This window comes from Aliisedimentitalea scapharcae (genome assembly GCF_045277565.1).
In the GTDB taxonomy this organism is placed as follows: domain Bacteria; phylum Pseudomonadota; class Alphaproteobacteria; order Rhodobacterales; family Rhodobacteraceae; genus Aliisedimentitalea; species Aliisedimentitalea scapharcae.
On sequence record NZ_CP123585.1, the window covers coordinates 171,430 to 254,968 of the forward strand.

Genomic DNA, 83,539 nt, shown 5'->3' on the forward strand with positions numbered 1-83,539 from the left:
AATTATGCGGTGTGTCGAAATGCGCGTTTTGATGTGATTGAACCTGTTGGCGTGTTGATCTATTGGGATTGTGCGTTGTTTTTTTTGTGCGGATGGAGGGGTGACCTCAGGGTTCCGCATACGGTTGGCGGCTGTACGGCATGATGTCGTACGGCGCGTTCCTTCTCAGATCTCATGGCCCTGGACGGGCAGAAAAGGTAAGAGACCCATGGCAGAGACTTTCAAGTCCGACATATTGTATACCATCGTAGACGAAGCGCCCGAGCTGGCTTCGGCGTCGTTTTTGCCGATCATCCGCGCCTTTGCGTCGGCGGCCGGAGTGAGCGTCGGCACCCGTGATATTTCCCTGGCCGGGCGCATCATCGCGGCCTTTCCCGAGGCCCTGCGCCCCGAGCAGCGTCAGAATGACGACCTGGCCGAGCTGGGCGAACTGGTCAAGACGGCAGAAGCCAATGTGATCAAGCTGCCCAATATTTCGGCGTCGGTGCCTCAGCTGGTGGCCGCCATCGAAGAGCTGCAGGCCCAGGGGTATGACATCCCGGCCTATCCCGAAGAGCCCCGCACAGACGCCGAACGGGCGACCCGCGCACGCTATGACGCGCTCAAAGGGTCGGCCGTGAACCCGGTCCTGCGCGAAGGCAACAGCGACCGGCGCGCCGCCCGCGCGGTCAAGAATTACGCCCAGGCCAACCCGCATTCGATGGGCACCTGGTCCGCAGACAGCAAGACCAAAGTCAGCTCGATGCCGGGTAGCGATTTTTATGCAAACGAAAAATCCGCCACCATCACCGCCGCGCAGGCCGGTGACGCCCGGATCGAATTCGTCGATGCCGACGGTGCCATCACCGTGCTGAAGGACGGCTGGACGCTGGAGGCGGGCACTGTTGCCGATGCCACCTTTATGTCGGCGCGTGCGCTGGCGTCCTTTTTGGCCGAGGCCATTGAAGACACCAAAGCGGATGGTACCATGTTCTCGTTGCACATGAAGGCAACGATGATGAAGGTCAGCGACCCGATCATCTTTGGCCATGCCGTACGCGCCTGGCTGGCACCGGTGTTCGACCAGTATGGCGACGAGATGGCCGCCCTGGGCGTGAACCCGAATTCGGGTCTGGGCGATCTACTGGAGCGGGTCAGCGGCAGCGAAGAACACGGGGCCGACATCATGGCGGCCATCGCCGCCGTGACCGCGGACCGGCCAGCCATGTATATGGTTGACAGCGACAAGGGTATCACCAACCTGCATGTGCCCTCGGATGTGATCATTGACGCCTCGATGCCCGCGGTGATCCGCGCAGGTGGCAAGGGATGGGACGCAAATGGCACCAAGGGCGATACCAATTGCGTGATCCCCGACCGATGCTATGCCACGGTTTATGACGAAACGATTAACTTCTTCAAAGCCAATGGCGCTCTGGATGTGACCACGGCGGGATCGGTGGCCAACGTCGGTCTGATGGCGCAGAAGGCCGAGGAATACGGATCGCACCCCACCACGTTTGAGGCCGCAGCCGATGGCACCATCCGCATCGTTCTGGCCAATGGCGACACCCTGCATTCCCACGCTGTGGAGGCGGGTGACATCTGGCGCGCCTGTACCGCGAAACAGGCCCCGATCGAAAACTGGATCCAGCTGGCGCTGGACCGTCAGCGCCTGACCGGGAGCCAGGCCATCTTTTGGCTGGACGCAAACCGCGCCCATGATGCCGAGCTGATCAAATATGTGGACCCCGCCCTGCAGGCTGCTGGTGTGGCCGACAAATTCCAGATCATGGCACCGCGCGACGCAACCCGGGCATCGCTGGAAACCATCACTGCCGGACAGGACAGCATTGCCATCACCGGCAACGTGCTGCGGGACTATCTGACTGATCTGTTCCCGATCCTGGAACTGGGCACCAGCGCCAAGATGCTGTCCATCGTCAAGCTGATGAATGGCGGCGGGCTGTTTGAAACCGGCGCGGGGGGCTCGGCCCCCAAACACGTGCAGCAGCTGGTGGAACAGAACCACCTGCGTTGGGACAGCATGGGCGAATTCTGTGCGCTGGGGGAATCGCTGAACTTTCTCGCCGACAGCCGCGGCAATGCCAAGGCAGGCGTGCTGGGGGCCGCCGCCGAAGTGGCGACCCAGGGCATTCTGGACAACAACCGCTCGCCCTCGCGCAAGGTCGGTGAACCCGACAATCGCGACAGCCACTATTGGTTCGCCCGCTACTGGGCCGAAGCGCTGACCGCCCAGAGCGACGACGCCGCGCTGGCCGCCCATTTCGCCCCCATCGCACAGGCCCTGGCAACCGGCGAAAAGACCATCCTCGCCGAACTCGCAACAGCCCAGGGACCAGCCGCCGACATCGGCGGATACTACAAACCCTCAACCATGCTCAAAGACAAGATCATGAGACCAAGCAAAACACTGAATGACATCATCAACGCCTGACAAAACAGGATGATCCAGAATCAAAGCAAGCCCCCGAAGAAAAATCTCCGGGGGCTTCTTCGTAACGGCTGCATGACATGAGCCAATTTTTGTTGAGAATGTGCCCTAGAAGCCGCACCGGCAAAGTCAATAAAGCCAGGTAGGGGGCATTTTCGATCAGCTGTTGAAAAGCGCGGACGCCCCACCTACGAGCTGGAACCAAGAACCGCTGAGGGCCCTATGACCAAGAAAAACTTTGAACCCCGCCACCTTGAAACGCTTGACCGGGATCTCGGTCGGTTTTCGAATTTGGAAAAGGCAACGAGCTATGCCGCCCGCCCGATGGTTGGGCCGGGTATCGCGTTTATCTTTGTTGTTCTGGCCGGGTTGGCCGCTGCATTGTTCTTTGGGCAGACCAGTAACACGATGATCGTCGTGATTGCGGCCGGGTTTGGTGCCTATATGGCGTTGAATATTGGCGCCAACGACGTGGCCAACAATATGGGCCCTGCGGTGGGGGCCAATGCCCTGACCATGGGCGGTGCGATCGCCATTGCTGCGATTTTTGAAAGTATGGGTGCCTTGTTGGCCGGGGGCGACGTGGTATCGACCATTGCCAAGGGTATCATCGCACCTGAAAGCATGGGAACCGCCGAAGTCTTCATCTGGGCGATGCTGGCAGCGCTGCTGTCGTCAGCTCTGTGGGTGAACCTGGCGACCTGGGTCGGCGCACCGGTATCGACCACCCATTCCGTCGTGGGCGGTGTGATGGGAGCCGGGATCGCGGCGGCCGGATTTGGTGCCGTCAGTTGGGGCACCATGGGCAAAATTGCCGCCAGCTGGGTGATTTCACCGGTTTTGGGTGGTGTCGTAGCGGCCGGGTTCCTGTGGTTCATCAAAGCTCGGATTGTCTATCAGCCCGACAAAATTGCTGCGGCACGGAAATGGGTGCCTGTTCTGGTCGGTATTATGGCCGGTGCCTTTGCCGCTTATCTGGCGCTCAAAGGTTTGAAAAAGATCATCAAGATCGATATTCAGATGGCTCTGATAATCGGTTTTGCGGTCGGGATCGGCATCTGGTTGGCCATGATTCCGTTTATCCGACGCCAATCCGAAGGTTTGGAAAACCGCAACAAATCGCTCAAGGTTCTGTTTGGCATTCCGCTGGTTGTTTCCGCAGCCTTGCTGAGCTTTGCCCATGGCGCAAATGACGTGGCGAATGCGGTTGGTCCACTGGCCGCGATCGTACAGGCGTCGCAGTCCGGGGATTTCACAGCAGCCGTCAGCATACCGTTCTGGGTCATGATCATCGGAGCCTTCGGGATTTCGTTCGGTCTGTTCCTGTTCGGGCCAAAATTGATCCGCATGGTGGGTAGCCAGATCACCAAACTGAACCCGATGCGCGCCTATTGTGTGGCCCTGTCAGCCGCAATTACGGTCATTGTGGCCAGTTGGCTGGGGCTGCCGGTGAGCTCGACCCACATTGCCGTAGGTGGTGTGTTCGGCGTTGGGTTCTTCCGCGAATGGGATACAGAGCGTCGCCTGAAGAAGGCGCGCGTAGAGATCCCGGACCGTCCGACCATTGCCAAAGAAGAACGCCGGCGCCGCAAGCTGGTACGTCGGTCACATTTCCTGACAATTATCGCAGCTTGGGTGATAACCGTGCCTGCTGCGGCGCTTCTGTCGGCTGTCATTTTTTGGGTTATCCGGGGCATCGCGGCCTGATCACAGGTCAGATTTGATCCCAAAGCAAGGCCGATCCCAGGCAATGGGGTCGGTCTTTTTGCGTGCCCCACACCTGCCCGATTTGGGTGCCGAAACACATGACTTTTACGTCGGTTATATGAACTGATCCTTCCCCGTCAGGGCGCGGGACCAAAAGAGATGCGAATTTTCCTTGGCGTCGTGAATTTTTTCGTGCTACGAAACTGTGATCACAGATGAAACGCAGCAGGGGAATCACATGCCCGCAACCCAAATCAAAACGGTCGATGTCTTGCGCAATGAACTGACCGAGCTCAAAGCGCTGGATCGTGAACAAGCGCGCACCATGCCGCCCAGCTTTTATACGTCGGCCGATTTTCTCGAACTGGAAAAGGAACACATCTTTCGCCGGGAATGGATCTGTTTGGGCCATGTCGGAGAGGTGCCAAACCCCGGTGATTTCTTTACCACTGAATTGGTCGGTGAGCAGTTGTTGGTGTCACGCGGTCACGATGAACAGGTCTATGTGCTATCGAATGTCTGCCGCCACCGTGGCAATTTGGTGGAAACAGCCCCCAGCGGCAACAAACGCGCGTTTGTTTGCCAGTATCATGCCTGGACCTATGACACAGATGGCCGCCTGAAAACCGCACCGCTGATGAAGAAGGCCAAGAATTTCGATTTCAAAGGCTGCAAACTGCCCCAGATGAATACCGAGATCTGGAACAACTTCATCTTTGTCAATCTGGACGGCACTGCCGCACCACTGGCCGAACAGCTGGGCGGATTGCAGAACATTCTGCACAACTATCATCACGAGGACCGCAACCTGCTGTTCATGGATGAAACGGTTTGGAACACCAACTGGAAGAACCTGACCGAGAACTTCATGGAAGGGTATCATCTGTTTGCAACACACCCACAGACATTGCAGCCGATGACGCCGACACAATTGTGCAAAAAGGTCCCCGGCGAAGACCGGTGGACCGCCTATCGCGCCTATTACCACCCCGATTTCCCACCACGCGGCCCGTTCCACGCGGACATGACGGACGAGGAAAAGAACAATTCGGTCCTGTTCAACGTCTATCCCAGCTTTGTCTGCGCGATTGCGTCGAACTACACGCTGTTCCTGTGCCTGCGCCCGGATGAGGCGGGCAAAGTGGCGATCCGCTGGGGGGTGTGCGGGCTGAAAACCGACCCCGAAGATCCCGAGGTCGTGGCCTATGTGGACCTGTGCAAATCCTTCAACGCTGAGGACAAGGAAAAGTTGGAAACCCTGCAGAAGGCCCAGAACACCCGCTATTATCAAACCGGACCATTGGCTCCGGATGACCTGGAGGGCACAATCTGGGACTTCCTGGGATATATGGGGCGGATGTTGGGCGCAGATCGTCCGCTTGGTGAAGATTGACGCCTTGGCGCGTGCAGGATCTTATTCGTCCCGCGCGCGCCATTCTTTCCAACGTAGAACCGCATTTGCCCCTAGTTTCGCAAACGGCTGGGGCGGCAGAGGTTTGGGGCGTGCTTCCCGCGAAAAGTGTCGGGAAATGTCGGATTCATGACCACAGGCCAGATCCGCCGCCCCGATACCGGTCAACGTACCTCGGGCAGTGCCCAACCCGTTTTGCACACAGCCAGAATACACGCCGTTGTCGATTTCACGCATGACAGCAACGCCGTTCAAGCTGAGGCAGAGATGGCCGGCCCAAGCATATTGCATCTGCAGCCCGGCAAGCTGTGGGAACCGGGTGTCAAATTTGCGTTGCATCACGCGTTTGGCCCGATCCAGACCCGCCTGTGAGGGAGACATGCCGGGGATCAGTTCGGCACAGGTCCGCGTGATGACCCGGTTGCCGCCCTGCCCACGATCAATCCGGCGCATGGTGGTGCCCATCGGATCGGACGGGGTCACACCCCAACGCGGTTGCCCGCCCAGTTTGGCCAAGGCATCGGCATCCAGCTCTGGTGTCATAGTGGCAAACAGGAACAACTGCATCAGACGCCCGCGTTCGATGCCAAAGCTTTCGAGGTGGCCATTCGTTGTCAGGATCACGCGGGGAGTGCTGACACCAAAGCCCCGATCCGTCGTGATTTGCCAGGTCTGCCCCTGTTTGATGAACCCCGTCACGGCGCTGTTTTCAAAGATTTGCACCCCGGCACGACGTAGCCCGTGGGCAAGGCCACGAATATAGCCCGCGGGCTGCAACATTACAGTTCCCGGGGTATACAGGCCCGATTGGTAATGGGTGCTGCCGGTGAGTTCCGCCATCTGCGCTCTGTCGAGCAGATTTGACGGCTCGCCCAGGCTTTCAAGGTGCTTGGCATAGCTTACGTTATGGGAATGCGCCAGGTCACTTGCCGCTCCATTCACCTTGCCCGCGCGGTCAAAGAAACTGGGTTCGATCCCGTATTCATCGACGGCCGCCTGCCCAAAGGTCTGCGCCTGTCGGTTCAAGGCGATCAACGTGCGATCATCTCCGCTGCCGGCATAATCGTCCGAGGACAAATCATGTGGCAGGTCAATCATAAACCCGGAATTTCGTCCCGCTGCACCTTGGGCAATCTCTCCTGCTTCGAGCACAACAATGCGCGCATTGGGTTGCAACTGGGTCAGCCGCCGCGCTGCTGACAACCCGGCAAAACCACCGCCAACTACAACAAAATCGGCGGTGGTATTTTCACTGAGAGCCAATCCAGGGGTATCCTCCCCCAGAATTGCAGCCCAAGCTGCCGGTCCGCGATGGACCGGCAATCGTTTGGCAGTGTAGCGGGTCAATCCACGGCCTCGTCAGCATCATCAGTCAGGTCGACCCAGATGGTTTTCAACTGTGTATATTGATCATGGGCATGGACCGAGTTGTCGCGCCCGCCAAAGCCGGACTGCTTGTAGCCTCCGAACGGGGTGGTGATGTCGCCTTCGCCATAGCTGTTAACGGTGACGGTGCCCGCCCGGATCGCCCGTGCGCCGCGAATGGCCCGTTTGACGTTGCTGGTGAACAATGATGCCGCCAAACCATAGTCAGTGTCATTGGCCACGGCGATAGCTTCGTCAAATCCCGAGACAGTGATCACCGACAGAACCGGACCAAAGATCTCTTCGCGTGCCATCTGGTGGTCATTGTCGGGTATTTCGACCACGGTGGCTTCGACATGGGTGCCCCCATGCGCCTGCCCCCCCAAGACGATGGCGTCGGATTTGTCGAGATAGCCACAGACCTTGTCAAAATGCGCCTTGGATACCAGCGCGCCCATTCGGGTTTCCGGGTCCAAAGGGTTGCCGATGTTCCAGTGACGGGCATGGGCGGTGATGCGCTCCAACAGTTCGGATTTCACATCCTTGTGCACGATCAACCGCGAGGTGGCGGAACAGTTTTCACCCATGTTCCAGAAGGCACCATTGACGATATGTTGGGCCACCATGTCCAGGTTTTCGGCGTCCTCCATCACGACACAGGGATTCTTGCCCCCCATTTCCAACACCACTTCCTTTGCATTGGATTCCGCAGCGTAGGACAAGAAGCGTTTGCCGGTCACAGTCGAGCCCGTGAAAGAAATCATATCGATTTCCATGTGTCGCCCGATCGGTTCTCCGACCTCGGCCCCGCCACCAGGCACAACATTCAATACGCCGCGTGGCAGGCCAGCTTCGGATGCCAATTCAGCCACCCGCAGCGCCGTCAACGACGTTTCTTCGGCCGGTTTCACCACCACCGAACAGCCAGACGCCAGCGCCGGGCCAATCTTCCAGGCCAGCATCAGCAGAGGGAAATTCCACGGCAGCACCAACCCCACAACTCCGATAGGTTCACGCACCACCATGGCGATGTGATCATCGGACGCCGGCGACACCTGATCATACAGCTTGTCGATCGCTTCGGCGTGCCATTTGATACAATTGATCGTTTCGGGAATGTCGACGGTTTCGCAATCAAAGATGGTCTTGCCGGAATCAAGCGCCTCCATCACTGCCAATTCGCGGGCGTTGCGGGTCAGCAGCTTGGCAAAGCGGATCAGGATATCCTTGCGATCCGAAGGATGCATCCGGCTCCAGCGGCCGTCTTCGAAGGCTTCGCGTGCCTTGGCAACGGCGAAATCCACATCCTGAGCATCACAGGCGGCCACATCGGCCAGCACGTCCCCGGTTGCGGGGTTTATTGTTTCGAATGTGTTGCCCGAAATCGCCGGACGGTACCCCCCATCAATGAATGCATTGGTGGCAAAGGTCAGATTGTCGGCGATGGATTGATATTCGGTGTGTGTCAGCAAGTCCATGTCGCTCACCCTTGTGCCTGAATGTCTGCAATGGTGGATTTCAAAACGCGGATCACCTGTTCCAGGGCGCGTTTGTCATCCTTGTTCAACCCTTTGAGCGGCGGGCGCATCGGGCCGGTGTCGATGCCGTTCATGGTCACCCCATGTTTGATGCATTGGATGAATTTCCCACCCTGTTCCAACACCCGCATCAAAGGCATCATTGCCGACATGATCCGGCGACCCTTGTCGAAATTCCCTTCGACCGCGCAGGCGTTGTACAGCGCCAGATGCTCCTCCGGCAGAAAATTCGAGCCGCCACAAACCCAGCTGCGCGCTCCCCAAGCGAAGAACTCTAGCGCCTGGTCGTCCATACCGCAGGACATCTGGATATGCGGATAATCCCGGGCCAAAAGATGTACCCGGTTGATATCGCCCGAGCTTTCCTTGATCGCGCAGATATTGCGCGATCGCCCAACCCGATCCAGGAATTCCTCTCCCATATGCACACCCATCCGCCCAGGATAGTTATACAGCATCACCGGCAGGTTCGCGGCCTTGTCGATTGCCAGCGTATTCAGCGCGTTCTCTCGTTCGGTTGGGACCGAATATGGCGGTGTCGCTACCAGGATGGCATCGGCTCCCATGTCGCGCGCACCCGTGGCCAGCGAAATGGAATCCGGGGTCATCATCGCCCCAGTACCCACAATCAAAGGAACCCGCCTTTTGGCCTGTTCCTTGGTAAACCGGGCTATGTCCAGCCGTTCATCCACGGTCTGTGCATAGTTCTCGCCGGTGGATCCGCCGGAAATCAACCCGTGCACCCCTTTGTCGATCAGATTTTCGATCACATCCGACAACGCGTCCCAATTGACGCTGCCATCGGCGTGAAACGGCGTCACGACCGGGGTATAGATCCCTTCGAATTTAAAAATAGGGGTCATCTGATCCTCATGCTGGTGTTTTGCGCGACAGGGAACCCAGCTGAACGTCCAGGCCCGAAGGCATGACAAACAGCTCGATCCGGTCGCGGGACAGGTTCCAATGGTCAATCGCCAACTGCGCGGCAGCGGCTTCGTCTTGGGCCGCGATGGCAGCTATGATGGCGTCGTGCTGCTGGCTGGCCTCCGATACGCTTGCAGCCATTCCAGCATCCTGTGGCCGATAAAAGGTCATGGAAATGCGGGCGTGGTCGATCAACAAACGCTGAAAAGAAGGCAGTAGATAGATGTTGTCCGCCATTTCTCCGGTCACCTCGTGAAACCGGTTGTTGGCCATGGCGCGTTGTGTGCCGGATCCAGTGTGCAGTGCCTGTTTAAAGGCATTCTGTGCCTCTTGCAGATCCTGGATCTGTTCGGGGCGCGCGTTCTGAGCCGCCAGTTGCAACACCGCTCCGTAGATCATCGGTGCTGCAAGAAAAAAATCCCGCAAGGTCATGTGGGACATCTCGCTGACTCGCGCGCCCCGGTTTTCTCGCAGGTCCACATACCCTTCTCCTGCCAGCTGTCTCAGGACCTCACGCAGCGGGGTCCGGGACAGGGAGAATTCCTCCGACAGCTTTGATTCGTCCAGATCCGCACCTGGCCGCAAACCCAATGTCATGATCTCGGTCTTGAGATGCTCATACAGCTCTGTCTTGCGGGTCTTTGATGTGTCTTTCATCACGCGCTCCTGTCGATGCAGGGACCAGGCTGGGTCCGGGAATCTGTTTCTGATCCTATTTGAAGCGCAGTGATAGACGGAAATACATATTGTGTACACAGAAAAAATGTGATGTATCCGAATGCAAGACAACCCAGTGCCAATACGGTGCTTGCGTCGGGTCGCACAGGGGCCCAATCTGGACATGACACCATTGGCTGCGCGCATCGTTTGGCGTGCCGCCTATTTCTCAGGGACACGGCCTATGCCACACACCCCGCAACATTTCACTTTTGTTCTGGTCGAAGACTTCACTCATATGGCGTTCTCCTGCGCTGTGGATCCGCTGCGCATCGCCAACCTTGTGAGCGGACAAGATCTTTACAGCTGGTCCTATGCGTCTGAAAATGGTGAAACAGCTACAGCGTCAAATGGCACCGTGTCTTTGGTCCATCACGGGTTTCTCGAAATACCCAAAAGCGACAGATTGTTTGTCCTGTCCGGGATCAACATGCAAACCCGCGCCACCGCCGCCCTGCTAAACATGCTTAGACGTGAACGGGTTCGGGGCACTGCGATCGGGGGTCTGTGTTCCGCAGCACACATCCTGGCCAAAGCCGGCTTTCTGAATGGCATGCAAGCCGCGATCCACTGGGATTATCACGATAGCTTCATGGAAGAATTCCCCGAAGTGAACCTGGTGCGCAATGTGTTCGTCTCGGACGAAAAACATCTGACTGCTTCGGGTGGCACCGCCACAGCCGATTTGATGCTGCACCTGATTGAAGAGGATCATGGGTTTGACCTGTCGGTCGCCGTGGCAGATCAGATGGTCTATAATGCCGTGCGCAATGCAACCGCCGAACAGCGCGTATCGCTGCAATCACGCAACGGCATGCGCAATGCCCACCTGTCCAAAGCGATCCAGATCATGCAGGAGCATCTCGAAACCCCCATTTCCCCGTCGCTGATCGCGCAGCAGATCGGGATTTCGACCCGTCAGCTTGAACGTTTGTTTGGAAAGTACCTCAATGCATCGCCCAAGAAGTACTTTATGGACATGCGGCTGGAACGGGCCCGCCATCTGTTGTTGCAAACGGAATCTTCAGTGACCGAAGTGGCTCTGGCCTGCGGCTTTGATAGCCCCGGCCATTTTGCACGGGTGTATCGGTCAGCGTTTGGCGTGACACCAATGCTGCAACGTGGGCGCCTGAGCTGACGGTGGATCACGAAGAAGCCCCCGGAGATTTTTCTTCGGGGGCTTGCTTTGATTCTGGATCATCCTGTTTTGTCAGGCGTTGATGATGTCATTCAGTGTTTTGCTTGGTCTCATGATCTTGTCTTTGAGCATGGTTGAGGGTTTGTAGTATCCGCCGATGTCGGCGGCTGGTCCCTGGGCTGTTGCGAGTTCGGCGAGGATGGTCTTTTCGCCGGTTGCCAGGGCCTGTGCGATGGGGGCGAAATGGGCGGCCAGCGCGGCGTCGTCGCTCTGGGCGGTCAGCGCTTCGGCCCAGTAGCGGGCGAACCAATAGTGGCTGTCGCGATTGTCGGGTTCACCGACCTTGCGCGAGGGCGAGCGGTTGTTGTCCAGAATGCCCTGGGTCGCCACTTCGGCGGCGGCCCCCAGCACGCCTGCCTTGGCATTGCCGCGGCTGTCGGCGAGAAAGTTCAGCGATTCCCCCAGCGCACAGAATTCGCCCATGCTGTCCCAACGCAGGTGGTTCTGTTCCACCAGCTGCTGCACGTGTTTGGGGGCCGAGCCCCCCGCGCCGGTTTCAAACAGCCCGCCGCCATTCATCAGCTTGACGATGGACAGCATCTTGGCGCTGGTGCCCAGTTCCAGGATCGGGAACAGATCAGTCAGATAGTCCCGCAGCACGTTGCCGGTGATGGCAATGCTGTCCTGCCCGGCAGTGATGGTTTCCAGCGATGCCCGGGTTGCGTCGCGCGGTGCCATGATCTGGAATTTGTCGGCCACACCAGCTGCCTGCAGGGCGGGGTCCACATATTTGATCAGCTCGGCGTCATGGGCGCGGTTTGCGTCCAGCCAAAAGATGGCCTGGCTCCCGGTCAGGCGCTGACGGTCCAGCGCCAGCTGGATCCAGTTTTCGATCGGGGCCTGTTTCGCGGTGCAGGCGCGCCAGATGTCACCCGCCTCCACAGCGTGGGAATGCAGGGTGTCGCCATTGGCCAGAACGATGCGGATGGTGCCATCGGCTGCGGCCTCAAACGTGGTGGGGTGCGATCCGTATTCCTCGGCCTTCTGCGCCATCAGACCGACGTTGGCCACCGATCCCGCCGTGGTCACATCCAGAGCGCCATTGGCTTTGAAGAAGTTAATCGTTTCGTCATAAACCGTGGCATAGCATCGGTCGGGGATCACGCAATTGGTATCGCCCTTGGTGCCATTTGCGTCCCATCCCTTGCCACCTGCGCGGATCACCGCGGGCATCGAGGCGTCAATGATCACATCCGAGGGCACATGCAGGTTGGTGATACCCTTGTCGCTGTCGACCATATACATGGCTGGCCGGTCCGCGGTCACGGCGGCGATGGCCGCCATGATGTCGGCCCCGTGTTCTTCGCTGCCGCTGACCCGCTCCAGTAGATCGCCCAGACCCGAATTCGGGTTCACGCCCAGGGCGGCCATCTCGTCGCCATACTGGTCGAACACCGGTGCCAGCCAGGCGCGTACGGCATGGCCAAAGATGATCGGGTCGCTGACCTTCATCATCGTTGCCTTCATGTGCAACGAGAACATGGTACCATCCGCTTTGGTGTCTTCAATGGCCTCGGCCAAAAAGGACGCCAGCGCACGCGCCGACATAAAGGTGGCATCGGCAACAGTGCCCGCCTCCAGCGTCCAGCCGTCCTTCAGCACGGTGATGGCACCGTCGGCATCGACGAATTCGATCCGGGCGTCACCGGCCTGCGCGGCGGTGATGGTGGCGGATTTTTCGTTTGCATAAAAATCGCTACCCGGCATCGAGCTGACTTTGGTCTTGCTGTCTGCGGACCAGGTGCCCATCGAATGCGGGTTGGCCTGGGCGTAATTCTTGACCGCGCGGGCGGCGCGCCGGTCGCTGTTGCCTTCGCGCAGGACCGGGTTCACGGCCGACCCTTTGAGCGCGTCATAGCGTGCGCGGGTCGCCCGTTCGGCGTCTGTGCGGGGCTCTTCGGGATAGGCCGGGATGTCATACCCCTGGGCCTGCAGCTCTTCGATGGCGGCCACCAGCTGAGGCACCGACGCCGAAATATTGGGCAGCTTGATCACATTGGCTTCTGCCGTCTTGACCAGTTCGCCCAGCTCGGCCAGGTCGTCATTCTGACGCTGCTCGGGGCGCAGGGCCTCGGGAAAGGCCGCGATGATGCGCCCGGCCAGGGAAATATCACGGGTGCCGACGCTCACTCCGGCCGCCGACGCAAAGGCGCGGATGATCGGCAAAAACGACGCCGAAGCCAGCTCGGGCGCTTCGTCTACGATGGTATACAATATGTCGGACTTGAAAGTCTCTGCCATGGGTCTCTTACCTTTTCTGCCCGTCCAGGGCCATGAGATCTGAGAAGGAACGCGCCGTACGACATCATGCCGTACAGCCGCCAACCGTATGCGGAACCCTGAGGTCACCCCTCCATCCGCACAAAAAAAACAACGCACAATCCCAATAGATCAACAGGCCAACAGGTTCAATCACATCAAAACGCGCATTTCGACACACCGCATAATTCAAATTCAACAGGGGCAATGTGGTTTTGCTCTGCAAGCGGGCTCCAAGGCAGCGACTGGAAGCTGTGGATGACCGTCGGGTGCCAAATAGAGTAGCAAGTGACGCTTCAATAAAGATAAATAAAAGTTACTGATAAGAAAAAATAGCTAAATAGTTTTGACGAAAAATCTGGGTCCGCTACCTGTATGGCCAACGCGAATATGAACAGGAAACGGTCCGATGCGAGACATGTTCAACGAATACACAGTGGTTTTGGGGGCAGTCGGGGGGCGCCGAAGGACCGGAAGAAACGAAGTGATTGTCCGCCAACTGGCCCAAGAAGGCATAACGGTTGTGAACATTGGTCCAACCGAGAATGCGGATGTATTCATAGATGCGGCATTGGCAACCGGGTCCCAAGCCATTCTGGTGTCCTGTCGCGATGCGCGTGCGGATGCTTTCTGTGCTGCTTTTCGACAGCGGTGCATCCAGCGCGGTCTGGTCGATATCACGCTGTATATTGGTGGCGATTTGGTCACGTCCGAGCGCCGTTTCAGTGAGGCGGAACGTCAGCTGGCTCAGGTAGGCTTCAATCGGGTGTTTCCCTCGAATGTGGATCTGACGGAAGTGGCCGCATTGCTCAAACAGGATATCACGGCCAAGCGAGCTCCAGCCATTGCGGCCCGGCCGCGATCAACCTGGGTCTTTACTGACTTTGCGAACTGATCAAACACCTTGTGTTTGGTGATAAGAGGGGCGGCGTATGCACCCTTGTCAGATCGGAAAGGGCAAGGTCGCAAAGAATTTCCGCATGAAGCTGTTGCCTTCAGCGATGACAAAATTCTTGAATGTGAGCGCGGCTGGACCCAAGGGTTTGCCGCGCAGGTGCAGAACAAACCACTCGCGCAATTCTGGCATACCTTCTGCATCCAGGATGGCCACTCGGCCAGCCTGAACCTCCAGATCAATCGTATGTGCTGAAATAAATGCGAGTCCCATGTTGGCCATCACGGCCTGTTTGATGTTGGCGTTGCTATCCATTTCTTGTGCCCGCGGAGGTTCAAGCCCGGATTTTTGAAAATAGCTGTCGTGGACCACGCGGGTTCCCGATCCAGGTTCCCGGACGATAAAGCGGTGCGGCACCAGGTCAGATTTGCGGATCTTGCGGAATTTGGACAGCGGATGGTCAGGGTGGCTGATCAGCACATAGGGGTGTTTAGAGAACGCAAAGGCGTCCACTTCGAACCGGCGCGGGGTCCGCCCCATCAGGGCTAGATCCGCCTGACCGGATTCAAGCTTTTCAAGAACACCCTGTCGATTCGCAATTGCGATTTCGAGCTTGGCATCCGGGTGCTTTTGCTTGAACGCCTGGATCAGATGCGGACCAAAGTTGCGCGATGTCGATACCATGGCGATCCGGACCAGGCGGTTCTTTTTCTTTTGATGGGATCCGACGACTTCGACCGCTTCGTGCAGGGTGTCCAATACCCGTTCCGCATAGGGCACCAGAGCGAGCGCGGCTGTTGTTGCTTGAATTGAACGGCCGTCCTTTTCGAACAGCGGCGCTCCCAGCGTCTCGCTCAGCCGGCTCATCTGCATCGACACGGCCGGTGGCGTCAGGCCCAGATCCTGGGCAGCGACGACAAAGCTGCGTTTTTCCATAGCCGACAAAAAGATTTGCATCTGGCGTACTGTCAGCGCTGAAGCTTTGTCATCCATCATGGGGTCCGCCTTTGCGCCACGCGGGAATGCCCGGTGGAAAGTTCAGTTTTCTCAAGACCTGTTATGGCGCAATTCGCCAAATTCTCTAGCGCAATCTAACGAGAATGCGACGGCCACGACCCGCGTGCGGAAAATTCCATCCAGCAAGCCAGCTGACGCACGGAGCGGGAAACCAGATGTGACCAGGCTGTCGGGGCTTCTTGGGTCACTGGGGCTTAAATCGCAAGGACCAAAGTCCAACACCGTCTGCAGGGCGGAGTTCTCAATGTGGAACGCGGAGACCGGTTTGGCACTGTCCAACGGGTCGTGCGTTCTGATCCTTTTCTCTACAGCGAAGAATAGCGTTTCGCGCAAGGTTTGCAAAGGCGCTCTGCCGTGGCAATGTCTGGCGTCATGCAGGGTAGGGCCCTTGGGCTATCCAATTTATCTGCTCCTTATTTCGAGCTCTTGTGAGCTTCATTACGCACCCAGGAACTAAACGAATGTGCTGCTGCTGAGGGCGCATCGTTGATTTGTAGCCAATAGGCTCTGTCATACTGTGGTCCTGCAAGCGTATGTTCCACCAATCGCCCTTCCTTCACCGCTTCTCGAACGAGAAATGAAGGGCATAACGTCCAGCCCAACCCTGCTTCGGCCAGCGAAATCGCGCTGTGGACGCTGTCTGTTTCGGCATGATCAATAGCACGAATATTGTTCGCCTTTTGGTCTGCGGACCAGGACATGAATAGATTTTCCAAGCCTGAGATTCTGATAATGGGCAGCTCTTTGTCGGATGCAGGTTGAACAGCAGCCTGAGAAGGTGCTGCCACTGCGACAATCGGACAGTGGGCCAAAAGCTTGGTTCGGGCTGGGGGAGAGGCAGCACCAAGAAATATCTCGATATCCGCCTCATATCCATATCGGTCAGGCCGCCACAAGGCCGTGCGCAATTCCAACACGACCTCTGGATGTTGACGGTGAAACTCGGGCAATTTGGAAGTCAGCCATCCTGTTGCTAGGCTCGTATTACATAAGATCCGGAGCCGCTTGGTTTGGGGTGAATGATAGCGCGAAAGAACAGAGCCAATCTGGTCAAGGCTGGGCGCGATATCCGAATAAAGCCGTGTCCCTGAGGCCGTCAATGAAACGCCACGCGGTTCTCTGACAAACAGTTGCCGTCCAAGTCTGGCCTCCAGTGCTTTGATCTGCTGGCTTAACGTGGCTTGTGTCACGCCGATCTCAGTTGCGGCCAACGTCATGCTGCCCAGCCGTGCAGTGGCTTCAAAGCCATGAAGCCAAGTCATTGGAGTTTTCATGATATAAACTTTTTTATGGATTGGCCTATTTTTTATTTGATGGTGATCAATCCCGCAATCTTTAAATCAAGGGTGGACCGACACGTTTGAGGGCAAAAGGCATGGAAAAAATTAGCGACCGAAATCTACGCATGACCGCGGTAGTCTGGTGTGGCCGGAATGCTGGGACCTGCCCATGAGCAGCAGAGTAGATGAACCCGCCAACTTGTTGATCATCATTTCAGATGAGCATCGCAAGGATGCTATGGGTTGCGCCGGCCACCAATTGGTCAAGACGCCGAACCTGGATGCGTTGGCTGCGCGCGGGACACTGTTTTCGAATGCCTACACCCCGTCACCCATGTGTGTTCCTACCCGTGCCAGCATTGCCTGTGGCGAATACGTACATAAAACCGGCTATTGGGACAGTGCGACACCTTATGAAGGCAAGATCCGCAGTTGGATGCACCATCTGACTGATCAGGGCGTGGATGTAACATCCATTGGAAAGCTGCATTTTCGCTCGAACGCAGATGACAACGGCTTTACCGATGAACTGCTGCCAATGCACGTTGTTGGCGGGGTTGGCTGGGCCATCGGCCTGTTGCGCAAAAACAGGCCGCAGTATGACTCCGCTGCCGAGTTGGCCGAGGATGTCGGCGTTGGATCAAGCACGTATACGGATTACGACCTTGAAATCACCCAGACCGCCGAAGAGTGGTTAAATGCAGACGCGCGCAAGGAAAAACCGTGGGCAGCATTCGTTTCGCTTGTCAGCCCACATTATCCACTGACCTGCCCAAAAGAATACTTTGATATGTATGATCCGGCCGAAATGGATCTGCCCATCGGGTATGGAACCCGCGCCCGACCTGACCACAGCGAGTTGCGCAACATTGCAGAGTTTTTCGACTATGATCGTTACTTTGACGCGCAAAAGATGCGCGAAGCCAAGGCCGCCTATTATGGCCTAACCAGTTTCATGGACAACTGCGTTGGGCGTGTTCTACAGGCGCTGCAAGACAGCGGTCAGGCCGAAAATACTGTCATAATCTATGTGTCCGATCATGGCGACATGATGGGCGATCAGGGGTTCTGGACAAAACAAGTCATGTACGAGCAATCAGCGGGTATTCCGATGATTGCGGCGGGGCCGGGAATTCCGGCAGGTCGATGTGTCAAAACCGGAACATCGCTGGTTGATCTGGCTGCGACAGCCGTGGACGTCACGGGAGTTGCGCATGATGCACAGAGCCGCGCATTGCCTGGTCTGTCATTGCGCGAAGTTGCCAACGCCGCGGATGACCTGGATCGAACGATCCTGAGCGAATACCACGATGGTGGCTCGACGACCGGGACGTTCATGGTGCGCTGGCAGAATTGGAAATATGTCTACTATGTCGACCATGACCCCCAGCTTTTTAATCTGTCTGTAGATCCAGATGAACTTCACAATCTTGCAATCGAAGGTGTGAATGATCCGGCGATCCGTGCCGCATTGACAGAGGGTCAGAGGCGCCTGCGCGATATCTGCGACCCCGAAGCCGTAAATGCAAAGTGCTTTGCAGATCAGGAACGTCGCATTGCGGAACTCGGCGGGGAAGAGGCATGCATCAACGCATATGTCTTCAACCATACGCCGACCCCGAACGAGCAAACCAAAATGCGGGAAGGCTCGCCGCTCTGACACCCATTGAAAAGTTACTTCAAGCTAGAATTGTCTGGGAGGACAATATGCAATCAAACGCGCGAACACCAATCTTGCACCCTGCAGCCAAGATGCATGCAGACGAGTGCAAAGCTGGCAAATTGGACCGACGTGAATTCCTTGCACGGGCAACCGCTCTGGGCGTCACGGCCTCTGCTGCCTACGGTTTGCTGGGTCTGACCACACCGGCGCAGGCCGCGGCTCCAAAACAAGGCGGGACATTGCGCATTCAAATGAATGTTCGTGGTCTGAAGGATCCCCGCACCTATGATTTCGCTCAAATTGGTGCGTTGACGCGCAGCACCATGGAAAACCTGGTTGAATACAACAATGACGGAACCTTTCGTGGCATGTTGCTGGAAGGGTGGGAGGTCAATGACGATGCCACCGGGTACACGCTGTATGTGCGACACGGTGTGACATGGACCAATGGGGACAAATTTACGGCCCATGACGTCGCCCGAAATATTGAGATGTGGTGTGAAAAAGACGTTGAAGGAAATTCAATGGCTGGCCGCATGGGGACGCTGGTTGATCCAAATACGAGAACAGCCATCGACGGCGCGATAACGGTTGCCGATGATTATACAGGGCATTGCCAAGTTGTCTGATGCTGGGCGCGGTTAGCCGGCAGCCGGGTCGTTAGGCGGTCATCTCAAGGGCGTATCCGTGCCCCAGGTCAAAAGCGTCCGATCTGGTCTGGCGGTAGATGTTGGTTGGCATTCGGTAGCGGCGGGGGCGGAAAACGATATTGATTTGGTCGTGGGCGGCGAGGAACCTTTGAGCCTGGCGCGGGGACTTGAACCGACCCATAAGCTTCTCGCGTTTACGGGTCGGCCGGTGCAACCCTTCGATGCGATTGTTCAAGCCCTTGTGTGCCCTGTGGTCCGCGTTTGGGGTTAGGTCACAGATCGGCTTGATATAACTGGGCAACTTGTCCGTGATCACAACGCGCGGATCGCCGAAACGGGCCATCAGCCGCTTCATGAAACGCCTTGCCGCTTTGGCGTTTCGCCGCGGTTGGACGAGAATGTCCAAAACGTCGCCGTTCGCGTCAACCGCCCGCCAGAGCCAGTATTTCACGCCTCCGATCTGCACGACAACTTCATCAAGGTGCCATTTGTCGGCCGCTGCCGGGCGGTCTCGTCTGACACAATCCGCAAAGTGGCCTCCAAACCGGTTCACCCAGAGCCGGATCGTTTCGCGGCTGACAATGACGCCACGCTCTGCCAACAGGTCTTCGACATCCGACGTACTCAGCGCAAATCGATGATACGCCCAAACCGCGTATGCGATAATCTCGCGCGGAAAACGGAAGCCTTTCAGGCGTGGCATATCGGATGGTATTTTCATCCTCGCTGCCTAATCGAAAACGACACCCCGAACAACTTGGCAATGCCCTTCGATCGCTTCTAGGTCAATCTTGTTGACTGCCGCTAGGGCGTCGTCGATCGACTTCCGTGTCAAGAAGGGCTCAATTTGCTGAAACAGGCCATAAACCTCCTGTTCGTCGATCCATGCCTGGTCGAGCTCATCGTCTAGTGTAGTCTCAATAAAGGCGTGAGTGTGGTCGATGACAAGAAGTTCCACCTTTCTTTTGTCCCTTCGCAAGAGGACGTTGTCGAAATTTACGACACCATACCCCTCAACCCCTACCTCTGAGAAGCGATCCTTGTTCCGTATCCAAGTGTCCAAAACAACGAGTTTGGCAAGGTCTTCCGGACACCGGAGTTTTTGCAGCAGTCCAGATTTGGGCGACAACGAAACGGCTTCTTCCCAACGAGAAAAAAAAGCCGGTCCAGATGCAACTTGTAGGAGTGGGTGTCCCGGAAGTTCTAAGGCTGGGATGTCGGCGACTGCAAAGTCCGGCGTCTGTAACCCAATACAACTTGCCAACTCAGTGCCAACCAGTTCGCAGATTAAAGCCTCTGGACCTTGCGGGTTGCCGATGTATTTGACTATCGCCATTCCATCATCTGTGACAGCAGAAATGGGTTTTGTACTTGTATCAAGTACTCGGGTAACACGTTCAATCGATTCAGGCTGCCAATTTTTTCCTGCAAACACAGCCCTATCCACTTCTCAAATTCCTGACCTGAGCACCAAATAAACCGGCTCCCTGCAGCATGACTTGAAAGATAGTGAAATCACACCTCACAAGTAAAGCAACTTGAGTTTGGGGAGTTACCGAATGTCGGCTCCCAATATAGCTCTCTCGTTGGCTCGTACATGCAGCTAAGGTCCGGGCTCGTCCCGATGTGTAGATCATCCCTGTCCGCTTTGGGTTGATAGCAGCCGTCAGGATTTGGTCCTGTGAAAATTTTTCGTCCAGAAGCTAGTCACAAAAAGTCCAGAAGCTAGTGCGCCGCTACATACACAGAGTCCAGATGGTCGATTTTGTATGATGCAATTGCCGCGTCGATACGCATAGGTGTCCCCTGAAAATCCGTGGACATCCCGCGCGTTAACATGTCGCGCTCAGTTATGTGAGCCATATCAATGGCTTGTGACTTGGAGGCGAGTACCGGAATCGAACCGGTGTACACGGATTTGCAATCCGCTGCGTCACCACTCCGCCAACTCGCCTAAAGTAGTGTGAGGCCAGCATTTAACTGAGTCGGAATGGATGTGCAATAGCTTCTGCCATACAGTCTTTGGTTTGGATTGGTTCTCCAGCACGGTCAGTTTAGCCAGTTCATGACCATCATCGCGCGGACCATTTTGCGCATGTGTCGGGGGCACTGCCTGTGTACGTTTCACCGGCACCGGTTGTCTGGACAGAAAGCCGTTTCATGTGCTGGCTGCGGCAGCGATGGGCGCACATGCAGGCATCGACCTGCTCTATCTACGGGCAGCAAACTTTTTGCGCGTCCAACAAGTGTTTGACGGCGCCGACGTGCTGGCAGTGCCGAGACACGGTGAGTTCATCTCTTCTCGGCGGGCCTGCAGAGTACGCGTGTGAACAAACACAAAGCGCCGGGCCTTTGGCGAGATATTTCTCAAGGGGCGTGCCTATCTGAAAGACCAATTCTGCGCGGCGGAATTGACACCCATCGTTGATGCCACGGGCAATCTGATCGAGTGGCGCTATGGGAGCGATCCACAGGTTGGCACGCTGACTATCGGATCTCACAGCGATATGGTCCCTGGCGGCGGGCGGCTCAACAGAATCGCTGGCGTTCTGGCGGAGCCTGAGGTGGCATGGGCCCTGCGCGACACCGGGATAGCTCTGCGGCACAATCTGGGAATCGTAGATAGTTCTGCCCAAGAATTGAGCGTCTTTGGCTGGCTTGTGTCGGGTCGCGCGGCATGACAGGGAAGCTTGCGCAATCTGCGATTGATCCGGGCCTGTCGCAGAGATGCAGGGCCAGCGGAGCGGGGCACGATGCGGTGTTTTTCTCACGGATCGCCCCAGTGGCCATGCTTTTCATCCTTTGCAAGTGCGAGCGCAGCCAAGCACCAAAGGAATTGCCCCAACCTGGAAAATTGTCTGCCCGTGCCGCCGTTCTTTTGGAAACCGACTGGCGGCGGCTGTGCCACCGGTTTTGCGGCCTTCGCTCGCCTGTGAGACGGCCTTTGCGATTTTTTCCAAGAGCTTCCTTCAACAGCGCGTTCTGCATGCGCATCTCGGGATGCATCTTCCTGAAGCACAGGTTCTGTTCGGCGAGGTCTTTCATCCCAGCGATCAGGGACGCGTCCATGCCGCCAAATTTGGCCGGCCATTTGTAGAAACTTGCACGGCTCATCCCATATTTCCGTCACAGTTCAGAAACCGGCACACCGTCCTCTGCGTGCTTCAGGAGTCCCATGATCTGCACGTCGCCAAATCGTCCGTTCTTCATTCAACATCTCCTCAGATATCTGGTCGAGAAAATTCCGCCTTTAAACACCGTCAATTTCAGGGGGGATTACGATACGAGAGAAAATTTGGTCCTGTAAATTGTATCGAAACAACTGCCACGAATTGACTGAATGGCCTGGATGCGGCAAAAGTCTCTGTGATCACAGTTTGGAGGTTTCGCGCATGGCTTGGTCAGAGATTGCCGCATTCATGTTTGTTGCCACGCTATTGGTCATGTCACCAGGCCCGAATGGATTCCTGATTGCCAAGACTGTCCCGACGTCAGGGCGTTCCGCCGGATTTGCGAATGTTGCCGGGTTTGTCACAGCCTTCTTTTTGCACGGTGCGCTGTCTGTGCTTGGCATTTCGATAATTTTGGTCAAATCGTCGACGGCCTTCATGATCGTGAAGTACCTCGGCGCGGCCTATCTCATCTGGATCGGAATCAAGGCGCTGCGTGCGGCCTTCAAGGGTGTCGAAACCGCTGAAAAAGTTTCCCCAGCAAGAAACCGCAGAACTCTGTGGCGCGCCTTTGTGGAAGGATTTATTACCAACGCCCTGAATCCGAAAGTGTCGATGTTCTACCTAGCGGCCTTCCCGCAGTTCATCACTGTGGGCGAAACCTCTGCCGCTTCCTCCTTCCTTCTTGTGTTTTTTCACTCGGTTGTGGCAGCAGTCTGGTTCTCGGCCATGATACTTCTGTTCTCCAAACTCACTTCGGTGGCGCGGAGCGGCCATTTCCAGAGATGGCTGAAAGGTGTGACAGGAGTTGTCTTTATCGGATTCGGCGTGAAACTTGCGAGCTTCAAGCCAAGCATCTAGACAGCTGCCCAGGCTAATCACCCTGAGAAGGCCTGGGCCAGTCCGAAGAACCCACAAGAGCTCGGCGAGAGGTTCAGCGCTTTTGATCTTACGCAACGAAGGCTGAATACACGACAAACGTTTCGCGACATCCTGTCGATTCAACAGGCCAGCCACCCAGACAGCACGACATTCTCCACATTGCCGGTCCTTTCTGAAAACCAGCAGGCACCAAGTGGCAGTCTATGTCAGTTAGCGAAACTCGGCAGGCGGCTCGATGTTCTGCCTGGGCCTGCAAAGGTTATGTCATCGAAAATTGACCGTTATCCACCATCAGGGTTTCACCGTTGATAAAACTTGCATCATCGCTCGCCAGGAACAGAACTGCCGCGGCTACCTCTTCCGGCTCACAAATGCGCCCTTGCATACGGGCCACGTCCTCGTCGGACCAGTCTTGACCCAACGCTATCAGTTCCTCAGCTTCTCTTGTCCCGTGCGCAGTGCGGATCAACGCAGGAGCAACAGAATTGCAGCGGATGCCCTTGTCCCGAAATTCAACAGCGATGGCCCGGGTCAACTGGATGCAGGCACCTTTGGACGTGCAATACGCCGCCTCCAGCGCGGACGCGGTCAGACCTGAAATTGACGTGGTATTCACGATGGCCCCACCGCCGGCCTTTATCATGTGGGGTAAAATCGCCTGTGAGGTATGGAGCATTGAATTGACGTTGACCGCCATCATCCTGTTCCAATCCGCCTCTGTTGTGTCCAGGAACGGCTTAACGATCACCTTACCCGCGTGATTAAAAAGAACATCGATCCGGCCCCAGGCGGAGATTACCGACTTGATCGAGGCGTGAACATCCGCGCCCAGCGACACATCGGTTCTGGCAAAAATCACTTCCCCGCCGGTGGCCCTGATCCGGGCTGCGGTTTCCTTGCCCTTGACTTCGTTGACATCCAGGATCGCAACCTTGGCGCCTTCGGCGGCAAAGCGCAGCGCGGCAGCGGCACCGCAGCCATCGGCTCCGCCGGAGACAACCACAACCTGGCCTGCAAAACGGTCCATCATGCTGCCCCCTTGTTGGTCAGGCTGACATTGGCGGCCAAGGCCATGCTTTCGACAATTGCAGCATGGGATTTGCGCCCAAAACCGCGGGCCATCGCGGTCTGATAGAGCTCCATCGCAAGGGAATTGAAATAAAGTGGCACGTTGTGTTTGCGCGCCATTTCCCCGGCAAGACGGTGATCCTTGTGCATCAACTCAACAGGGAAGCCTTCCTCGTAGTCATTGGATGAAAGATAGGGGGCGAACTCTTCGAACATGGTAAAGCTTTGCGCGTCGGTGTGGCGAAATACCTTGAGCAAGGTCTCATGGGAGATGCCCATCGCCGCGCCCAGCACGAACCCTTCGGCCATGGAAGCCATATAGAGCCCGGCGATGAGATTCGAGATCAGCTTGACTGCATTGCCGGTACCAGCGGGCCCCAACAGCATCCAATGTTTGCCCAACGCATCAAACACCGGGACGGCACGATCAAAAGCCGCCTGATCACCGCCTGCCATAAAGGTGATCAGCCCCTTTTGCGCGCCAAAATGCCCGGCTCCGCCCGGCTCACCACCAGACATGGGGCACTCCAGATACTGATACCCGGCGCGGTCGCAGCTTTGGTACAGTTTGGTGGCGGTTTCGGGATCGATGGTCGAAATGTCCATGACCAGCGCACCGGAGTTTGCGGCGGCGAGGATACCGTTCTCGGCAACAACCTCCTGCTGCACGGCCTGTGGGTTCGGCAAAGCCAGCACAATGATGTCTGCCTGCGCCGCCAGATCCGCAGAGGACGCGGCAATAGTAGCACCCTCGGATTGCAACGCGGTGCATTTCGCGGGGTCCCGGTCATAGACCGTCAAGGCACCAAAGGCCTTGAGCAGATTGCGAGCATAGAAGCCACCGACATTCCCCAGTCCGATCAGACCAATACGTTCCTGCGCCATCTTTCGTTTCCCTCTTGTCTTTTGTTCCATAATATGGAACAATAATCCATATTATGAACTTAGCTATGCTCCGCAATCCTGCGGAGTCAAGTGATTTGGAGGCTGGCATTGACAGAACCGGTTCCCGGAGCAGCGGCACTGACCAAGGGTATTCAGGTCCTGAAGCTTTTGTCGGAGATCGGCAGACCCGCAAATCTTGCACATCTTCAGAAGGTTACCGGGATGCCCAAGGCAACCTTGCACCGCATACTGCAAGCGCTGATGTCCGAGGGGCTGGTGCGCCAAGATTTTTACGACAAAACGTTTCAGCTGGGATTTGGTCTGCTGCGGATGACACGAATCATGTTGGAGGACCTGCGTCTGCCCGAGCTGTCCAGGGACGTATTGGAAACGTTGCGAGACCAGACCGGTGAAACCGTTCATCTGGCGGTGCCAGAGCCTGCCGGAGTGACCTATATTGCTGTCCACCGCAGCACCCATCCGGTTGGCACCGTTGGGACCATAGGATCAATCTCGCCGTACCATTGTTCCTCAGCCGGAAAGGCGATTGCGGCCTTTGATCCAGGCGTTACCACCCGGATTTTGGCCGCTGATCTGCAAGCTTTGATGCCTGCAACTCTGACGGATCCTGCAACGCTGTCTGCCGATCTGGAGAAAACCCGAAAGCGGGGTTATGCAACAAATTTCGAAGAGGAATTCCCGGATGTCTTCGGGATTGGCGTGCCGGTAATGGACCGCCATGGGCGACCAGTGGCTTCAATCAGCATCACCATCCCTGGGTACCGGTTCGAAGCCGAAAGGACAGAGTCGATTGTTACGGCCGCCAAGGTCGCATCGGGGCAGATCAGCGACCGCTTGTAGGTGCCGATGACGTCTCGCCCAGCAACAGGTTTCGAACTTGGTTGAAAATGGGGGATCTGGCAAAAGACGGAGCCGTCTCTGCGACGAGGCGTGTCGGCAAATCAAGGCTGGCTGAAAATGGTCGCACCAGTTCACCACTGTCCAGTAACGGCTGGACCAGTGCCTCATGCGCGATCAGCACACCGCCACCGTGGCGGGCTTCTTCCAGGGCAACGGAAAACAACGAATGCACTGTGCCGGCGCGGGCAATCCCATCGCCATCTGGCTGGGCGCTCAACCACATGTCCCAGTCATTGGCCCAGGCCCCATCATGCAACAGCGTTTCCTTGCTCAGGTCGGCAAGCCCGTCCAGACGTGCCGCAATCTCAGGGGCGCAGACCGGGAAAATCCTGTCTCGGGCGACTTCCACCTCGTTGGTACCCAATGGAGCAGCGCTGTAGAACAAGGTCAGATCAAAAGGTTCGCGGGTCAGATTTGGCGGAGTTTCCATCGCGACCACGGATACTGAAATTTCCGGTATAGCCCTGCGTATCTGCCCAAGCCGGGGCGGCAGCCATAGCTGAGCAATCGAGGGCAGGGCTGCCACTTTTACTTTACTCGGCGCCGCTTTGGCGCGCAGGGCCTGCACCGCCAATCCGAGCTGATCGAAGGCTGACGTGAATCCGGGCAACAGCTCCTCGGCAAGCGGTGTCAGCACGACTCCACGGGCATTGCGGACAAACAGCGGCGCCTCGGCCCAGGCCTCCAACGATTTGATATGCTGGGTGACGGCACCAGGGGTCACCGCCAGTTCATCGGCGGCTGCAGTAAAGCTGCCCAATCGTGCGGCAGCTTCAAACGCACGCAGTGCGTTCAGATGTGGCCCTTTGGGACGGACGGGGACAATTGCCATGATCTGAGCCTTAGTTTTTCTACGCGAAATTTATAGCAATACTGATTTGCTTTGAACAGGTTGAAAACCGCATCTTGAGGGCAGTCCAACATGTGATCCGAAGGAGCCCTCATGTCGCAGCATTTCACCCTATCCGTCGTCGCCGCCGATCCGCTGGTGGCCAAAGCCCTGGCCAGCGAGAAGACGCGCCAGCAGGACCAGATCGAATTAATCGCCTCGGAAAACATTGTCAGCCGGGCGGTGCTGGATGCACTAGGCCACGAGATGACCAACAAGACGCTCGAGGGCTATCCGGGCAACCGCTTTCACGGCGGCGGGCGTTTTGTCGACGTGGTAGAGGATGCAGCCATTGATCGTGCCAAGCAGCTGTTCGGCTGCGATTATGTCAATGTCCAACCGCATTCCGGCAGCCAAGCCAATTTGGCGGTTTTCTTTCTGTTGTTGAAACCAGGCGACAAGGTTCTGTCGCTGGATCTGGCCGCAGGTGGCCATCTGAGCCACGGGTTGAAGGCCAACCTTTCGGGCCGCTGGTTTGAGCCGCACCACTATGGCGTTGATGCGGACAGCGAAGTTATCGACTATGAAGCCTTGGAACGTCAGGCAGAAGAAATTCAGCCCAAGCTGATCATCACCGGCGGCTCGGCCTACCCGCGCGCGATCGATTTTGAACGTATGGGGGCGATCGCCAAAAAGGTCGGTGCCTGGTTCCATGTGGACATGGCCCATATCGCCGGTCTGGTCGCGGCCGGCGTACATGCTTCCCCCTTTCCGCATGCCGATATCGTCACCTGCACAACCACCAAAACCCTGCGAGGACCCCGTGGCGGTCTGATCCTGACCAACAACGCAGACTGGTTCAAAAAATTGCAATCGGCAGTTTTCCCGGGCGTTCAGGGCTCGATCCACAGCCAAGTGCTCGCGGCCAAGGCCGTGTGCCTGGGCGAGGCTTTGACGGATGAGTTCAAAGAATATGCCACGCAGGTGAAGAGCAATGCCGCAACTCTGGCGACGACCCTGCAAAAACGCGGGTTGCGCATCGTGTCGGGCGGCACCGACACCCATCTGGTGCTGGTCGATCTCAGCCCCAAGGGCATCACCGGCAAACGCGCCGAAACGGTGTTGGAACAGGCCAATATCACCGCCAACAAGAATGCCATTCCCAACGACAGCCCGCGTCCACCCGAATGGGTCGGCCTGCGGCTGGGGGCTGGCGCGGCCACCACGCGGGGCATGAAGGAAGCCGAGTTCGAGGCGCTGGGTGAGATGATCGCCGACCTGGTCGAGGCCGAAGCTGCCGAAGACACCGATGCCGCCGTCGCACGCTGCAAGGCCCAAGTGGCCGAACTCTGCACTGCTTTCCCAGTCTACAACGGCTGATCCACTACTCTCCCCAGCAGGCTGTCCACCACCTGCTGTCCTGGCCTCGCGGTGCTCTCTTTATTGCGGCGGGGCATTTTTATGCCGCAAACACATTACCTGCCAGCCGTTTCCGGGATGGTTGCAAATCCGAAATCGGGCATGCTGGCTGCAAGCAAAAAGGACAACGAAATGGACAAAACCCTGGTGAGCCGCTTGCAGGCGCTAGAGCCGCTGATGTGGATCAACCCCGGGCTGGGCCCCACGGCCTCGGTGCAGGTGCCAGTGCGGCCAGAACAGGTGGCGGAGGCAGAAAAGAACTGGCGCTTGCTGGGGCCGCTGCTACAGCATTGCTTTGCCGATCTGCAACACAGCGGCGGTGTGATTGCCTCTGAATTGACCGAGGCGACGGATCTGGCGACGGCCATGGGCAAGGCACCGGGTCGTTACTTTGTGAAGGGCGATCACGCGCTGCCAGTGGCGGGTTCTGTCAAGGCACGCGGCGGGGTATATGAAGTCTTCTTGCATGCGCTGTCTCTCGCGCGGCAGTTGGGGTTGATCGCACCGGATGCAACACCATCTGAGCTGGCATCTGACGCCGTACGGAAGAAATTTGGCGGCTTCACCGTTGCGGTTGGATCAACCGGCAACCTGGGTCTAAGCGTTGGTATCGCCGCCCGTGCGCTGGGGTTCCGCGCCGTTGTACATATGTCGGCGGATGCCAAGCCCTGGAAGGTTACGCGCCTGCGCCGCCATGGGGTCGATGTGGTGCAGCACCAGGCGGATTACGGCACTGCGGTCGCCTCAGCCCGGCAACAGGCACAGGCGGATTCAACGATCTATTTCGTCGATGACGAACGATCGGAACTGCTGTTCTTTGGCTATTCCGCCGCCGCTGCGGAGTTGCGCGATCAGCTGACCGAGCGGCAGGTCCCGGTGGACGCGAACCATCCGTTATTCCTTTATCTGCCCTGCGGTATTGGCGGTGCGCCGGGCGGGATAGCTTATGGGCTGAAGCAGGTGTTTGGCGATCATGCCCATTGCTTCTTTGTCGAACCGGCACAATCGCCCTGCGCACTTGTGCAACTGGCTTCGGGGCTGAAAAGCGTGGTGACTGTTTATGACATCGGCCTGACCAACCAGACCGAAGCAGATGGCATGGCGGTAGCCGAGGTCAGCCAGTTCGTGGCGCAAGTCATGCAGCCCTTGCTGAGTGGGGTTTACACCGTTGCGGATGACGATTTGTTCCGCTGGCTGGCGCTGGCACAGGAACATGCGGGGCTGCAGTTGGAGCCTTCGGCCGCCGCCTGCCTTGGCGGACCGCAGATGCTGCTGTCAACGGCGGAAGGGCAAGGCTATCTGGCGCAACACGGGCTGGATGCCTGCATCGGACAAGGTACCCATGTGATGTGGGCCACCGGCGGCAGCCTGGTTCCCCAGGATGAATATCAGGGTTTCTTGCAAAAAGGCTGCGCTCTGATGGTATGAGGCCCAGATGGCTGGATCAGCCGGCCACCCCGGTATAGCGCAACTTGCGGGCTTCGGTCGGCTTTTGCCCGTATCGCTCCCGGTACCAGTGCGAGAAATTGGAATTGGAGGTAAAACCGCTGGCCACGCAAACCTCCATGATCGGAAGGTCAGTTTGGTAAAGAAGCTGATGTGCGTGCTCAAGCCGGATATTACGGTAGACGGTCATTGGTGTTTCGCCGAATTTGCAGCGAAAACTACGCTCCAACTGGCGCGGCGAAACAGCCAGCGCCAACGCCAGGCTGCGGCCCGGGATTGGGGTGTCGATATTGTCCTGCATCATCTCCAGGCCACGCAAGAGCAGGGGGCTGCCCTCAGCTTGGCGCAAGTATTTGCTCTGCTCGGACAAGGCACGTGCGCGCGTGTCCAGGGTGAGCCCGACATCAGCGGCGACGGATTGCGCCACAAAGGCACCCAGATCCTCGGCCACCAGCGCCAGGATCATGTGCATCGCGGCAATACCGCCAAAGGCACTGTGGACATGGCCGTCCTGCCAGACCGGGCCGGGGTCTGAACACACGGCAAAGCGGCTTTCTCGTGCGGCAAACTCAAGCCGGGGGTGGACCGTCACCTCTCGTTGGCTCAACCCCGGCAGGTCCTGCAACAGGAACACCGCCCCGCCAACCAGGCCGATACGATGAAAACACGGCAATTTACTACGTAGCGGACTTCTGATTTCCGGGGACGCCTGCCAACGTTCGCTGCTTTGCCCGAACAGGATCAGGGTCTGGTTGCGCCCGCCACTGCTGACACCGCGCAGCTGATCAAGCCCGGCAGAGATCTTAACACGATAGAAATCCTGGCCCGTCAGCTCATTTGCAGCTTCAAGCAATTCCGTGCAGGCGCCAATGGCGGCATTGGAGTTGCTGGATTGTACCAGGATCGAGACCTTGTGCAGACCGATGGAACTTGAGCGGCCAGAGAAGGGGGCGACGGCTTGATCATACATTCGGACACTCCAACAAGCGGGGGGCGGGACTTGATCAATTCTGGCGGCCACACGGGTGCGGAGCAAACCAGTATTTCTGCAAACTTGGCCTAGAAAAAATGAATCATGCGCTTGAGCTAGGCGAACGTGAAACGGCAGGCCCGGAAAACCGGGCTTGCCTATGTCTTCAACCTTTGGCGATGGCGTCGGCCAATGCGTCCCAAAGATACTCGCTCATCGAACGGCGTACCCGAAGCAAGAACCGGTTCTGGTCCAGCTGCGCGAGAATGACTACAGCTTGCAGGAAGTGGCTCTGGGCGCAGCTGCCAGTGCTGAACACGCGCGGGTGCAGATCCAGTGGACAGCCCTTCTCCAGGATCCGACGGGCCCCTTCACCGCTCAGCACCATGGCAACCGAATGGTCGGAGACGTCGGTCACCGCTGTGTGCTTGCCGACAAGCGCTGTTTCCAGCGCGGTCTGAAGGTTGGCGATGGCCGCGTGCGGTGCATGTACCAACCACTCGTCTGGCCCCAGCCACAACACGGTGACAAAACCGATACTGGCAAAGGTGTTGGCCTGTTTCGGAACCTCGACGCCAAGCGCCTTGGAAGCCGCGACACAAGACGCTTCGTCCATGAGGCGAAGGTTCAAAGTGCCGAATTCCTCGGCGTGGTTCAAGCTGCTGGTGCCGGTTACCGGAGGTTTCCGGGTGATCAGCGACCGTGCAACTGGGGTAAATACCATGTCCTTAGGCATGGGCGCGTTCTCCTTTTGCGTCATAGAACACCGGTGCGGTCAGGGTAACTTTCTCAGCATCACCATTGATGTTGCGCACTGTAAGGGTCTGACCGATGCAGGCACGGCCGTCTTCGACCAACGCCAGCGCGATCGACCGGCCCAGGTTTTCTGACCAATAGGTCGAGCAGACCCAGCCCACGGTTTTCACCGGCGGCGCCTGGGTGGCCATCTCCACCAAATGCGAGCCATGCGGGATTACATAGTCGCGCTTGTCGGTCAGCAGGCCCACCAGCTGCTTGCGCCCGCTGCGCACCACTTCGGGCGCGTCAAAGCCGCGCTTGCCGATGAAGTCGCCCTTCTTTTTCGACACGATCCAGCCCATGCCCAGGTCCATCGGGGTCACCGTGCCGTCGGTGTCCTGGCCAACAACGACAAAGCCGCGTTCGGCGCGCAGGATGTGCAGCGCTTCGGTGCCAAAGGGGATGATCTCAAACTCCCGACCTGCTTCAATGATCTGTTCCCAAACATACTGGCCATAGCGCGCGGGGACATTGATCTCGAAACTGGATTCACCGGTGAAGCTGACCCGCAGGATGCGGGCGTCGACGCCTGCCACTTTGCCGTCCTTCATGGTCATGAAGGGGAAGGCGCCAGCCGAGATATCCAAAGAGGTGAGCTTTTCCAATACCTTGCGGGCATTGGGGCCGGCCAGCGAACAGACCGCCCAGTGTTCGGCCACATTGGTCAGATACACGTCCAAATGCGGCCACTCCACCTGCAGCCAGTCTTCCAGCCAGGCCAGAACCGCCGCTGCGTTGCCGGTGGTGGTGGTCATGTGACAGTGGTTTTCACCCAGTTTGGTGGTGACACCATCGTCAAAGATCATGCCGCGTTCGTTCAGCATGAAGCCGTATTTGGCCTGGCCCACCTTCAGCTTGTCCCAGGCGTTGGTATAAACAAGGTTAAGGAACTTGGTGGCATCCGGGCCGCGCACGTCGATCTTGCCCAGGGTCGAGGCGTCATAGATCCCGACCGACTGACGCACCATCTTTACTTCGCGGTTCTCAGCGACTTTGTGGCTTTCGCCAGGGCGGGCATAGACCAAGGGCCGCAGAAAATCGCCCATCGCCTCCATCACTGCGCCGTTCTGGCTGTGCCAGTCCCACATCGGGGTTTTTTGGGTGAAGTGAAACAATTCGCCCGCGTTCTGTCCGGCCATCGCGCCAAAGGTGGTTGGCGTATAGGGCGGGCGAAATGTGGTGGTGCCGACGCCGGGGATAGTGTCCCCGCGCAGATCCGCCATGATCGCCAACGCGTTCACATTCGACATCTTACCCTGATCGGTGGCCATGCCGGTGGTGGTATAGCGCTTCAGATGCTCGACCGAGACATACCCTTCGCGGTGGGCAAGGTGAATATCCGCGGCGGTCACGTCGTTCTGGTGATCGTGGAAGGCTTTCTTGCTTTCGCCGACCGGCTTGCGCGACGTTACATAGTAGATCGGACGCAAGTCAAAGGCTTCCTCAGACGCTGCAATTGGGGTCTTGGCAACCCCGTCAAATCCGGCGTCCCGGGCTGCGGCCATGCCGACCTCGGTGCCCTCAGCCAGACAACCTGCCAGATCAAATGTGCCATTGCCCGAACCCGCCGCGCGGACCTTCTGCTGGCAGAACTCCGGTTTGAAACATGCCACTGCGGGATCCCAGGCGACTTTGCCGCGGGCTTGGCTCCACATATGGACCGACGGGTTCCAGCCAGCGGATACGCCAATCGCGTCGCAAGGGATCAGGATTGAATTGCCAGCGACCGTGCGCCCGTCATTACTAAGCGGCGCAATCTCACAGCCTTTCACGCTATGTTTGCCCCTGGTGGCAACGATACCAAAACCTGCGTCGACCTGAATGCCTTTGGCCTGCGCGGCTTCGAATGCGGGTCCTGATGGCGATGGACGGGTATCAACGATGGTCACCTCGGCACCGGCATCACGGGCATCGATGGCGGCGGCATAGGCAGAGTTGTTGTTGGTGAAGATCACCACCTGTTTGCCCGGCAGCACGCCATATTGGTTCACATATGTGCGCAGAGCGCTGGCCATCATGATGCCAGGGCGGTCGTTTTCCGCAAAAACCGGCGGACGCTCATGCGCGCCGGCAGCCAGCACCACTTGTGCGGCCCGGATTTTCCAGAACCGTTCGCGTACACCGTTCTGACGGGGGCCATTGTGGTTGGTCACCCGCTCTAGCGCGGTGATGTAGTTGTGGTCGTAATAGGCCGAAGCGGTAGTGCGGGTCAGCACGGTGACCTCTTCGATGGCCTCCAGTTCGCTCAGCGTATCAGTAATCCACTGGTCGGCAGGCTTGCCGTCGATATCTTCGCCCGTGGTCAGGAGCGAGCCGCCAGCCGATGCGTTTTCATCCAGAACGATGACCCGCGCGCCGGTGCGGCCAGCATTCAGCGCTGCCGCTAGACCAGCAGGACCCATGCCGACAACCAATACATCGCAATGCACATGGCGGTGTTCATAGACATCCGGATCGTTTTCTTCGGGACATTTGCCCAGACCGGCGGACTTGCGGATCACCGGTTCAAACACTTTCTCCCACCAGCTCGCGGGCCACATGAAGGTCTTATAATAAAAGCCCGAAGGGATGAGCCGGGATGCTGCATTGTTGACCGCGCCCACGTCCCAGCGGACCGAGGGCCAGCAGTTCTGGCTGGCCGCACTCAGCCCATCATAAAGCTCGACCATGGTGGCGCGGGTGTTCGGTTCGGTCCAGGCACCGGTTTCCAACTGCACGAGGCCCGAGGGTTCTTCGGACCCGGCGGTGTATACGCCGCGCGGGCGATGGTATTTGAACGACCGGCCCAATAGTTTGACATTATTGGCCAGCAAAGCGGACGCAAGCGTGTCGCCCTCATAGCCCTGATAGCTTTTGCCATTGAAGGTAAAGCTGACCGGTTTCGCGCGGTTTATCCGCCCTTTGCCGGTTACGCGGTTTACTTGTGCCATTTTACTTGGCCTCGGTTTCAGTGGTTGCTTCGAATTCGGATTTCGACAGGACACCGTCCCAATCGTCGGGCGGCAGGGGCGCGGTTTCGCCCACCTTGTAGGTGGCCCAGAACTGGTCGGTCACCGTGTGGCGTACTGCGTTGAACCAGCGGCGACAGCCCATTGCGTGGTTCCAGCGTTCCTGATGCGCACCTTTGGGGTTCTTGCGGGTGAACAGATAGCGGGCAAACTCAGCATCGCTGATCGCGGCCATGTCTTTGGGCCGCGCAATATGCGCCTCGCCGCCATACGCGAATTCGGTGAGGTTGCGTTTGCCACAAAAGGGGCAATCTACTTGGATCATGCTCTTTTTCCTTAGTGCGCAGCTGCAGCCGCCGCGGCCTCGTCGACCAGGCGGCCCGAGGTGAAGCGGTCAAGCGAGAAGGGTTTGGCGATGGGATGCAATTCGTCCTTGGCGAGACTGGCAGCAAACACGTTGCCCGATCCCGGTGTCGCCTTGAAGCCGCCAGTGCCCCAGCCGGAATTGACATACAGACCGTCAACACCGGTGTGGCTGATGATGGGTGACCGGTCGGGCGAAATATCCACGATCCCGGCCCATTGCCGCATCATCCTGAGCCGCGAGAAAATCGGCATCAGCTCGATCAGCGGACCGATCACATGGTCAACCGCATCCAGCCCGCCGCGCTGCGAATAGGAGTTCTGGGGGTCGGTCCCTGCGCCCACCACCAGCTCGCCCTTGTCGGATTGACTGACGTAGACGTGGATGCCGTTGGACATCAGAACGCAGTCGATGACCGGTTTGATCGGCTCTGAGACCAACGCCTGCAGCGGTACCGATTCCAGCGGCATGTCCACGCCCGCTTTTTGCATCACGACCGAAGTATGGCCTGCTGCCACCACGCCAACGCGGTTCGACCGGATATTGCCGCGGGTGGTTTTCACCCCCATGACTTTTCCACCCTGAATGTCGAAACCGGTGACTTCACAGTTCTGGATGATATCGACACCCAGGCTGTCAGCGGCGCGGGCATAGCCCCAGGCCACCGCATCATGGCGGGCGGTGCCCGCACGTTTTTGCAGCAGCGCGCCCATCACAGGATAGCGGCAGTTGATGTTGATCTCGGGGATCATTTCTTTGACCTGACCGGGGCTCAGAAATTCGTTCTCGATCCCGTTCAGGTGGATCGCATTGCCACGACGTTGGATCTCCTGCATCTCATGCTCGGAATGTGCCAGAAAGCACAGACCGCGCTGCGAGAACATCAGGTTATAGTTCAGCTCCTGGGTCAGCCCTTCCCAGAGCTTCATTGAATGCTCGTAAATGGCCGAGCTGTCGTCCCACAGGTAATTGGAGCGCACCACGGTGGTGTTCCGCCCGGTGTTACCGCCGCCGATCCAGCCCTTTTCCAGGATCGCGACATTGGTGATGCCGTGTTCCTTGGCCAAATAATACGCGGTCGCCAGACCGTGGCCGCCGCCACCGATGATGATCACATCATAGGCCGGTTTGGGGTCGGGATCGCGCCATGCGCGCTGCCAGCCCTTATGATACCCTAGGCTTTTGCCCAGGATATTCAGGAGTGAATATCGTTGCATTTTATGAGTCTCTTGGTTGGTCTTGCTGCCCCGGCCATCCGGGGCGGCAAGGAGGTTTTCTTGAACATGGCCGGGGTATGCGACCCCGGCGGGGGGCCTCAGCCGAAAATCAGCGTCGGCAACCACAGCGCCACATCAGGCACATATGTGGTGATGATCAGCGTCGGCAGCCAGGCAAACGCGATGAAGACCAGAATAGGCTTCAGCATGGTATTCACCGGCGTGCCGGTGACCCGCGCGCCCAGATAGAGCAGTGGCGCAGTCGGCGGCGTGATGTTCGCCATCCCGAGGTTCACACCCAGAACAGCGGCAAAATGCACCGGATCCATGCCCACCGAAGTGACGATCGGCAACAGCAGCGGCGCCGAAAGCAGCAGGCCCGAGATATCATCCATCAACATCCCGATCAGGATCATCACGATGTTCACCATCAAGAGGATGATGATCGGGTTTTCGCTGACCGAATAGACCAGTTCCTTGGCCAGTGTCGGAATGTCCTCGAAGATCAGAAAGCGCGACACAATCAACACCATAAAGATCATCGCCATAACAACACCGATGGTCACACCGGGCTGACGAAGGGTCAGCAGCAACGTGCGCCAGGTCAAACCCTTGTAGATGTAGATGCCGATTGGGATGGCATAGAGCACAGCCACGCCTGCCGCTTCGGTCGGGGTCATGATGCCGCCATAGATGCCACCCAAGATGATGGCGGGCATCAGGAATGCGGGCGTGGCAATCGCTGAACGCTTGCGCCATTCGCGCAGAAAGTGCTTGGGCCGGTCGGTCAGCACAATGTCCTGGTTCTTGCGCAGCATAAAAAAGTTCACGATGCACAAAAGCGTCACCAGGATGATGCCCGGCACCACGGTGGAGAGAAAGCACTTCAGAACCGACTGCTGGGTTACCCACGCATAGAGGATCTGCGCCGCTGACGGTGGGATCAACAGACCCAGAGGGCTTGCGGCCACGATCAGCGCCGCTGACATGCCCTGTGGATACTTGGCCTCGCGCAGGTGCGGCATCATGATACCACCGATGCAGGTCAACGTTGCCGCGCCCGACCCGGAGATGGCCCCGAAGATTGCCGAGGCCACAACAGCCGCCGCAGTCAAACCTCCGCGAATGTGACCCACGAACAGTTCGGCCAAATTGACCAATGGTCCGGCGATCTTGCCCTTTTCCATGACCGCGCCAGCCATGATGAACAGTGGGATGGCCAGCAGCACGACCGAATTCATTTTCCAGTGGCCCGAAGGCAGATAGCCCGCAACGTCATGGCCGCCAAACAGCCACAGGAACACCAGTACGCCGCCAAAAGACAGTGGCACCGAGACGCCAACCAGCAAGAGAGTACAGATGATGAGAATGGAAATACCGATGATCATTTGTTGGGTCCTCTCGCGCTTTGACGCGGGATCAGCTGATTGTCTTCGCGGGTGTCCGGCGCACCGGTTTTCAGCAGAACGTACAGATGCAGGATTGAGTAGACCGCCATCAGGATGAAACCGAAGAAGATGCCGATGCGCGGCACCAGAAACGGGATATGCAGAGCAATGGTGGTCTGCCAGTTCGGGTAATAGCTGATCTCGTCCGCGATCATCAGATAGGCCCAATAGATGATGGCAAAGGTGATCAGCACTTCGATGAACTCGATGATCACATTGCGCAGCCACAGTTTGCGTGGGTCCTTGATGACAAAGCCGAGCAGATCGGCGTTCACGTGGCTTTTGTCGTATGTTCCCATGGCCGAGGCCATGAAGAACATCCAGAAGCAGATCACCATCAGCCATTCTTCATAGGCAAACAGGTCCGCGCTGAACCCGTAGCGGGCGACCACGACAAAGCCAAAGGTCAGGGCCATGATCAGCGAAGCAACGACGATGATGAAGTTTTTTATGGCCAGCGCGACCCGGACGGGCCCTGCGATGGCATTCGGAAGTTTGTCGACAAGCTCAGGCATGTCTCTCCCCTTCTTGGTAGAGATTCCGCACCAGCGGAAAAAAACGGGCGGCAGCCGGTTTGCACCGTGCCACCGCCCGGCCGGGAGGAGGGCTTATTTGTCTGCCAACAAACGGTCGAGGATGTCCTGGCCCACGATCTCGCCAACTTGTGGCCAGACGTTTTCACGCACATGGGCAACCATCGCAGCCTTTTCTTCGGCGGTTGGGTCCAGAATTTCATAACCGGAGTCCAGCAGCTTGGCGCGGAAGGCATCGTCGTTGTCCAGATTCCACTGGGTGAACTCGGCTGAGGCCTTTTCAAAAGCTGAAGAAACCACGGCCTGCTGCTCTTCGTTCATTTTGTCCCATGTGCGGTTCGAAGCGTAGTAGGTCGAACCTTCGATGAACGCACCGTAGGGGATGAAGTATTTGCCGACATCGGACACGGCGAAAGTGGTGTAGGTCAGCTGTGCGGTGCAGCAGATGGCACCGTCAACCACGCCTGACTGGATTGCCGGGAACACTTCTGCCCAGTTCATAGTGGTGGTGTTGAACCCCAGCGATTCAGTGGTCGCCTTGGCAACATTCGAGGACCACACGCGGATATTCATATCCTTGGTTCCGGTGCCCGCCCAATCGGTGGGCTTCTTGTCAGCTACGATGCCGATGAAACCTTCGGCGTTGTTGGCCAGCAGGTGGATGCCGATATTATCCAGACGCTCACGGAAAATCTGGTTATAGGCGCTCTCGCGGTTCATGTAGATGCGTTCGACGTCGGCGTTGTCCGACACCAGGAATGGCAGCGAGTTGATCTCAAACGCCGGATCTTTGTGGGCGTAGACAAAACCATAGACCAGATCAACGTTGCCCCGGATTGCGTCTTCCAGAAGCTCCTCGCCGGAACCAAGCTGGTTGGCGGGAAACAGCGAGATTTTCAGGCCGACATCCGCGGCTTCAATCTCGGCTTTGATCTGTTCCATCATTTTTGAACCTTGATGTTCAACCGGAAAGGTACCGGCGAATTTCAGGCGCAGATCAGCGGCCATTGCAGGCAACGCAGACACGGCTGCGACTGTGCCTGCAAGCAGGGCGCTCATGACGGATTTCTTGAATGTCATCTTAGAAGTTCCTCTGTTTCGTGCCCGGCTGTTTTGCAGCAGCGCGGGCCTCCTCCCATCCGGCGAACCTGCTGATTCACCGTTGGCATAGACTTCCAAAGTGCTCCCACTTTGTATTGAACATCAGGACGCATTCGTTGTATGAATCGGACAAGGGAAAACCTAATTTGGTCTTAGATGTTCAGCAACACCGCCTATCCAAGCGAACCTGACCTGAGGATTGGCCTGGTTCCACTGAATCAATTCACCATGATGCCCCTGACATGCGTTGTTGAATGTTTGCGTCATGCTGCCGATAAAATGGACTTTAGTCGTCAAATTTATTGTCAGTGGAGCCTGTTGTCCAAAGACAAGACCCCAGTCCGGGCCAGTTGTGGCTTTGAAATCCTGCCCACTGAAATTTTTAACCCTCAGGCCAAATTTGATTATCTCTTGGTGTTTGCTGGCTTGATGCCCGCCGCTTTGATGGCACCCCCCGAAACCCGGGACTACCTGCAGCGGATGCATGCGCAAGGCACCCCGCTGGTCGGAATTGATACCGGCGTAATGCTGTTGGCCCAGCTTGGTTTGCTGGATGCGCGGGAGTGCGCCATGCATTTTCATCACAAGACCGACCTGGAGGAAAATTTTCCTGCGGTTCGCCCCGTGCTGGACCAGCCGTTCATCGACCTCGGGGATGTTATCACTTGCCCCGGCGGCGCGCGCGCTCTTGATCTGATCCTGCATCTGATTGGCAAACATTGCGGCAAGGCGCGGGCGCAAAAAGCGATACGGCAGCTGATGATCGACCCCAAACATATCTCCAACACCTCTGCCCATATGCCCTATGCCAATCTCACCGACTGCGGTGACTGGCGGGTCGAGAAGGCGGTCGCGCTGATGGAAGGGCATGTCTCCACGCCGCTACAGGTCTCGGAGCTGGCCGGGCTGATGGGGATCAGCACCCGCAACCTGACCCGGGCCTTTCACGAGCAGGCGGGCGAAAGCCCCGCCGTCGTGTTCCGCAACATACGACTGGCCAGCAGTCACTGGTTACTCTTGAACACCAACCGTTCAATCGCGCAGATTGCCTATGAATGCGGCTTTGCCGACTCCGCCCATTTCAACCGCTGGTTCCACAAAACTTATAGCCTGCCGCCCAACGAATTCCGCCAAAGCCGCAAACGGCTCGGTCAGATCGACAGCTGACTCTCCGCAGAAAAAGAAAAGAGACAGACATGCGCCGCCGCCTGCCCCCGCTTTACTCCCTGCGTGCCTTTGAGGCCGCCGCCCGCCATTCCAGTTTTTCCAAGGCTTCAAATGAGCTCAACCTGACCGCAGCGGCTATCGCCCATCAAGTCAAGAAACTGGAGATGGAACTGGGTGTGGAGTTGTTCCAGCGTCGCCCGCGCGGAGTCGAGCTGAATGAGGCGGGCAAAGAATACCTGCGGATTGTGGAGCGCTTGCTAGATGATTTGACCAGGGAAACCCAACTGTTCAAGGCGCAACACCGCGCCCAGCCAATCCGCATCGCCGCGTTGCATGTTGTAAGCGAACGACTGGTAAGACCGTTGGTACAGGCGTTCTTTTCTGATCATCCAGACGTGCGGGCAGAGCTGATTGCTGACATGGTCGAACCTGACTTTCGCTCTGGCAACCTGGATGTGGTCGTCTGGCATGGCGAGATTCCACCGCCGCAATATCCGTCGATCCGTATCATGTCGGAAACCCTGACGCCGGTTTGCGCACCGCAGCTTTTAGAGGGTTTTCCAGCGGGAATGACGATGGATGATGTGCAAAAGATCCCGGCTCTTTACGATCTCTATTGGGATGACGACTGGACAACATGGCTCGAGGCCGCGGGTGGTCGCGACTTGCAGAATAGCCTTGGATTCAGCCTGTATTCCGCGATGATCCAGACGGTGCGGGAAGGCGGTGGTATCGCCATCGGACACACCGGTTTGCTGGAAAAAGAGCTGAAGAGCGGTCAATTGGTGAAACCCTTCGATTTGGAGATACCCAGCCGAAAAAGCTATTTCGCATTGACGACAAACGAGATTCTTCGGAAGCCGGGCGTCGCGGCATTTTGGGAATGGCTCGCAGAGGCAACACAAGCAATGGACAAGTAACAAGTCATCTGCCCCCCTGCGTCGCAGGTCATGGTTCGGCCCTCCCTAAGGGAAGGCGCGACTCTTTTTGTGCGATTTCAGCCCAAGCCGTTCATCTTCAGCACTGTGCCCAGATAGATGCTGCTGGCCTGAAGCAGCTGGTGCACTTGGATGTACTCGTCGGTGCTGTGTGCCTGTGCCAGATCACCGGGGCCGCAAATCACGCAAGGAAAACCCAAGTTGGGCGCATCAGTCCCGCCTGGAAAAGCAGTGAACTCCGGCTCCCGCCCCAACACCTCACGGGCCGCTTCTGTCAGCGAGGCCACTATGGCAGAGTCCCGAGGCACGTTGAGTGCGGGTGCCAAGAGGGTCGGACCCGAGACTTCGGCTTTCAGGTCCGGTAGTGTTTTCTTCAGCTCCCGCAGACGGCGGCGATAGTCTTCCAGGATGTCCTCCGGCTCTTCGCCCGGTAAAAACCGACGGTCTACCTCCATTTCGCAATACTCCGGGATGCCTGAAACAAACGCGCCGCCACGGATCACATTCATCGAAAACCGGCCTGTACCGCACAGCGGGTGCGGCGCGGGGTTTTGCTGCAGTTCAGCGTTCAAACCTGACAGATGCCCGATCACTTTCCCCATATGCTCAACCGCGTTGACACCATTTTCGGGGCCGGACGAATGCGTGGCCACTCCATAGGTGCGGATCATCGCACCCAGTTGGCCCTTGTGCGACGGGCAGATCGCCAGCTTTGAAGGCTCGCCAATGATGCCAAAGTCGGCGTGGGGGCCACTACGGCCCATCTCTGCCGAACCCGTCAGCAAATGCTCCTCGTCCGAAATACCGGCAATGATCAGATCACCCGGCAGTTCGGTTCCGCTGGCCTGCAGCATCCGGATCACCTCCAGATAGCAGGCAAAGGCCCCCTTCATGTCGCAGGACCCGCGCCCTGTCACTTTGCCGTCCACCAGCCGCGCCTCAAAGGCATCGCCATACCCTTCGACGCCAACGGTATCCATATGCGCGGCCAGCATGATGGTTGGGCCGCCACCGGTTCCTTTCAGCCGCCCCCAGATATTGGGGCGTCCCGGCGCAACTTCGCGCCATCCGGTCTCCAGTCCTAGCACGTGTAAACGGGCCAACAGATCTTCGGCCAACTCCTGCTCGCGGCAACCCGCAGAGGGTGTGTCGTCAAACGGATTTACGCTTTGGATTCGGATCAGCTCAATCAACGTATTCGTCAGCCGCGTTACATCGGGGGTCACATTCATCATCAGATCTTTCGTCACACCGCCGCCCGGGCCTTGCCCACCCGAGCATTCAGGCGGCCACCGTCGGCCAACGCCAGCACCATCATGATCTCGTCAGGGCGTGGGCTGTCCGCCACGCTGACCGTCATTGCGTCAAAGTGATCAAACGACCAGAGGTCATCCTTGTGCCCCAGCGGAACGTCCAACGCAGTGCCCGCAACAGCCAGCTTCGCCGCTGATGGAATTAAAGCTTTGCCGCCGCCAATAGGTGCCCGCATCACCTTGCCCAGCTTGGGGTGCAACAGCGCATGGCCGTGTTCGATGTCGCCGTTGACACCAACAATGGCCGCCTTGCCATAAGACACCGCCACGCCCGGCAGATACGGCAGCGCAGCCTGCATCAGCTGTTCCCCCAGGGTTTCGCCTATATCGAACAGCGGGTTCAGATCGGCTTCAAACCGCCCGGCAAAGGGGTTTGCGATAATTCCGCAAGCGGCGACGCGGGTGACCAGAGCAGGAGAGGCCTGTCCGGCCTCTTCAAACACGGTTTCGCAGTAGACCGCAATCTTGCGCAGTTTCATGGTATTCTCCTTTCGTAAAATACCTGCGGGGGTGGTCAAGAAACAGCCCGCCCCCGCAGGCTTATGGCATCAATATATGCCATAAACCTCTTCGTCGCCCCGCGCCTTCAGGCTGCCTTGCTTGACCGCATCGACCACTTCGCGCAGATCCGCCAGAAAGGTGTCGGCAATCTGGTAATGGTGGCAACTGAGCATCAGCAGGATCGCGTCCGGCTTGCTGCCAATGTTGATCGCCCAGCCTTTGGCCATCAGACCATCAGCCACCGCCAGAATGTTCAGGTCTTCTGCCTTGAAGGCGAAATGCGGCCCCTGTGGCGTGCCTAGGATCTCCAGACCTTCGATGGCTTCAATGCCCTTGCAGAAAGCTTTGCGGCCTTTGATGATATCCGCAGTGACCCGATGGAAGCCGTCGCGACCAAGGAAGTTGAACACAGCCCAAGTCGACGCAATTGGTCCAGAGTTGCGCGAACCAGCGGTATTTTTGGAGTAGTAGTCGCCCGCATTCCAGTTGTTGGCAGCAAAGCCTTGCCATTTCACCAGCGCCTCATCCCGCAACACCAGGATAGAGCAGCCGCGATAGCCATACCCATATTTGTGGAAATCTGCCGACATCGAGGTCACGCCCGGCACCTGGAAATCGAAATCCGGCACGTCTTCCCCCAGTTCCCTGGCAAAGGGCAACATAAAACCACCGATACAGGCATCGACATGCATCCACAGATCATGTTTCTGGGCCAGCCCGGCAATCTCGGCGATCGGGTCGACCACGCCCAGCGGGAACGGGGGGCAGGAGCCCACCAGCATGATGTTATTTTCGTTGATCGCCGCTTCCATCCCGGCCACATCGGCGCGATAGTCCGGGCTCTCTTGCATCTGGATCACGCCGATGCCCAGGAAATGCGACAGTTTGTTGAACACCGCATAGGCCGATTGCGGCACGATGATATTCGGGCTGATGATCCCCTTCTGATCCCGTGCCCGGTCGCGCGCGGTTTTCAGCGCCAAAACAATACTTTCGGAGCCGCCTGTGGTAATCGTGGCAGCGGCGTTTTCTGGCGCATTGAACAGGTCTTTTACCATGGCAATGACATCGGTTTCATATTTGCGGACCGACGGGTGTAATCCGGTCTGATGCACCACGTTGTCACCGATGTGTTTGACAAAAGCTTCCTTTGCAACCTCGGCGACTTCTGGGCCGCCATAGTACGAGGCGGTTAGATTGTTCAGCGAAAACCAGTCCCAATCTCCTGCGCGGGCGGCGTCCATTTCGTCCAGGATTTCAACCCGGCGCTTTCCGGTTTCAGGAAAGCACAAAGTGTTCTGATTTGTAGTCACTGCAGGCCTCATTCAGGCAATTTCGTTGCCTGCAAACGTGCAGTAGGCGCGCTTCTTGCACAAATCGAAAGAACTTTAGCTAGGGCAAGGCAAATTTGGTCAAGACTTGCGTTCATTAGGAACAGGATCTGGGGTGTTGTCACGTTAACCCCCAGTCCTCGAGGAAATCTCGATGCTTGAATTTCGAGCTGCTCGGGTGGCGGCAAGCCAAGCATCGAATACCGCGAGACGGCAGAAGCGGATTGGCAAAGTCGAGCGACGACGTGCCGGGCTACCACGGGCGCAGGCGTAATCATTATTGTCACGCAGGGCCCGCAGGGATTTGCCAAAGGGGAACCGTGCGATGTCTAGGGCAAACACCATGTAGTAATCGCCGAACTAGTAGTCGCGGATGAACTTGTACTCTCCCAACCGCAGATAGGGCGGGCGCACCATACCCTTGGCGCATCCGGTGATGTGGGACTGGCCAAGCACTTACTGACTGAAGGCAAAGGTGACGAGCACCTCATAGATGCCTTGCACGGAACAACACCACTTATTCCCGGCCATATGTGCGCTGCTGAATGTCAATCGCGCTGATTTCGGCATGGCAGGCGGTGAGAAACGTCGCTTCGGCGTCGGAGCGGCGGCGCGCCGGGTTGGTGACCAGATTGATCGATACCATCGGCAGGTTGTCATAGGGCGGCAACTGGCGGATGTGGCCGGCGGCGACATCCTGTTTGGCAACGTGAACGGGCAGGGCACCAATGCCTACGTTGGACATGATCATCCGGCGGATTTCATGGAGGCTGGACGACATGCCACGCCAGCTGTTGGCCAGGCCAAGACGGGCCCGCAATCGGGCGATGGCCTCAAGCGGGCCGCCCTCGGCTTCGGTCTGAAAGGCGACAAAAGGTTCGCCCTCCAAATCCTTTGGCTCGATCCCATCGGCATCGAACAGCGGGTGGCGCGCACCGCAGTAGAGGCCAAAGTATTCGTGATACAGCACCATCGTGTCCAGATTCTGGGGCGGATTCGTCAGCAGGCAAATGCCCAGACTGGCGCGATTCTGCGAGATCATGGTCTCGACGTCATCGCTTTCATGTACTGAAAAGGAATACGTCACATGGGGATGTGCGGTCGAAAACCGATCGAGAAAGTCATCAAAGTGCTCTGAGACAACCGAGCTGGTTGTCACGATGGAAATATGTCCGCGCAGCTCGGCGTTTTCTGTGTTGAGCAGTGATGGCAATTGTGAAATCGAGCCAAAGATCTTGGCGCATTCGGTATACAGCGACTGCCCCGGGCGGGTGATGGAAAATTCATTTGGTTTTCGGATGATAAGCCTTTGACCGGTGGTCTGTTCCAGACGTTTCAGCGCCGCAGAGACAGTAGGCTGTTTCAACCCCAGAAAATCCGCAGCCTTGGAAATGCCGCGCTGTTCAACCACCACCATAAAGGTGCGCAACAGGTTCCAGTCCAGGTTCCAGGGAAAGCGTTGTTGTTCCGGTAAACTCATAGATCACATCTATATTGATAATGGGTAATATTTATTTGCACGATATAAGATCGTCATGCAAGGCTCATGTCGAGCGGGGCTAACCGCATATTCTGCAAGGGCGTTGATCCCCTGCAAAAATCAACAGGAGAGAGACAAGATGACTGTTCGCCGTACCATCCTGAAATCTGCATTCGCCGCAGTCGGCATGGCGGTTCTGGGGCTGAACGCTGCCGTTGCCGAAGAGCTGGATAGCCTGAAGGAAACGGGTGTGATCCGGATCGCAATGTCGGGGGCCTACCCGCCGTTCAACTTTGTGAACGATGAAAACCAGGTTGTCGGGTTCGACCCGGCTGTCGGTGCCGAAATAGCCAAACGAATGGGGATGGAAGCCGAAGTGGTCACCACCGCCTGGGACGGGATCATTGGCGGTCTGCTGGCCAATAAATACGACGCCATCGTCGGGTCGATGACCATCACTGCCGAACGTGATGAGGTCGTTGATTTTGTTGGCCCCTATTACTCCGACAAACGCGCGATCTTTACCAAACCCGGCTCGGGCATCGCCAGCCTGGATGATCTGGCGGGCAAGAAGGTCGGGCTGACTCTGGGTGAAACCCACGAAGACTGGGCCCGCGAAAAGGGCTATGACGTCAACACCTACAAGGGCCTGCCCGAGCTGCTGCTGGAGCTGGAAAACGGTCGGGTCGACGCCATCGTGAACGATTCGATTGCCGCCATTCTGGCGATGTCGTCCAAGGGACAGGAATTCGAGATGTTTGCCGACCCCACCACCGAACCCTTTGGCGCAGGTATCGCCATCCGCCAGGGCAACCCGGCGCTGGCCGCCGAGATGCAAAAGGCACTGGATTCCATGATGGAAGACGGCACTTATCTGGCGCTGGCCAAGAAATGGATCGGCGCGGACATCCGCTAAAGCTGACCTCTCCCGCCGCCCTCGGGTGACGGGAGAGCCACCTGTCACGTCACAGAGGGGACGACATGGACGTTGAACTGATGCTGAAGGTCTATCCCTTCTTTCTGGAGGCGGCCTGGATCACCATTCTGTTGTCGGTCCTCACAGCTATTCTGGGTCTGATCTGCGGGGCATTGGGGGTCGCGGCGCGGCTGTCGCGCTTTGCGGTGTTGCGGTTCATCGGCGCTGCCTATGTCAGCGTGTTCCGCGGCACGCCTGCATTGATCCAACTGTTCATTCTCTATTTCGGTGGGCCGCAGATCGGCATTCAGCTGGATGCCTTTGAGGCCGGGGTAATCGGGCTGGGCGTCAATGCCGGGGCCTATATGACCGAAACCATCCGCGGCGCAATCATCGCCATCGACAAAGGCCAGCGCGAGGCCGCCCGCACCCTGGGCCTGAGCCAGTGGCAGGGCATGTACCGGGTGATCCTGCCGCAGGCCGCCCGTCTGATGGTTCGCCCGCTTGGGGTCAACTTGAACATGCTGGTAAAGTCCACCGCGCTGGTGGCCGCCATTTCGGTGATCGAGCTGACCTATACCGCGCAGCGTTATATCGGGTCGACGTACAAGCCTTTTGAAATGTTCCTGCTGGCCGGGATTCTCTACATGATCATCATCTCTGTGGTGGGCCGGGGCGTTGCCTGGGTCGACCGCAAAGTCCAGATCACCTGATCGGGAAAGGAAAGACAGATGGGTCTCGATTTTTCGATTATTCCCAAATACCTGGACGTTGTCCTGCTGGGCTGTGCCTGGACCATCGGCATCACCGTAGCTGCGGCGATCCTCAGCTTTTTCGGGGGTATCGTCTTTGCGGTGGTCTCGCTGTATGCGCCCTGGATCATCCGCCAGCCGTTTCGCCTGATCGAATGGGTGTTCATGGGCACACCGCTGTTGCTGCAGCTGTTCCTGATCTATTTCGGTCTGGTGCAGATCGGCATTGACCTGCCGGCATTCGTGGCCGGGATCATCGGGCTGGGGCTGCATTTTGCGGTCTATAATTCCGAACTGATCCAGACCGCTATCCTGGCGGTGGACAAAGGCCAGATGGAGGCAGCCCGAACCATGGGGCTGAGCCGGGGCCAGGCGTTGCGCAAGGTGGTGATCCCCCAGGCGGTGCGCGATGTGATCCCCCCTATTGGCAACAACATGATCGCCCTGCTCAAGGACAGCGCCCTGGTGTCGGTGATTGGCGTCAGCGAGCTGACCCTGTCGGCCCAGCGGGTCATCGGCAAGACCTATCGCCCGTTCGAATTCTACATGCTGGCGGCCGCCTGCTACTATGTCATCAATCTTTGCATGGAATGGGTGCAGCGCAAGATCGAGCGCCGCATCTCCATATCCCGTTGAGCGAGCGAGGCTCTCATGACCGAACAGACAGCATTTGTTGAAATCCGCCACGCCCAGAAATCCTTTGGTACCCTGGAGGTTCTGAAAGACATCAGCCTGAGTGTTGATCGGGGCCAGATCGTCGGCATCATCGGGTCGTCCGGGTCCGGCAAATCCACCCTATTGCGGGCGATCAATGATCTGGACCCTCTGACCGGCGGCGAAGTCTGGCTGGACGGGGTGCAGGTGAACAAGAAACTACCCCATCGCCAGTACGAAAAGCACATCAACGAGATGCGCCAGCAAGTCGGCATGGTGTTTCAGCATTTCAACTTGTTCCCGCATATGACCGCCCGCGAAAACGTCACCATGGCACCGATGATGCTGAAAGGGTTGTCCAAAGACGCGGCAAACAGACTGGCCGAGGAGCAACTGGACCATGTCGGAATGCTGGAGCGGATCGACTATTACCCCTCGCAGCTGTCGGGCGGCCAGAAGCAACGGGTGGCGATTGCCCGGGCGCTGGCGATGAAACCCAAGCTGATGTTGTTTGACGAAGCGACATCGGCGCTGGACCCTGAGCTGGTGGAAGAGGTGAACCAGGTGATGCGCAAACTGGCGCAGGAACATATGACCATGATCATCGTCACCCACGAGATGGATTTTGCCGCTTCGGTCTGTGACCGGGTGCTGTTCATGGACAAGGGCGTTGTGGTCGAAGAAGGCCCACCCGAGGTGCTGTTCCGCAATCCGTCCCGGGATCGCACCCGGGAATTTCTCCGCAAACACATCGAGGCCGCACAGTGAGCGACGACACTTATCTGTTCTACCAGTCCCGCAACCCGCGCCCGTTTCTGGATCATGGCGACGGCATCTATCTGATCGACGAGACCGGCAAACGCTATATCGACGGATCGTCTGGTGCGATGGTGTCCAACATCGGCCATTCCAACCCCCGGGTTCTGGCCAAGATCAAGGCCCAGATGGACAAGGCCACCTTTGGGTATCGGCTGCATTTCCGCACCCATCCGTCCGAGGATCTGGCCGCCAAGACCGTGGCCATGACGCCAGAGGGGCTGGACCGGGTGTTCTTTGTCTCTGGCGGGTCCGAAGCGGTCGAAAGCGCGGTGAAACTGGCCCGGCAATATGCGCTGACCCAGGGGCAGGAGACGCGATACAAGGTGATATCGCGGTTCCCCTCCTATCATGGTTGTACCTTTGGAGCGCTGGATCTGACCGGTTATGACCCGCTGCGCGAACCCTTTGCTCCGATGCTGGAAGGGATGCCCAAGATCGACGCCCCGGCTACTTATTTGGACCGTGACAACCTGAGCGAAGAAGACCGCGGTCTGAAATATGCCAACCTGCTGCGCGACAAGATCCTGGAGGAGGGGGCTGAAAACGTTCTGGCCTTTGTGATGGAGCCGGTGGGCGGCGCGTCAACCGGGGCGCTTGTGGCGCCGGACAGCTACTATGGCCGCATCCGCGAGATCTGCGATGAATTCGGGGTGCTGCTGATCTATGACGAGGTGATGACCGGGGCCGGTCGCACCGGTAAATTCTTGGCTGCTGAACATTGGGGCATCACCCCTGATATCGTCGCCATGTCCAAAGGGTTCGGTGCGGGATACGCACCGCTGGGGGCGGTGGTTGCCCAGGCACGGCTGGTCGAACCGGTGCTGGATGCCGGTGGATTTCTGCATGGGTTCACCTATGCCGGCAATCCATTGGCCTGTTCCGCCGGATTGGCGGTGCTGGAAGAGATGGAAGACCAGGGCCTGATCGACAATGCCGCCCGCATGGGCGAGGTGCTGATGGGCGAACTGCGCGCGCTGATGGAACGTTATCCCTTTATCGGCGATGTGCGCGGCAAAGGGCTGTTGACGGCCTTTGAATTCGTCGCCGACCGCAACACGATGGAACCGCTGGACCCGAGTTTGAACGCCTATGACCGGCTGGTCGAACTGGCCTATGAGCGGGGGCTGATCATCTATTCGCGCCGCACCCGGGGCGGGACCGCGGGCGATCACTTTCTGATCGCGCCACCACTGATCATCACCCCCGACCAGATTGCCGAAATGATGGTGATCCTGCGCGACGCCCTGGACGCATTTGCGCTCGAAACTGGCCTGCCGGTGGGAAAGGCTGCGGCATGAAGCTTCCGGACAAACGATGCAGTATTGAATCTGCGATTTCACGAATCCGGGACGGGTCCACGGTGATGGTGGGTGGCTTTGGTGTGCCGGGCACGCCGATGACGCTGATCCGGGCGCTGGTCGAGCATGGCGCGCGCGATCTGACGGTGATCAAGAATGATGCCAATGAACCGGATCTGGGCATCGACCATCTTCTGCAAAGCGGCCAGGTGTCGCGGCTGATCACCACCCATCTGGGGCTGAATAGCCATGCCATTGCGCTGATGAACGAAGGGCGCATTCAGGTTGAATTCAACGCGCAGGGCATTTTGGCCGAACGTATCCGCGCCGGGGGCGCGGGGATTGGTGCCGTGCTGAGCGATATCGGCATCGGCACCGAGCTGGCCGAAGGAAAACAAGTGGTCGAGGTGGCGGGCAAGCCGCATCTGGTGGAAACCGCCCTGCGCGCTGATGTGGCGCTGATCCATGCGGATCAGGCCGACACGTTTGGCAATTTGACCTATGCCGCCACCGCGCAGAATTTCAACCCGTTGATGGCCATGGCCGCGGATGGCGTGATTGCCGAGGCGGAAACCGTGCTTTTGCCTGGCGGCTTGGATGCCAACCAGATCCACACCACCGGGGTATTTATCGATTACCTTGTCGAACTGACTGATCTGTCTGAGGAATACGCCGTTGTCCAACGCTAGAGACCGGATGATCGCCCGTGCTGCGCGCGAAATTGCCCCGGGGATGGTGGTCAATCTGGGGATTGGCCTGCCGACGCGGGTGATCAATCACCTGCCTGCCGATTTCCCGGTGTGTCTGCACACCGAAAACGGCATGACTGGTATCGGACCGACCCTGGCCGCCGACCACGCCGACCGCAATCTGATCGATGCAGGCGGCGCCTATGTGTCGACAGTTCCGGGGTCGGCGTTCTTTGACAGCGCCACAAGCTTTGCCATGGTGCGGTCGGGGCGGTTGGACCTGACCATGCTGGGCGCGTTCGAGGTGGGGGCCAATGGCGATCTGGCCAACTGGAAGATTCCCGGCAAATTCAGCCCCGGCGTCGGCGGCGGCATCGAGCTGGCGCAAAAGGCGCGCCGGGTGATGGTGCTGACCACCCATACCGACCGCGCCGGAAACCCCAAGCTCAAGGCCGCATGTGAACTGCCGCTGACCGCGCGTGGATGCGTGGCGCGGGTGTTTACGGAAATGGCGGTGATCGACATCACACCTCAGGGCTATGCGCTGATCGAAATCGCCGACGGCGTGGATGTTCAGGACGTGATCGCCGCCACCGGGGCGCCGCTGCATCTGCCCGACGCGGCCTTGCCAACTTTCTGAGGGATCTCATGCAAGACGACCTGAACACCAACCTGTGTAACGCCGTGGATGCGGCCTTTGACCAGCAGGTGCAGTTTCTCTCGGACCTGACGGCACATCCGTCGATCCGGGGAAACGAACAATCTGCGCAGGCATTCATGGCAACGACGCTGAGCGAGCGGGGGTACGAATTGGACCGCTGGCAGATCGACGTGGCCGAGATCAGCCATCTGCCCGGGTTCTCTCCGGTGATCGGTGACTATGAGGACGCGGTGAATGTGGTCGGCACCCATCGGTCCCGGACTCAGTCAGGCCGGTCGCTGATCCTGAACGGTCACATCGACGTCGTGCCCGCTGGGCCGCTGGACATGTGGGACAGCCCGCCGTTTGAACCGCGGGTCGAAGACGGTTGGCTGTATGGTCGGGGCGGTGGCGACATGAAGGCGGGGCTGGCATCGAACCTGTTTGCGCTGGATGCGCTGGCGGCCTGTGGGCTGGCCCCGGGAGGCGATGTGTTTGTCCAATCCGTGGTCGAAGAGGAATGCACCGGCAATGGCGCGCTGGCCTGTCTGGCGCGCGGTTATGCTGCCGATGCGGCGCTGATCCCCGAGCCGTTTTCCGAACATCTGGTCACCGCCCAGCTGGGGGTGATCTGGTTCCAGGTGCATCTGCGTGGTCGCCCGACCCATGTGGCCTATGCCGGCAGCGGCGCCAATGCGATCGAGGCGGCCTTTCCCCTGATCCGCGCGCTGCACGAGATGGAACACCGCTGGAACGCCGCCGAACACCGCCCCGCCGACTATGCCCATATGGATCACGCGCTGAATCTGAATCTGGGCAAGATCGAAGGCGGCGACTGGACCAGCTCGGTTCCGGCGTGGGCGGTATTTGACGTGCGTATGGCGATCTTTCCGGGCCAATCCATCGAGGCGGCCAAGACCGAGATCGAACAGGTCATTCTGGACGCGGCGCGCGACAATGACTTTCTGCGCAATTCCCTGCCCGAGATCGTCTATCACGGATTCCACGCCGAAGGTTATGCGCTGTCACAGGACAGTTCGGCCAAGGCGCAATCCGCCATCGCGGCGCTGGATCAGGCGCATCAGGCTGCAACGGGCGAGGCATTGGTGCGCGAGGCAATCACCGCCACCACCGATGCGCGGTTCTTTGGACTTTATGCCGATACGCCTGCGTTGGTCTATGGCCCCCGCGCCGAGGCCATTCACGGGTTCAACGAACGGGTTGAACTGGAGAGCATGCGCCGGGTGACCAAGGCCACGGCGATGTTCATCGCCGATTGGTGCGGCGTTGAAACCATCTAAAGGAATACCAATGCGCCAAGCCGTCATTGTCTCGACTGCCCGTACCCCGATGGCCAAGGCCTATCGCGGTGCGTTCAATAACCTCGAAGTGCCCAGCCTGGCCGCTCCTGCGGTGCGCGCGGCTGTTGATCGCGCCGGGATCGACGGGGGCGCAATCGAAGAGGTCGTCTTTGGGTCGGCCCTGACCCAGGGGTCGGCAGGGATCAACGTGGCCCGACACATTGCCCAGGCGGCGGGCTTGCCAGACAGCGTGGCAGGGGCCACCGTGGACCGGCAATGCGCCTCGGGCCTGAACGCCATCGCCATTGCCACGCATATGGTGCAGGGCGAAGGGGTTGAGGTGGCGCTGGCGGGCGGGGTCGACAGTATCTCGCTGGTGCAGAACGCCCAGTGGAACGGCCACCGCTATCGCGATCCGACCGTGGCGGATGCCTATTACTTGGCGATGCTGGACACCGCCGAAGTGGTGGCAGATCGCTATGGCGTCAGCCGCGCGGACCAGGATGCCTATGCGCTGCGCAGCCAGCAGCGCACTGCCCGGGCGCAGGACCAGGGGCTGTTTGCCAAAGAAATCGTGCCCGTCGAGGCGGTCAAACTGGTCACTGACAAGGCCACCGGTGATACACACGAACAGCAGGTACGGCTGACACGGGACGAATGCAATCGCCCTGGGACCACAGCCCAGGGGTTGGCGGCGCTGACACCTGTGCGTGGCGAGGACAAGACCGTGACCGCTGGCAACGCCAGCCAGCTGTCGGATGGTGCTGCGGCGCTGGTGGTGATGGAAGCCGCAGAGGCCGCCCGCCGTGGGTTGGAACCGCTGGGCGCGTTGCGTGGATTTGCAGTGGCCGGAGTCGCGCCCGACGAAATGGGCATCGGCCCCGTGGTCGCCGTGCCGCGCCTGTTGCAGCGTGCGGGGCTGGGCGTGGCGGACATTGACCTGTGGGAAATCAACGAGGCCTTTGCCGCGCAACTGCTTTATTGCCGCGATCATCTGGATATCCCCGACGACCGGCTGAATGTGAACGGCGGCGCGATTTCCATTGGTCATCCCTATGGTATGTCCGGCGCGCGTATGGTCGGCCATGTCCTGCTGGAAGGGCAGCGCCGCAAGGCGAAATGGGCCGTCGTCTCTATGTGTGTCGGCGGCGGCCAGGGAGCCGCCGGGCTGGTCGAAATATTCTGAGGGGGTCATCATGCCTGTGCTTTCATCCGATCAGGTTTCATCGTTGCTGGCGCTGCGCCACGACCTGCACCGTCGCCCCGAGGTGTCGGGCCAAGAGCAGGAAACCGCGGCGCGTATCACTGCCGAGCTGACGGTGTTGGGGGCGGATCGCCTGTGGCAGGGGTTGGGTGGGCATGGTGTCGCCGCCGAGTTCACCGGCGCAGGCGCGGGGCCGACCGTCCTGTTGCGCTGTGAGCTGGACGGGCTGCCGATCCGCGAGATTTCCGATCTGCCCTATCAGTCAGAGATCGAAGGCAGGGGGCATCTGTGCGGCCATGACGGCCATATGGTGTCTTTGCTGGGGGTTGCGATGGGGCTGGCCCGGCGGCCAGCCCGGGGACGGGTGATCCTGCTGTTCCAACCGGCCGAAGAAACCGGGGCCGGGGCGCAGGCGGTGATCGAGGACCCCCGCTGGCCGGAGATCCGCCCAGATTATGCTTTTGCCTATCACAATGTGCCGGGCCGCCCGTTGGGCGAAATCGGACTGCGCCCGGGGCCGGGCAATTGTGCCTCACGCGGGATGCAGATCACAATGGAGGGCAAAAGCTCGCATGCGGCCTTGCCCGAGGATGGGGTGTCGCCCGGTCCAGCCATGGCAGCGCTGATGACGTCGCTGCCGGGGCTCAGCCAGGGGCAGATCGGCGACCAGGATTTCGCGCTGGCGACCCTGACCCACGCGATGCTGGGAGAGCCGACTTTCGGCATCGCCCCGGCCGACGGAGAGCTTCGGGTGACGCTGCGGTCGATGACCAACGAACGTATGGACCGCATGATGGCGGACGCTATGGCGCGGGTCGACCGTGTCACTTCCGGGCTATCCGTCAATGTACAGTGGCATGATGTGTTCCGCTCGGTGGTCAATGACCCCAAGGCCACAGCGATGGCCCGTACGGTCGCCAGTGTGCTGGGGCTGGCTGTGACCGACATGGAGATCCCGATGCGCTGGTCCGAAGATTTTGGCCGGATTGGCGACGATGGGGCGCAAGCAGCGCTGTTGTATGTGGGATCGGGTGTGGATCACCCCCAGCTGCACAACCCGGATTATGATTTCCCCGATGCGCTGGTGCCGGTGGTAACGGATCTGTTCTGTGCCCTGATTGACCAGCTGCTGGGCAGGGCCGTGGTGTGAGCGTGCCCGATCACGGTGTCCCTTCGTGGTGTACCATCCACCGCAATCGCATTTCGCGGAATCTGGAGCTGGCGCTGGGGCTGCTGCCCGCAGGCCGTCGGTTCTGTGCTGTGCTCAAGGCGGATGCCTATGGGCATGGCATAGGTCAGGTGGTGCCGCTGGTGCAGGAACAGGGGGTCACCTGCATCGGCATCACCACAAACGCCGAGGCCCGCGCGGTGCGGGACATGGGGTTTGACGGCGCGCTGATGCGTCTGCGGGCGGCCACCCCGCAGGAAATTCGCGCCGGTCAATCGGACCGGATCGAGGAACAGGTGGCCTCGGTCGCGATGGCCCAACAGATGCGCGCGGATCTGGACGCGGGACACCACCATGCCCCGGTGCACCTGGCTCTGAACGCGGCGGGCATGTCGCGCGACGCGCTGGAAATCGCTACCCCCGCCGGACAGGATGCCTGTGGCAGGATTCTGGAAGTCATGGGGTCGGAAGTTGCCGGGATCTGTACCCATTTTCCGTCCAATGAGCCGCCGGAGTTGCAGCAAAGCGCAGCCGTGTTTCAGCAGCAAGTGGGTTGGGTGATCGACAACAGCGACCTTTGCCGCGCGGATGTGGTGGTTCATGCGGGCAGCTCGTTGACCCTGGTATCCGGGGTGCAGATCGATACGGATATGTATCGCTGTGGTGCGATTCTTTATGGCATCCTGAGGCCCGATCTGGGGTTCTCCAGCACCATGGACCTGGAGGCCCAGGTGGTCAGCCTTCAGCAGTATCCCGGCGGATCCAGCGTGGGTTATGACCGCGCCGGGCGTTTGGGGCAACCGCGTCTGCTTGCCTGCATCTCGATCGGCTATCAGAATGGCTTTCGGCGCTTGTCCGATGGGCAATCCGTGGTTTCCATCCGCAACGGCCTGGCGCCGGTCATTGGCAAAGTGTCGATGAATGCCATCGTGGCCGATGTCACCGATATCGAAGATGTCCGGATCGGTGACAGTGTCACCGTTATCGGTGGCCAAGGGCGCGCCCAGATCGCGCCGCCCCTGGCCGAAAGTCAGTTCCGCACGATCATGGCCGATCTTTACACCGATTGGGGGCAGCGCAATCACCGGGTCTACTGTTAAGGCTTTGGTGTACAAGTCGGGTTTTGAACGTGCTTCCCCTTTCCTCGGACAGACTTATCCAACGGCCTGGGTGATGTGAGCGATACCTGAACCGCTATTCTTGTCTGGCGACAGGGTAGGGGATCCTCGCATTTCCTCCAAAATCTTTTCTCGGAAGACTTCGGTCGACGTTTTCCACCCGAGACATTTGCGGGGGAACCAACATCTGGCCCGGCGATTGGTGTTTTCGACGATGTCTTTTTGCCAAGGGCTGGAGGGATCACAGAACCAGGTTTGCGTCCAGATAGCGGCCAACTGACAAACTCTGTACCGCGATCGAAAGTGATGGATCGACGAGCAACGAGGGGAAGGTCTTTGATGGATTTCATGATCCTTCCCATCACAGGTTTCGTGCGCGCCGCTCCGCAATCATCAGTTGCGCGTCGTTCACGCAGGTTTAGCTCCCTGTGCTCCATTTTCCATTCTCCTGACTTTCCAGTAGGATAGAGGAAAAGTCGCTTCCCAGTTTAGAATGTGCCCCCCTGTGCGACCCAGATACGCGTAATCTATCTTATGTTAATAAATCTGATTTCCTTCGAAAGGGGATGACCAACCTGACGTCCATCCTTAGCTGTTGGAAACCGCTAGAATAAACCCCATCGCAATCGCTCTGGAAACCGCGCGTGCCGTGTTTGCGGCACACAGTCCGGCCCCTGGATTTCCGTAAGAATCTCTACAAAACGTTCAGAAAGATCCAGCACCGCAGCGGTTTCCCCTGAGGTTTTCCCAAAAGCAGCTTGTTGAAGCATATCCTTCTCGCGATTGATTATGCGTGACAGGTCAGCACTCGGCGAAAAGTCAAATGGCTCAATCACTGCATTCTGCAGCAAACCGGCAAATTTGGCTATGTCACTGAGACTAATTTTGAGGATCATACCCCGTGATTTCGCATGAGGTCCGGCACAATAGAAACCAGCATATTTCTGAACGCCTGTCACTCCACCCCTCCCACGCCTAGCATTGACACCGCGTCAACCTGACAATTCAATCAGAAACAAAACGGCCGGATCCTCTGAAATACCGGTCCTAAATCGCGCTCGCAGCGATCGACCAAAGTGAGCCCAGAGGTCCCGAATTGCCACTTTGCAGTGGAGGTCTGCTATGCTTGAGGTGGCCAGGGGCGACAAACCCCGACCTGACACTGCGATGAATCGGCCGATCTACTCAGATGCGTTTTGCATTGTGCCTTTGCCATCGACCCTGGGCGATAATTGCGCGGACGGGGTCTGATTGCCAATCGTGCCTCGCAAAGACCCGGCTCATCGAACCAACTGTTCTGCTGGCAACCACAACGCACAAAGTCCGATCAGAACTTCCCAGCGTGTTCATGAAGACAGATGACCAAGCTTTGTCAGAGATCAGACGTTTCTCAAGCTCTGAATACGTCGTCTATGCTGATGTCTGACACAGACGTTTTTCCGGCCAATGCCATAGTTGTCTTCAGTTCCTGCTCAAGGATGTTCAACAAGGCGGCAACGCCTTCCTGACCCATTGCGCCCAACGCATAGACCATGGCGCGGCCAAGAAGGACCCCTGACGCGCCAAGGGCTCGTGCGCGAAATATGTCCATTCCAGTGCGCACACCGGAATCCATCAACAACTCCATCCTGTCACCCACAGCATCTGCGATTTCTGGTAACAACGAGATCGAGCTTGCGGCCCCATCCAATTGGCGCCCCCCGTGGTTTGAGACGATGATCGTTTCAATGCCCATCCCCGCCGCAAGACGCGCGTCTGCGACATCCATGACACCTTTCAACACAATCGGTCCGCCCCATTCTTTGCGGATCCATTCGATGTCGTCCCAATCCAGCGCCGGATCGACCATTTCCTTGGCCCAGACAAGAAGGCTGCTCAGATCGTCCACGCCCTTTGCATGGCCAATCACGTTGCCAAAGCCCTTGTAGGGCGTTTTTGCCATTTCGAGCGCCCAACGCGGTTTGGTCGCTATGTTGAGCATGTTCTTTAGATTTGGGCGGATCGACAGCTGGTTTTTCACATCCTTGTGGCGTTGTCCAAGCATCGCCAGGTCCATCGTCACCACCAGATGTGAACACCCGGCAGCCTTGGCGCGGTGGATAAGATCGCGGACAAATTCGCGATCTTTGACCACATAAAGCTGAAACCAGAACGGCGTGCCTGTCGCTTCTTTGACCTGTTCGATCGAGCAAATAGACATCGTCGACAATATGAAGGGAACGCCAAAGTCACGCGCCGCTTTTGCGACCTTGATCTCGCCCCCGGCGTTTTGGATGCCAAGCATGCCAACAGGGGCAAAGGCAACGGGCAACTGGGCCGCCGCGCCGGTCACTCTGGTACGGGTGTCGATATCCGTGACGTCAATTCCCACGCGTTGACGGATGTTGACATTGCCAAAATCGGCTTCGTTTTTTCTGAATGTAGTTTCCGAATACGACCCTGATTCCGCATAGTCATAGAACATTTTCGGGACCCGGCGTTGATAGAGCGCGCGGAAATCTTCAACACATGTGATGGTTGGCATTGCCCGGCCTCCTTACGCCATTCCGACCTGAACCTGATTTGGTCGCATATCATCTGGTCGAGACATCAGAATTTCGGTCAGATCAGCCTTTAGGGATGCATAGACCGGATCATCAATAACGTTCCGCAACTCATGGGGATCGTTTTCAAGGTCGTACATTTCACCGGCACCTGACTTCAGATCGATTGTCAGTTTGGCCGTCTTGCTGCGGACGGTTCGCAGGGACAGGCCGACACCAACGCGACCGGGCAGAAGCTCCCATTCGCTCATGGCCGCGTCGCGCGTTCCGTCACCCGATATGACATCATGCATAGATCGTCCGTGGATCTCCATCAGGCTGTCCGCCCCGGCCCAGTCCATAAATGTTGCACCAAAGTCCAATGTCGAAAGGGGTTCAGAGCTGACTTTACCTGCTGGTACATCCGGCCCTTTCACGATGGCACGGACATTAAGCAGGCCCTCGAACGGCATCGGCCCTTTCAGCACCAAACCGTGATCCCCCAGCCAATCACCATGGTCCGCGGTGTAGACAATGTAGGTGTTGTCGGCCAATCCTTGCGCTTCCAGTTCGGTGATGATGCGGCCAACGGAATGGTCGATCAAAGAGAGCTGGCCATAGGTGTTGGCGATCACCTCGCGCAGGTGCTCATCCGAGATTTCGGGATAGCGTGAATAGCTTGTGCGGATCTCTGCGCCTTTACCCTCGATCTTTGTTTCAACCGCGGCCTGGTGCCACCACGGGCGACCCTCGAAATCACGCGTTCGATGTTCTGGTAAATCGACGTCTTCAGGCCGATGCAAGGAAGCCCATGGTTCAGGGCAATCAAACGGGTGGTGTGGATCAGGGAACGACACCCACATGCAAAACGGCTTGTCATGATCCTGTTTGATGAACTCAATTGCGCGGTCCGCAATCCAAGTGGAGTTATGCCACGCCACAGGGAGCTTTGATGACCATACCTGAGGCGCGCCATTGTGGTCACGATGGCTTTCCCAAAGCAGTTTGTTTTTTTGCGCGCCCCGACCATCTCCATAATACCATTCCTCATAAGCCAGACCAGCAGGAGGTTTCTCGGGCAGCCACCAGTTGTGCCCGATGTGAACAAGCTCGGCATGATCGAACCCCATATAGGGACCGCGCCATCCTGCGGGCACTTTGGTTGAACCGGGAATGGATTCTACCGTGTCGCTGTCACCGTAGGTGTGGTAGGTCGCAAAATGCGCTTTCCCGATCTTTGCGGTGTGATATCCGGCGGCAGACAACGACGCCGCAAACCCTTTTTCACCCAGCTCAGGATCCAGATCGATCCCGTTGTCATGCACGCCATGGGTGCGCGGCAACAAGCCAGTCAGGATAGAAGCCCGTGCAGGCTGACAGACAACGCAAGGCGTCACGACCGTTTCAAGGCTGGTGCCCTCAGCGGCAAGCATGTCCAGATGTGGCGTATAGACGTTGCGCCCGCGAAACCCATAGCAATCGCCACGCTGTTGGTCCGAAGTGATGAAAAGAATGTTTGGGCGGGTCATTTTTTGTCTGCCTTTGGCTTGCGTAGAGATATGAAGAGTACGCCCACGGCGCACAGGATGAACGCCGCCGCGAGTGGGCTTTTGAGAAGAAACAGGGGATCGCCGCCTGTCGCCGAAAACGCCTGACGCGCGGTTTCTTCGATGCGCCCCCCCAACACGAACCCAATGACGAACGGGAGCGGCGAGATCGCAAAGCGCATCATGAAATATCCCAGAATCCCGAATGCAAAGGCGAACCAAATCGCGCTCATCGAGGTTTCCTGAACATAAAGAGATGCGAGTGTAAGAAGCAGAACGACGGGCAACAGATATTGCTTCGGGATGCGAACAAGGGCGCCAAGAAACCGCATGAGAAACCCGCCGATTGTCCAGTTCAGAAGGTTGGCCAGGATCATGGTGGTGAAAAGCCCGAAGGCGATCACGAGTTCAGGGTTCAAATCTGTCGAGAACTTGAAAACTGCTGGGCCTGGGTTGAACCCCCCAATGGACTCTGCTGCCAGGATCAGAAATACGGCCGCCGTGTTGCCGGGAATGCCAAGCGACAGAACCGGAATGAGGTTCGCCCCCGAAACCGAAGAATTTGCGGCTTCTGTCGCGGCAATACCTTCGGGCGCACCCTGCCCAAACTCTGGGTCCTCAGGCTTTTTGTTTTTTGCGTGGAACCGTTTGCCGGTCGCATATCCAATCGTAGCTGCAAGCGTCGATCCCACACCGGGCAGTGCGCCGATTGTGGTGCCAATAAGTGCTGACCGGCCGATGTAAGGAAGGATCCGCCGAATGTCGGCCCAGTGGAGGCGCTGGTCTCCCGTGTCCTTGGCAACTTCAATCGCTCCTTTGCGGCGCGTTTGGTTCCACAGGTTTTCAAGCTCGCTGAAAATGGCTCCGATGACCAGCACACCAATCACAGCTGCGGTGATGGGAATCCCGTCGGAAAGTGCCGAACTGCCAAAGCTTAGGCGGGGATAAAAATCATCACCGGTTCCGATATATACCGCCAGAAGACCAAGCCCGCAGCTCAAAAGCCCTTTGGCAGCGGATCCACCGACGACCGCTGCGATGAAACTAAGCGATAGGATCAAAAGCGCAGTTTTTTCGGGAAGGTCCAAATAGGATTCAACAAGGATCGCCAGAAACGGGGCACAGACAATCAGAACAATGTCCGAAAACGTGTCCCCCGAAACAGACGAGAAATGGGAAATCTTGAGCGCCTTTCGGGCTTTTCCCGATTGCGCCATTGGATAACCATCAAGCGTGGTCATAAAGGCGTCGGGCGTGCCGGGGGTGTTAAATAAAATCGCAGGAACCGCACCCCCGACTGTTGATCCTTTCATGACCCCGATCAGGAACCCCATCACGGGCAAAAGCGCATCGGACGTGAAGCCAAATACAGAAATGAGGATCGGTAAGGAAATGGCCATCGCAATGACCCCGCCCAAGCCGGGGGCCGCGCCGACGACGATCCCAAGAACCAGACCGAACGCGACCATCATAACGGTGATGGAAATCGAAACGCCAAGGAAAGAGAATGCCTCGGGTCCCTGAAAAACCGCCAGAATACCAAGCCAGATGTAGTCAAGAGTGCCCACGTCAACCATCAGACATCTCCATTTGGTGGCAGCAGCACATCATCAAATGGCAAGTCATAGAGCACGATGATCCCAGCGACGGCCACAAGCGCGATCAACGCTGCGCGCCATGTCAGTCGCTGTTCCACAAACGAGGTCATGGCAAAGACCATGAACCCGCCGCCCAGTACGAAACCTGTGTATTTCCACGGTATGGTGTCGCGCAGAAGTCTGTAATCTTCGCCGCCAAACAGGTTGGCCGCGACGGGTCCCGCCCATCGCATCACAACAATCCCGATGACTCCGAACAGGGTGATGGCACCAATATAGATCACGTTGTTGCGAGAGGGGCGGTCGTTTTCGCCACCACGTTCAAGCAGCAGCAACAGGCCTGAAATCAGGATAAACGCAGCGGCCAATGTCGGAGCGAGGCTGTCGCCCACGACATATTGTCCGCGGGACCTTTCAACCAACCCGGTGTCGGTGTCCAAAGGGATCCAGACGAAGGCAAGGATCAAAGCGAAGGCAATACAGCCCACACCCAGTGCCGTGGTGGCAGAGAGTTTTCGCATATCGGTCTCGCAAATAGGGTGAGAATGTCGGGCAGCGCGCACGCCGCCCGCTCTTCGTTTCCAGGCTTACTCGGACGCCGCAGCGATAAGTGCGCCGGAAGAATCGAAGTCCTTCTGAACAGCGTCTTCAAGCTCGGCTCCCGAGATAACAACCGGGCCGCCAAACCCTTTCGTGATGAAAGCGTTGGCCTTGCCGCCTTGCGTCGTTACGACTTTGCCGATTGCCGCCGCAATGGCATCTCGTGCCGCCGGGTCCATGTTGGGCGGGCCTGCAAAAATGAACGAGATTTCGCTGACAAACTCAACGCCATACTCGGACAGAAGCGGGGCGTCTGGCGAGTTTTGCAGCGGTTCGCTGCGCGCCGACGCCAATTCCACCATATCGCCCGCAGCAACTGCTTTCGCCTGTATGCCCGCGCCAAAACCAACATCCATGTCGCCTGCATTCAGGCCATTCATGACGGCTTTACCGCCTTTGACCGAAATAATATTAAAATTGACGCCGTTTTCCTTGCCCGCGATGTAAGCGATATCGCCCAGCATGCCGGTCATGACACCAAAACGAATGTCCTGACCACTCTTGGCGGCTTCAATCACATCACCCATCGTCTTCCAGCCTTTCGAAGCCAGCGCGACAACGCCCATCTGGGTTCCGGCAGTGGTGGTGATCGGCGTTACGTCTTGGGGGGTGCCGGCTTTTGCGGCCGCCATGTTGTAGCCAAGCGTTTCAGACACGATGATGGCGATTGCGGTGCCGTCAGCTGGCTCTTCCTTCAGCGCGTTCACTGCGTTCAAACCACCTTTGCCGGTTACTTGTTCCGGGATGATTTTCCAACCATGCAGGTCTTCGAGCTCTTCGGCGATCAGCCTGGCCTGAGTATCGGCACCTCCACCAGCCGCAAATGAGATAATCATCTTGATGGGACCTGGTGGGGTCCAATCCTCTGCAAATGCGGTCGTAGATGTCCCGAGAATCGCAGCAGCGACCACCGCAAATTTGAGCAACGTCTTCATGTTTTCCTCCCTGAAACACATGTCTGTTGGCGTCACTTGTTCTATAATAAGGTGGAAAAGTCAACGAACAAGTTGACATTTCCACCAAAACACCTGAATCTCTTTTCATCAAAGAGGATATCTGACGATGACAAAATCCGCAGCAGAGGCGATCGCCGAAGGCCTGCATATTCCTTTTCAGATTGCGCAGTTGCACTCTGCTTTAAGCACCCAGGCAAAAGCGATCATTTCTCGGCACGGCGACCTGAATCTTGCGCAGTGGCGCATCGTTCGGCTGGTCGCGCTTGATATTGCGAACACCACCACCGCGGTGCGCAAAGGTGCGGGCATCGATAAAAGTCAGTTCAGCAAAATGCTCGGCGTCCTTGAAGACAAGGGATACCTCAAACTGCGCCCGTTTGAAGAAGACAAGCGCCAGCATCTTATCGAATTGACGGAAAAAGGCCGGACCTCTCATGATCGCCTGGGCCCTGTTTTGGAAGCCAGACAAGAACACCTGGTAAGTGCGCTTACGGCGGACGAACAAGCAACCGTACTGAAAGCGATCAAGCTGCTTTCAGAAGCCGCCCAAAAGACCGATTTCCCCGACGCATATGTGATTCCAGAAGATGAATAAGAAATGAAAAATACTCCCAATCTTTTGGTGATCCTTTCGGATCAGCACCAAGCACGCGCCATGTCCTGCGAGAACCATCCGGTGGTGCAGACACCGAATTTGGACGCGCTTGCCGCGCGCGGGACGCGGTTCACGAACGCCTACACGCCCTCTCCGATCTGCGTGCCCGCCCGCGCGGCGTTTGCAACCGGGCGACCGGTGCACGAGATTGGCAATTGGGACAACGCGATGCCTTATCAGGGAACACCACGTGGATGGGGGCATGCCTTGCAGGACAAAGGGGTGCGCGTGGAGTCTATTGGGAAACTACACTATCGCCAGATCGACGATGACGCCGGATTTGACGTTCAACACATCCCGATGCATGTCGCCGATGGTGTTGGCATGGTTTGGGGCTCGATCCGTCGTGAAGATGAGCGCATCTTCAACAAAGATGTTCGCATGATGGGGAACACGATCGGGCCGGGGGAAAGCAGTTATACCAGATATGATCGCAGCGTCACCGACCGGACCTGTGATTGGTTGTCCGACACTCAGCACAGCACCGACCCTTGGTGCCTTTATGTGGGTCTCGTGGCCCCGCATCACCCTTTAATCTCACCTCAAGAGTTCTACGACCTCTATCCTCTGGACGGGCTTCCCCCAGATAAACTACGCCTTCGCGACGGATATGCCCAACATCCGTGGATCGAAAAGGTCGCCACAGCGATGGTCGCAGAAGATGGTTGGAAGGACGAGGAAGAACGACGTACCGCAATCGCCGCGTATTACGGTCTGACCAGTTATATGGACCACAATGTCGGGCGGATTATCCAGGCGCTGAAGGACAGTGGGCGCTTTGATGACACCACGGTCATCTACTCAAGCGACCACGGAGAGAACCTTGGCGTCCGTGATCTGTGGGGCAAGATGAACATGTATGAAGAATCCGCGGCGATCCCGTTGATTGTTGCCCCCGCGCCGGATCTGAAAACAAACCCTCGGCCAACCAGCGCGACCACAACAAGCCTGCTGGACATCTCGGAAACGATCATCGACCACTTTGGTGCAAAACTTCCGGGTGATCGCCCCGGGCAATCGCTTTATGATCTTGCCGCGTCCAAAGACGACCCCAACCGTGCGGTGCTCAGCGAATACCATGCGATCGGGTCGGTCTCTGCGTCTTTAATGCTTCGAAAGGGCGACCTGAAACTGATTGAATATGTTGGGTTCGCGCCGGAGTTGTTTAATCTGGCCGAAGATCCCGAAGAACTGACCAATCAGGCCCAGAATCCTGCCTATGCAGATGATCTGGCCAGAATGCAAAACGAACTTCGTCAGATTTGCGATCCCGAAGCCGTCAATGTGCAAGCGTTCAAAGATCAGGACGCGCTGATTGAGGCCTATGGCGGGAAAGAGATCGCCTCGAAACTTGGCGCCCCCTCAGCTACCCCGCCTCCCGTCACTTAGGCGGTGACTGGTTTCAACTCAACGCAAGGATCCACCATGATGCAGGATGATACTTCTTTGGCACTATCGGAGCTGTGGGATCTACCGGATGACACCCGGTCGACGGGTCATTGCGCAAAATAAATGCAATGGCGTGACAAAGCCCAACTGAAGCGATCCACTAACCTCTTGAACATCATGAACACGGGCAACTTGGCCCCCCACCGTCTTTGAAACACAACGACACCTTGTTTTGCCCTGGCCCAAAAGAACCGTTTTTCGCATGAACACCCTGAAATCCAATGCACTTCACCTGGCCTTGATCCTGGGAACCGCGCTGTCGGGTGCCTTTGCGGCGTTCGCGATGGGATGGCCAATTCCCTTCCTTCTGGGAAGCCTCGTGGCAACTGCAATTCTGGCGTTAACGTTGGTCGCGCGCACGAACAAACCAGTTTTCTTTCCCAGACCCCTGCGGGAAGTGTTCATTGCCGTGATCGGCACGATGATTGGCACAACCTTCACGCCGGACGTGTTGTCGATGGCGCCAACCCTGGCCATCACCCTGTGCGCCATGTTGATCTTTGTCGTCCTTGCGCAGACGTCAAACTACGTCATTTTTCATCACTTGGGTGGCTATGATCAGCCCACCGCATTCTATGCGGCCATGCCGGGGGGGCTTATCGAGGCCGTGGAAATGGGGGCCAAAGCAGGCGGTGATGTCGAAACGCTGAGCATCCAGCATTTTGTGCGCATTGTTCTGGTGATCCTCGTCGTTCCCATGCTTTTTCTTGTGGTGGCAGGAGAGTCCGTCGGTAGCGCCGCAAACCAGACCCTTGAAAAGGGCCCTTCCGATTGGCGGGATTGGGCAACGGTGGTTGCCATTGCCCCAGTTGGACTTTTGATCGGCAAACTCTCCCGTTTGCCAGCGGCGCCATTGCTTGGTCCCCTGGTGCTGACGGCGACCCTTCAGTCCACAGGGGCGATTGATCTGGGCGGACCTCCGACACTTCTCAATCTGGCCCAGTTGGTCGTCGGCGCAAGCCTCGGGGCTCAGTTTGCCAGGACAACACCTCGGCATTTGGTATCCGCCCTCGCACTTGGCATGGTTTCGGTTTTGGTGACGCTGGCGATTGCGTCCGGGCTTGCGCTGCTGCTTGAACCTTTCGTCCCCCTGTCATTCCAGACCTTGCTGGTCAGCTTTGCACCCGGCGGGGTCACCGAAATGAGCCTCATCGCATTAAGCCTTGGTGTCAGTCCCGTCCTTGTCTCTATCCATCATCTTTTCCGTATTTTGTTCACAGTGGGCGTGGCCGGGTTGCTGTTCAAACGACTTGGCAAGCGCTCACCCGGATCCTAAGTTCACACAATGCATGCCGAGCCCCAAAAAAAGAGTTGCTGCAGCCCCTCGCGGAATACAGATTTTAGTGCCCCACTGGCCGCTCCGGGCGTGGCGGGACGGATGCGTGTGGCGTCCGATGCTGTACGTATCCCCGGTGGCAGGTCGTTGACTGGTACCTGTCGTCCCGAGATCCCGGACGACGGCGAAGACCCGATCCGCAACACGCGCGTGAAACCTTTCCGCATCGGGGCCACTGCGGTCACAAACGCACAGTTCGCCGACTTCATCGATGAAACGAGCTATACCACCGAAGCCGAGCGCTTTGGGTGGTCCTTCGTATTCTGGGCACACGTCGCAGAAAATGTCGGCCCGACAATGGGTGTGAAGGATGTCGAATGGTGGCGGCGTGTGGGGGGGGCAAATTGGCGTGATATCAACGGTCCCGGCACAATGGAGGCAGCATGGGACCCGACCCATCCGGTCGTTCATGTATCGTGGAACGACGCCCAGGCCTATGCCAAATGGGCCGGCGGCCGCCTGCCTACCGAAATCGAATGGGAACACGCAGCCCGTGGGGGACTAGGAGACGTGCGCTTCCCTTGGGGGGATCAAGAGCCAAACGATACGAGTTTCCAACCCTGTAATATTTGGCAAGGTGACTTTCCAAAGACCAATACCGTGAAGGACGGTTTTGCAGCCACAGCCCCTGCACAGTATTACGACCCGAATGGCTATGGTCTTTACAATATCGTTGGCAATGTTTGGGAGTGGACGGCAGATGCGTATCGCGTCAAATCATTAAAGAAACACGTGCGTCAGCGGCTTTCAACGATGAAAGGCTATCGCCTGTCCAAGGGCGGGTCGTTCTTGTGTCACGCTTCATATTGCTACCGCTACAGGATCGCGGCGCGATCAGGCACTTCGCCAGACAGCACAACAACCCACCAAGGGTTTCGTATGGTCTGGCCAGACTAGGATTACCCTGTTGGATGCCGTTGGGACAGCGCAGGCGCATAAAGCATAGCCATCTGCCCCTTCATAACTGATGTGGAACATCTGGAACCCGCCTTCTTAGAGTTTTTGCTGCTCTCAAAAGCGCGCAAAGCGGTCGCTCGCACCCAAACCGCCAGCAATGGTTTTGTCCCGCATTGCAGGTGCGGGTTTGAGCAATGGCAAGGTCAGATTCGGTGCGGGATCAGACGTCTGTGCTGGGCACGGAGAACGGCGGCAGCGAGCCCAAACAGCGCATTGGAACCAATCCTTTTGCCGTTATGTCTGCGTTAAAATCTGGCCTGCGGTTTCTTCTTCTGACTGGATCAAGCAGTCTCTTGTGCCGCGATATCCTTCGCTAGCTTATCGCCAAGCGCTTGCATCCTTGCGATGCGATTTTCCTTGTCAGGCACGATAATGCCACGCAGCTTTTTCTTCACCATGCCTGACATCAGCTTGCCCATGATTTTGGGTGACGTCGGGGTTGCGAATCTGATTTTGACCAATGTCCCTTCGCCCACTTGAACCAGCTCGTTGGTTTCCATCATCGTAAGGCCCATGGGCAGGTTGTATTTACCTGTCGCGTAGTCACCGTGATGCCAGTCGACAATCTGAAATGGAAAGATGTCTTCGCCGTGATAACAGTGATAGAGGGTTCCGGGTTCAATCTTGCCCTTGTTTGTATCGAACAATTCGACCTTGTTTGCGCCCAGCCATTCGGCGCGCAACTCTGGGCGGGTGCAAATGGTGAAGGCAACATCCAGCGAAACCGGCAGTGGAATGATCCACTCTTCAATGAGAAGGTTGTCTCCTGGTTCAACAAACGTGCGTTCCGTTGTGCGACGGCGCTCCCATGCGACGCGCATGTCCCGCACAACGTATTCGACCTCGCCGATGTGCTCGATTTCTTCGGTGTAGAACTCAGATCCGTCAAAATACTCAACAAGTTCCATGGACTTAAGCGCAGCACACGAAATTAATGTGTACGCCGTCAATCCGGTACGTTCCTTTACGCTATTTTTGAGAAGCCGGAACGCCGTGATCACATCCTGACCGGCCAATTCTTCGCGATCTCCAGTTTTTTGAACGATACAGTCTCCATGATGCACAACGATCTTAAGCTCCAGTGCGTCAACAGTGGAACAGGCATCGCATGGACATGAGGTGTTGATCAGCATCTTCTCTTTCGCACGGGCAAAGACGCAGTAGAGCTGTTCCGCAAAATCCAGGATGAACTGCTGCGAGACCACTTCGCTTTTCAACGCGTAAGCAAAAACAGCATCACCCTGTAACCCTGATACTTCCAATGGTGATCGGATAGTGGGGATCATACTGCCGAACAGAGATTCTAGGATCCCCTTGGCGTGTTCGATGGCTGTTTCGGACATGAATTTCGTATAGCCAGATATATCCGCGATCACGAAATATGCTGATTTTACACCGCCCTCAGTTTTACTCATAAATACCCCCCTCCCCTTGGCGATCTTTATGCGTTGAATTCAAGGAAAAACCTAACGAATTCGATTGGTCGCTCAGGAACATCCAACCTGCCCTCAGGCTTTGGCGCAGCCCACACCAAGGTCGAGACCAGTGTAGGGCGGTTCGCCAAATGGGCAGCCGATGTCAAAATCGCAAATAATGAGACAATTCAAGATTGGGAAAAAACAAACATCGGTAACCTCGCAGCCAATTCACACTCCGTCCGCAAAGCGGTCGATGCCGTTCACCCGCAACAAGATCCGCTTGGGGCTGCCTACAGCCACCCGTACCTGGTGCGGCGTACGGCAGTAGCAGGCCCAAAGCAGACATGGGCTGAATTCCAGGATTGCATGTGCGCCATGTTATCACTGACATGTCCGAAATTTCATTTTCGCGGACGGCAGAAATACAGACGCGTCCGATCAATTCGCTTGATGCAATGGGTGGCAATTTTTAGGCGTAGCGCAAGGCAGGGCTTATTGAGGTATATTATCCAGAAATGTCATTAATCTGTTGCGGTCTTGTACACTAAATTTTCCATAGTCTGTCGATATAATCGGCATTGCCAAGTTGTTCGGGGTGTCGTTTTCGATTAGGCAGCGAGGATGAAAATACCATCCGATATGCCACGCCTGAAAGGCTTCCGTTTTCCGCGCGAGATTATCACATACGCGGTTTGGGCGTATCATCGATTTGCTCTGAGTACGTCGGGTGTCGAAGACCTGTTGGCAAAGCGTAGCGTCATTGTCAGCCGCGAAACGATCCGGCTCTGGGTGAACCGGTTTGGAGGCCACTTTGCGGATTGTGTCAGACGAGACCGCCCGGCAGCGGCCGACAAATGGCACCTTGATGAAGTTGTCGTGCCGATCGGAGGCGTGAAATACTGGCTCTGGCGGGCGGTTGACGCGAACGGCGACGTTTTGGACATTCTCGTCCAACCGCGGCGAAACGCCAAAGCGGCAAGGCGTTTCATGAAGCGGCTGATGGCCCGTTTCGGCGATCCGCGCGTTGTGATCACGGACAAGTTGCGCAGTTATATCAAGCCGATCCGTGACCTAACCCCAAACGCGGACCACAGGGCACACAAGGGCTTGAACAATCGCATCGAAGGGTTGCACCGGCCGACCCGTAAACGCGAGAAGCTTATGGGGCGGTTCAAGTCCCCGCGCCAGGCTCAAAGGTTCCTCGCCGCCCACGACCAAATCAATATCGTTTTCCGCCCCCGCCGCTACCGAATGCCAACCAACATCTACCGCCAGACCAGATCGGACGCTTTTGACCTGGGGCACGGATACGCCCTTGAGATGACCGCCTAACGACCCGGCTGCCGGCTAACCGCGCCCAGCATCAGACAACTTGGCAATGCCGTTTACGGGGACAACCAAAAAAACGAAGGCGACACAACCACGCTGCGTGTCACCGTCGGTATCGTCACCAATGACGCCGCAGACGATGCGATGATCTATGAGATGACCAAATCATTCTTTGCCGGTGTTGCCGAGATGCGCGATAGCGCACCTTGGCTGGCAGCTGTCACACCAGAAGGTGCTGTGGCCGACATCAATATGCCCCTGCATCCGGGTGCACTGCGCGCGCTTGAAGAGATGGGTGTCACCATCCCGGATGTTGCCCGCGGTTAATCAAAGATCGGTCGGGGCGGCACCGCCCCGACCCAAAATCCAGCTGGTGTTGAAGCATGCCCAAAAACGTCCTTTTCATTATGTGCGACCAACTTCGGTGGGATTATCTTTCCTGCACGGGTCATCCGCATCTCCACACGCCCTATATCGACAGGCTTGCGGAACGCGGGGTTTTGTTTGACCGAACTTATGTTCAGTCTCCGATTTGTGGCCCTTCGCGCATGTCATTTTATACCGGGCGTTATACCAGTTCTCACGGCTCGACCTGGAACAACATCCCGCTCAAAGTGGGCGAGATGACGCTGGGCGATCACTTGCGCCCGCTGGGTGTTCGCACGGCGCTTTGCGGCAAAACCCACATGACCGCAGATGTCGACGGGATGCGCCGCCTTGGGTTGGCACCGGACAGCACAATTGGTGCGCTTGTGTCGGAATGCGGTTTCGAACCTTACGAACGTGATGATGGGTTGCACCCGGACGGGCCCCGCTATGCACGCAACACGGCTTATGACACCTATATGAAGGAACGTGGCTGGCCCGACGAGAACCCTTGGCAAAGCGTCGCCAACAGCGCCGAAGACGATGACGGCAACATCCTGAGCGGTTGGTTCATGGACAACGCTGACAAACCCGCACGCGCGGCTGATGAAGAAAGCGAAACGCCCTATATCACCAGCCGCGCGATGGATTTCATCCGCGAGGCCGGTGACACACCGTGGTGTTTGCACCTGAGCTACATTAAACCCCATTGGCCCTATATCGTGCCCGCGCCTTATCACGACATGTACGGTCCCAAGACCCATTTGGACCCGGTGCGCAGCGATGCCGAGCGCGCCGACCCTCACCCCGTTTACGGCGCCTTCATGCAAGAGCGTGTCTCAAAAGCATTCTGCGATGACGGAACACGCACCCGTGTTCTGACCGCCTATATGGGCCTGATCAAACAGATCGACGATCAGATCGGCAGGTTGATGGGTTTTCTGGACGACCAAGGCATCACCGATGACACGATGATCGTGTTCACCTCGGACCACGGCGACTATCTGGGGGATCACTGGATGGGGGAAAAAGAGCTGTTCCACGACGCTTCTGCTCGCATTCCGCTTATCGTGGTTGATCCGCGACCTGAAGCCGACGCAACGCGCGGCGTGAAATCTCCGGCGCTGGTCGAGGCGATCGACGTTGTTCCAACGATCCTGAATTACTTCGACGGAGAAGACGTTCCTTATATCATTGAAGGAAAATCGCTTCAGCCGATCCTGCATGGACAGGTAGAAAATCTGCGCGATTTCGCGGTTTCCGAATACGACTATTCGATGCGCAATGTTCGAAAACGTCTTGGCGTATCCGTTCAGGATGCAAAACTAACGATGCTGTTTGATGGGCGGTGGAAATACACCTTTGCCGAAGGCTTTCGGCCGATGCTTTTCGATCTGGAAACCAATCCCGATGAAATTGCCGATCTTGGGGCCGATCCTGCCTATGCGGATGAATTGATCCGTCTGGAAAAGATGTTCTGCGGCTGGTCTCGGCGCACATCCCAGCGCACAACGCGGTCGGATGCTTGGATTGCCGCGCGTGACCCGAGCCTTGGAGAAGCCAAGGCAGGAATTCTGATCGGCTATCGCAATGAGGCAGAGCTTCACAAGGTTTTGCCCGAGACCAAACCCAAGGCAAAAAACACCGACAAGATCTCCTGAAAGAATGTAGGATGTTAACCTTCGACGGTGCACCTGTCACAGCTCTAAACGCCCAGCCCCCCGGCATTTTCAAGCAACGGAATGATCTTTTCCACGCCTTCGCGATTGCGCAGAGAAGTAAATACGAAAGGCCGCCCGCAGCGCATCATTGTTGCATCGCGGTCCATGACCTCAAGCGATGCGCCCACATGGGGGGCAAGATCAGTCTTGTTGATGATCAGGATGTCAGATTTGGTGATAGCTGGCCCACCCTTGCGGGGAATTTCTTCGCCAGCCGCCACGTCGATCACATAGAGGGTCACATCTGCCAGCTCAGGGCTGAATGTGGCCGACAGGTTATCGCCGCCGCTTTCGATTAGCACAATCTCCACATCCGGATGCCGGCCGATCATCTCGGCCACAGCGGCAAGGTTGATCGATGCGTCTTCTCGGATCGCCGTGTGGGGGCAGCCGCCGGTCTCGACCCCGATGATGCGATCCTGCGGCAGAATCTGCATCCGCATCAGCGCCTCGGCGTCTTCTTGCGTGTATATGTCATTGGTGATGACGCCGATCGAAAACCTGTCGCGCAAGGCTTCGCTCAGCGCGGCCGTGAGGGTTGTCTTCCCGGCACCAACCGGGCCACCGATTCCAACGCGAAGCGGTCCGTTCATCGTGCTCATGTGCGGAAAATCCTTGAATGCTGAGTTTCATGTTTCATAGAGGCGATGTCCGACAAAAAGGCGGAACTGCCGAGATCATCAAGCGCAGCACAGCTGGCTTGCGCAGCGACCTGGCTACAAAGCGGTGTCATTTCGCGGATCATCCGTTGGCCTTCGGTTTGGCCCAGCGGAACAAGACGCATCGTCACCGCTGCAAGGTTGGCCATGAAGGCTTGCAAGTAGAATTGAGTGGTGAGTTCGAGCGGCAGGCCCTGCAGACGGGCAGCGCGGCCAACAGCGACCGGATAGGTCAGCCCCTTCAGATCCGCAGCCCAGACCTTTGCGATGATTTCACAGAATGCCTCGCCCTGAAGGCGGGTTTCCTTCAACCGTTCAGCCGACGCTGAAAAGGCGCGGCTCATGGCGTCTATCTCGTCCACGTCGGTGCTGCCAGCTCGATAGGCCGCGCCAAGGAACAGGCTGTCGTTCCATCCAGCGCCATGTAGTAGCACATCAGAAATCCACGCCTCGGATTGTTCTTTGTTGGTTACGTCCCCGGCATCAATCACCCATTCCAACCCGTGCGAGTAGGCAAATGCGCCGACTGGGAAGGCTGGCGAGAACCATTGCGTCAGGGTGAGGATTTCAGTGGCTGTGGCCATGCGTCCGTCCATGACCATAAGCCCCGCCTTCTGGCGAGAAGGGCTCGACCACTTCGCGCACGTTGGCGCCAACCTTGTCCAGCATGTCGCGGATCACGTGGTCGCGTTGAATCAGCAACCGATCTTTCTCGATCTGACAGGGGGTATGGCGGTTACCGATATGCCAGGCGAGACGTGGCAGGTCGTCTCCGGTCACCTCTAGCAAGTCTTCTTTGGCGGCAACAACCTCGATCAGCCGGCCATCTTCCAACGCGAACGCATCACCATGGTCGAGCGACGTGGTGTGGCCCAAGTCGACAAGGAATTGCTCGGCACGCATCGTGGTCAGCATCTTGCGACGCAGAAAACGGTCGTCGTAGCTGAGCGTCACAACGTCATAAGCACCGGACCAATGTCCGGGTTTACGAATTTGGCGACTAGGCGGGAGAATGTTCATGGGTTGCACCTTCAGAACAGGAAATAACGTTGCGCCATTGGCAAAACCTCGGCGGGTTGACAGGTGAGAAGCTCGCCATCGGCGCGCACTTCGTAGGTTTCGGGATGGACTTCAATCTCGGGGGTCGTGTTGTTCAACACCAAATCGGACTTACCGATGTTGCGTGTGTTCTTCACAGCTAACGTGTCCTTGGCGAGGCCCAACTTTGCACCGATCCCGACGTCCTTCGCAGCCGCGCTGACGAACGTGACGGCTGAGTTTTCGACCGAGCGACCATAGGCCCCGAACATTGGGCGGCTGTAGACAGGTTGCGGCGTCGGGATCGAGGCGTTGGGATCGCCCATCTGTGCCATGACGATGGTGCCGCCTAGCAGAACCATCTCAGGCTTCACGCCAAAAAAGGCCGGGTCCCATAACACCAGATCGGCGCGTTTACCTTCTTCGATCGAACCGATCTCGTGGGCAATCCCGTGCGCAATCGCAGGGTTGATGGTGTATTTGGCGATATAGCGGCGCACACGGAAGTTGTCGTTGTCGCCGGTTTCCTCAGGCAAGCTGCCTCGCTGTTTCTTCATCTTGTCAGCGGTTTGCCAGGTGCGGATCAGCACCTCGCCCACGCGCCCCATGGCCTGACTGTCTGACGCGATAATCGAAAACGCACCCATGTCATGCAGGATGTCCTCGGCGGCGATGGTCTCACGGCGTATACGGCTTTCGGCAAAAGCCACGTCTTCGGGGATCGACTTGTCGAGATGGTGGCAGACCATCAGCATGTCGAGATGTTCCTCCAGCGTGTTCACTGTGAAAGGGCGGGTGGGATTGGTAGAGGACGGCAATACATGCTCTTCGCCGCAAATCTTGATGATGTCCGGGGCATGGCCGCCCCCCGCGCCCTCGGTATGAAAGGCGTGGATCGTGCGCCCCTTAATTGCGGCCACTGTATTCTCGACAAAGCCGGATTCGTTCAGCGTGTCGGTGTGGATCATCACCTGAACGTCCAAATCATCAGCGACCGATAGACAACAGTCGATGGCGGCAGGCGTCGTGCCCCAGTCCTCGTGCAGCTTCAGAGCGCAGGCACCGCCAAGCACCTGTTCTTCAAGGGCTGCTGGCAGCGATGCGTTGCCTTTACCTGCAAAGGCAAGGTTCATCGGAAAGGCATCCGCCGCCTGCATCATGCGCCCGATATGCCACGGGCCGGGAGTGCAGGTGGTGGCCAGCGTGCCATGGGCCGGGCCAGTGCCGCCACCCAGCATGGTGGTCAGGCCGGAATGCAGCGCGTCCTCGATCTGCTGCGGGCAGATGAAATGGATATGACTGTCAAAGCCGCCCGCCGTCAGAATACGCCCTTCGCCCGCGATAACCTCGGTTCCGGGGCCCACAATGACATCGACGCCCGGTTGGGTGTCAGGATTTCCGGCTTTGCCAATCTTGTGGATGCGCCCGTCTTTCAGGCCAACATCAGCCTTATAGATGCCAGCGTGATCGACGATCAGCGCGTTGGTAATGACGGTGTCCACCGCGCCTTGGGCGCGCGTGACCTGGGATTGCCCCATTCCGTCGCGGATGACTTTGCCACCGCCAAACTTCACCTCTTCTCCATAGACATCGTCCCGCAGCCCTGTGGCGCTGAACTGTGTCGCTGTGGCCCGTTCCATAATCAGGTCTTTCTCGACCTCGATAATCAGATCGGTATCCGCAAGTCGCACCCTGTCGCCGACAGTTGGGCCGAACATGGCAGCATAGTCACTCCGACTTATCTTGCCCGGCATCTTTCAGCGCTCCCATGATATGTTGATTAAAGCCATAGATATGTCGTCGTCCCAGGTAGGGTATCAGCATCACCTCTCGACGCTGTCCCGGCTCGAAGCGGACGGCAGTGCCCGCCGGAATGTCCAGCCGCCTGCCCAAGGCTGCATAGCGATCAAATTCCAACGCGGGGTTTGCTTCGGCAAAGTGGTAGTGGCTGCCCACCTGCACTGGGCGGTCGCCGGTATTGGCCACCAACACCATCAGGGCGCTGCGACCGGCGTTTAGCGTCAGCGACCCCTCGGCAGGAAATGTCTCGCCCGGGATCATTTGCGCCGCCGTATGTGAACCAATGTCATGGTCCCGCCCACGGTCATTGCAGCGAGGATCACGGCAATCCATGTAACAGCCTCATGAGGATGGATATGCGCGCCGGAATGGGCCAAGGCAGGGGATGCGGCCAGCGTGCTTAGAATCGGTAAAGCGTGTTTCATTGGGTCAAGTTCCTCTAGCGAATTGGGTTGTGAACGGTGACGAGTTTGGTGCCGTCAGGAAAGGTGGCTTCGACCTGCACTTCGGGGATCATCTCGGCGATGCCCTCCATGCAGTGTTCGACCGAGACAACCTGGGCACCCGCCTCCATCATATCGGCGACAGAGCGTCCATCGCGTGCACCTTCGACGACGCTGTCGGTGATCAGGGCAATGGCCTCGGGGTGATTGAGTTTCACACCGCGCGCCAGACGCTTGCGGGCCACTTCGGCGGCCAGGGCGATCAGGAGTTTGTCTTTTTCTCTCGGGGTCAGGTTCATGTCAGATCATCCAGCATCGGGGGAGGTCACTGCCATTCAGTCTTTGCAGAACTGGCAGCAGGGTTTGTCTGAGGGTAAAATCGTCGACGGCCAGCAAGCGTAACACCAGCACATCGGGCTGGATCATGCTGACACCACCGGTTTCAGGAAGAACCTCCCTAAGGGGCCCCAAATGGCGTTCGGCATCCTTCGCGACCAGCACTGTCAGAGCTGTTGCCCCGGCACCGTTGGCGATGAATGGTTTGGACAGATGGGCATGCAGGTCTCCGGACAAGACCACCGAGTCGAAAAAGAGGGGTGCGCCTTCGCGTCGTATCTCGATACGGTCCCGAAAACGGATATCAGTCAGCGTTTCGCCCATTGCCGGGCGACCAAAAACCAGAGGCTCGACCATCAGCAGTGAGGCGTCCAATGCCAGGTTGATGTTCAGACGGCGATCCAGCGCACTGCCGTTGAACAGGATCGTTTCCTGAGGCAGCCAATTGAGCCGGGCACCGGGTTCGACCCGAATGCGGTTGCGAATCTGGCCGGTTTGATTGGGTTGCGCCCTATAGGCGCGTTCGCAGGTCTGGGTGGTCAGGGTCAAAGCGGTGTTTGCCGCCACATGACCGGAAAAAGAAAACTGATCACCTCCAGTGATCCCACCGGCGGTGTTCAAAAGGACGGCGTCCATGGCGCCACCACGGGCCTTTGGAAACAGACATTTGAAGGAGCCAGACTGGCGCAGACCATCCAGAACGGTACGGCCTCCGACCCTTTTCGTGCTCACGCGCAAGTTGCCCTCGGCCCGGGGGGGCTGTGCGTCATTCGGGGGCGATATGTCTGCCTGACGTGTGATCGGGGTATCCTCGGGTCATATAGAACTGTCCTTGGTTGTGACGTCATCTGTGCAAATCACCATCCGAATTGGCAGTTCGAAGGTCTCGACTGGGGGGCGCTGTCTATTGTTTGTGCGCCTGCGGCAATTGCTGGTTAAAAAATATGCATTCGCCGCGAGCGTTTGGGAAATGTCGTGTCTCAGGTTTGCTAATTACGCTGCAATGCAGAATCGATTGGACACCTGCCGGAGACACGTTGTCAAAAAACCGGAGGTGTGTGACGGCCATACGAATTGGACCTCGAAGCGGCCGCCACACGAATTGCAACATGACGTTGCGGGGACAGGTAAGAGAAATCGGCATATATGTGCAAGGTCTCTCTCCAGCGCCCTGCCTGGAGGATAATATGAACTTTCTCAAATCCACTCTCGCCGGATCAATCGTCTTTGCCACATTGGCTGGTGCTGCCATGTCTGCCGAAGACACTATCAAAGTTGGCGTCCTGCACTCGTTGTCGGGCACGATGGCGATCTCTGAGACGACACTGAAAGACACCATGCTGATGCTGATCGACCAGCAGAACGCAAAGGGTGGACTTCTGGGCAAACAGCTGGAAGCCGTGGTGGTAGACCCAGCATCAGACTGGCCGCTGTTTGCCGAAAAGGCCCGCGAACTGCTGACCGTACATGATGTCGACGTAATCTTCGGAAACTGGACGTCTGTTTCACGCAAATCGGTTCTGCCGGTGATCGAAGAGCTGAACGGCCTACTGTTCTACCCGGTGCAGTACGAAGGTGAAGAATCGTCCAAGAACGTATTCTACACTGGTGCCGCGCCGAACCAACAGGCCATCCCTGCAACTGACTATTTCCTGGAGGAACTGGGGGTCGAGAAATTCGCTCTGCTCGGCACAGACTATGTTTACCCCAGGACCACCAACAACATTTTGGAAAGCTACCTGAAAGACAAAGGGATTGCGGATGGTGACATCTTCATAAACTACACGCCTTTCGGTCACTCAGATTGGTCAAAGATCGTGGCTGATGTCGTGACGCTCGGCGCGGATGGCAAGAAAGTCGGCGTGATCTCGACCATCAACGGTGATGCCAATATCGGCTTTTACAAGGAATTGGCGGCGGCAGGCGTTTCAGCCGACGACATCCCGGTGGTGGCTTTCTCGGTAGGTGAAGAAGAACTCGCCGGTCTGGATACCTCTAACCTCGTCGGTCACCTGGCGGCGTGGAACTACTTCCAGTCGGCAGACGCAGAAGTGAACGCCGAGTTTGTCAAAACTTGGAAAGCCACGATGGGTGAAGAGCGTGTCACCAACGACCCGATGGAAGCACATTTTATCGGCTTCAACATGTGGGTGAACGCGGCCACAGAAGCGGGGTCTACTGACGTGGATTCGGTGCGGTCTGCCATGTACGGACAAGAGTACCCGAACCTGACCGGAGGAACCGCGGTCATGCTGCCGAACCACCACTTGGCCAAGCCGGTTCTGATTGGTGAAATTCAGGAAGACGGTCAGTTTGATATCATCAGCCAGACAAGCGAAGTGCCTGGTGATGCCTGGACCGATTTCCTGCCTGAATCAGCGGTTCTGATGTCGGACTGGAAAGATCTCGGCTGCGGTATGTACAACACCGAGACTAAAACCTGTGTTCAGACGCTTTCGAACTACTAAGGCCTGAATTTGAGAAGGGGGCGGCTTTGTGGCCCCCTTCCAACCCAATTCGCGGAACACTCCAATATGATACGACTATTCCTTGCGGGCCTCGCAGTCCTGTTGTCATGCCTGACAGCAACGGCTGAGGAACGTGCCATCCAGCCGCTACTGCAAGAGTATCACGAGGTGATCGCCAAAAGCTCGCGCAAGACCATTGCTCCGGTCATCAATGCGATTGCCACCAGTGGCTCGCCAAAGGCGCAATTGGTGCTAGAGACATGGACGGCCAAGGCCATGTGGATGCGCAAATCTGACGGCGTGTTCTTTGTCGGTGAAAAAATTGACAGCAAAAATTATCAGCTTATCGATTTCGACAGCGGTCAGGTGGTGGGAAACTATCCCAAAAAAGAATTGAAACAGCTGAAACCCAACAGCGGTATCCGGGCCATGATTGCCACCGCGCTGGTGATGTTCCAGTTGTCGGACCCTGACAAAGCCAAGCGGCATGGCGCGCTGACATCAATCCAACGCGACCCCGAGGCCGCCTTGCTGGCGCCTCTGCGCGCCTCGATCGAGACCGAGCCAGATGCGGCTCTGAAAGCCCAAAAGCAACGGCTCGAACGGCTGCTGACAATTGGTTATGATGACAACACCCAGGCTCGTGTGGCCGCCATTGAGGAAATGTCCGGCGATCTGGGCGTGGATGTTCGCGCAACGCTGAATCCTTTGGTGGCGACGACACGCGATGTGGTACCGGGTGACGTGCCCAAGGGGGTGAATGTCTCCGAGATCTTGACGCCCGGCACAGAAAGCCTGTCCGAAACGGAAGCCTATGACCTGTTGGTTGCCAAAGGTCTGTCCCCCGCGCGGGTTTCGCCGGACGACATACGCACCGCGCTGGCCGCCAATATCGATGGTGGCCGGGTGGGCGGCATTCCGGTGGCGCAGTTAGATAAAAAAGACGCCCGCCTTCGTGCCTATGTCGTGCTGGCACAGGCCCGCAAAGTGCCCCCGCTTGTCACACAGGCAGATATTGACGCCGCCCTCAACGCACATGTCTTTTTTGAAACCTATTTCGAGCCATCTGTCGATGTGACGACGTCGGCCAACCAGGCCTTGGATACCATAAGCCTCAAGGTTGGTATGAACCAGACACTAGACCTGACTCTGGATGCGCTTTCGCTGGCCTCGATCTACTTCCTCGCCGCCATCGGCCTTGCCATTACGTTTGGTGTTATGGGGGTGATCAACATGGCCCATGGCGAGTTTATCATGATGGGGGCGTACACAGGGTACGTGGTGCAGCAGATCATTCCTGATCACACGGTGTCGATCATTGTCGCCATTCCACTGGCCTTTGCGGTGACCTTTGCGGCTGGTGTGGCGATGGAGCGGCTGGTGATCCGCTGGCTTTATGCCCGTCCGCTGGAAACCCTGCTGGCGACCTTTGGCATTTCGATTGCCCTACAACAGCTGGCCAAGAACATCTTTGGCACACAAGCGCGGCCTCTGACCGCGCCGGGCTGGCTGGATGGGGCTTTCGTCATGAATGACGTCGTTTCAATCAGCTACATCCGCATCGCCATCTTTATTCTGGCACTCGTTTTCCTTGGCGTCTTTCTGTTCATCATGAAGCGCACCAGACTTGGGCTGGAAACCCGCGCCGTGACCCAGAACCCGCGTATGGCCGCGTCGATGGGGATCAACCCAGGCAAGGTCAATATGCTGACCTTTGGCCTTGGCTCAGGTATCGCGGGCATTGCCGGTGTTGCCATTGGGCTTTTTGCCAAGGTCACCTCTGAACTGGGCAACGATTATATTGTCCAAAGTTTCATGACCGTGGTTGTCGGGGGTGTGGGCAATATCTGGGGCACGCTTGCGGGGGCCGCCATGATCGGCTTCTTCCCAAAAGGGATTGAGTGGCTGAACCCGTCGAACACGCTGGCGGCACAGACCTATATGATCGTCTTTATTATCATTTTCATTCAGTTCCGGCCAAGGGGCATCATCGCCCTCAAGGGCCGCGCGGCAGGGGATTGATCTATGCAACGTTCTTTTATTGCCAAAAACCCTTCTGTCTTAATCTTTCTCGCCTGTCTGGCCCTGTTCACGCTGATGGTGACGGTGCTGTCCGAAGGCTTTGGCGTCGGCGTGATTTCAACAAGTTTCGTCAAGACGCTGGGCAAGACGCTGTGTCTGTGCCTGATCGCGGTGGCGATGGATCTGATATGGGGCTTTACCGGCATTCTGTCGCTGGGCCATTTCGCCTTTTTCGGTCTGGGGGGCTACATGGTCGGCATGTGGCTGATGTATGAACGCACACGCTTGATCGTGGTCGAATCGCTGGGTCAGTCCGAAATCCCACCCACAAGTTCCGAGATTGTCGACGCTATCGGTAATCAGATCTTCGGCGTGGTCGGCTCTAGTGAGTTCCCCCTGATCTGGGCATTCGCCGACAGCCTGTTCCTGCAATTGGCCTTGGTGGTTCTGGTGCCCGGGATACTGGCACTTGTCTTTGGCTGGCTCGCGTTCCGCAGCCGGGTCGCCGGCGTTTACCTGTCAATCCTGACGCAAGCGATGACGCTGGCGTTGGCGCTGTACCTGTTCCAGAACGACAGCGGCCTGCGCGGCAATAACGGGCTGTCAGGATTGCAGAACCTGCCGGGTGTGACCGCGTCGCAGGGCGTGGTGTCCGTGTGGTTTCTCTGGGCGTCGGCATTGGCCTTGGGACTTGGTTACCTCCTGGCTGCTTGGGTCGTGTCGGGCAAGCTTGGCTCGGTCATTCGCGGCATTCGCGACAACGAGGCCCGCGTGCGGTTTCTGGGCTACTCGGTCGAGACCTACAAACTGTTGGTCTTTACCCTAACGGCCTGCATCGCGGCCATTGCTGGCGCGCTTTATTACCCGCAGGCCGGTATCATCAACCCTGCTGAAATTGTGCCGATTGCGTCGATTTATCTGGCAGTCTGGGTCGCTATCGGCGGGCGGGGACGGCTTTATGGCGCGGTGATCGGGGCGGCTTTCGTCAGCCTTCTCAGTACGTGGTTCACCGGCGGGCAAGCTCCCGATATTCCGCTGGGTTTCTACACGATCAAATGGGTTGACTGGTGGCTGGTGTTGCTAGGCCTGTCCTTTGTCGCAGTCACGCTGTTTGCTCCGAAGGGTATGGGTGGACTGGTCGATCTGTGGAGCCAACGCAAAAGCCCAAACCGTCACGGTGCCGACCTGGGCCCGGATGACGGTGCCCTGCGCGAACATGAGGCAAGCCAATGAGAACACTTCTCGAAGTTTCAGGCGTGTCAGTCACGTTCGATGGCTTTCGCGCCATCAACAACCTGTCGTTCCAGATCGGTGATGCTGAGCTGCGGGCCGTTATCGGCCCCAATGGTGCCGGTAAGACGACGTTTATGGATATCGTCACCGGTAAGACCAAACCGGACGAAGGCCGGGTGATCTGGGGCGAAAAATCCATTTCTCTTTTGAAGATGAACGAGGCGAAGATCGCCCAGGCCGGGATTGGACGCAAATTCCAGAAACCAACGGTGTTCGAAGACCAGACCGTGCAGGAAAACCTGCTGATGGCTTTGAAAAAACCGCGTGGCTGGTTCTCGGTTCTGGCCTACAAGCCAAGTGCGGAGGATCTTGAGAAAGTTGCCGATCGGGCACAGGAAATCGGCCTTCTTGATGAGCTGAAACGTAAATCCGGCGAGTTGAGCCACGGGCAAAAGCAATGGCTGGAAATCGGCATGTTGCTGGCACAGGAACCGCGTCTGCTGCTGGTGGATGAACCCGCGGCGGGGATGACCCCGCAAGAACGCGAACATACCACGGACTTACTATTAGAAGCAGCCAAGACACGCGCCGTGGTGGTGGTAGAACACGACATGGAATTCGTCCGCCGCCTGAATTGCCGGGTGACCGTGCTACACGAAGGGTCGATTCTGGCCGAAGGCAGTCTTGACCACGTTACCTCGAACCAACAGGTCATCGATGTCTATCTGGGGCGCTGAACC

General features: G+C 57.6%; 74 protein-coding genes, 1 tRNA gene and 3 pseudogenes. 36 read left to right on the forward strand and 42 right to left on the reverse strand.

Annotated elements, in window-relative coordinates; translation table 11 throughout:
* The first annotated feature begins 208 nt into the window (after window positions 1-208).
* The 3 genes from QEZ52_RS21465 (at window position 209) to QEZ52_RS21475 (ending at window position 5,534) form a co-directional block, all read left to right on the forward strand.
* On the forward strand, window positions 209-2,437 hold the full coding sequence (locus QEZ52_RS21465; protein ID WP_343211840.1) for an NADP-dependent isocitrate dehydrogenase: 2,229 nt from the start codon (window positions 209-211) through the stop codon (window positions 2,435-2,437).
* A 219-nt stretch (window positions 2,438-2,656) separates the two neighbouring features.
* Window positions 2,657-4,141, forward strand: a complete 1,485-nt coding sequence (locus tag QEZ52_RS21470; protein ID WP_343211841.1) for an inorganic phosphate transporter — start codon at window positions 2,657-2,659, stop codon at window positions 4,139-4,141.
* Between the two features lie 238 nt (window positions 4,142-4,379).
* Window positions 4,380-5,534 carry an aromatic ring-hydroxylating dioxygenase subunit alpha gene (locus tag QEZ52_RS21475; protein WP_343211842.1) on the forward strand — a complete coding sequence of 385 codons (1,155 nt, stop codon included), beginning with the start codon at window positions 4,380-4,382 and terminating at the stop codon, window positions 5,532-5,534.
* Window positions 5,535-5,555: 21 nt separating this feature from the next.
* Here the strand turns inward: QEZ52_RS21475 and QEZ52_RS21480 are convergent, their stop codons facing one another.
* Genes QEZ52_RS21480 through QEZ52_RS21495 form a run of 4 tightly spaced genes read right to left on the reverse strand, consistent with a single transcriptional unit; the run spans window position 5,556 to window position 10,036 of the window.
* Window positions 5,556-6,899 carry an FAD-binding oxidoreductase gene (locus tag QEZ52_RS21480; RefSeq protein ID WP_343211843.1) on the reverse strand — a complete coding sequence of 448 codons (1,344 nt, stop codon included), beginning with the start codon at window positions 6,897-6,899 and terminating at the stop codon, window positions 5,556-5,558.
* Window positions 6,896-8,395 carry an aldehyde dehydrogenase gene (locus QEZ52_RS21485; RefSeq protein ID WP_343211844.1) on the reverse strand — a complete coding sequence of 500 codons (1,500 nt, stop codon included), beginning with the start codon at window positions 8,393-8,395 and terminating at the stop codon, window positions 6,896-6,898. The genes QEZ52_RS21480 and QEZ52_RS21485 overlap by 4 nt, the downstream gene beginning before the upstream one ends.
* A 5-nt stretch (window positions 8,396-8,400) precedes the next feature.
* Window positions 8,401-9,318, reverse strand: coding sequence for a dihydrodipicolinate synthase family protein (locus QEZ52_RS21490; RefSeq protein ID WP_343211845.1), 918 nt, complete (start codon window positions 9,316-9,318; stop codon window positions 8,401-8,403).
* Window positions 9,319-9,325: 7 nt separating this feature from the next.
* A complete protein-coding gene (locus tag QEZ52_RS21495) occupies window positions 9,326-10,036 on the reverse strand; it encodes a GntR family transcriptional regulator (protein ID WP_343211846.1) in 711 nt (236 codons plus the stop codon).
* 244 nt (window positions 10,037-10,280) lie between these two features.
* Here QEZ52_RS21495 and QEZ52_RS21500 point away from each other — a divergent pair, with 244 nt between their 5' ends.
* Window positions 10,281-11,234, forward strand: coding sequence for a GlxA family transcriptional regulator (locus QEZ52_RS21500; RefSeq protein WP_343212028.1), 954 nt, complete (start codon window positions 10,281-10,283; stop codon window positions 11,232-11,234).
* 72 nt (window positions 11,235-11,306) lie between these two features.
* Here the strand turns inward: QEZ52_RS21500 and QEZ52_RS21505 are convergent, their stop codons facing one another.
* On the reverse strand, window positions 11,307-13,535 hold the full coding sequence (locus QEZ52_RS21505; protein ID WP_343211840.1) for an NADP-dependent isocitrate dehydrogenase: 2,229 nt from the start codon (window positions 13,533-13,535) through the stop codon (window positions 11,307-11,309).
* Window positions 13,536-13,962: 427 nt separating this feature from the next.
* On the opposite strand from QEZ52_RS21505, the gene glmS reads away from it, so the two are divergent.
* Complete coding sequence (gene glmS, locus QEZ52_RS21510) at window positions 13,963-14,448, forward strand: methylaspartate mutase subunit S (RefSeq protein ID WP_406651212.1); 486 nt, start codon at window positions 13,963-13,965, stop codon at window positions 14,446-14,448.
* 48 nt (window positions 14,449-14,496) lie between these two features.
* Here the strand turns inward: glmS and QEZ52_RS21515 are convergent, their stop codons facing one another.
* Both QEZ52_RS21515 and QEZ52_RS21520 read right to left on the reverse strand, forming a co-directional pair.
* Window positions 14,497-15,444: a LysR family transcriptional regulator gene (locus tag QEZ52_RS21515; protein WP_343211848.1), complete on the reverse strand. Its 948-nt coding sequence runs from the start codon at window positions 15,442-15,444 to the stop codon at window positions 14,497-14,499.
* A 434-nt stretch (window positions 15,445-15,878) separates the two neighbouring features.
* Entirely contained in the window at window positions 15,879-16,727 is an 849-nt protein-coding gene (locus QEZ52_RS21520; RefSeq protein WP_343211849.1) for a LysR family transcriptional regulator, read from the reverse strand.
* A gap of 187 nt (window positions 16,728-16,914) precedes the next feature.
* On the opposite strand from QEZ52_RS21520, the gene QEZ52_RS21525 reads away from it, so the two are divergent.
* Both QEZ52_RS21525 and QEZ52_RS21530 read left to right on the forward strand, forming a co-directional pair.
* Window positions 16,915-18,405 (forward strand): sulfatase-like hydrolase/transferase, encoded by a 1,491-nt coding sequence (locus QEZ52_RS21525; protein WP_343211850.1) that lies wholly within the window; start codon window positions 16,915-16,917, stop codon window positions 18,403-18,405.
* A gap of 47 nt (window positions 18,406-18,452) precedes the next feature.
* Window positions 18,453-19,016 (forward strand): annotated as a pseudogene (locus QEZ52_RS21530) (ABC transporter substrate-binding protein); the annotation flags it as partial.
* 52 nt (window positions 19,017-19,068) lie between these two features.
* Here QEZ52_RS21530 and QEZ52_RS21535 read toward each other — a convergent pair.
* The 3 genes from QEZ52_RS21535 to QEZ52_RS21545 form a co-directional block, all read right to left on the reverse strand.
* Window positions 19,069-19,779 carry an IS6 family transposase gene (locus QEZ52_RS21535; protein WP_343211851.1) on the reverse strand — a complete coding sequence of 237 codons (711 nt, stop codon included), beginning with the start codon at window positions 19,777-19,779 and terminating at the stop codon, window positions 19,069-19,071.
* A 9-nt stretch (window positions 19,780-19,788) separates the two neighbouring features.
* The gene (locus QEZ52_RS21540) at window positions 19,789-20,493 is read right to left on the reverse strand and encodes a HipA family kinase (protein WP_406651215.1); all 705 of its coding nucleotides are present in this window, start codon (window positions 20,491-20,493) and stop codon (window positions 19,789-19,791) included.
* 445 nt (window positions 20,494-20,938) lie between these two features.
* Window positions 20,939-21,012 (reverse strand) — tRNA-Cys (locus tag QEZ52_RS21545).
* 457 nt (window positions 21,013-21,469) lie between these two features.
* Between QEZ52_RS21545 and QEZ52_RS21550 the strand changes: the two genes are divergently transcribed.
* The gene (locus QEZ52_RS21550; protein ID WP_406651217.1) at window positions 21,470-21,739 is read left to right on the forward strand and encodes a hypothetical protein; all 270 of its coding nucleotides are present in this window, start codon (window positions 21,470-21,472) and stop codon (window positions 21,737-21,739) included.
* Window positions 21,740-21,957: 218 nt separating this feature from the next.
* On the opposite strand, the pseudogene QEZ52_RS21555 reads toward QEZ52_RS21550, so the two are convergent.
* Window positions 21,958-22,268 (reverse strand): annotated as a pseudogene (locus QEZ52_RS21555) (transposase); the annotation flags it as partial.
* 182 nt (window positions 22,269-22,450) lie between these two features.
* On the opposite strand from QEZ52_RS21555, the gene QEZ52_RS21560 reads away from it, so the two are divergent.
* Window positions 22,451-23,089, forward strand: a complete 639-nt coding sequence (locus QEZ52_RS21560) for a LysE family translocator (protein WP_343211853.1) — start codon at window positions 22,451-22,453, stop codon at window positions 23,087-23,089.
* A gap of 280 nt (window positions 23,090-23,369) precedes the next feature.
* On the opposite strand, the gene QEZ52_RS21565 is transcribed toward QEZ52_RS21560, so the two are convergent.
* Both QEZ52_RS21565 and QEZ52_RS21570 read right to left on the reverse strand, forming a co-directional pair.
* Window positions 23,370-24,140, reverse strand: a complete 771-nt coding sequence (locus QEZ52_RS21565; protein ID WP_343211854.1) for a glucose 1-dehydrogenase — start codon at window positions 24,138-24,140, stop codon at window positions 23,370-23,372.
* On the reverse strand, window positions 24,137-25,093 hold the full coding sequence (locus tag QEZ52_RS21570) for an NAD(P)-dependent oxidoreductase (protein WP_343211855.1): 957 nt from the start codon (window positions 25,091-25,093) through the stop codon (window positions 24,137-24,139). The genes QEZ52_RS21565 and QEZ52_RS21570 overlap by 4 nt, the downstream gene beginning before the upstream one ends.
* A 78-nt stretch (window positions 25,094-25,171) precedes the next feature.
* Between QEZ52_RS21570 and QEZ52_RS21575 the strand changes: the two genes are divergently transcribed.
* A complete protein-coding gene (locus QEZ52_RS21575) occupies window positions 25,172-25,924 on the forward strand; it encodes an IclR family transcriptional regulator (protein WP_343211856.1) in 753 nt (250 codons plus the stop codon).
* On the opposite strand, the gene QEZ52_RS21580 is transcribed toward QEZ52_RS21575, so the two are convergent.
* A complete protein-coding gene (locus QEZ52_RS21580) occupies window positions 25,908-26,816 on the reverse strand; it encodes a LysR family transcriptional regulator (protein ID WP_343211857.1) in 909 nt (302 codons plus the stop codon). The genes QEZ52_RS21575 and QEZ52_RS21580 overlap by 17 nt on opposite strands.
* A 111-nt stretch (window positions 26,817-26,927) precedes the next feature.
* Here QEZ52_RS21580 and glyA point away from each other — a divergent pair, with 111 nt between their 5' ends.
* Together glyA and QEZ52_RS21590 are read left to right on the forward strand one after the other, a co-directional pair.
* On the forward strand, window positions 26,928-28,193 hold the full coding sequence (glyA, locus tag QEZ52_RS21585) for a serine hydroxymethyltransferase (RefSeq protein WP_343211858.1): 1,266 nt from the start codon (window positions 26,928-26,930) through the stop codon (window positions 28,191-28,193).
* 141 nt (window positions 28,194-28,334) lie between these two features.
* The gene (locus tag QEZ52_RS21590; protein WP_343212029.1) at window positions 28,335-29,660 is read left to right on the forward strand and encodes a D-serine ammonia-lyase; all 1,326 of its coding nucleotides are present in this window, start codon (window positions 28,335-28,337) and stop codon (window positions 29,658-29,660) included.
* Window positions 29,661-29,676: 16 nt separating this feature from the next.
* On the opposite strand, the gene QEZ52_RS21595 is transcribed toward QEZ52_RS21590, so the two are convergent.
* The 8 genes from QEZ52_RS21595 to dctP all read right to left on the reverse strand — a co-directional run bounded on the left by QEZ52_RS21595 (window position 29,677) and on the right by dctP (window position 39,036).
* Window positions 29,677-30,648, reverse strand: coding sequence for a helix-turn-helix domain-containing protein (locus QEZ52_RS21595; protein WP_343211859.1), 972 nt, complete (start codon window positions 30,646-30,648; stop codon window positions 29,677-29,679).
* Window positions 30,649-30,814: 166 nt separating this feature from the next.
* Window positions 30,815-31,384 (reverse strand): sarcosine oxidase subunit gamma, encoded by a 570-nt coding sequence (locus QEZ52_RS21600; RefSeq protein WP_406651222.1) that lies wholly within the window; start codon window positions 31,382-31,384, stop codon window positions 30,815-30,817.
* On the reverse strand, window positions 31,377-34,376 hold the full coding sequence (locus QEZ52_RS21605; protein ID WP_343211861.1) for a sarcosine oxidase subunit alpha family protein: 3,000 nt from the start codon (window positions 34,374-34,376) through the stop codon (window positions 31,377-31,379). The genes QEZ52_RS21600 and QEZ52_RS21605 overlap by 8 nt, the downstream gene beginning before the upstream one ends.
* A 1-nt stretch (window position 34,377) precedes the next feature.
* Complete coding sequence (locus QEZ52_RS21610) at window positions 34,378-34,719, reverse strand: sarcosine oxidase subunit delta (RefSeq protein ID WP_343211862.1); 342 nt, start codon at window positions 34,717-34,719, stop codon at window positions 34,378-34,380.
* Window positions 34,720-34,730: 11 nt separating this feature from the next.
* Window positions 34,731-35,975 (reverse strand): sarcosine oxidase subunit beta family protein, encoded by a 1,245-nt coding sequence (locus tag QEZ52_RS21615; protein WP_343211863.1) that lies wholly within the window; start codon window positions 35,973-35,975, stop codon window positions 34,731-34,733.
* Window positions 35,976-36,073: 98 nt separating this feature from the next.
* Window positions 36,074-37,363 (reverse strand): TRAP transporter large permease, encoded by a 1,290-nt coding sequence (locus QEZ52_RS21620; protein ID WP_343211864.1) that lies wholly within the window; start codon window positions 37,361-37,363, stop codon window positions 36,074-36,076.
* Window positions 37,360-37,938, reverse strand: a complete 579-nt coding sequence (locus QEZ52_RS21625; protein WP_343211865.1) for a TRAP transporter small permease subunit — start codon at window positions 37,936-37,938, stop codon at window positions 37,360-37,362. The genes QEZ52_RS21620 and QEZ52_RS21625 overlap by 4 nt, the downstream gene beginning before the upstream one ends.
* Window positions 37,939-38,031: 93 nt before the next feature.
* A complete protein-coding gene (gene dctP, locus QEZ52_RS21630; RefSeq protein ID WP_343211866.1) occupies window positions 38,032-39,036 on the reverse strand; it encodes a TRAP transporter substrate-binding protein DctP in 1,005 nt (334 codons plus the stop codon).
* A gap of 339 nt (window positions 39,037-39,375) precedes the next feature.
* Between dctP and QEZ52_RS21635 the strand changes: the two genes are divergently transcribed.
* Both QEZ52_RS21635 and QEZ52_RS21640 read left to right on the forward strand, forming a co-directional pair.
* The gene (locus QEZ52_RS21635) at window positions 39,376-40,224 is read left to right on the forward strand and encodes a GlxA family transcriptional regulator (protein WP_406651227.1); all 849 of its coding nucleotides are present in this window, start codon (window positions 39,376-39,378) and stop codon (window positions 40,222-40,224) included.
* Window positions 40,225-40,253: 29 nt separating this feature from the next.
* On the forward strand, window positions 40,254-41,144 hold the full coding sequence (locus QEZ52_RS21640; RefSeq protein WP_343211868.1) for a LysR substrate-binding domain-containing protein: 891 nt from the start codon (window positions 40,254-40,256) through the stop codon (window positions 41,142-41,144).
* Between the two features lie 77 nt (window positions 41,145-41,221).
* Here QEZ52_RS21640 and QEZ52_RS21645 read toward each other — a convergent pair whose 3' ends face one another.
* The 4 genes from QEZ52_RS21645 to QEZ52_RS21660 form a co-directional block, all read right to left on the reverse strand.
* Window positions 41,222-42,412 (reverse strand): M20 family metallopeptidase, encoded by a 1,191-nt coding sequence (locus QEZ52_RS21645; RefSeq protein ID WP_406651229.1) that lies wholly within the window; start codon window positions 42,410-42,412, stop codon window positions 41,222-41,224.
* Window positions 42,409-42,954 carry an amino acid synthesis family protein gene (locus tag QEZ52_RS21650; RefSeq protein ID WP_343211870.1) on the reverse strand — a complete coding sequence of 182 codons (546 nt, stop codon included), beginning with the start codon at window positions 42,952-42,954 and terminating at the stop codon, window positions 42,409-42,411. Before QEZ52_RS21650 ends, QEZ52_RS21645 begins: the two co-directional genes overlap by 4 nt.
* 69 nt (window positions 42,955-43,023) lie before the next feature.
* Complete coding sequence (locus QEZ52_RS21655) at window positions 43,024-44,289, reverse strand: aminotransferase class V-fold PLP-dependent enzyme (protein ID WP_343211871.1); 1,266 nt, start codon at window positions 44,287-44,289, stop codon at window positions 43,024-43,026.
* 535 nt (window positions 44,290-44,824) lie between these two features.
* Window positions 44,825-45,787: a LysR family transcriptional regulator gene (locus QEZ52_RS21660; protein ID WP_343211872.1), complete on the reverse strand. Its 963-nt coding sequence runs from the start codon at window positions 45,785-45,787 to the stop codon at window positions 44,825-44,827.
* A gap of 139 nt (window positions 45,788-45,926) precedes the next feature.
* On the opposite strand from QEZ52_RS21660, the gene QEZ52_RS21665 reads away from it, so the two are divergent.
* The 11 genes from QEZ52_RS21665 to QEZ52_RS21715 all read left to right on the forward strand — a co-directional run bounded on the left by QEZ52_RS21665 (window position 45,927) and on the right by QEZ52_RS21715 (window position 56,328).
* On the forward strand, window positions 45,927-46,703 hold the full coding sequence (locus tag QEZ52_RS21665; RefSeq protein WP_343211873.1) for a transporter substrate-binding domain-containing protein: 777 nt from the start codon (window positions 45,927-45,929) through the stop codon (window positions 46,701-46,703).
* A 65-nt stretch (window positions 46,704-46,768) separates the two neighbouring features.
* Window positions 46,769-47,416: an amino acid ABC transporter permease gene (locus QEZ52_RS21670; protein WP_343211874.1), complete on the forward strand. Its 648-nt coding sequence runs from the start codon at window positions 46,769-46,771 to the stop codon at window positions 47,414-47,416.
* Between the two features lie 18 nt (window positions 47,417-47,434).
* Complete coding sequence (locus QEZ52_RS21675) at window positions 47,435-48,091, forward strand: amino acid ABC transporter permease (protein ID WP_343211875.1); 657 nt, start codon at window positions 47,435-47,437, stop codon at window positions 48,089-48,091.
* A gap of 15 nt (window positions 48,092-48,106) precedes the next feature.
* A complete protein-coding gene (locus QEZ52_RS21680; protein WP_343211876.1) occupies window positions 48,107-48,877 on the forward strand; it encodes an amino acid ABC transporter ATP-binding protein in 771 nt (256 codons plus the stop codon).
* Window positions 48,874-50,226: an aspartate aminotransferase family protein gene (locus tag QEZ52_RS21685; protein ID WP_343211877.1), complete on the forward strand. Its 1,353-nt coding sequence runs from the start codon at window positions 48,874-48,876 to the stop codon at window positions 50,224-50,226. Before QEZ52_RS21680 ends, QEZ52_RS21685 begins: the two co-directional genes overlap by 4 nt.
* Window positions 50,223-50,915, forward strand: coding sequence for a CoA transferase subunit A (locus tag QEZ52_RS21690; RefSeq protein WP_343211878.1), 693 nt, complete (start codon window positions 50,223-50,225; stop codon window positions 50,913-50,915). The genes QEZ52_RS21685 and QEZ52_RS21690 overlap by 4 nt, the downstream gene beginning before the upstream one ends.
* Window positions 50,916-50,922: 7 nt before the next feature.
* The gene (locus QEZ52_RS21695; protein WP_343212030.1) at window positions 50,923-51,555 is read left to right on the forward strand and encodes a 3-oxoacid CoA-transferase subunit B; all 633 of its coding nucleotides are present in this window, start codon (window positions 50,923-50,925) and stop codon (window positions 51,553-51,555) included.
* 8 nt (window positions 51,556-51,563) lie between these two features.
* A complete protein-coding gene (locus tag QEZ52_RS21700) occupies window positions 51,564-52,856 on the forward strand; it encodes an ArgE/DapE family deacylase (protein WP_343211879.1) in 1,293 nt (430 codons plus the stop codon).
* 10 nt (window positions 52,857-52,866) lie between these two features.
* A complete protein-coding gene (locus tag QEZ52_RS21705) occupies window positions 52,867-54,042 on the forward strand; it encodes an acetyl-CoA C-acyltransferase (RefSeq protein ID WP_343211880.1) in 1,176 nt (391 codons plus the stop codon).
* A 10-nt stretch (window positions 54,043-54,052) separates the two neighbouring features.
* Window positions 54,053-55,210 (forward strand): amidohydrolase, encoded by a 1,158-nt coding sequence (locus QEZ52_RS21710; protein ID WP_343211881.1) that lies wholly within the window; start codon window positions 54,053-54,055, stop codon window positions 55,208-55,210.
* The gene (locus QEZ52_RS21715) at window positions 55,207-56,328 is read left to right on the forward strand and encodes an alanine racemase (protein ID WP_343211882.1); all 1,122 of its coding nucleotides are present in this window, start codon (window positions 55,207-55,209) and stop codon (window positions 56,326-56,328) included. Before QEZ52_RS21710 ends, QEZ52_RS21715 begins: the two co-directional genes overlap by 4 nt.
* Window positions 56,329-56,382: 54 nt before the next feature.
* Here QEZ52_RS21715 and QEZ52_RS21720 read toward each other — a convergent pair.
* From QEZ52_RS21720 to QEZ52_RS21750, 7 genes and pseudogenes are all read right to left on the reverse strand, one after another.
* Window positions 56,383-56,723 (reverse strand): annotated as a pseudogene (locus QEZ52_RS21720) (transposase); the annotation flags it as partial.
* A 228-nt stretch (window positions 56,724-56,951) separates the two neighbouring features.
* A complete protein-coding gene (locus tag QEZ52_RS21725) occupies window positions 56,952-57,305 on the reverse strand; it encodes a hypothetical protein (RefSeq protein ID WP_406651235.1) in 354 nt (117 codons plus the stop codon).
* A 431-nt stretch (window positions 57,306-57,736) separates the two neighbouring features.
* Window positions 57,737-58,870: an alpha-hydroxy acid oxidase gene (locus QEZ52_RS21730; protein WP_343211884.1), complete on the reverse strand. Its 1,134-nt coding sequence runs from the start codon at window positions 58,868-58,870 to the stop codon at window positions 57,737-57,739.
* A gap of 12 nt (window positions 58,871-58,882) precedes the next feature.
* Window positions 58,883-60,397 carry a sulfatase-like hydrolase/transferase gene (locus QEZ52_RS21735; RefSeq protein WP_343211885.1) on the reverse strand — a complete coding sequence of 505 codons (1,515 nt, stop codon included), beginning with the start codon at window positions 60,395-60,397 and terminating at the stop codon, window positions 58,883-58,885.
* Entirely contained in the window at window positions 60,394-61,992 is a 1,599-nt protein-coding gene (locus QEZ52_RS21740) for a tripartite tricarboxylate transporter permease (protein ID WP_343211886.1), read from the reverse strand. The genes QEZ52_RS21735 and QEZ52_RS21740 overlap by 4 nt, the downstream gene beginning before the upstream one ends.
* Window positions 61,992-62,534, reverse strand: a complete 543-nt coding sequence (locus QEZ52_RS21745; RefSeq protein ID WP_343211887.1) for a hypothetical protein — start codon at window positions 62,532-62,534, stop codon at window positions 61,992-61,994. Before QEZ52_RS21745 ends, QEZ52_RS21740 begins: the two co-directional genes overlap by 1 nt.
* 66 nt (window positions 62,535-62,600) lie before the next feature.
* Window positions 62,601-63,548: a tripartite tricarboxylate transporter substrate-binding protein gene (locus QEZ52_RS21750; protein ID WP_343211888.1), complete on the reverse strand. Its 948-nt coding sequence runs from the start codon at window positions 63,546-63,548 to the stop codon at window positions 62,601-62,603.
* 127 nt (window positions 63,549-63,675) lie between these two features.
* On the opposite strand from QEZ52_RS21750, the gene QEZ52_RS21755 reads away from it, so the two are divergent.
* From QEZ52_RS21755 to QEZ52_RS21770, 4 genes are all read left to right on the forward strand, one after another.
* The gene (locus QEZ52_RS21755; RefSeq protein ID WP_343211889.1) at window positions 63,676-64,164 is read left to right on the forward strand and encodes a MarR family winged helix-turn-helix transcriptional regulator; all 489 of its coding nucleotides are present in this window, start codon (window positions 63,676-63,678) and stop codon (window positions 64,162-64,164) included.
* A 3-nt stretch (window positions 64,165-64,167) separates the two neighbouring features.
* Window positions 64,168-65,613, forward strand: coding sequence for a sulfatase-like hydrolase/transferase (locus tag QEZ52_RS21760; RefSeq protein ID WP_343211890.1), 1,446 nt, complete (start codon window positions 64,168-64,170; stop codon window positions 65,611-65,613).
* 262 nt (window positions 65,614-65,875) lie between these two features.
* Window positions 65,876-66,949, forward strand: coding sequence for an AbrB family transcriptional regulator (locus QEZ52_RS21765; RefSeq protein ID WP_343211891.1), 1,074 nt, complete (start codon window positions 65,876-65,878; stop codon window positions 66,947-66,949).
* A gap of 102 nt (window positions 66,950-67,051) precedes the next feature.
* Window positions 67,052-67,906 (forward strand): formylglycine-generating enzyme family protein, encoded by an 855-nt coding sequence (locus QEZ52_RS21770; protein ID WP_343211892.1) that lies wholly within the window; start codon window positions 67,052-67,054, stop codon window positions 67,904-67,906.
* Between the two features lie 341 nt (window positions 67,907-68,247).
* Here QEZ52_RS21770 and QEZ52_RS21775 read toward each other — a convergent pair whose 3' ends face one another.
* Entirely contained in the window at window positions 68,248-69,381 is a 1,134-nt protein-coding gene (locus tag QEZ52_RS21775; protein WP_343211893.1) for a DUF2652 domain-containing protein, read from the reverse strand.
* Between the two features lie 624 nt (window positions 69,382-70,005).
* Between QEZ52_RS21775 and QEZ52_RS21780 the strand changes: the two genes are divergently transcribed.
* From QEZ52_RS21780 to QEZ52_RS21790, 3 genes are read left to right on the forward strand one after another with little or no spacing between them, the layout of a single operon-like run.
* Window positions 70,006-70,716, forward strand: a complete 711-nt coding sequence (locus tag QEZ52_RS21780; RefSeq protein ID WP_343211894.1) for an IS6 family transposase — start codon at window positions 70,006-70,008, stop codon at window positions 70,714-70,716.
* Window positions 70,717-70,746: 30 nt separating this feature from the next.
* A complete protein-coding gene (locus tag QEZ52_RS21785) occupies window positions 70,747-71,040 on the forward strand; it encodes a TAXI family TRAP transporter solute-binding subunit (protein ID WP_343212031.1) in 294 nt (97 codons plus the stop codon).
* A 56-nt stretch (window positions 71,041-71,096) separates the two neighbouring features.
* Window positions 71,097-72,740: a sulfatase-like hydrolase/transferase gene (locus QEZ52_RS21790; protein ID WP_343211895.1), complete on the forward strand. Its 1,644-nt coding sequence runs from the start codon at window positions 71,097-71,099 to the stop codon at window positions 72,738-72,740.
* Between the two features lie 44 nt (window positions 72,741-72,784).
* Here QEZ52_RS21790 and ureG read toward each other — a convergent pair whose 3' ends face one another.
* From ureG to QEZ52_RS21830, 8 genes are read right to left on the reverse strand one after another with little or no spacing between them, the layout of a single operon-like run.
* Window positions 72,785-73,402, reverse strand: coding sequence for an urease accessory protein UreG (gene ureG, locus QEZ52_RS21795; RefSeq protein WP_343211896.1), 618 nt, complete (start codon window positions 73,400-73,402; stop codon window positions 72,785-72,787).
* Entirely contained in the window at window positions 73,399-74,043 is a 645-nt protein-coding gene (locus QEZ52_RS21800; protein ID WP_343211897.1) for an urease accessory protein UreF, read from the reverse strand. Before QEZ52_RS21800 ends, ureG begins: the two co-directional genes overlap by 4 nt.
* Window positions 74,027-74,479 carry an urease accessory protein UreE gene (ureE, locus tag QEZ52_RS21805; RefSeq protein ID WP_343211898.1) on the reverse strand — a complete coding sequence of 151 codons (453 nt, stop codon included), beginning with the start codon at window positions 74,477-74,479 and terminating at the stop codon, window positions 74,027-74,029. Before ureE ends, QEZ52_RS21800 begins: the two co-directional genes overlap by 17 nt.
* A gap of 11 nt (window positions 74,480-74,490) precedes the next feature.
* Entirely contained in the window at window positions 74,491-76,251 is a 1,761-nt protein-coding gene (gene ureC, locus QEZ52_RS21810; protein WP_343211899.1) for an urease subunit alpha, read from the reverse strand.
* On the reverse strand, window positions 76,226-76,558 hold the full coding sequence (locus QEZ52_RS21815; protein ID WP_343211900.1) for an urease subunit beta: 333 nt from the start codon (window positions 76,556-76,558) through the stop codon (window positions 76,226-76,228). Before QEZ52_RS21815 ends, ureC begins: the two co-directional genes overlap by 26 nt.
* A complete protein-coding gene (locus QEZ52_RS21820; protein ID WP_343211901.1) occupies window positions 76,555-76,722 on the reverse strand; it encodes a hypothetical protein in 168 nt (55 codons plus the stop codon). The genes QEZ52_RS21815 and QEZ52_RS21820 overlap by 4 nt, the downstream gene beginning before the upstream one ends.
* Before the next feature lie 14 nt (window positions 76,723-76,736).
* Entirely contained in the window at window positions 76,737-77,039 is a 303-nt protein-coding gene (locus QEZ52_RS21825; protein WP_343211902.1) for an urease subunit gamma, read from the reverse strand.
* 1 nt (window position 77,040) lies between these two features.
* The gene (locus QEZ52_RS21830) at window positions 77,041-77,808 is read right to left on the reverse strand and encodes an urease accessory protein UreD (protein ID WP_343211903.1); all 768 of its coding nucleotides are present in this window, start codon (window positions 77,806-77,808) and stop codon (window positions 77,041-77,043) included.
* Between the two features lie 455 nt (window positions 77,809-78,263).
* On the opposite strand from QEZ52_RS21830, the gene urtA reads away from it, so the two are divergent.
* From urtA to urtD, 4 genes are all read left to right on the forward strand, one after another.
* On the forward strand, window positions 78,264-79,544 hold the full coding sequence (gene urtA / locus QEZ52_RS21835; RefSeq protein ID WP_343211904.1) for an urea ABC transporter substrate-binding protein: 1,281 nt from the start codon (window positions 78,264-78,266) through the stop codon (window positions 79,542-79,544).
* A gap of 66 nt (window positions 79,545-79,610) precedes the next feature.
* Complete coding sequence (gene urtB, locus QEZ52_RS21840) at window positions 79,611-81,566, forward strand: urea ABC transporter permease subunit UrtB (RefSeq protein WP_343211905.1); 1,956 nt, start codon at window positions 79,611-79,613, stop codon at window positions 81,564-81,566.
* A gap of 3 nt (window positions 81,567-81,569) precedes the next feature.
* Window positions 81,570-82,799: an urea ABC transporter permease subunit UrtC gene (urtC, locus tag QEZ52_RS21845; RefSeq protein WP_343211906.1), complete on the forward strand. Its 1,230-nt coding sequence runs from the start codon at window positions 81,570-81,572 to the stop codon at window positions 82,797-82,799.
* Entirely contained in the window at window positions 82,796-83,536 is a 741-nt protein-coding gene (urtD, locus tag QEZ52_RS21850) for an urea ABC transporter ATP-binding protein UrtD (RefSeq protein WP_343211907.1), read from the forward strand. Before urtC ends, urtD begins: the two co-directional genes overlap by 4 nt.
* The last annotated feature ends 3 nt before the right edge of the window (window positions 83,537-83,539 follow it).

Bases quoted from the DNA above. Each gene is read 5' to 3' on its own strand.
- QEZ52_RS21465 (WP_343211840.1), top strand. From the start codon at position 209: ATGGCAGAGACTTTCAAGTCCGACATATTGTATACCATCGTAGACGAA.
- QEZ52_RS21470 (WP_343211841.1), top strand. From the start codon at position 2,657: ATGACCAAGAAAAACTTTGAACCCCGCCACCTTGAAACGCTTGACCGG.
- QEZ52_RS21475 (WP_343211842.1), top strand. From the start codon at position 4,380: ATGCCCGCAACCCAAATCAAAACGGTCGATGTCTTGCGCAATGAACTG.
- QEZ52_RS21485 (WP_343211844.1), bottom strand. From the start codon at position 8,395: ATGGACTTGCTGACACACACCGAATATCAATCCATCGCCGACAATCTG.
- QEZ52_RS21490 (WP_343211845.1), bottom strand. From the start codon at position 9,318: ATGACCCCTATTTTTAAATTCGAAGGGATCTATACCCCGGTCGTGACG.
- QEZ52_RS21495 (WP_343211846.1), bottom strand. From the start codon at position 10,036: ATGAAAGACACATCAAAGACCCGCAAGACAGAGCTGTATGAGCATCTC.
- QEZ52_RS21500 (WP_343212028.1), top strand. From the start codon at position 10,281: ATGCCACACACCCCGCAACATTTCACTTTTGTTCTGGTCGAAGACTTC.
- QEZ52_RS21505 (WP_343211840.1), bottom strand. From the start codon at position 13,535: ATGGCAGAGACTTTCAAGTCCGACATATTGTATACCATCGTAGACGAA.
- glmS (WP_406651212.1), top strand. From the start codon at position 13,963: ATGCGAGACATGTTCAACGAATACACAGTGGTTTTGGGGGCAGTCGGG.
- QEZ52_RS21515 (WP_343211848.1), bottom strand. From the start codon at position 15,444: ATGATGGATGACAAAGCTTCAGCGCTGACAGTACGCCAGATGCAAATC.
- QEZ52_RS21520 (WP_343211849.1), bottom strand. From the start codon at position 16,727: ATGACTTGGCTTCATGGCTTTGAAGCCACTGCACGGCTGGGCAGCATG.
- QEZ52_RS21525 (WP_343211850.1), top strand. From the start codon at position 16,915: ATGAGCAGCAGAGTAGATGAACCCGCCAACTTGTTGATCATCATTTCA.
- QEZ52_RS21535 (WP_343211851.1), bottom strand. From the start codon at position 19,779: ATGAAAATACCATCCGATATGCCACGCCTGAAAGGCTTCCGTTTTCCG.
- QEZ52_RS21560 (WP_343211853.1), top strand. From the start codon at position 22,451: ATGGCTTGGTCAGAGATTGCCGCATTCATGTTTGTTGCCACGCTATTG.
- QEZ52_RS21565 (WP_343211854.1), bottom strand. From the start codon at position 24,140: ATGATGGACCGTTTTGCAGGCCAGGTTGTGGTTGTCTCCGGCGGAGCC.
- QEZ52_RS21570 (WP_343211855.1), bottom strand. From the start codon at position 25,093: ATGGAACAAAAGACAAGAGGGAAACGAAAGATGGCGCAGGAACGTATT.
- QEZ52_RS21580 (WP_343211857.1), bottom strand. From the start codon at position 26,816: ATGGCAATTGTCCCCGTCCGTCCCAAAGGGCCACATCTGAACGCACTG.
- glyA (WP_343211858.1), top strand. From the start codon at position 26,928: ATGTCGCAGCATTTCACCCTATCCGTCGTCGCCGCCGATCCGCTGGTG.
- QEZ52_RS21590 (WP_343212029.1), top strand. From the start codon at position 28,335: ATGCTGGCTGCAAGCAAAAAGGACAACGAAATGGACAAAACCCTGGTG.
- QEZ52_RS21595 (WP_343211859.1), bottom strand. From the start codon at position 30,648: ATGTATGATCAAGCCGTCGCCCCCTTCTCTGGCCGCTCAAGTTCCATC.
- QEZ52_RS21600 (WP_406651222.1), bottom strand. From the start codon at position 31,384: ATGCCTAAGGACATGGTATTTACCCCAGTTGCACGGTCGCTGATCACC.
- QEZ52_RS21605 (WP_343211861.1), bottom strand. From the start codon at position 34,376: ATGGCACAAGTAAACCGCGTAACCGGCAAAGGGCGGATAAACCGCGCG.
- QEZ52_RS21610 (WP_343211862.1), bottom strand. From the start codon at position 34,719: ATGATCCAAGTAGATTGCCCCTTTTGTGGCAAACGCAACCTCACCGAA.
- QEZ52_RS21615 (WP_343211863.1), bottom strand. From the start codon at position 35,975: ATGCAACGATATTCACTCCTGAATATCCTGGGCAAAAGCCTAGGGTAT.
- QEZ52_RS21620 (WP_343211864.1), bottom strand. From the start codon at position 37,363: ATGATCATCGGTATTTCCATTCTCATCATCTGTACTCTCTTGCTGGTT.
- QEZ52_RS21625 (WP_343211865.1), bottom strand. From the start codon at position 37,938: ATGCCTGAGCTTGTCGACAAACTTCCGAATGCCATCGCAGGGCCCGTC.
- dctP (WP_343211866.1), bottom strand. From the start codon at position 39,036: ATGACATTCAAGAAATCCGTCATGAGCGCCCTGCTTGCAGGCACAGTC.
- QEZ52_RS21640 (WP_343211868.1), top strand. From the start codon at position 40,254: ATGCGCCGCCGCCTGCCCCCGCTTTACTCCCTGCGTGCCTTTGAGGCC.
- QEZ52_RS21650 (WP_343211870.1), bottom strand. From the start codon at position 42,954: ATGAAACTGCGCAAGATTGCGGTCTACTGCGAAACCGTGTTTGAAGAG.
- QEZ52_RS21660 (WP_343211872.1), bottom strand. From the start codon at position 45,787: ATGAGTTTACCGGAACAACAACGCTTTCCCTGGAACCTGGACTGGAAC.
- QEZ52_RS21665 (WP_343211873.1), top strand. From the start codon at position 45,927: ATGACTGTTCGCCGTACCATCCTGAAATCTGCATTCGCCGCAGTCGGC.
- QEZ52_RS21670 (WP_343211874.1), top strand. From the start codon at position 46,769: ATGGACGTTGAACTGATGCTGAAGGTCTATCCCTTCTTTCTGGAGGCG.
- QEZ52_RS21675 (WP_343211875.1), top strand. From the start codon at position 47,435: ATGGGTCTCGATTTTTCGATTATTCCCAAATACCTGGACGTTGTCCTG.
- QEZ52_RS21680 (WP_343211876.1), top strand. From the start codon at position 48,107: ATGACCGAACAGACAGCATTTGTTGAAATCCGCCACGCCCAGAAATCC.
- QEZ52_RS21690 (WP_343211878.1), top strand. From the start codon at position 50,223: ATGAAGCTTCCGGACAAACGATGCAGTATTGAATCTGCGATTTCACGA.
- QEZ52_RS21695 (WP_343212030.1), top strand. From the start codon at position 50,923: ATGATCGCCCGTGCTGCGCGCGAAATTGCCCCGGGGATGGTGGTCAAT.
- QEZ52_RS21700 (WP_343211879.1), top strand. From the start codon at position 51,564: ATGCAAGACGACCTGAACACCAACCTGTGTAACGCCGTGGATGCGGCC.
- QEZ52_RS21705 (WP_343211880.1), top strand. From the start codon at position 52,867: ATGCGCCAAGCCGTCATTGTCTCGACTGCCCGTACCCCGATGGCCAAG.
- QEZ52_RS21710 (WP_343211881.1), top strand. From the start codon at position 54,053: ATGCCTGTGCTTTCATCCGATCAGGTTTCATCGTTGCTGGCGCTGCGC.
- QEZ52_RS21730 (WP_343211884.1), bottom strand. From the start codon at position 58,870: ATGCCAACCATCACATGTGTTGAAGATTTCCGCGCGCTCTATCAACGC.
- QEZ52_RS21735 (WP_343211885.1), bottom strand. From the start codon at position 60,397: ATGACCCGCCCAAACATTCTTTTCATCACTTCGGACCAACAGCGTGGC.
- QEZ52_RS21740 (WP_343211886.1), bottom strand. From the start codon at position 61,992: ATGGTTGACGTGGGCACTCTTGACTACATCTGGCTTGGTATTCTGGCG.
- QEZ52_RS21745 (WP_343211887.1), bottom strand. From the start codon at position 62,534: ATGCGAAAACTCTCTGCCACCACGGCACTGGGTGTGGGCTGTATTGCC.
- QEZ52_RS21750 (WP_343211888.1), bottom strand. From the start codon at position 63,548: ATGAAGACGTTGCTCAAATTTGCGGTGGTCGCTGCTGCGATTCTCGGG.
- QEZ52_RS21755 (WP_343211889.1), top strand. From the start codon at position 63,676: ATGACAAAATCCGCAGCAGAGGCGATCGCCGAAGGCCTGCATATTCCT.
- QEZ52_RS21760 (WP_343211890.1), top strand. From the start codon at position 64,168: ATGAAAAATACTCCCAATCTTTTGGTGATCCTTTCGGATCAGCACCAA.
- QEZ52_RS21765 (WP_343211891.1), top strand. From the start codon at position 65,876: ATGAACACCCTGAAATCCAATGCACTTCACCTGGCCTTGATCCTGGGA.
- QEZ52_RS21770 (WP_343211892.1), top strand. From the start codon at position 67,052: ATGCGTGTGGCGTCCGATGCTGTACGTATCCCCGGTGGCAGGTCGTTG.
- QEZ52_RS21775 (WP_343211893.1), bottom strand. From the start codon at position 69,381: ATGAGTAAAACTGAGGGCGGTGTAAAATCAGCATATTTCGTGATCGCG.
- QEZ52_RS21780 (WP_343211894.1), top strand. From the start codon at position 70,006: ATGAAAATACCATCCGATATGCCACGCCTGAAAGGCTTCCGTTTTCCG.
- QEZ52_RS21790 (WP_343211895.1), top strand. From the start codon at position 71,097: ATGCCCAAAAACGTCCTTTTCATTATGTGCGACCAACTTCGGTGGGAT.
- ureG (WP_343211896.1), bottom strand. From the start codon at position 73,402: ATGAGCACGATGAACGGACCGCTTCGCGTTGGAATCGGTGGCCCGGTT.
- QEZ52_RS21800 (WP_343211897.1), bottom strand. From the start codon at position 74,043: ATGGCCACAGCCACTGAAATCCTCACCCTGACGCAATGGTTCTCGCCA.
- ureE (WP_343211898.1), bottom strand. From the start codon at position 74,479: ATGAACATTCTCCCGCCTAGTCGCCAAATTCGTAAACCCGGACATTGG.
- ureC (WP_343211899.1), bottom strand. From the start codon at position 76,251: ATGCCGGGCAAGATAAGTCGGAGTGACTATGCTGCCATGTTCGGCCCA.
- QEZ52_RS21815 (WP_343211900.1), bottom strand. From the start codon at position 76,558: ATGATCCCGGGCGAGACATTTCCTGCCGAGGGGTCGCTGACGCTAAAC.
- QEZ52_RS21820 (WP_343211901.1), bottom strand. From the start codon at position 76,722: ATGAAACACGCTTTACCGATTCTAAGCACGCTGGCCGCATCCCCTGCC.
- QEZ52_RS21825 (WP_343211902.1), bottom strand. From the start codon at position 77,039: ATGAACCTGACCCCGAGAGAAAAAGACAAACTCCTGATCGCCCTGGCC.
- urtA (WP_343211904.1), top strand. From the start codon at position 78,264: ATGAACTTTCTCAAATCCACTCTCGCCGGATCAATCGTCTTTGCCACA.
- urtB (WP_343211905.1), top strand. From the start codon at position 79,611: ATGATACGACTATTCCTTGCGGGCCTCGCAGTCCTGTTGTCATGCCTG.
- urtC (WP_343211906.1), top strand. From the start codon at position 81,570: ATGCAACGTTCTTTTATTGCCAAAAACCCTTCTGTCTTAATCTTTCTC.
- urtD (WP_343211907.1), top strand. From the start codon at position 82,796: ATGAGAACACTTCTCGAAGTTTCAGGCGTGTCAGTCACGTTCGATGGC.